This is a genomic window from Kitasatospora sp. NPDC048722, assembly GCF_040650235.1.
Taxonomy (GTDB): Bacteria; Actinomycetota; Actinomycetes; order Streptomycetales; family Streptomycetaceae; genus Kitasatospora.
The window spans coordinates 1-115,343 of record NZ_JBEZGX010000018.1 but is presented as its reverse complement, the minus strand read 5'-3'; the positions used below and the strand labels follow the sequence as shown (position 1 = coordinate 115,343).

Sequence of the window (115,343 nt, the reverse complement as noted above, 5' to 3'; positions counted from 1 at the left end):
GGAGGAGGGCGAGCGCCGTGCCCGGGACATCGTCGCGGGGGCGATCCAGCGGCTGGCGAGCGTGCAGACGGCGGAGAGCGCCGTCTCGGTCTTCCGGCTGCCGAGCGAGGACATGAAGGGCCGGATCATCGGCCGTGAGGGCCGCAACATCCGCGCCTTCGAGGCGGCCACCGGCGTCAACCTGATCATCGACGACACCCCGGCGTCGGTGCAGCTGTCCTGCTTCGACCCGGTCCGCCGGGAGACCGCCCGGCTCACCCTGGAGCAGTTGGTCGAGGACGGGCGGATCCAGCCGACCCGGATCGAGCAGGTCCACGAGCGCAGCCGCGAGGAGATCGAGCAGCGCTGCGTGCGGGCCGGCGAGGACGCGCTGCTGGCCGTCCGGGTCGGCGGGATGCACCCCGAACTCGTGCGCACCCTGGGTGCGTTGCGCTACCGGGTCTCGTACGGGCAGAACGTGCTCGGCCACCTGGTGGAGTCGGCGCACCTGGCCGGGATGATGGCCGCCGAGCTGGGGGTGGATCCGGAGCCGGTGCGGCGCTCGGCGCTGCTGCACGACATCGGCAAGGCGCTCACCCACGAGGTCGAGGGCACCCACGCGGCGGTCGGCGCGGACTTCGCCCGGCGCCACGGGGAGTCCGCGGAGGTGGTGCACGCGATCGCCGCGCACCACGGCGAGGTCGAGCCGCGCACCGTCGAGGCGGTGCTGGTCCAGGCGGCGGACGCCTGTTCGGGCGGGCGGCCGGGGGCGCGCAAGGAGTCGCTGGAGCTGTACGTGCGCAGGCTGGAGCGGCTGGAGGAGATCGCCCGCGCGCACGAGGGCGTGGCCGAGGTGTACGCGATGCAGGCCGGGCGCGAGGTGCGCGTCATGGTGCGGCCGGAGGTGGTGGACGACCTCGGGGCCGGGCTGATCGCCCGGGAGGTCGCCCGGCGGGTGTCCGAGGAGCTGACCTACCCGGGGCAGATCCGGGTGACGGTGGTCCGGGAGAGCCGGGTCACCGAGGTGGCGCGGTAGAGGGGTCGAGCCGCTCGGGGACGGCCTCCGGGGCCGACTCGGGTTCGGGCTCGGGCGTGCCGGTGAGCGGTGCCGGGCCGCCCCGGGCCCGGTCGGCGAGCGCCAGCAGGTCCTCGGCGGCGGCGCCCTGGGTGACGCCGACGAGGTGCCCATCCGGCCGGATCAGCAGCACGGTGTGCGGGCCGGCGTCCGGGTACTCCTCGGCGACGAGCACCTCGGCCGGGACGGGCAGGGCGTTCGCGACCTCGGCGAGCCGGGGCATCAGCCCGGCGCCCAACCAGTGCTCGGCGGACCAGACGGCGGTGCCGGGGGCCACGAGCAGCAGCAGGAAGGTCGAGCCGAGCCGGGCGTGGAGGTGGTCGGGGCTGCCGTCGGCGGAGAGCACCGGCAGGTCCGGCACGAGCACGCCGGGGGCGGTGGCGGGCAGCAGCTCGCTGAGCGAGGTGGTGCTGCGCGCGCCGCGCTGGACCGGCACCCGGCCGGGGACGCCCGAGGGCGCCGCCGGGTAGGCGGGCGCGCCGCCGAAGCGGCCGGAGCCGAGCTGGCCGTCGGCGAGCAGCGGCGCGTGCTTGCGGAAGCCGCCGACGAGCAGCGAGCGGCGGGTCTGCTGCCAGCCGCGCAGCGGGCGCAGCAGCGGCATGGACTGGTCGACGGCGCGCAGCCGGGCGCCGACGGCGCCGCGGCGCTCGGCCTCGTAGCCGTCCAGGAGGGAGCCGCCGGGCTGGGGACCGCCGGCGTGGAGGTGCCAGGCGAGGGCGAGCCGCCAGGCGAGGTTGTCGGCGTCGCGCAGCCCGTCGGCGAGGTTCTGCATGCCGAGGGCGCCGTGCAGGTGGGCGGCGTCGCCGGCGAGGAAGCAGCGGCCGCTGCGGAAGCGGGCGGCCAGGCGCTGCTGGGCGGTGTGGTCGGCGGCGGCGAGCAACTCGAAGCGGGGGAGCTCGCCGCACCAGCCGGTGAGGCTCGCGGTGACGCGGTTGAGCAGGGTGTCGCCCGTGACGACGCCGGGCCAGGTGGCGTGCGGGTCGACCTGCTCGGTGGGGGCGGGGCGGCCGGGCGGCAGGCGCCAGTCGAGCCGCCAGACGCCGTCCGGCAGGGGGCGGGCGGAGGCCTCGCGGTCGCCGCGCCACGGCGGCTCGCGGTGCAGCCGGGCGCCGTCGAAGGGCAGGTCGACCCGGACGGTGGCGATGGCGTTGCGGTCGACGGCGGGGCGGCCGGGGAAGCGGATCTTCAGGAGCTTGCGGATCGTGGAGCGGGCGCCGTCGCAGCCGACCAGGTGGCTGCCGCGCCACCAGGTGCTGGAGCCGTCCTGGGTGCCGTGGGTGCGGACGCTGACGCCGTCGCGGTCCTGGACCAGCTCGGTGACGCGGCTGAGCGGGACGAGTCTGACCAGCGGGGTGCCGGTGAGCGCGTCGCGCAAGCCGCGCTGGAGGCGGTGCTGCGGCAGGTGGAAGGTGGGCGAGTCGGTGAGGTCGATCCGCAGCACCTCCTGGCGGCGCCGCCAGATGGCGAAGGAGTCCCACAGGGCGGAGTCGGAGACGGCCCGGGGGTAGCCGATCCGGGTGAGGAAGGCGGTGGAGTCGGCCCCGAGGACGACGCTGCGCGGGCCCTCGGGGCAGAGCCCGGAGCCCTCGTCCAGGACGACGGTCGGCACCTCGTGCCGGGCGAGCGCGAGGGCCAGGGCCAGACCGACCGGTCCGGCCCCGACCACGATCACCGGGTCCATGCCGGGCCCTCCGGGCGGGGGTGGACCGTTCGGGCCCGGAAGGCCGGGCATGGGCAGGCCGTCAGGCTGGCGTCATATGCCGCGTGGAAGCTCCCGGGAGGTGTCACGAAGAGCAATGCAACAGTTCACCTGCGTGTCCGTCAAGCAGCAGCCGAAGTGCGCCGGTTCGCGCCGCGACGGCCGCGTGCTTCGATCCACCGGGCGAGCGCGGTGAGCAACAGGCACATCGCGACGTAGATCGGACCGATCACCAGGACCACGGGGATGTAGGGGAAGCCGGCGGCGTTCATCGGCTGGCTCGCGATCGCCTTACCGACGAACAGCAGCTCGTGGTACGTGATGATGAAGCCGAGCGAGGTGTCCTTGAGGGTGACGACCAGCTGGCCGATCATCGACGGCAGCATCGAGCGGACCGCCTGCGGCACCAGGATGCCGGCCATCACCTGGGTCTTGCGCATCCCGAGGGCGTACGCCGCCTCGGACTGGCCCCGGGGGACGGCGTTGACGCCGCTTCGGATGATCTCGGCCTGGACCGCGCCGTTGTAGAGGGTGAGGCCGAGCACCAGCGCCCACATCGGGTCCTTGGCGAAGAACGCGTAGTAGAGCGCGACGATGAGGATCAGCAGCGGCATCGCCCGGAAGAACTGGACGATCGCGGTGCACACCCAGCGCACCGGCTTGTGGTCGGAGAGCCGCCCGGCGGCGAGCAGCGAGCCGAGGGTGAGCGAGAACAGCGCCGCCAGGCCGAAGGCCTCCAGGGTGGAGAGCAGGCCGTCCAGGATCCGCTGCTGGATGGTGTTGTACTGGAAGACGTCCCAGAGCCCGGCGTCGAACTGGCCGTTGTCGGACAGCGCCGTGACGGCGTACCAGAGCAGGCCGGCGATCGCGACGAGCGACAGCACGCCGAACAGCCGGTACCGCGCGCGGGCCTTCGGACCGGGAGCGTCGTACAGGACGCTGGCGGTCGAGCCGCGGGTGAAGGGGCTGTTCATCGGGCCACCGCCAGTCGGGACTCCAGGAAGCGGAACAGGGTGGCGACCACGGCGCTGATCACCAGGTAGGCGCAGGCCACCCAGAAGAAGATCGAGAAGATCGAGTAGCCGCGCTCGGAGAAGGTCTGCTGCGAGCTGTACAGCTCGCTGACACTGAACGCGCCGGCGATCGCCGAGTTCCTCGGCAGGGCTATGAACACGCTGCTCATCGGGGCGAGCACGGTCCGGGCGGCCTGCGGCAGGACGACCAGGGTGAGCGTCTGGCCGAAGGTCATGCCGAGGCTGCGGGCGGCCTCGGCCTGGCCGAGCGGCACGGTGTTGATGCCCGAGCGCAGCACCTCGCAGACGAACGAGGCGGTGTACCCGCCGAGCGCCAGCGTCGCGAAGGTGAGGTGCTCGAAGTGCACGTCGAGCGCGGGCAGCCCGAACTCGACGGCGAAGAACAGCAGGGTCAGCGGCGTGTTGCGGAAGATCGTCACCCAGCCGGTGCCGAAGGCGCGCAGCACCGGGACCGGGGAGACCCGGAAGGCCGCCAGCAGGGTGCCCAGCAGCAGGGCGAGCAGCGCGCTGAGGGCGCTCAGCTCGATCGTCTGCAGGAAGCCGTCGCGGAACAGCGCGAAGTTGCCGTCCTCGAACAGGAAACCCATCCGGCGGCCCTCCTCTCAGGAGCGGTAAGGAATCGGGCGGGTGGATCAGTAGCGCTCGAGCGCCGGCGGGGTGGGCGCCGCGGAGCCGGAGAGGCCGAGGGTCGCGTCGTACGCCTTCTTCCAGTCGCCGTTGTCCTGGTGCGCCTTGATCGAGTCGTTGATGGCGTTGCGCAGGGCCGCGTCGTCCTTGTTGAGGCCGACGCCGTACTTCTCCTGGGTGAACGGCTGGCCGACCACCTTGAGCTTGGGGGCGTACTTGGAGGCGTAGCCCTTGAGGATGGCGTCGTCCGTGGTGACGGCGTCGACCTCGCCGGACAGCAGCTTCTCGACGCAGGCCGAGTAGGTGTCGAACTGCGTGATCTTCGGGTTGTACTGCTGGATGTTCTTGATGGACGTCGAGCCGGTGGCGGTGCAGACGTTCTTGCCCGCGACCGAGTCCTTGCCGGTGATGTCCTTGTTGTCGGCCTTCACCAGCAGGTCCTGGCCGGCGATGTAGTACGGGCCGGCGAAGGAGACCGACTTCTTGCGCTCGTCGTTGATGCTGTAGGTGCCGACGTAGAAGTCGATCTGGCCCTTGGCGATGGCGGGCTCGCGCTGCGAGGAGACCAGGGTCTGCCACTTGATCTGCTGCGGGGTGAAGCCGAGGTCGGCGGCGACCATCTTGGCGATCTCGATGTCGAAGCCGCTGCGGTCGCCGCTGGCGACGTCCTCCCAGCCGAGGAACGGCTGGTCGGCCTTGGCACCGATGATCAGCTGGCCGCGCTTGTGGGCCTCGGCGAGCACCGCCGAGTCGATCTTGGCGTCGGTCTTGACCGTGTAGGTCGGCAGCGCGGGGGCGCCGCTGGGGGTGGCGGCGGCGTCGGGCGAGCCGTCCTTGCCGCACGCGGCGGTGGCGGTGAGCGCGACGGCACAGAGCGCGACGGCGAGGGTGCGACGAGTCCTCATGAGGGTTGTTCTCCTGGGGGCTGGGCCACGGGGTCAACCGGGCTCTGGCGTCTGGAAGTTGTGCGCAGGGGCGGGCCGGCCGGCGCCGTTGCCGGGCCGGCCTTCCGGGGGAGGCGGAGCGTCAGTGGTGCAGGATCTTGGAGAGGAAGTCCTTGGCGCGCTCGGAGCGTGGCGCGGTGAAGAAGGCGTCCGGCGTGTTCTGCTCGACGATCTTGCCGTCGGCCATGAACAGCACCCGGTTCGCGGCGGAGCGGGCGAAGCCCATCTCGTGGGTGACCACGACCATCGTCATGCCGTCGGCGGCCAGCTGGCGCATGACCTCCAGCACCTCGTTGACCATCTCCGGGTCGAGGGCCGAGGTGGGCTCGTCGAAGAGCATCACCTTCGGCTTCATGGCCAGCGCGCGGGCGATCGCCACGCGCTGCTGCTGGCCGCCGGACAGCTGGGCCGGGTACTTGTCCGCCTGCGCGCCGACGCCGACGCGCTCCAGCAGCTCCCGGGCCGTCTTCTCGGCCTGCGGGCGCGGCACCTTGCGCACCTTGACCTGGCCCATGACCACGTTCTCCAGCACGGTCTTGTGGGCGAACAGGTTGAAGCTCTGGAACACCATGCCGACCTCGGCGCGCAGCCGGGCCAGCTCCTTGCCCTCGGCGGGCAGCGGGCGGCCGTCGATGGTGATGGTGCCGGAGTCGATGGTCTCCAGCCGGTTGATCGTCCGGCAGAGCGTGGACTTGCCCGAGCCGGAGGGCCCGATCAGCACCACGACCTCGCCCTGGGTGATCCGCAGGTCGATGCCCTGGAGCACGTGGAGGGCGCCGTAGTGCTTGTTCACGCCGTCCAGCACGACCAGCGGAGCGGCTGCGGACTTCGAGTCCATGATCGGATTCCCGGTCATCGCGCCTGCTCTCTCGTTCGGCCCGCGAAGTCTGAACTCCCTTGGGCTGCAATGGTGGTACGAAATCCGGGGGCCGCAGCCGGCGGAGCCGCAGCCCCCGGTGGGCCGACCATAGGAGCCGTGACGATGCCCCGTCAGCCGATCTGAGCGGAACTTGAGCATCACGAAACGGCCACACGGTGCTCGCACGCTGTTCGTCCGGCCGCGATCGGGGCACGGTTGACGTCGGCGGCCGCCGCGCGGTGCGTCCCCGGGGGCCCCGCCGCACGGCCGAACCTGGCGCCCGGCGGCCCGCTGGCCCATACTGCGCAGGACCGGGACCGACCGAGCGGCCCCGGTGATCACCGCCCGGGGGAGCTCCCGGGGCCCCTGGAGACGTCGGGGAACGGGGAAGGAGGAGACGTGCGACTGCTGCTCGTCGAGGACGACGAACGCGTGGCCGCGGCGCTGGTCGCGGTGCTGGGACGGCACGGGTTCCAGGTCCGGCACGCCCGCAGCGGGCACGAGGCCCTGGACGCGCTGGTGCCGGACGGCAACGAGCCGTACCGGGTGGTGCTGCTCGACCTCGGGCTGCCCGACCGCGACGGCTTCGAGGTGTGCAGCCGGATCCGGGCCGGCAGCGGCGTCCCGGTGATCATGGTCACCGCCCGCGCCGACATCCGCTCCCGGATCCACGGCCTCAACCTCGGCGCCGACGACTACGTCACCAAGCCGTACGACATGGGCGAGCTGCTCGCCCGCATCCACGCCGTCGCCCGGCGCGGCGCCGTGCCCTCCGCCGCGTCGCCGGCCGCGCCCGACGCCGTCCCGCAGCAGCGCGGCCCGCTGGAGTCCCGCGGCATCCGGATCGACCGGGAGCGCCGCCGGGTCAGCGTGGACGGCCGCGACGTGCCGCTCACCCGCAAGGAGTTCGACCTGCTCGCGCTGCTCGCCCAGAGCCCCGGCGTGGTCTACCGCCGCGAGCAGATATTCAGCGAGGTGTGGCGCAGCGGCTGGGAGGGCAACGGCCGCACGCTGGAGGTCCACATCGGCTCGCTGCGCAACAAGCTCGCCCTGCCGGGCCTGGTCGAGGCCGTGCGCGGCGTCGGCTACCGGCTGATCCCCGAGTCCCCGGCGGCCGCTCCGGACGCGCCCCCGGCCGCCGCGGAGCACTGACCGTACGTGCGCAATCGCCTGCTCGGCATCCTGCTCGCCCTGATGGTCTGCGTCCTGGCCGCCCTCGGGCTGCCGCTCGCGGCGGCGGTCGCGGCGGCCCAGCAGACCAAGGTGGTCGTCGACCGGCTCGACGACGCCGCCCGCTTCGCCCAGGACCTGCCCACCGCCGGCACCTCGTACGCGGCCCGCAAGGGCGACCCGGGGCCCGCCCCCGGCGACCTCAGCCGGCGCAACGCGATCGACGCCGAGGTCGCCCGCTACTACGACCTGTACGGCGTGCGCCTCGGCATCTTCCAGCGCGACGGCGTCCCGATCGCCGCCGCGCCGAAGAACTGGACGGTGCCCTCCGGCGGCTCCGGCGCGCAGGCCTTCCAGGAGGCGCTGGACGGGCGGCGCAGCCACAACCCGCCCCAGGTCTGGCCGTGGACCGGTGACCGCACGGTCATCGTCGCGGCCCCGGTGGTGCGCGACGGCGACGTCGTCGCCGTGGTGCTCAGCGAGTCGCCGACCGGGGCGCTGCGCACCCGGATCCTGCACAGCTGGCTGGTGATCGGGGCCGGCGAGGCCGCCGCGATGATCGTCGCGGTGCTGCTCGCCGTCCGGCTCACCGAGTGGGTGCTGCGCCCGGTGCGCACCCTGGACCGGGCCACCCACGACATCGCCACCGGCCGGATGAACGCCCGGGTCGCCCCCGGCGGCGGCCCGCCCGAGCTGCAGCGGCTCGCGCGCTCGTTCAACGAGATGGCCGACCACGTCGTGCTCGCCCTGGACCAGCAGAAGGCCTTCGTCGCGGACGCCTCCCACCAGCTGCGCAACCCGCTGGCCGCGCTGCTGCTGCGGGTCGAGGTGCTCGGCCTGGAACTGCCCGAGGGGCACGAGGAGGAGCTGGGCGTGGTCCGCGAGGAGGGCGCCAGGCTGGCCCGGGTGCTGGACGACCTGCTCGGCCTCGCCACCGCCGAGCACGCCCGCCCCGAGCCCGAGCCGACCGACCTCGCCGCGCTCACACTCGCCCGGGTCGACGCGTGGCGGACGGTCGCCGTGCAGCGCGGCATCGAGCTGCGCTGGGACGGCCCGGCGCTCGCGCTCGGCATGGCCGACCCGATCGGCTTCGGCTCGGCGCTGGACGCGGTCCTGGACAACGCGCTCAAGTTCTCCCCGGAGGGCAGCCGGGTGCGGCTGCGGGTCGCGGTGCGGCGTGACGACGTCGCGGTGACGGTCAGCGACGCCGGGCCGGGCCTCACCGAGGAGGAGGTCTCCCGGGCGGGCGACCGGTTCTGGCGCAGCCCGCGGCACCAGAACGTGGACGGTTCCGGGCTCGGCCTGTCGATCGCCCGCACCCTGCTGCTGGCGGGCGGCGGCTCGCTCGGCTTCGCCCCGGTCAAGCCGACCGGGCTCGCGGTGACCCTGGCCGTTCCCCGTCCGGGGAAGCAGTAGGTCAGGGCTTCACCGAGCGGTAGTAGCGCATCGCGCCCTCGTGGAGGGGGAGCGGGTCGGTGTACACGGCGGTGCGCAGGTCGACCAGCTGGGCGGCGTGGACCTGCGCCCCTATCTGGTCGCGGCTGTCGATCACCGCTTCGGTCATGCCCTGGACCAGGCCGGGGTCGACGTCGTCCCGGGTGATCAGCAGGTTGGGCACCGCCACGGTGGCGACGGCGTCCTGGGGCTCGGCGTTCGGGTAGGTGCCCTTGGGCATGGTGGCCGCCCGGTAGGCGTCGGTGCCGCCGCCCTCGGCCTTGTGGAGCTGCTCGGACAGGTCGGCCAGCGGGACGATCCTGATCCGGACGTGGTCGGAGAGGTCGGTCAGGGCGCTGGTGGGCAGGCCGCCGGACCAGAAGAAGGCGTCCACCCTGCCCTCGCGCAGGTCGTCGGCGGCGTCGCCGACCCCGTCCGGCACGCCCTTGATGTCCCGGTCCGGGTCCAGGCCGGCGGCGGTCAGCAGCCGTCTGGTCACCAGGTTCACCCCGGACTGCGGCAGGCCCACGCCCACCCGCAGGCCCTTGAGGTCGGCGGTGCGCTGGACCGGCGAGGAGGCCGGGACGATCAGCTGGAGGTAGTCGTCGTAGAGCCGGGCGATCGCCCGCAGCCGGTCCTTGCCGGGGCCCTGGTAGTCGGCGACGGCGTCGGCCGTCGCTATGGCGAACTGGTCCCGGCCGTCGGCCACCCGCTTCAGGTTCTCGACCGAGCCGTCGGTGTTGTCGAGCGCCAGCCGAACCCCGGGCATCGACCTGGCGACGTGCGCCTGCAGCAGCTGCCCGTACCGGTCGTAGACCCCGCGCTGCACACCCGTCGCGAAGCGCGTCTCCCCGCGCGGGTAGCCGGGCGAGCGGCCCGCCGACAGCCACCACCCGCCGAGTCCCGCCAGCAGCAGGGCCAGCACCAGGACCGTCCGCCACAGCGGGCTTCGGGCGGCCGCGCGGAGCACGGCGCCCGGACGTGAGGGAACGGTGGGGGTCATGCAGGGATACTGCCAGGCGCCCCGGCAGAACGGGAGGGGCCGCCGGGCCGCCGTCCGTGAAAAAGCCCTTCACGCGTGCCCGTACCCTGGTCTGGTGAGCGGTGAGAGCGGATTGAAGAGCTACAAGGTCGTCACGCACGGCTGTCAGATGAACGTCCACGACTCCGAGCGCCTGTCCGGGCTGCTGGAGGAGGCGGGCTACGTCAAGGCCGGGCCCGAGGGCGACCCGGACCTGGTGGTGTTCAACACCTGCGCGGTGCGCGAGAACGCCGACAACAAGCTGTACGGCAACCTCGGGCAGCTCGCGCCGGCCAAGGGCCGCAACCAGGGCATGCAGATCGCCGTCGGCGGCTGCCTGGCGCAGAAGGACCGCGACACCATCGTCCAGCGCGCCCCCTGGGTCGACGTGGTGTTCGGCACCCACAACATCGGCCACCTGCCGGCGCTCCTGGAGCGGGCCGCGGTCGAGAAGAAGGCCCAGGTCGAGATCCTGGAGTCGCTGGAGACCTTCCCCTCCACGCTGCCCACCCGCCGCGAGTCCGCCTACGCCGCCTGGGTCTCGATCTCCGTCGGCTGCAACAACACCTGCACCTTCTGCATCGTGCCCGCGCTGCGCGGCAAGGAGGAGGACCGCCGCCCCGGCGACGTCCTCGCCGAGATCGAGGCGCTGGTGGACGAGGGCGTCATCGAGGTGACCCTGCTCGGCCAGAACGTCAACGCCTACGGTTCCGACCTGGGCGACCGCGAGGCCTTCTCCAAGCTGCTGCGCGCCGCCGGCCAGGTCGAGGGCCTGGAGCGGATCCGCTTCACCTCCCCGCACCCGCGCGACTTCACCGACGACGTCATCGCCGCGATGGCCGAGACGCCGAACGTGATGCACCAGCTGCACATGCCGCTGCAGTCCGGCTCGGACCGCGTCCTCAAGGCGATGCGCCGCTCCTACCGGCAGGAGCGTTTCCTCGGGATCATCCGCAAGGTCCGCGAGGCCATGCCGGACGCGGCCATCTCCACCGACATCATCGTGGGCTTCCCCGGCGAGACCGAGGAGGACTTCGAGGAGACGATGCACGTCGTCCGCGAGGCGCGCTTCACCAACGCCTTCACCTTCCAGTACTCCAAGCGCCCCGGCACCCCGGCCGCGGAGATGGCGGACCAGGTGCCGAAGGCCGTCGTGCAGGCCCGCTACGACCGGCTCATCGCGCTCCAGGAGGAGATCTCCTGGGACGAGAACAAGAAGCAGGTCGGCCGCACGCTGGAGATCCTGGTCGCCGAGGGCGAGGGCAAGAAGGACGGCAAGACCGACCGCCTCTCCGGGCGCGCCCCCGACAACCGCCTCGTGCACTTCACCCGGCCCGCCGAGCCGGTGCGCCCGGGCGACGTGGTGACCGTCGAGATCACCTACGCCGCCCCGCACCACCTGCTGGCCGAGGGCCCGGCCCTCGCGGTGCGCCGCACCCGCGCGGGCGACGCGTGGGAGAAGCGCCAGGCCAAGCCCGCCGCCAAGCCGGCCGGCGTGATGCTCGGCCTGCCGACCGTCGGCGCCCCGGCCGCGCTGCCGCTGGCGGCCCCGGCGGGCGGCTGCTGCGGGGACTGACGCTCGCTCCCGGGCAGGACGTCGCGGCGGCCCGGCAGGACCTTCGGGTCCCGCCGGGCCGCCGTGCTTCTTGGTTAGAGTGATCCACATGCTGGTAGCCGCCGCCGTGTGCCCCTGTCCGCCGCTGCTCGTCCCCGAGGTCGCCGCCGGGGCGGCGAGCGAGCTGGACGCGCTGCGGGCCGCCTGCGACGAGGCGCTGGCGGCGCTGGTCGCGGCCGGGCCGGAGCTCGTCGTGGTGGTCGGCGCCGGGCCCGGGGCCGAGGTGTGGACCGAGGGCGGGGCGGGCTCCTTCCACCGTTACGGGGTCCCCCTGGTGGCCAAACTGCCGGGCGGCCGGGTCGAGGGGCCGCAGCTCGCGCCCTCGCTGACCGTCGGGGCGTGGCTGCTGGAACGTGCCGGGGTGACCCTGCCGACGCACGCCTGCGCCGTGCCCGAGGACGCCCCCGCCGACCGCATGCTCGGGCTGGGCCAGGGCCTGGCCGGGCTGGCCGACCGGGTCGCCCTGCTGGTGCTCGGCGGCGGCAGCGCCTGCCGCACGGTGAAGGCGCCCGGCTACCTGGACGAGCGCGCCGAGGGCTACGACGCGGCGCTGGCCGCCGCCCTGGGCTCGGCCGACCTCCCCGCCCTGGCCGCGCTGGACGCCGCCCTGGCCGCCGAACTGAAGGCCGACGGCCGGGCACCCTGGCAGGTGCTGGCCGGCGCCGCCGAGGGCGCCGGCCTCACCGCGCGGCTCGGCTACCAGGACGCGCCGTACGGCGTCGGGTACTTCGTGGCGTCCTGGAGCTGATCACCGCCGCACCCGCGCTCAGGCGTGCGGCGCCCGGCCGTTGCCGCCGGTGCCCTCCTCACGGGGCCCCGGCTTGTGGGCGAAGTCGTCGACCGCGCCCTTGGCCTTGCTGGCGCCGTGCTCGATCTTGTCGCTGTACTTGCCCTTGGTCGCCTTGTCGATGGCGCCGCCGGCCTTGTCCACCATGCTGTCGATCTGGTCGTGGTGCTTGCCGGCGAGCTCGCTGGCACGCTCCTTGAGCTCCTCGGCCTTGCCCTTGAGGTTGTCCATCAGGCCCATGGCGATCTCCTTCTTTCCCGGTGTCCTGCCCAACGTCCGGGAGGGGTAAAGCGTTCGCAAACCGGACCAGGGCGTGGAAAAGGCCGGAAACAGTCACATCGTCGCGCCGCCGGGGGCGGGAGGCAGCCGGGTGCCCGGCCCCTCGGCGGTTTTGCGAGACTGGAGCGGTGAGCAGCTCCCGCACCGTCCAGCCCCCCGTCGTGTCGATCGTCGGGGCGACCGCCGCCGGCAAGTCCGACCTCGCCGTGGCCGTCGCCCGCAGCCTCGGCGGCGAGATCATCAACACCGACTCGATGCAGCTCTACCGGGGCATGGACATCGGCACCGCCAAGCTCACGACGGACGAGCGGGGCGGGATCCCGCACCACCTGATGGACGTCTGGGACGTCACCGAGGCCGCCAGCGTCGCCGAGTACCAGCGGCTGGCCCGCGCCGAGATCGACCGGCTCCTCGCCGCCGGGCGGGCCGCGGTGCTGGTCGGCGGCTCCGGGCTGTACGTCCGGGCGGCGATCGACGAGATGGAGTTCCCCGGCACCGACCCGGCCGTCCGCGCCCGGCTGGAGGCGGAGCTCGCCGAGGCCGGCCCGTACGCGCTGCACCGGCGGCTGGCCGGGCTCGACCCGGCGGCGGCCGAGGCCATCCTGATCAGCAACGGGCGGCGGATCGTCCGTGCGCTGGAGGTCATCGAGATCACCGGGCAGCCGTTCACCGCCAACCTGCCGAGCAACACCGCCGTCTACGACGCCGTGCAGATCGGCGTCGCGGTGCCGCGCCCCGAACTGGACGAGCGGATCGCCCTGCGCGTCGACCGGATGTGGGAGGCCGGGCTGCTCGACGAGGTGCGCGCGCTCGAACGGGTCGGGCTGCGCGAGGGCAGGACCGCCTCCCGGGCGCTCGGGTACCAGCAGGTCCTCGACCACTTCGCCGGCGAGTGCACGGAGGACGAGGCGAGGGCCGAAACCGTACGGGCCACCAAGCGCTTCGCCCGCCGCCAGGAGTCCTGGTTCCGCCGGGACGGCCGGATCCACTGGCTCTCCCGCCCGGCCGGAACCGACCCGGTCGAGCTGCTGGAACGCTCCCTTGAGCTGATCGGGCGTCAGAACGAGCCGGCCGCGTAGGCGGGATCCGGCCACTTCGGCGGTGCAGCTGCGCGAGCACGTGGCCGTGCAGGACCAACCGGGGGTTACGGCCCGATCACGTGATGGCCACGGATCACCCGCCGACCCCGGAGAGGCCCGGAACGCGCCTCTGGACATGCCATCATCGGTGTCATAAGGGTCGGCCCGGGCGGGCCGGCCGTACCGGCCGCGAGTCCGCTCGTGTCGAACTGTCAGGGGAGGCCGTGTGTCGACGGGTACCGGCCCCGAGTCCGGCCAGAGCGGGAGCGTCACCGCACCGGCCGACGAGTTCGACGAGTCCACGATGGGTGACCTCCCCGTGCTGACCGGCCTGGACGCGCCCACCTCCTACGCCGTCGCGCTGCCCACGCTGGACACCAGCGGGCCGGCCGGCGCGGTGCACGAGCGGGAGATCCGCCCGCGGCGCCGGCTGCGGTGGTGGCAGACACTGCCGATCGCGCTGCTCGGCACCCTCGGCTCGCTGATGTTCAGCTTCCCGCTCGCCTTCGGCTCCGCCGGGGCGCGGGCGACCATGGTCGGCATGCTCGGCCTGCTGCTCACCGCCGCCTCGGTCGGCTGGGGCGCGATGGCCGCCCGGCACGCCGGGTACAAGTGGCCGGGCCTGCCGCGCCGGGGCTCCGGGAAGCGGGCCGGGTGGAAGGCGATCGTCGTCTACACCCTGATCGCGCTCGCCGCCTGCGCCCTCGCCGTCTGGCGGGTCGCCCATCTCCGCTAGTGCCGCGGCCGGGCCCCGGCGGGTCGCCCGCCTTCGGTGGGTTCCCGCCCTCCTCAGTACCATCGGGAGGGTGAGCGCATCCTCTTCGCAGCCGGCCGGCATCCCCTTCCTCAAGGGGCACGGCACCCAGAACGACTTCGTCATCGTCCCCGACCCGGACGGCCGGCTGGCGATCGGCCCGGAGGCCGTCGCGGCGCTGTGCGACCGACGGGCGGGCATCGGCGGCGACGGGCTGCTGCGCGTGGTGCGCTCCGCCGCCGAGCCGGCCGCCGCGGACCTCGCCGACCGGGCCGAGTGGTTCATGGACTACCGCAACTCCGACGGCAGCATCGCCGAGATGTGCGGCAACGGCCTGCGGGTCTTCGCCCGCTACCTGGTCGAGGCCGGCCACGCCAAGCCCGGCGAGATCGCCGTGGCCACCCGGGCCGGGGTGCTGACCGCGCGGGTCGCCGAGGACGCCGAGGACGGCACGGCCGGCGAGATCACCATCGACATGGGCCGCGCGAGGCTGCCCGGGCCGGACGGCATCGAGGTCGCCGTCGGCGAGCGGCGCTGGCCCGCGCTGAACGTCAACATGGGCAACCCGCACGCCGTCGCCTTCGTCGAGAGCCTCGACCACGCGGGCGACCTGCTGCGCCCGCCGCTCACCAGCCCCGAGGGCGCCTACCCCGAGGGCGTCAACGTCGAGTTCGTGGTGGACCGCGGGCCTCGGCACGTCGCCATGCGGGTGCACGAGCGCGGCTCCGGCGAGACGCTGTCCTGCGGCACCGGCGCGTGCGCCGTCGCGGTGGCCTCGATCCGGCGCGACGGCCTCGACCCGGCGGTCACCGGTGAGGCGGCGACCTACGCGGTGGACCTGCCCGGAGGGCGGCTGACGATCACCGAGCACCCCGACGGCCTGGTGCAGATGACCGGCGCCGCGGTGATCGTGGCGGCCGGCGAGATCGACCCCCGGTGGTGGGCGGCACTGACCGGCTGAGGGCCCGGTTTTCCCCATTTCGTACGGTGACGAATCCCCCCGATCGAGTGATACCGGTCGCAGAGGGGAAGCAAGGCATCGCGCAACGTGCTGTGCTCGGTAGCATGGATCACCGGGTCGGCGCCCCTTGCCGGGGCGGCCGCCGGTGACCGTCGCCGGAGGTGCCATGACCATCGAAGCCGGACAGCCCCTCGGGCCGCCGACAAGCGCACGGCAGGCCGGGGTCCTGCGGCCCCTGGGCGGGCTGGGCCGGGCCGCGCTCGGCCGCGCCGGGCGGGCCGCCCTGCTGGCCACCGGTCGCCAGCCGGTCCCGGACGCGCTCGAACCGCTCGTCCGGGCCCACCGCGGGCACCACCCGCAGGCCGACCTCGGGCTGCTCGCGCGGGCCTACCGGCTGGCCGAGGCCAGCCACCGCGGGCAGAAGCGCAAGAGCGGCGAGCCGTACATCACCCACCCGCTCGCCGTCACCATGATCCTGGCCCAACTCGGCGCCGGTACCACGACGTTGGTCGCCTCGCTGCTCCACGACACGGTCGAGGACACCGATCTGACGCTGGACCAGGTGAGTGCCGGGTTCGGGCCCGAAGTCGCCTACCTGGTCGACGGGGTGACGAAACTGGAGAAGGTCGACTTCGGCGCCGCGGCCGAGGCCGAGACCTTCCGCAAGATGCTGGTCGCCACCGGGGACGACGTCCGGGTGATGGTGATCAAGCTCGCCGACCGGCTGCACAACATGCGCACCATCCGGCACATGAAGCCGGCCAGCCAGGTGCGGATCGCCAAGGTCACCCGGGACGTGCTGATCCCGCTGGCCGAGCGGCTCGGCATCCAGGTGCTCAAGGCGGAGCTGGAGGACATCGTCTTCGCCACCCTGCACCCCGAGGAGCACACCCGCACCCGCACCCTGATGGCCGGTCACGAGGGCCGGCCGGACACCCTGCTGGAGCCCTTCGCGCGGCTGCTGGCCCGGCAGCTGGCCGAGACCGGGGTCGCCGCCGAGGTCACCGTCCGGCCGCGGCACTGCGTCTCGCTGCACCGGGTGCTGCTCAAGCGGGCCGCCGCGCCCGGGGCGGACGGGCGGCCGCAGGGGCCGCAGCCGGCCGACTTCGGGCGGCTGCTGGTGGTCGTCGAGGAGAACGCCGACTGCTACGCCGTGCTCGGCGAGCTGCACACCTGCTGGACGCCGCTGCCCGGCGAGTTCAAGGACTTCGTGGCCGCCCCCAAGTTCAACCTGTACCAGTCGCTGCACACCGCGGTCGCGCTGGAGGGCGGCGCGGTGGTCGAGGTGCTGGTGCGCACGCGGCGGATGCACGAGGTGGCCGAGACCGGGGTGGTCGCCCTCGGCGACCCGGAGCCCGCCGCCGCCGTCCAGGACGCCGACGAGCTCGACCGCACCGACCCGGCCAGGCCCGGCTGGCTCAGCCGGCTGCTGGAGTGGCAGCAGGAGACGCCCGATCCGGACGCGTTCTGGTCGGCGCTCACCGCCGACCTGGCCGGCGACCGGGAGATCACGGTCGTGACGGAGTGCGGCGAAACGCTTCAGCTGCGGGCCGGCGCCACCTGCGTGGACGCCGCCTACCTGCTCGGCGAGGACACCGGCCACCGGTGCATCGGCGTCCGGGTCAACGGCCGGCTCACCGCGCTGTCCACCGTCCTCCAGGACGGCGACCTCATCGCCGTGCTCACCGAGACCGTGCCCGCCGGGGCCGGGCCGCGCGCCGCCGAGCCCTCCGGGCCCGCGCCCGAGTGGCTCGCCCACGCACGCACCCCGGCCGCCCGCCTCGCCATCGAGCGCTGGCTGGCCGACCACCCGGCCCGGCTGCCGGCGGTCCGCACCGGCCCCTCCGCCGGGCAGCCCGTCCCGCCCGCGCACCGCACCGCCGAGCGCCGGGCCGCCCCGGTCGCGGTGGCCGGGCGACCGGGGGCGCCGGTGCGGCTGGCCCGCTGCTGCACGCCGGTGCCGCCGGACGAGGTGACCGGCTACCCGATCCGCGGCGGCACCGTCGCCGTGCACCGCACCGGCTGTCCGGCGGGGGAGCGGATGCGGGCCGCCGGACGCGGCACGCTGGAGGTCCGCTGGCGGGCCGACGGCACCCCGGCCGACGGCTACCGGGCCACCCTGCGGGCCGAGGCCCTCAACCGGCCCCGGCTGCTCGCCGACCTGACCGCGGCGATCTCCGCCGAGGGCGTCGGCATCGTCTCGGCCGAGGTCGAGCCGCCCCAGGAGCTGCGGGTACGGCACACCTACACGGTCGAGCTGCCCGCCCCGGCCGCCCTGCCCGGCCTGATGCGGGCCATGCTCCGGGTCTCCGGCGTGTACGACGTGAGCCGCCCGCACGCCCCCGAGGACGGCACGGCCGGAAGAAATGGGGGTGACCGGCCCGCGCCGGGCGTGGGACCATCGAGGGGAATGCGCGGCAGGTCCACGGCGTTCACCGGGCAGAGGAGCTCCGGTGCCGTCCACGGGCCGTCGCCGAAGCCACCCAGCGACCAAAGGACAGAATGACCTCCACGTTCGACACCCGCGACCACGCCGACGCCCCGCGCCGCCTCGACGGTCTGCGGGCGGAAGCCCTCATGGACGAGGACCTCGCGGCCATCGACGAGGACCTCGGCCAGCACTACGACGGAGACCAGTACGACCGCAGCGAGCGCGCCGCGCTGCGCCGCGTCGCCGGCCTCTCCACCGAGCTCCAGGACGTCACCGAGGTCGAGTACCGCCAGCTCCGCCTGGAGCGCGTGGTGCTCGTCGGTGTCTGGACGGACGGGACGCTGGAGGAGGCGGAGAACTCGATGGCCGAGCTCGCCGCCCTCGCCGAGACCGCCGGCTCCGAGGTCCTGGACGGTGTGATCCAGCGCCGTGACAAGCCCGACGCCGCGACCTACATCGGCTCCGGCAAGGCGAAGGAGCTGCGCGACATCGTCGCCTCCACCGGCGCCGACACCGTCGTCTGCGACGGTGAGCTCACGCCCGGCCAGCTGATCCACCTGGAGGACGTGGTCAAGGTCAAGGTCGTCGACCGGACGGCCCTGATCCTCGACATCTTCGCCCAGCACGCCAAGTCCCGCGAGGGCAAGGCGCAGGTCTCGCTCGCGCAGATGCAGTACATGCTGCCGCGCCTGCGCGGCTGGGGCCAGTCGCTCTCCCGGCAGATGGGTGGTGGTGGCTCCGGCTCGTCCGGCGGCGGCATGGCCACCCGTGGTCCCGGTGAGACCAAGATCGAGACCGACCGGCGCCGGATCCGCGAGAAGATGGCGAAGCTCCGCAAGGAGATCGCCGACATGAAGAAGGGCCGCGACACCAAGCGCCAGGAGCGCAGGCGCAACCAGGTGCCGTCCGTGGCCATCGCCGGGTACACCAACGCCGGCAAGTCCTCCCTGCTCAACCGGCTCACCGGGGCGGGCGTCCTGGTGGAGAACGCGCTGTTCGCCACCCTGGACCCGACCGTGCGCCGGGCGCAGACGCCCAGCGGGCGGGTCTACACGCTGGCCGACACCGTCGGCTTCGTCCGGCACCTGCCGCACCACCTGGTCGAGGCGTTCCGCTCCACCATGGAGGAGGTCGCCGACGCGGACCTCATCCTGCACGTGGTGGACGGTTCGCACCCCGAGCCGGAGACGCAGCTGGCCGCCGTGCGCGAGGTCATCGTCTCGGTGGACGCACAGAACGTCCCCGAGATCGTGGTGATCAACAAGGCGGACGCCGCCGACCCGCACGTGCTGCAGCGCCTGCTGCGCCGCGAGCCGCACGCCATCGTGGTGTCGGCCCGCAGCGGCGCGGGCATCGAGGAGCTGCTGAAGCTCATCGACGACGAGCTGCCGCGCCCGGCCGTCGAGGTGCGGGCCCTGGTGCCCTACACCCAGGGCGGGCTGGTCTCCCGGGTGCACGCGGAGGGCGAGCTGCTCTCCACCGAGCACACCGGCGAGGGCACGCTGCTGCACGCCAAGGTGCCGGTCGAGCTGGCCGCGGAGCTGGAGGGCTACGCGGTGGCCCTGCGGGGCTGATCGGCTCGTCGCGACGTCCGCGAGGCCCCCGGACAGGGTTCTGTCCGGGGGCCTTCGCGCGTCATCGGACGTTCTTGGCGAAGTACTCGAAGGCCTGCTTCGCCTGGTCCTGGAGCGAGGGGCCTGCCAGGTACCCGGTCGGGTTGCGGTCGCCGATCGAGGTGACGCTGATCAGGTTGGGCTTGCCGTCCTTGACGATGAACCAGCCGCCGCCGTCGGCGCCGCCGGTCATGGTGCAGCCGATCGCGTACATCGGCGGGCGGGCCCGGTCGAAGGACAGCCGGGCGGGGGCGGCCGGCGAGTCGCAGTGGTCGAGCTCCGTGCCGTCGAACGGCTTCTCGGCGGGGTAGCCGTAGGAGGACGCCGAGGTGATCTGCTCGCGCGGGGCGTTGAACCAGACCGGGACCGAGCCGCCGACCGTCTCCTCCAGCGACCGGTCGGAACCGCTGTCGTCGCGCACCCGGACGATCCCGTAGTCGTACTGGTCGCGGGCGCCGGTGCCGCTCTCGTCGAGCCAGGTCGGCGAGACCAGCGCGCGCACCGCCGTCCAGCGGCCGTACGGGGAGACCTGCTGGTCGGTGGCCGGCTTCCCGCGGCCGGCCTGGCCGTCGCGGTTGAAGCCGGGCACGAAGGTGATGTTCCGCAGCCAGGCGCCGCCCTTGCCGTCGTGCAGGCAGTGGGCGGCGGTGTAGACGAGGTTGCTGCGGCCCGGGGCGGCCGGGTCGGAGACCACCGTGCCGGAGCAGGCGGCGTCGCCCCCGGGGGCGGTCACGAAGAGCCTGCCGACCACGGCGGCGGCCGGGCCGTACGGGTGCGGCTGCGCCTGGGCCGGGACCGGGGCCGGGGGAGCGTCCTGCGGCGCGTCGCCCCGGGCGGTGGTGCGCGGGGCCTCCGGGGTGGGCCGGCCCTTGGCGGCCTCCATCCTGGTGCGGGACCAGAAGCCCGGGGGCACCTTGTTGTCGAAGGCGCTGTCGGCGACGAAGCGGGCCCAGTCGTCGACCTTCCAACCGGCCAGGTCGCCGGGGCTGGTCGGCGGCGCCGGCCTGGCGAGGGCGGCCGGCGCGCTCGCGGCGCTCCCCGCGGGCCGGTCCGGCCCGCAGGCGGTCGCGGTGAGGGCGAGCGCGGCGAGCGCCGCGGCGCCGGCCAGCGCGGCCCGGCGCCGCGGCACGCGTCCGCGGGTGGTGTACGGCACGGTGCATCGTCCCCGGCTGTGGGTGAACGCGGTCACTGCTTCCTGGAGATCCAGTCCAGGGCGTTCTTGGCGACCGTCTCCAGGTACGGGCCGCTCAGCGAGGTGTGCTCCTGGGTGCCGATCGACGTGTTGCTGACCAGCGCCGTCCGCCCGTCCGGCATGGTGGCGAACCAGCCGCCGCCGCTGGCGCCCTGGGTCATGTTGCAGCCGATGGTGAGCATCGACGGCCGCTTCGGGTCGAAGGACAGGCGGGTCGGCTTCCCGCCGTCGCACTTGTACAGCTCCTGCCCGTCGAACGGCTTGTAGAGCGGGTAGCCGACGGCCGAGACGGAGAGCTGGTCGCGCGGGGCGTCGAACCAGACCGGGACGGCCGAACCGACCGTCTCCTCCAGCGACTTGCCGGTGCCGTTCTGGTTGCTCACGTGCATGATCGCGAAGTCGTACTGGCTGGCGGAGTCCCCGGTACCGCCGCCCTCGACCACCCACTGCGGTGAGGTGGTGACCTGGTCGGCCCACCAGGTGCCCAGCGGGGCCAGCTCGGACAGCGGGGCCTTCTTGCCGCCGCTGGAGGCGCCCGAGTTGTTGTAGGCGGGCACGAACACGAGGTCCTTGTAGTAGTTGCCGCCCTTGCCCTCGTGCACGCAGTGGCCGGCCGTCCAGACCAGGTTGCTCCTGCCCGGGTGCTGCGGGTCGGTGATGACCGTCGCCGAGCAGTTGCCCCGGCCGCCCTGGGCGCTGAAGAACACCTTGCCGGAGGGCTGCCTGGTGTACGGGCGCGGCACCGGCACGGCCTTGACCACCGGCGGTTCGGGGTCGGTCACGCCGTTGTCGGAGGCCGGCTTGGCGGTGGGCGGGGCCGGGTCGGCCGGCTTGGAGTCGCCCATCTTGTCCGGGTTCCAGAAGTCCTTCACGACCGGGTTGTTGAAGACGTGCTTGGAGGCCCAGTTGTCCCAGTCCTCGAACTTCCACTTCTTCAGGTCGTCCCAGCTCTTGGGCAGGCCCTCCAGCAGGCTGGTGGGGATGCCCGAGGGCAGCGTGATCCCGCCGATGACGCCGCCGCCCGGGGCGGGGCTGCCGGGGCCGCTCGCCGAGACGGGCGGCGGTGCGGCGGTGCCCGTGCCGGTGGCCGAGGACGGGCCGTCCGGGCCGCATGCGCTCACCGCGAACAGGGTGCCGGCGGCGAGGACGGCCGCGACGGCGGACCGGTGGATCGATGGCATCTGTGCGCTTCCCCCTGTGGGTCGGTGCGTGGACGGGACGGGACGGGACGGGACGGGACGGTCGTGAACGGGACGGGCCGGGGTAGGAGTCTTCCACCGGTCGGGAGGACGACGCCGGGCGCCCCCGGGTTGCGGCTCCCGAGCGGTGGTCACCGATCCGTGACGAAGCCTCCACGGGAGCCGCCGGTACAACCGGGCCTTCCTCCCCGGCGGTGAACAATCACCGATCTTCACCCGGACGAGTGAGCCGTCCTTGTGATCACCCGTCAGGGATAGGTAACCCTTACCTGACGCGACGGTGCGAGCGCCCGCCGAACCCCCCTCCGCCATCCGCGCGCGTCCGCACCCCACGCGTCCCGAGGAGCACCCTTGAGCACCGCCGCCCTGACCGGAGCCCCGCCCGAAACGCCGCCGCCCGCGGACCGGCCGGCCGGGCCCGACCCGCTGCTGCACCCCGACCCCGCCGTCGCCGCCGAACAGGCCGCGCTGGAGGCCCTGTTGCGCTGCTGGACGCGCGAGACCGGCGCCCACCCGGGGCCGGACGGCCGACTGCGGATCGCCGTGCTCGGCGGCGCCGCGCGGCTCTGCGCGCCCGTCCGCCACTGGTCGCCCGGCGGCTGGCACCGCTTCGGCCCGGCCCGCCTCGGCGCGGGCGACGGGGCCCCCGACGCCCCGGTGGACGCCGTCACCGCCGCCGCGCTGCTCGCCGCCGCGGCCGCCGACCGGCCCGACCCCGGGCAGGTCGCCGACCTCGCCGCCCGGGTCGCCGACTCCGTCGTGCGCACCGCCGAGATCCTCGCCCACCGCCGCACGGCCGCCGCGCCCGGCGGACCGGAGGGCTCCCACTTCCTCGCCGCCGAACAGTCCCTGCTGCTCGGCCACCCCCTGCACCCCACCCCCAAGAGCCGCGACGGCCTCGGCCCCGCCCAGAGCGCCGCCTACTCGCCCGAACTCCACGGCTCCTTCCGGCTCCACTGGTACGCCGTCGACCGGGCCCTGCTCGCCGCCGGATCCGCCCTCCCCGAGAGCGCCGAGCGGCTCACCGCCCGCCTGCTCGGCGACCGCGCCCCGCTGCCGCCCGGCACCGCCGCCCTGCCCCTGCACCCCTGGCAGGCCCGCGAGCTGGCGCACCGCCCGGCCGTCGCCGCCCTGCTCGCCGAAGGACTCCTGCACGACCTCGGCCCGGCCGGCGACCCCTGGTACCCCACCTCCTCGGTGCGCACCGTCTACCGGCCCGGCACCCCGTGGATGCTCAAGCTCTCGCTCGGCCTGCGGATCACCAACTCCCGGCGGGAGAACCTGCGCAAGGAGCTCCACCGCGGCCTGGAGGTGCACCGGCTGCTGGAGAGCGGCCTCGCCGCCGAGTGGCGGGCCGCCCACCCGGGCTTCGACGTCGTCCGCGACCCCGCGTGGATCGGCGTCGACCACCCCGCCCTCGGCGACCCCGGCGGCCTGGACACCGTCCTGCGCGCCCAGCCCTTCGCCCCCGCCGACCGCGCGCTGTGCGTCGCCGGGCTCGTCGCCGAACAGCCGCTCGGCACCGGCACCACCGTGCCGTCCCGGCTCGGCGACACCCTCCGTGCGCTCGCCGTGCGCTGCGGCCGCCCGCTGCACACCGTGGCCGCTGAATGGTTCCTGCGCTACCTGCACGCCGTCGCGCTCCCCGTCCTGTGGCTGGACGGCCGCGGCGGCATCGCCCTGGAGGCGCACCAGCAGAACAGCCTCGTCCTGCTCGACGCCGAAGGCTGGCCCCGGGGCGGGCGCTACCGCGACAACCAGGGCTACTACTACCGGGAGAGCGCCCGCGAGCGGCTCACCGCCCGGTTGCCCGGCCTCGGCGAGCACAGCGACACCTTCCTCCCGGACGACGTGATCGACCACCACTTCGCCTACTACCTCGGCATCAACCACGTGCTCGGCCTGGTCGGCGCGCTCGGCTCCCAGGGGCTCGGCGACGAAACGGTGCTGCTCGCCGCGCTGCGCCGCTTCCTCTCCGGACCGGAGGCGACCGCCACCGGCTCGACGCTGCCCGCCCTGCTGCTCGACGCGCCGACGCTGCCCTGCAAGGCCAACCTCCTCACCCGGATCAACGGCCTGGACGAGCTGGTCGGCCCGGTCGCCACACAGTCCGTCTACGTGGACATCCCCAACCCCCTGGCGGACGCGTGACCGTGCTCGACGACGTGCCCGGGTGGGGCGAGACCGAGACCCCCACCCCGGCCGGCCGGTTCCGGCTCCGCCCGGTCCGGCTGCCCGCCGACCTCGGCCTGCTCGCCGACTGGATGAACGACCCCGAGGTCGCCGCCTTCTGGGAGCTCGCCGGGCCGCCCGCCGTCACCGCGGAGCACGTCCGGGCCCAGCTCGACGGCGACGGGCGCAGCGTGCCCTGCCTGGGCCTGCTCGACGGCACCCCGATGAGCTACTGGGAGGTCTACCGCGCCGACCTCGACCCGCTCGCCGCGCACTACCCGGCCCGGCCCCACGACACCGGCGTCCACCTGCTGCTCGGCCCCGCCGCGAGCCGCGGCCGGGGCCTGGGCGCCGTCCTGCTGGCCGCCGTCGCCGACCGGATCCTGCGGCAACGGCCGCGCTGTGAACGGGTGGTGGCCGAACCCGACGTCCGGAACCGGCGTTCGGTCCGGGCCTTCGAACGGGCCGGGTTCCGCCCGGCCGGCGAGCTCGACCTGCCCGCCAAGCGCGCCGCCCTGATGATCCGCGACCGCGCCTCACTCCCCGCCTAGGACACCCCCGTGCACTCCTCGACCCCCCAGCCGCCGTACGACCTGCTCGGCGTGGGCATCGGCCCGTTCAACCTCTCGCTCGCCGCGCTCGCCGAGCCCGTCCCCGGCCTGCGGACGCTCTTCTGCGACCAGCGCCCGGAGTTCCGCTGGCACCCGGGGATGCTGGTGGACGGGGCCCGGATGCAGGTGCCGTTCCTCGCCGACCTGGTCTCCCTGGTCGACCCGACCAACCGGTGGTCCTTCCTCAACTACCTGCGCGACCAGGAACGGCTGTTCCCGTTCTACTTCGCCGAGCGCTTCCAGCTGCCGCGCCGCGAGTACGACCACTACTGCCGCTGGGCGGCCGAACGGCTCGGCACCTGCCGGTTCGGCACCGAGGTCAGCGAACTGCACTGGGAGGACGGCCTGTTCCGGGCCGAGCTGACCGACACCGCGACCGGTCGGCGCAGCCGCGTGCACGCCCGCAACCTCGCGCTCGGGGTCGGCACCCGGCCCGTCCTGCCCGAGGCCTTCGCCGCCCTCGACGGCCACCCCGGGGCGTTCCACTCCGCCGACTACCTCGACCGGCGGGCCGCCCTCGGCGGCGCCCGGGACATCACCGTCGTCGGCAGCGGCCAGTCCGGTGCCGAGGTCTTCCTCGACCTTCTGCGCCGCCACGACGGCGACGGCGTCCGGCTGCGCTGGCTCACCCGCACCCGTGCCCTCGCGCCCATGGAGTACTCCAAGCTCGGGCTGGAGCACTTCACCCCCGACTACACCCGTTACTTCCACGGCCTGCCCGAGCCCGTCCGGGACACCCTGGTCGCCGCCCAGTGGCAGCTCCACAAGGCCGCCAGCGCCGAGACCCTCGCCGAGATCCACGACCACCTCTACGAGCGGACCATCGGCCGCCCGATCGACACCGCCCCCGTCGAGATCACCCCCGGCACCGCCGTCACCGAGGCCCGGTCCGGCCCCTGCGGAGGCCTCGAACTGCGCTGCCGGCACACCGACTCCGGCGCCGAGCACCTCGTGCGCACCGACGCCGTGGTGCTCGCCACCGGCTACCGGGCCGCCCGCCCGGCCGCGCTCGAACCGCTCGCCCACCTGATCGACTGGGACGCGGCCGGGCGCTACCGGGTCGACCTGGACCACCGCGTCGCCACCCGGCCCGAACTCACCGGAGGCCTCTACGTCCAGAACGCCGAACTGCACACCCACGGCGTCGGCACCCCCGACCTCGGACTCGGCGCCCACCGCGCCGCCGTCATCCTCAACGCCGTCACCGGCCGCACCGTCCACCGGCTGCCCACCCGCACCGCGTGGACCGGCTTCGCGCCGCCCGTCCCCGCCTTCCCCCACCCCCAGGAGCTGACCCGTGCCGCAACCGCCGGCCGCTGAACCGCCGCTCTACCTGCCGCCGCAGCTCACCCCCGGGCCCTGGCAGCGGGCCGGGCGCGCGCTGCTGGCCAAGATGCTCGGCGAGTTCGCCTACGAGGAACTGCTCACCCCGGTGCCCGTCCCGGACGCGGACGACGAGTACCTGCTCGGGCTGCCCGAGGCCGAGTACCGCTTCACCGCCCGCCGGGGCGCCTACGGCAGCTGGCGGGTCGACCCGGACTCCGTCCGCTGCGACCGCGAGGACGGCCTCGACCCGCTGCGCTTCCTCCCGTACGCCCGGCACACCCTCGGCCTGCGCGGCGAGACCACCGGCCACCTGATCCGCGAGCTCACGGCCACCCTCACCGCCGACGCGCACCAGCTGGCCACCGCGCTCACCGCCGCCGAACTCGCCGACCTCGACCACGCCGCGCTGGAGGGCCGCCAGGAGGGCCACCCCTGGATCGTCCCCAACAAGGGCCGGATCGGCTTCTCCGCCGCCGACGCCGCCCGCTGGGCCCCCGAGGCGCGCACCCCGCGCCCGCTGCCCTGGATCGCCGTCCACCGCCGGCTCGCCCGCTACCGCGGCGTGCCCGGCCTCGACCGGCCCGAGCAGCTCTACGCCCGCGAGCTCGACGACCCCGGCGCGCTGCGCGCCGCGCTCGGCCCCGACGCCGACGACTACCTGCTGCTGCCCGTCCACCCCTGGCAGTGGGACGAGACGGTCGTCCCGCTGTTCGCGCCCTGGATCGCCTCCGGCGAGATCGTCCCGCTGCCCTCCGACGGCGACCCACGGCTGCCCCAGCAGTCCATCCGCTCCTTCTTCAACACCGCCCACCCCGAACGCTGCACCGTCAAACTGCCGCTCTCCATCCTCAACACCCTGGTCTGGCGCGGGCTGCCGGTGGAGCGCACCCTCGCCGCGCCCGCCGTCACCGCCTGGATCCACGGCCTGCGCGACGCGGACCCGTTCCTGCGCGACGAGTGCCGGGTGATCCTGCTCGGCGAGATCGCCTCCGTCACCGTCGACCACCCGCTCTACCGCGACCTGCCCGAGGCGCCCTACCAGTACAAGGAGCTCCTCGGCGCGATCTGGCGCGAACCGCTCGGCCCCTTCCTGGACGGCGGCGAACGCGCCCGCACCCTCGCGTCCCTCCTGCAGACCGGCTCCGACGGCCGCGCCCTCGCCGCCGAGCTCATCACCCGCTCCGGGCTCGGCCCCGCCGAGTGGACCCGCCGGCTGTTCGCCGCCATGCTGCCGCCGCTGCTGCACTTCCTCTACCGCTACGGCTTGGTCTTCTCCCCGCACGGCGAGAACGCCATCGTCGTCTTCGACGCGCACGACGCCCCGGCCCGGCTCGCGGTCAAGGACTTCGTCGACGACGTCAACCTGAGCGACGAGGACCTGCCCGAACTGCGCGGCCTGCCCGCCGAGGTCGACGACGTCCTGCTCCGCGAGCCCCCGCAGGGCCTCTGCCAGTTCCTCCACTCCGGGCTCTTCATCGGCGTCTACCGCTACCTCGCCCCGCTCCTGGAGGCGCAGACCGGCCTGCCCGAGGCCGACTTCTGGGCCCTCCTGCGCGACGAGATCGGCCGCCACCAGGACCGCTTCCCCGAGCTGCGCGAGCGCTTCGAGCTGTTCGACCTCCTCACCCCGCGGATCGAGCGGCTCTGCCTCAACCGCAACCGGCTCCTCCTGGACGGCTACCAGGACCGCCCGCACCGGCCGCACGCCGCCCGGCACGGTACCGTGCCCAACGCCCTCGTCACCCCCGGCGCGGATCTTCCGGGGCGACGCGACCGGATTGTCACCCCCGCGCCGTAGGGTGGGAGGGTCATGACGAACGACTCCCAAACCCAGCTCCCCGGCGAGGACGCAGCCGCCCCGGCCGAGGCCGGGGAAGCCGTCGCGGTCCCCCGCTCGCGCATCCCCGAGCTGCTCCACGCCGCCGTCGAGTCCGTCGGCGGCGTGGAACGCCCCGGTCAGGTGAAGATGGCCGAGGCCGTCGCCGACGCCGTCGACAACGCCGAGCACCTGCTCGTCCAGGCCGGCACCGGCACCGGAAAGTCCCTCGCGTACCTGGTGCCGGCCCTCGCGCACGGGGACCGCGTCGTGGTCGCCACCGCCACCCTGGCGCTCCAACGCCAGCTGGTCGAACGCGACTTGCCGCGCACGGTCGACGCGCTGCACCCGGTGCTGCGCCGCCGGCCGCTGTTCGCGATGCTCAAGGGCCGCTCCAACTACCTGTGCCTGCACCGGGCCAACGAGGGCACCCCGAGTGACGAGGGCGAGGGCCTGTTCGACGCCGCCGAGGCGCTCGGGGGCCCGGCCAGCAAGCTCGGGCAGGAGGTGCTGCGGCTGCGCGAGTGGGCGGACGAGACCGAGACCGGCGACCGCGACGACATGAGCCCCGGCGTGTCCGACCGGGCCTGGTCCCAGCTGTCGGTCACGTCCAAGGAGTGCCTGGGCGCGACGCGTTGCGCGTACGGGCAGGAGTGCTTCGCGGAGAAGGCCAGGGAGCGGGCCAAGCTCGCGGACGTCGTCGTCACCAACCACGCGATGCTCGCGATCGACGCGATCGAGGGCGCGCCGGTGCTGCCCGAGCACGGGCTGCTGATCGTCGACGAGGCGCACGAGCTGGTCAACCGGGTCACCGGCGCGGCCACCGCCGAGCTGACCGTCGGCGCCGTCAACCGGGCGGTCAAGCGGGCCGCGCGGCTCGCCAACGAGAAGGCCGTCGACGCGCTCCAGGCCGCGGCCGAGAACTACCACGGGCTGATGGAGACCGCCCAGCCCGGCCGGGTCGAGGAACTGCCCGAGTACCTGGCGTACGCCGTCACGGCCATCCGGGACTCCGCCCGGCAGGTGATCACCTCGCTCGGCGAGACCAGGGACAAGGGGCTCACCGACGAGGACGCGGTCCGCAAGCAGGCCATGGCCTCCGTCGAGACGATCCACGAGACCGCCGAGCGGCTGCTGGAGGACTCCGAGTACGACGTGGTCTGGATCGAGCGCAACGACCGCTTCGGGATGGGCACGGCCTCGCTGCGGGTCGCGCCGCTGAGCGTCTCCGGGCTGCTGCGCGAGGGCCTGTACAATGAGCGCTCGGTCGTCCTGACCTCGGCCACGCTCAAGCTCGGCGGGGACTTCAACGGCGTGGCCGGCTCGGTCGGCCTGCCCTCGGAGGCCCGGCTGCCGGACGAGCGCACGCCGGGGGACAACCCGGACGCCGACGCCGGCTTCGGCGAGGACGCGGTGCCGCACTGGCGCGGCATCGACGTCGGCTCGCCGTTCAAGTACCCCAAGCAGGGCATCCTGTACGTCGCCAAACACCTCTCCGAGCCCGGCCGCGACCCCGAACGGCCGGACATGCTCGACGAGTTGGAGGAGCTGATCGGCGCGGCCGGCGGCCGGACGCTGGGCCTCTTCTCCTCGATGCGCGGCGCGCAGGCGGCCGCCGAGGCGATGCGCGAGCGGCTCGACAACCGGATCCTGCTCCAGGGCGAGGACACCCTGGGCGAGTTGATCCGCGAGTTCGCCTCGGACGCGACCACCTGCCTGTTCGGCACGCTCTCGCTCTGGCAGGGCGTCGACGTGCCCGGCTCGGCCTGCCAGCTGGTGGTGATGGACCGCATCCCGTTCCCCCGGCCGGACGACCCGTTGATGAGCGCCCGCCAGAAGGACGTCGAACAGCGCGGCGGGAACGGCTTCATGGCGGTCGCGGCGACGCACGCGGCGCTGCTGATGGCGCAGGGCGCGGGCCGGCTGGTCCGCGCGGCCGACGACCGCGGCATCGTGGCGGTGCTCGACCCGCGGGTGGCGACCAAGCGTTACGGGGGCTTCTTCCGCTCCTCGATGCCGGAGTTCTGGTACACGACGGACCGCAACCAGGTGCGCCGCTCGCTGGCGGCGATCGACGCCTCGGCGGCGCCGGTCAGGCCGGTGGTCAAGCGCGGTTCGTAGACCGCTCCCGCAGGCCTTCGCAGGGCCTTCGCAGGGCCCTGCGAAGGCCTCGGAGAACGCCGGAGGGGCTCCCCGCGCGAACGCGGCGAAGCCCCTTCCCGGTGCGTGCGGGCGGATCCGCTCAGAGGCGGCGCAGGACCGCCACCACCTTGCCCAGGATGGTCGCGTTGTCGCCGTTGATCGGCTCGTAGGCGGGGTTGTGCGGCATCAGCCAGATCCGGCCGTCCTCGCGCTTGAGCCGCTTGACGGTGGCCTCGCCGTCGATCATCGCGGCCACGATGTCGCCGTTCTCGGCGACCGGCTGGCGGCGCACGGTGACCCAGTCCCCGTCGCAGATGGCCGCCTCGATCATCGAGTCGCCGCGCACGGTGAGCGCGAACAGCTCGCCCTCGCCGACCAGTTGGCGCGGCAGCGGGAAGACGTCCTCGACCGTCTGCTCGGCCAGGATCGGACCGCCCGCGGCGATCCGGCCGACCAGCGGGACGTACGAGGTGGACGGCCGGCCGGCCGTCTCGGCGGTGTTCGGGCGGGCCACCTCGACGCCGCGGACCTCGTAGGCGCGCGGGCGGTGCGGGTCCCGGCGCAGGAAGCCCTTGCGCTCCAGGGCCATCAGCTGGTGGGCGACCGAGGAGGTGCTGGACAGGCCGACGGCCTGGCCGATCTCGCGCATGGACGGCGGGTAGCCCCGGCGCTGGACGGAATCCCGGATGACCTCGATGACGCGGCGCTGGCGCTCGGTGAGCCCGGCCTCGTCGGTGCGGATGCCGGGGGGGCGGCCGGGCATCGCCCGCGCGGGCGCGGGGTGGGCGTCGTCCAGGACGGGGGAGTGTTCGATCGGCTGGTCGGGGACGCGGCTCGCGCTGGAAACGGCCGGGCCGGAGAGGCGGTGGTCTTCGCTACGGTCCATGCTGACGTCCACACTCTGCTGATTCGTGGTGCGCTGCCCCACCTTGAACTGGGAGTGTTCCTGCACCGGGATGGTGTTGCTTTCGATGGTGTTCACGGCGGCCCCTCTCGACGGCTGTCCTCTCCCTTTTCCAGCCCAACGCACCCCGTATCGAAAGGTTGCGCCAAACACACGTTCGAGTGAATTATTCGAGAGTTGGCTGACTCGATCAAGGCTTTGTTGTACATCGATCGAATGTTCGACAAGAACTCGACTTCCGCAGTCTAATCGGCGTCGACACGCCAGGGGTGTCGCGTCCCCCTGAGGCCTACATCTAGTGGCTACAGTCCTCTCCGTGCCCAGTGGTAGTGGTCGCGGCTCATGATCAGCTTGCCGAGGCCCCGGGCGCATCGCATAGACTCGACCCAGTCCGCACGTCCTGCCAGGGAGGGATCCTTCAGGTGCACTGCCCCTTCTGCCGGCACTCCGACAGCCGCGTCGTCGACAGCCGGACCACCGAGGACGGCAGCTCGATCCGCCGTCGCCGGCAGTGCCCGGACTGCGGCCGCCGCTTCACCACCGTGGAGACGGCCGCGCTGATGGTCATCAAGCGCAGTGGGGTCACCGAGCCGTTCTCCCGGGAGAAGGTCATCTCCGGCGTCCGCAAGGCCTGCCAGGGCCGCCCGGTCACCGAGGACGCCCTCGCCCTGCTCGGCCAGCGGGTCGAGGAGTGCGTGCGCGCCACCGGCAACGCCGAGCTGACCACCCACGACGTCGGGCTGGCCATACTCGGCCCGCTCAAGGATCTCGACGTGGTCGCCTACCTGCGCTTCGCCAGCGTGTACCAGGCGTACGACGGACTGGAAGACTTCGAGGCCGCCATCGCGGAGATCCGCGCCGGACGGCCCGCCGAGGCGGAGGGCACCTGCGTGCCCGTTGCCGCCGCCGCGCCCTAGGAGGCGCCCCACCCGGCCCCGCGGGGCCGGGCCGTGCCACGACGGCCCCACGGGGCCCACGCGTGCCCGGAATCCGGGCACAGAACATCACGAACCGTGCGCAAGCGGGCGAGGCTCTCGCCTGCCCGCACACCGGAAGAACGAACCAGCGGTGCCCGGACTTTTCGGGGCACCACGGGCGTTTGCCCAGGAGTCGGGCGTTTGCCCAGGAGGAGGAGCGAGAAGTGACAGACACCACGAGCGGTTCCGCACGCGGGTCGAAGTCCGACAAGGCCGCGGCGAAGGGTGCCGGCAAGGCCCCCAAGGGCGGTCTGCGGATGGAGCGCATCTACACCACCCCTGGCGTCCACCCGTACGACGAGGTCCGCTGGGAGCGGCGCGACGTCGTCATGACCAACTGGCGCGACGGGTCGGTCAACTTCGAGCAGCGCGGCGTCGAGTTCCCGGACTTCTGGTCGGTCAACGCGGTCAACATCGTCACGTCCAAGTACTTCCGCGGCGCCGTCGGCACCCCGCAGCGCGAGTGGAGCCTCAAGCAGATCATCGACCGCGTGGTGCTCACCTACCGCGCCGCCGGCGAGAAGCACGGCTACTTCGCCACCAAGGACGACGCCGAGATCTTCGAGCACGAGCTGACCCACGCCCTCCTCCACCAGGTGTTCAGCTTCAACTCGCCGGTCTGGTTCAACGTCGGCACCAAGCAGCCCCAGCAGGTCAGCGCCTGCTTCATCCTGGCCGTCGACGACTCCATGGAGTCGATCCTCGACTGGTACAAGGAAGAGGGCATGATCTTCAAGGGCGGCTCCGGCGCCGGCCTCAACCTCTCCCGCATCCGCTCCTCCAAGGAGCTCCTCACCTCGGGCGGCAACGCCTCCGGCCCGGTCTCCTTCATGCGCGGCGCCGACGCCTCCGCCGGCACCATCAAGTCCGGTGGCGCCACCCGCCGGGCCGCCAAGATGGTCGTTCTCGACGTCGACCACCCGGACGTCGAGGCCTTCATCGAGACCAAGGTGAAGGAGGAGGAGAAGATCCGCGCCCTGCGCGACGCGGGCTTCGACATGGACCTCGGCGGCGACGACATCGCCTCCGTGCAGTACCAGAACGCCAACAACTCGGTCCGCGTCTCCGACGAATTCATGACCGCCGTCGAGAACGGCACCGAATTCGGCCTGCGCGCCCGCCTCACCGGCGAGGTCATCGAGACCGTCGACGCGAAGAAGCTGTTCCGCAAGATGGCCGAGGCCGCCTGGGCCTGCGCCGACCCCGGGATCCAGTACGACTCCGTCATCAACCACTGGCACACCTGCCCGGAGTCCGGCCGCATCAACGCGTCCAACCCCTGCTCCGAGTACATGCACCTGGACAACTCCAGCTGCAACCTCGCCTCGCTCAACCTGATGAAGTTCCTGCGCGACGACGACACGTTCGACGCCGCCACCTTCGCCAAGGTCGTCGAGCTGGTCATCACCGCGATGGACATCTCCATCTGCTTCGCCGACTTCCCGACCGAGAAGATCGGCGAGACCACCCGCGCCTACCGCCAGCTCGGCATCGGCTACGCCAACCTCGGCGCCCTGCTGATGGCCACCGGCCACGCCTACGACAGCGAGGGCGGCCGCGCCCTGGCCGGTGCCATCACCTCGTTGATGACCGGCACCGCCTACCGCCGCGGCGCCGAGCTCGCCGGCGTCGTCGGCCCGTACGACGGCTACGCCCGCAACGCCGCCCCGCACCAGCGGGTCATGAAGCAGCACGCGGACGCCTCGCTGGACGCCGTCTCCCGCGACGACCTGGACGCCCCGGTCTGGCTCGCGGCCAACAAGACCTGGCAGGACGTGCTGCGCCTCGGCGCGCAGAACGGTTTCCGCAACGCCCAGGCCTCGGTCCTCGCCCCGACCGGCACCATCGGCCTGATGATGGACTGCGACACCACCGGCGTCGAGCCCGACCTCGCCCTGGTCAAGTTCAAGAAGCTCGTCGGCGGCGGCTCGATGCAGATCGTCAACGGCACCGTCCCGCGCGCCCTCAAGCGCCTCGGCTACCAGGACGAGCAGATCGAGGCGGTCGTCGCCCACATCGGCGAGCACGGCAACGTCGTCGACGCGCCGGGCCTCAAGGCCGAGCACTACGAGGTGTTCGACTGCGCGATGGGCGAGCGCGTCATCTCGGCCATGGGCCACGTGCGGATGATGGCCGCGATCCAGCCGTGGATCTCCGGTGCCATCTCCAAGACCGTGAACATGCCCGAGAGCGCCACCGTCGAGGAGATCGAGGAGATCTACTTCGAGGCGTGGAAGATGGGCGTCAAGGCGCTCGCCATCTACCGCGACAACTGCAAGGTCGGCCAGCCGCTCTCGGCCAAGAAGAAGGACTCCGAGGCCAAGGCCGAGGAGGCCCAGGCTCCCGCCGCGGTCGAGAAGGTCGTCGAGTACCGCCCGGTCCGCAAGCGCCTGCCCAAGGGCCGCCCGGGCATCACCACCTCCTTCACGGTCGGTGGCGCCGAGGGCTACATGACGGCCAACTCCTACCCGGACGACGGCCTCGGCGAGGTCTTCCTGAAGATGTCCAAGCAGGGCTCGACCCTCGCGGGCATGATGGACGCCTTCTCCATCGCCGTCTCGGTCGGCCTGCAGTACGGCGTGCCGCTGGAGACCTACGTCTCGAAGTTCACCAACATGCGCTTCGAGCCGGCCGGTCTGACCGACGACCCGGACGTGCGGATGGCGCAGTCGATCGTCGACTACATCTTCCGCCGCCTGGCGCTGGACTTCCTGCCCTTTGAGACCCGCTCGGCGCTCGGCATCCACTCCGTCGAGGAGCGCCAGCGTCACCTGGAGACGGGTTCGTACGAGCCGCTGGAGGCCGAGGAGCTCGACACCGAGTCCCTCGCCCAGTCCGCCCCGCCGGCCGCCAAGCCCGCCCCGGCCCCGGCCCCGGCCGCGCCGGCACCCAAGGCCCCGGCGAAGCAGGCCCACAACTCCACGGAGCTGATGGAGATCCAGCTCGGCCTCAACGCCGACGCCCCGCTGTGCTTCTCCTGCGGCACCAAGATGCGCCGCGCCGGCAGCTGCTACCTCTGCGAGGGCTGCGGCTCCACCAGCGGCTGCAGCTGATCACGCCCGACCCCGGTGTCACCTCGCGTGAGGTGAACCGCTGAAGCGGGGCGAGGACTTCACGGTCCTCGCCCCGCTTCTTTCATGTCGATCCTCATGTCGATCCGCGTTCGTGTCCGCCCGTGCCGGCGCGTGTCCGTCCGTGTCGGGACGCCGATGTCACGGATGGGGCCGGTGGACTGTCGGAAGGGGTGAAGGGCCTTCGGAGAGGAGTGGGTGAGTCATGACGGTGCTGGTGACCGGGGCGACGGGGACGTTGGGGCGGGAGGTGGTGCGGCTGCTGGTCGCGCGTGGGGCGGCGGTGCGCGGGTTGAGCCGGCGGGTCCGGGGCGGCGGGGCGGACGGGGTCGAGTGGGTGGTCGGCGACCTGGTGACGGGGGACGGGGTCGCTGCGGCGGTGGCCGGGGTGGAGACGGTGATCGACTGCGCGACCTCGGAGGGCAAGAAGGACCTGGACGGCGTGCGGCACCTGGTCGCGGCGGCCGAACGGGCCGGGGTGCGGCACCTCGTCTACGTGTCGATCGTCGGCGTCGACCGGGTGCCGATCCCGTACTACCGGACGAAGTACGCGTGCGAGCAGGTGGTGCGGGAGTCCCGGCTGGGCTGGACGGTGCTGCGGGCGACGCAGTTCCACGACCTGCTGCTGAGGTTCTTCGGCGCCTCGGCGAAGCTGCCGGTGTTCCCGGTGCTCACCGGGATGCGGTGCCAGCCGGTGGACGTCCGGGAGGCCGCCGGGCACGTGGTGGAGTTGGTGGGGGAGGGGCCGTCCGGCTACACGCCGGAGGTCGGCGGCCCACAGGTGCGGACGTACCGGGACCTGGCCGAGGCCTACCTGCGCGCCACCGGCCGCCGTCGGCTGCTGCTCCCCCTGAGCCTCCCCGGACAGGCCGTCCGTGAGCTGCGGGCGGGCGGCAACCTCACGCCGGAGCGCGCGGTGGGTCGGGGCACCTTCGAGGAAACCCTGGCGGAGCGCTTCGGCCGTCGTTGATGTCAACCTGGGTTGACGCGCGCGCCCGTGTCAACCAGAGTTGACACCATGAGCGAGAGCGGAGAGCTCGCGGCAGCCGCGAGCAGCCGGGACCCCGCCGTGGGGCTCCGGTCGGTCCGGGCCCTGCGCGACCTGGCGGACCGCCTGGAGAAGCTCCAGGTGGGCAACGCCCGTGCGCAGGGCTGGTCCTGGCAGGACATCGCGGTCTGCCTCGGGGTGACCCGGCAGGCCGTGCACAAGAAGTACGCCCGGCGGGGGGCCGGTCCGGAACAGGACGGAGACTGAGCGATGTTCGAGCGATTCACCGACGGGGCGCGGCGCGTGGTGTTCGTGGCCCAGGACGAGTCCCGGCTGCTGCGGCAGGCCGGTGTCGGCACGGAGCACCTGCTGCTGGGGATCCTGGCGCAGGAGGCGGACCCCGGGGCCGCGGTCCTGATCGACGCGGGCTTGGACCGGGAGACGGCGCGGCAGGCGGTGGCCCGGCTGATCGGGCCCCGCGACGACGCCGAGGCGCTGGCCTCGATCGGGGTGGACCTGGACGCCGTCCGGTCGGCCGTGGAGGCGGCCTTCGGCGAGGGGGCGCTGGACGCGCCGGCCGAGGGGGAGCCGAAGCGGCGCGGCTGGTTCAGGCAGGCGGACGCGAAGCCGGCCCGCAGTCGGTTCGGCTCCGGGGCGAAGAAGGCCCTGGAGCTGTCGCTGCGGGAGTCGCTGCGGCTGAAGTCGGGTCAGATCGCGGTGGGGCACCTGCTGCTCGGGGTGATCAGGGAGGGGGACGGGCTCGGGGCGCGGGTGATCGTCGATCACGGGCTGGACCTGGGGGCCGTCCGGCAGGCGGTGGAGGCGAAGCTGGCCTGAGGGCGGGGCGGGTGCGGTTCGCCCGGCGAGCGCCCGCCCGGCGCCTGCCTCCGGGGCCTGCCTCCGGGGCCTGTTTTCGGCGTCGCCGGGCGGGTGGTGGGTGTACGGCGGGCATCCGTTGAACGTCGTGAATCGGTGTGGGCGACGTGAATGAACGAGATTGACCGTCAACTGGCTGCTTGAGGGCAATGTCTGAATCGATATGATCGGCCGAAAGCGTGAATCGATCAGCCGCCCGGAGACGTTTCGCGACGCCGCCGGGCGGCCTCGTATGCGCTCGAACCACCGTCGGTGCCACCAGTGCCACCGACCCGCCGCCCGAGCCGCCGCCGTTGTCGAGGACCGCACTGATGAGAGAAGCCACCAGTTCCGACGGCGGCCCGCGCCGAGCGCCCGCGCCGCGGACCGTCGTGCTGACCGCCGCAGCCGTCCTGCTCGCCGTGGTCGCCGCGCCGGTCGGGATCGGCCGGGCGCTCGGCGCCCACCAGCCGCTGACCGCGCTCGCCGTCGGAGCCGTCAGCGTCCTGTGGCTGATCGCCGTCGGCGTGGCCGCGAGCGGGACCGAGCGCTCCCGGCGGCTGGCCGAGGACCTCGCCGCCCAGCACCAGGAGACCACCGCCGCCCTGGTCCTCGCCGGCTCCGCCCGGCAGGCCGAGACCGCCGCGCACGACGACGCCGTGTCCGCCCGCGCCGAGCGGGACGCCGCCCGGGCCGAGCGGGCCCGGGTCGAGGCGGACGTCGTCGCCGCACACGCCGAGCTGGCCCGGCTGAGTGCCGAGCTCGACGCGGAACGGGCGCGGACCGAGGAGGCCCGGGCGGCGGCCGAGGCCGAGCGCGCGGACCTCGACCGGCTCGCCGACGGCGTCCTGCCCGAGGTCGTGAAGAAGCTCCGGAACGGCGCGTCCGTCGACAGCGCGCTGACCGCCCACCGCGCGCACCCCCAGCACGCGCTGCTGCGCGTCGTCGCGGAGGAAGTCGGCCGGGGTGAACGGCTGCGGGCCGCAGCGCTCGCGGTGTGCGCGACGGCCGCCGGGCGCGTCCAGGCGCTGGCCACGAGCATGCACGCGGAGCTGCGCGAAATGCAGCACCGGCACGACGAGGAGGTCCTCGGCGACCTCCTGCGGCTGGACCACTCGACCGCCCAGGCGGGCCGCATGGCCGACAGCATCGCGGTGCTCACCGGCGCCCGCTCGGGCCGCCGTTGGGCGAAGCCGATCGCGGTGGAGTCGGTGCTGCGCGGCGCGCTCGGCCGGATCGGCGCCTACCAGCGGGTGCGGCTGCACAACGCCAGCACCGCGGCCGTCGCCGGGTACGCGGCCGAGGGCGTGATGCACGCGCTGGCCGAACTCCTCGACAACGCCACCAACTTCTCCGCCCCGCCGGCCGAGGTGCACGTCTACGTCGAGGAGGTGTCCGCCGGGCTGGCGATCACCGTCGAGGACAGCGGTCTCGGTCTGAGCGACAGCTGGCTGCGCCGGGCCGAACGGGCCGTCTCCGCCGAGCCGTTGGACCTCGCCACGCTCTCCGCCGGTACCCGGCTGGGCCTCGCCGTGGTCGGCGTGCTGGCGCGCAAGCACGGTCTGCAGATCTCGTTCCGGCCGTCGGCGCGCGGCGGTACGGGCGTGGTGATGCTGGTCCCGCAGCAGTTGCTCACGCACGGCGCTCCGGCGCCCGCCCCGGTCCAGCCGCCGGTCACGGAGCCGGTGCGCCCCGCGCTCACCCCTGCGCGCCCGGCGCCCGCCCCGCTGCCGCCCGCGCCAACCGCGCCAACCGCCCCGGCCGCACCGGCCCCGCTGCCGCCCGCGCCCACCCCGATCACCGACAGCGGCCTGCCGCAGCGCCGCCGCGGCCAGACCCTCGCCGCCACCGCCCCCGCAGCGGCGGCCCCGTCCGCGAAGCCCGTCCGCGCGGACGCCTCCACGGCCGCCGCCCGGTTCGGCGCCTTCCGCCGGGCCGCCCAGCGCGCCGCGGAGGACACCGCGACCACGGACGCCCCGACCACGGACACCGACACCACGCCCGACGCTTCCCCCGTCACCGAGAAGGACTCCTGATGAGCAGCGCGACCGACCGTGACCTCGACTGGCTGTTGGAAAACCTGCTGAGCGTCACCCCCGGCGCCCGGCACGCCCTGGTGCTCTCCGCCGACGGCCTCAAGCTCTGCCACACCTCCGGCCTCGACGCCGACCGGGCCGACCAGCTGGCCGCGATCGCCTCCGGCCTGCAGAGCCTGGCGCACGGCGCCTCGATCGAGTTCGGCGACGGTACCGGCGGCGTCCGGCAGTCGATGACCGAGTTCCACGGCGGCATCCTGTGCATCGTGGCGGCCGGCGAGGGCGCGCACCTGGCCGTCGTCACGGACGACGAGGCGGACGTGGGCGTGGTCGGCCACAACATGCACGGCCTGATCGAGCAGATCGGCGTCCACCTCAGCGCGCCGGCCAGGTCGGTGGAGGAGACCGGGACGCACGAGAGCGCCCGGGCATGAACGCCGGGCCGGTCCTGCCGGGTCGGGACGACGACCCGGACCGCCTCTACACGATCACCCGGGGCCGCAGCCGCTCCCCGGAGAACGCCTTCGACCTGGTCACGCTGATCGTCGCCGAGCGGGAACCGGCGCCGGGCATGCAGTCGGAGCACGCGCGCATCCTGCGGATGTGCGAGGCCCCGACCGCCGTCGTGGAGGTCGCGGCGGAGCTGGCGCTGCCGGTCTCGGTGGTGAAGATCCTGCTCGGCGACCTGCTGGAGTCCGGGGCCGTCACCGCCCGGCACCCGCGGTTCGCGCCGAACAAGGCCCGGCTGCCCGATCTCGACACGCTGAAGCAGGTGCTGCATGGCCTCCAACGGCTCTGACCCCTCCACGACGGCGGCCCCGGTGACGGCCCCGACCCCGGCCCCGGCGGCGACCCCGGCCCCGGTGACGGCCCCGGCCGCCGGCCGCACCCCGCTGCGCGCGACCGCCGACAACGCGCTGAAGATCGTCGTGGTCGGCGGCTTCGGCGTCGGCAAGACGACGCTGGTCGGCTCGGTCAGCGAGATCCGTCCGCTGAACACCGAGGAGGTCATGACGCGGGCGGGCGAGGGCATCGACCCGGCCGGCGCGTGGGGCAAGCGCTCCACGACGGTCGCCTTCGACTTCGGCCGGATCACGCTCTCCGAGAGCCAGGTGCTCTACCTGTTCGGCGCGCCGGGGCAGGAACGTTTCTGGTTCCTGTGGGACCGCCTGTTCAGCGGTGCGCTCGGCGCGGTCGTCCTGGTGGACACCCGGCGCCTGGAGGAGTCCTGGTACGCCATCGACCGGCTGGAGCACCACGGCACCCCGTTCATCGTGGCCCGCAACAACTTCGGCGAGCCGACCCACACCCTGGAGCAGGTCCGCGAGGCGCTCGACCTGTCCCCGGAAGTGCCGCTGGTGGACTGCGACGCCCGGGACCGGGAGTCCGGCAAGCGGGTGCTGATCGAGCTGGTCGGTCACCTGGCCACGCTCGTGGAGGCCGAGGCCGGACTCCCCGTGCGGCCGGCCGCGTCCCGCCACGCCGAATCCCCCGCGCAGCAGTACTCGGCGCAACAGTACGAGGAGAGCACCCCGTGACCGAGCCCGCCGTCACCCCGCCCCCGGGCTGCCCCGCGCACGCCGGCGCCACGCCGCTGTACGGGCCGCGCTTCCAGACCGACCCGGCCCAGCTCTACCGCGAGCTGCGCGCCCAGCACGGCCCGGTGGCCCCCGTCGAACTGGCCGGCGGCGTCCCCGCCTGGCTGGTCATCGGCTACCGTGAGCTCCAACTGGTGACCGGGCAGCCCCAGTTGTTCGGCCGCGACTCCAGCCGCTGGAACGCCTGGGACACCCTGCCCGCCGACTGGCCGCTGAAGCCGATGATGGCGCCGGTGCCGTCGATCCTCTACGCCGAGGGCGAGGAGCACGTGCGCCGCTCCCGGGCGGTCACCGACGCGCTGGCCGCGGTCGACCCGTACGAGCTGCGCAAGCACGCCGAGGAGATCGCCGACCGGCTGATCGACGACTTCGCCGGGCGAGGCGAGGCGGACCTGGTCGCCGAGTACGCGCACCGGATGCCGCTGCTGGTGCTGTGCCGGGTGCTCGGCCTGGACGAGGAGCAGGGGCCGGAGCTGATCGCGGCGTTGCTGACCATGCTGGACGGCGGCCCGGACGCCCCGGCCGGCGCGCAGCGGCTGCTGGAGCTGATGCTCGCCCTGGTGCGGGAGAAGTCCGAGCACCCGGGCGCCGACGTCGCCTCGCGCATGCTGGAGCACCCGGCCGGGCTGACGGAGGACGAGGTGATGCGCGACCTGCGGGTGCTGCTGATCGCCGGCCACCAGCCGTCCTCGTACTGGATCTCCAACGCGCTGCGCCTGATGCTCACCGACGAGCGGTTCGCGGCCTCGCTCGCGGGCGGCCGGCGCAGCATCAGCCAGGCCCTCAACGAGGCGCTCTGGGAGGACACCCCGACGCAGATCTTCGCCGGCCGCTGGGCCGTGCGGGACACCCACCTCGGCGGCCAGCGGATCGCCGAGGGGGACATGCTCCTGCTGGGCTTCGCCGGGGCGAACTCCGACCCGTCGGTGCGCCGGCCGGACGGCCGGCCCGCCGAGGGCAACCGGGCGCACATGAGCTACTCGTACGGCGAGCACGGCTGCCCGTTCCCCGCACAGGAGGCGGCCGAGGTGATCGCCACGACGGCGATCGAGGTGCTGCTGGACCGGCTGCCGGACCTGCGGCTCGCGGTGGCCGAGCACGCGCTGGTGTGGCGGCCGTCGGCGTGGGTGCGGGGGCTGGTGGCGCTGCCGGTCTCGTTCACCCCGGGGTACGCGGCCTGACCGGCCTGTCCTCGGTTCTCCGACCGCTCGAAGTCCCGTCCTCTCGTTGGTCCCGCAGTCCCGCAGTCCCGCAGTCCCGAAGGAGAGTTGCCGATGTCCGCGGCCCCGGCCCCGTTCGTCCTCGACCCGCTGGCCCGCGACAACGCCGCCGAGGGCGCCCTGCTGCGCGCCGCCGGTCCGGCGGTACCGGTCGTGCTGCCCGGCGGGGTCGCCGCTTGGGCGGTGACCCGGCACGCCGCCGCGCGTGACCTGCTGACCGATTCCCGGCTGGTGAAGGACGCCGCGCACTGGGCGGCCTTCCAGCGCGGGGAGGTCCCGAAGACCTGGCCGCTGATCGGGCTCGCGGTGCCGGGTCCGAGCATGGTCACCACGGACGGCGCCGAGCACCGCCGGCTGCGGGCGCTGGTGGCGCAGGCGTTCACCCCGCGCCGGGTGGAGCTGATGCGCCCGCGCGTCGAGGAGATCACGCACCGGCTGCTGGACGCGCTGGCCGCGGGCGGGCCGGACGTGGACCTGAAGACGGCGTTCGCGTTCCCGCTGCCGATGACGGTGATCTGCTCGCTGCTGGGCGTGCCGGAGTCGGACCACGGCGTGCTGCGCGACCTGTACGAGCGGTTCTTCGGCATCAAGCCGGACCCGGCGGGCATCCAGGCGACCATCGCCGGGCTGAACGCCTTCGTCAACGACCTGGTGGCGCAGCGCCGTTCGGCCCCCGGCGACGACCTGGCGAGCGTGTTGCTGGCGGCGGACACCGAGGGCGGCGCGCTGACCGACGCGGAGGCCGCGGCGACCCTGCGGGTGATCATCGCGGCGGGTCACGAGACCACGGTGAACCTGATCGGCAACGCCGTCCGGGCGCTGCTGGCCCACCCGGACCAGCTGGAGCTGGTGCGGTCGGGGCGGGTGTCGTGGGACGCGGTGGTGGAGGAGTCGCTCCGCTGGACGCCGCCGACCAGCAACTTCCTGTTCCGCTTCGCCGCCGAGGACATTCCGGTCGGCGACGCGGTGATCCCGGCGGGCGAGCCGGTGCTGATCTCGTACAACGCGATCGGCCGGGACCCTGCGCAGCACGGCATCACGGCGGAGGTGTTCGACATCACCCGGGACGCGTCCCGGCACCTGTCCTTCGGCCACGGCCCGCACGTCTGCCCGGGGTCGCCGCTGGCCAGGCTGGAGGCGGGGGTCGCGCTGCCGGCGCTGTTCGAGCGGTTCCCGGGGCTGTCGCTCGCGGTGCCGGACGGGGAGCTGCGGCCGAGCCCGTCGCTGGTGGTCAACAGCCTGCTGGAGCTGCCGGTCCGGCTCTTCTGACGGACGGCCGTCCGGCGGCCCCGGCCCCCGTCGGGGCGGGGCCGCCGGCGTGTCCGGGCGCGGTGAGGGCCCCCGGGGAGGCTGGCGGCCGTTTGTCGGGGCGCGGTCGGGTCACGACCGGGACACCGCGCGATGAAGGTCGATCGCGGACCTTGGCGGCGACCGGCGGCTGGGTTAACGTCGTCGGATCGGCCCGCACGTCCCCATCCGACGATCCGATCAGCCGACCATCTCCGGTACAGCGCAATGTCGTTCGGTCCACAGCCGGCAGCACGCCCTGGCGAGGAGAACCACATTGACCCTCAACCCGACCGCACCGTCCCCGAGTTCCCGCCGCCGTCTGGTCGCCGCGCCCGCGCTGCTCGCGGCGCTGGCGCTGACCGCCGCCTGCTCGAACAGCTCCGGCGGTTCGGGCGACGGCGGGGGAGCGGCCCAGTCGCTGTCCGGCGACTGTGCCAAGTACCAACCGTACGCCGGGCATTCGGGCACCACGGTGACGATGTTCGCCTCGATCCTCAGCCCGGAGTCGGACAACCTGGAGAAGTCCTGGGCGGAGTTCTCCAAGTGCACCGGGATCAGGATCAGTTACGAGGGGTCGAACGACTTCGAGTCCCAGCTTCCGGTCCGCGTGGCCGGCGGGAACGCCCCGGACTTCGCGATCATCCCGCAGCCCGGCCTGCTGGCGCAGATGGTGAAGAGCGGCAAGGTGGTGAAGCCGCCCGCCCAGACGGTCACCAACCAGGACAGGTGGAGCCCGGTCTGGCGGACCTACGGCTCGGTCAACGGCACGTTCTACGCCGCCCCGATGAGTGCCAACATGAAGTCGCTGGTCTGGTACTCGCCGAAGGCCTTCAAGGCGGCCGGCTACGAGGTGCCGAAGACCTGGGCCGACCTGATGGCGCTCAGCGACAGGATCGCCAAGGCGGGCGGCGGCAAGCCGTGGTGCGGCGGCATCGCCTCCGGTACGGCCACCGGCTGGCCGGCCACCGACTGGCTTGAGGAGGTGGTCCTGGGCACGTACGGCGGTGACGTGTACGACCAGTGGGTGGGCCACCAGGTGAAGTTCTCCGACGAGAAGATCACCACCGCCATGAGGACGGTCGCCGGCTGGATGCAGAACCCGGCCTGGGTCAACGGCGGCTTCGGCGACGTGAAGTCGATCGCCACGACGACCTTCCAGGACGCGGGCACGCCGATCCTGAGCGGCAAGTGCTTCATGCTGCAGCAGGCGTCCTTCTACAAGGCGCAGTGGCCCAAGGACACGAAGATCGCTCCGGACGGCGACGTCTTCGCCTTCCACCTGCCCGCGGTGAACCCGGTCGTCCCCAGCCCGGTCGAGGGCGGCGGCGAGTTCCTGACCGCCTTCTCGAACCGGCCCGAGGCGCAGGCGGTGCAGAACTACCTGTCCAGCTCGGACTGGGCGAGCAGCCGGGTGAAGACGGCCACCGGCTGGGTCTCGGCCAACCAGGGCGTCGACAAGAGCCTGTACACCGACCCGGTCGACCGGCTGTCGGCGGACGCGCTGACCGACCCGGGTGCGACCTTCCGCTTCGACGCCTCCGACATGATGCCGGCCGCGATCGGCTCCGGGCAGGAGTGGAAGTCGCTGACCTCCTGGTTCGCCGAGGGCCAGACGATCCAGAAGGTCGCGGGCGACATCGACGCCGCCTGGCCGCAGTAGTCGCGGCCGGGCACGCCTCGCGGCGCCGCGACGGCGGGCGCCGCTCCGGGGCCCCACGCCCGGCGCCGTCACGGGACCGCCTGTCGAGGGCGGTGCGGGGCCACCCACCCGCACCGCCCGCCCCCTTCCCACCGGCACCAGGAGGGACGCACAGTCATGTCCGTACCCGGCACCCCGACCCCGCCCGCCGCGCTCGCCGGCGGCGCGTGGGGCGACGCGGCGATCAAGTTCGCCAACACCTTCGGCGCGGTCGCGGGCTTCCTCGGGATCCTGCTGCTCGTCTTCCTCGCCGCGGGCCGGGCCCGGGGCCGCCTGGGCCGGCCGCTGGCCGTCGCGGTCTTCCTCGGCCCGGCCGCGCTGCTGCTCCTGGTCGGCCTGGTCGCGCCGTTGCTGCGCACGGTCTACCTGAGCTTCTACAACGACGACAGCTCCCGCTTCGTCGGCGGCGAGAACTTCGGCTGGGCGTTCACCACCGACTCCGTGCGGCACGTGCTGGTCAACACCGCGCTGTGGCTGGTGGTCGCGCCGCTGGCGGCGACCGGCCTCGGCCTGGTGCTGGCACTGCTGGTGGACCGGATGCGCGGTCAGGCGGTCTACAAGTCGCTGATCTTCATGCCGATGGCGATCTCGCTGGTCGGCGCGTCGATCATCTTCAAGTTCGTCTACGAGTCGCGCGGCCCCGGCCAGTCGCAGATCGGCCTGCTCAGCCAGCTGGCCGTCGCGCTGGGCTGGCACGACCCGCCGAACTGGATGCTCGACCAGCCGCTGAACACCTTCCTGCTGATGGTGGTCATGGTCTGGGTGCAGACGGGTTTCGCGATGGTGGTGCTGTCGGCGGCGATCAAGGCGATCCCGGACGAGATCACCGAGGCGGCTCGGCTCGACGGCGCCGGCGGGCTGCGGCTGTTCTGGTACGTCACCGTGCCGATGATCCGCACGACGGTGGTGGTCGTGCTGACCACCGTCATGATCACCACGCTGAAGGCCTTCGACATCGTCCGCACCATGACGGGCGGCAACTTCGGCACCCAGGTGCTCGCGAACGAGATGTACTCGCAGTCCTTCGTGCAGTTCGACACCGGCCGGGGCAGCGCGCTCGCGGTGATCCTCTTCCTCGCGGTGCTGCCGCTGGTGGCCTACAACATCGTCCAGCTGCGGAAGGAGCGTGGGGTGCGATGAACAGCGGCTCCCGAGGCCCGGTGCGCAAGGCGTTCAGCAGTCCGCTCGCCTCGGTGTTCGTCATCGCGGTGACGGTGCTGTGGACGATTCCCACGCTGGGCCTGCTGGTGACATCGCTGCGGCCCAAGCAGGACGTCGCGGCGGACGGCTGGTGGAACGCCCTCCTGCACCCGGACCTCGGCGTCGGCAACTACCACACCGTGCTGTTCGAGGGCGGCTCCGGCGTCTCGACCGGCCTGATGCCGTTCCTGGTCAACTCGCTGGCGATCAGCATCCCGGCGACGGTCTTCCCGCTGGTGCTGGCGGCCATGGCGGCGTACGGGCTGGCGTGGGTGCGGTTCCGGGGCAGCGACGTGGTGTTCTTCGTGGTGTTCGCGCTCCAGGTGGTGCCGATCCAGATGGCGCTGATCCCGCTGCTGCGGCTGTTCTCGGGCGGCGCGCACCTGGGCTCGCTGACGCTGGTCCCGGCGGTGGACCTGAAGGGCAGCTACGCGCCGGTCTGGCTGGCGCACACCATGTTCGCGATGCCGCTGGCGGTGTTCCTGCTGCACAACTTCATCGCGCAGCTGCCGCGGGACCTGATGGAGGCGGCGGTGGTGGACGGCGCCTCGCACTTCAAGATCTTCCGGTCGATCGTGCTGCCGCTGTGCACGCCGGCGCTGGCCTCGTTCGCGATCTTCCAGTTCCTGTGGGTCTGGAACGACCTGCTGGTGGCGCTGACGTTCGCGGGCGGCACACCGGAGGTGGCGCCGATGACCGTGCGGCTGGCGCAGTTGTCCGGCTCTTTCGGCGGGCGCTGGGAGCTGCTGACGGCGGGGGCGTTCCTGTCGATCGTCGTTCCGCTGATCGTCTTCTTCAGCCTCCAGCGGTACTTCGTCCGCGGGCTGCTGGCGGGGTCGGTGAAGGGGTAGCCGGGGGCGCCCGGGCGGCCTGGGCGGGTTAGGGGGCCGGGGCGGGTTAGGGGCGCCGGGGCGGGCGGGGAAGACCAGGGTGAACTGAACGCGTTCAGATGCAACTTTTGAACTTGTTCAGAATGCTCTACAGTCGGCTGTAGTCGCAGCGCCGAGCGCGCCTGCCGACGGGCTGCCCCGAGGGCGGTTCCCGCCTGTCCACCGACCACTGAGGGGGACTCATGTCCGCGCTGTCCAGCCCCGCCCCGGCCGATCCGCCGCCCGCCGGGCCCGCCTGGGGGGCGGGCCGGGCCGCCCCGAAGACGTTCTCGTGGCTGCGGCCCAGCGACCCCGACGGCAAGGCCGCCGCCACGCCGCGGGTGCTCGTCGCGGCACTGCTCACCGGCCTCCTGACGGCCTGGCTGCTGGGCGACGGCATCGGCGTCGGGCTGACGGTCTGCGGGGTCGCCGCGGCGGTCGGCGCCGGGCTGGCCGCCCGTGGGGCGGGCCGCCGGGTCCGGCCCTGGACGGTCGCCTGGAGCGCGCTCGCGCTGGCCCTGCTCGCCGTCCCGGCCCTGTGGGAGGCGGGCTGGCCGGTGGTGATCGCCGTGGTCGGCGCGCTGGCGCTGGCCTCGCTCGCGTTGCACGGCGGCCGCCGCTGGCCGGGCGTGCTGCTCGCCCTGCCGGGCATCCTCTGGCAGGCGGGGCCGGGTGTGCTCTGGGTCGCCGACGGCCTGGCCGGGCACCGGCTGCGCGGCCGGGGCCGGATCGTCCCGGTGCTCAAGGCGCTCGCGGTCGCGGCCGCGCTCCTCGTCGTCTTCGGCTGGCTGTTCGCCGGGGCCGACGCCGCCATGGCGGACGTCCTGGACAGCCTCAGCCCCAGCATCGACCTCGACCGGCTCCCGGTGCGCGCCGTGCTGTTCGCGGTCGGACTGCTCACCGCGCTCGGCTTCGCGCACATCGCCGCCGGCCCGCGCCGGTGGGACCGCACGGTGGTCCGGTCCGGCCGGGCCCGCGGGCGGCTGGAGTGGGCGCTGCCGCTCGTCGCGCTCGACCTCCTGTTCGGAGTCTTCGCGGTCATCCAGGCCGTGGTGGTGCTCGGCGGCGGCGACGCCGTTCTGCGCAACACCGGGATGAGCCGCTCCGACTACGCGCGGCAGGGCTTCTGGCAGCTGTCCGTCATCACGGTGCTCACGCTCGTGGTCGTCGCCGTCGCCAAGCGCTGGGCCCCGCGCAGCACCCCCGCAGACCGCCGCCTGGCGCGGATCCTGCTCGGTCTGCTCTGCGTGCTCGCCCTGACCGTCGTCGCGTCGGCGCTCGGGCGGATGTGGTTCTACGTCGACGCTTCGGGCCTCACCCGGCTCCGGCTCTGGGTGCTGGTGGTGGAGATCTGGCTGGGTGGCGTCTTCGCCCTGCTCATCGCCGCCGGCTTCACCCGTTCCGCGGGCTGGCTGCCGCGTGCCGTCGTGCTCAGCGGTGCGCTCGCCGCCGTGGTCTACGGGCTGATGGGGCCGGACGCGATCGTCGCCGAGCAGAACGTCGCCCGCTACGAGCGGACCGGCCGGATCGACCTGCGCAACGTCCGCGACCTCTCGCCGGACGCCGTCCCCGCCCTCGACCGGCTGCCCGGCGCCAAGCGGACGTGCGCACTGCAGCTGATCCGCACCGACCTGGAGAACCGGGCCGAGCCCTGGTACGCCGCCAGCCTCTCCTCCGCCCGGGCCCGGGAGATCCTCGCCGCGCGGCCCCTGGCGGACGACGGCCGCGGCGGGCGGAGTGCGTGCGAGCAGGCGGGGCTGAAGATCGACGCGTACTTCTGACCCGCGGGCCCTTGTGACCCGGGCGTCAGAAGGGCCCGCGGAACGGCGGACGGGCCGGCCGGGAGCGTGGTGCTCCCGGCCGGCCCGTCGGTTTCGGGTCCGGCCCCGGTGGCTCAGTGCATCGCGACGCCGGAGGTCTCCGACGGCAGGTCGCTCGCCTTGGCCTTGATCGCGAAGACCGCGACCAGCAGCGCGACCGCCGCGAGTGCGGCACCCACGATGAAGCCGTGCGAAGTGCCCTGGATCAGGACGGAGTTGGCCGCGTCGGTGCCCGGCGGGAAGTCCTGGTGCTCCTTGAGGTAGCCCAGTTGCTCCGGCGTGGCCGTCTGCATGAACGTCGGCAGTTGCAGCTTGGCCTCGGCCGTGGCGTAGTGGGCGAAGACCGTGGTCAGGATCGACAGGCCGAGCGAACCGCCGATCTGCTGCATCGAGTTGAGCAGGCCGGACGCGGCGCCGCTCTCCTCGCCGGGGACGCCGGCGACGGCGAGCAGCATGACCGGGACGAAGATCAGGCCCATGCCGAAGCCGAATATCACCGTGGGGCCGAGCACCCCGTCGATGTAGCCGCTGTCCTTGTCCATCTGGGTCAGCCAGGTCAGGCCGATGGTGACCAGCAGCGCGCCGCCGGCCATGAACGGCTTCGGGCCGTACTTGGCCTGGAGGGTGGACGCGACCTGCGCGGCGATGATGATCGCCACGCTGATCGGCAGGAACGACACGCCGGCCTTCAGCGGGCTGTAGCCGAGCGGGCCCTGCACGAAGAGCACGACGTAGAAGAAGATGCCGAACATGGCCGCTGCCAGGCAGAGCATCATCACCAGGCCGCCGGTGCGGTTGCGGTTGGCGAACAGGTGCAGCGGGGTGATCGGCTGGGCGGTCCGCCGCTCGATCACGACGAAGGCGGCGAGCAGGATCACGCCGGCCGCGAAGGAGCCGATCGTGAGCCCGTCCGTCCATCCGTAGTCCGGGTTGGCCGCGCGGATGAACCCGTAGACGAGGCCGACCAGGCCCAGCGTCGAGGTGAACGCGCCGGGCAGGTCGAAGCGGCCGTCGGTGCGCTCGGACTCGGCGATGTAGCGCGGCGCGGCGATCGCGATCAGCGCCGCGATCGGCACGTTGACGAAGAAGACCCAGCGCCAGTCCAGGTACTCGGTGAGCAGACCGCCGGCCAGCAGGCCGATCGCGGCGCCCGAACCCGCCACCGCCGAGAACACGCCGAACGCCTTGTTGCGTTCCGGCCCTTCCTCGAAGTTGGTGGCGATCAGCGCGAACGCCGTCGGTGAACAGATCGCGCCGCCGATGCCCTGGAGCGCGCGGGCGGCCAGCAGCAGGGTGCTGTCCTGGGCGAACCCGCCCAGCAGCGAGGCGAGGCCGAACAGCAGGGTGCCGAAGATGAACACCCGGCGGCGGCCGAGGATGTCACCCGCGCGACCGCCGAGCAGGAGCAGCCCGCCGAAGGTCAGCGTGTAGGCGTTGATGACCCACGACAGGTCGGTGGTCGAGAAGTTGAGCGCGTCCTTGATGCCCGGCAGCGCGATGTTCACGATGGTCGCGTCGAGCACCACCATGAGCTGCGTCGCCGCGATGACCGCCAGGGTGATGCCCTTGCCCCGGCTCGGGCCGCCGCGCGGCGGTGAGTTCTTGCTGAGAGTGTCGGAAATAGCCACGAAAGTGCCCCCTGGCTGGCTATGTGCGTGATGTGCTTCGGACCGTGGGTCCGGTGGAGAACCTGCGCTGTGCTGCAGGCTAGGAAGGAACGGGATCGTTCACTAATCTGGACGATATCCTGGGCCGGTTTGTGAACGCAAGCGTTCCTTAAGGGTGGTGGCAATGGATCATTCGGTGCGACGCCAGGTGACGGACCGGTCGGTCGGCCCGGCCCCGGAGGGAGCGGCGGTGCCGCCGGCGCGGTCGGCGTCCGGCCCGCCGGCCCTGTGCCGGGTGCGGGTGGCCACCGAGGTCCTCACCCGGCCGGTGCGCCGCCGCGGGAAGGAACTGGAGAACGCGATCTTCGCGGCCACGCTCGACCAGCTCACCTCCGGCGGGTTCGCGCGGCTGACGATGGAGGGCGTCGCCGCTGCGGCGCGGACCGGCAAGGCCGCGCTCTACCGGCGCTGGGCCTCCAAGGTCGAACTCGTCGTGGACGCCCTGGACTCCACTCTCCCACGGCCGAACGGCGTCCCCGACCTCGGGTCCACCCGCGGCGAACTCCTGCAGCTCATCGAGGTGTTCGCGGGTGCGATGAACTCGCGCGAGGGCAGCGCCCTGCAGGCGCTGATGGGGGAGCTCGACCACGAACAGGCACAGCTGTTCAAGGACTTCATCGTGCAGCGGGTCGTCGCGCCGACCACCGGGACGATCCTCGACATCCTCCGCCGCGGCGCGGAGCGCGGCGAGGTCCGCCCCGGGGCCGTCGCGCCGATGGTCGCGGACGTCGCCCCGGCGATGCTGCTCTACCAGGTCAAGATCTGCGGGCGCGAGCACATCCCGCCCGACTACGCCGTCCGCCTGGTCGACGACGTGCTGATGCCGATGATCAGGGCCTGAGGCGCGGCGGGCCGGTGCCCCGTCGGTGACCGAAGTGGCCTCGCGGTCCCCCCTCCGGCGTGGCGCGGGGCACCTCGGCGACGGGCTTAGGCTGGAACTGCCCCAGCTGAACGGGCCGCCCAGCCGAACGGAGCCTGTGATGCCCATCGTCCCGCCGACGCACTCCGTCGAGCGCTCGCTCCGCCGGGCCGGCGCCAAGGTCGTCGTCGGACTGGACGAGGTCGGGCGCGGCGCCTGGGCCGGACCGGTCACCGTCGGCGCGGCCGTGACCGGACTGCGCCGGCCGCCGGAGGGGCTCACCGACTCCAAGCTGCTCACCGAGCTGCGCCGCCGCGCGCTCGCACCGGTCCTCGCCGACTGGGTCACCGCGTACGCGCTCGGCCACGCCTCGCCGCAGGAGTGCGACGAGCTCGGCATGACCGCCGCCCTGCGCCTGGCCGCCGTCCGCGCCCTGGAGGCACTGCCGGTCGAGCCCGACGCGGTGATCCTCGACGGCAAGCACGACTACCTCGGCGGCCCCTGGCGGGTGCGCACGGTGATCAAGGGTGACCAGTCCTGCATCTGCGTCTCCGCCGCCTCCGTCCTCGCGAAGGTGCACCGGGACGGGATGATGGCCGAACTCGGCGAGCAGCACTCCGCGTACGGCTTCGCCGACAACGCCGGCTACCCGTCCCCGGTGCACCGCGCCGCGCTGGAGGAGCTCGGGCCTACCGAACACCACCGGCTCTCCTGGGCGTACTTGGACGCACTGCCGAAGTGGCGCCACCTGAAGCGGATCCGACCGGGTCTGGAGGCGGCCGAAGGCTCCGCCGACGAACAGTTGACGCTCGGTTTCTGACGTTCCGTCTGGAATTGCCCCGGGTGGGTCCGGCAACGGCTTGGTGCTCAATGGGTGGGGCGCCCGTGCGCGTTCGACCGGCATTTGATAGATATCCGGGTATGCCTGTCTTCCCCGAGGAGCCGGAGATTCACGAGAGCCTCCCGGGCCCCGGCGTTCCCTTCCCCCGAGAGTCGGACGCACAAGCCCTCCGCGCGCCTGCCACCGGCAGCGCGCCCGCCACCGCACCCACCACCGTCGCCGCGCCCGCCCCGGTGCCCGGCCCGCGCCCGGCACCGCCGCGTCCGGCACCGCCGGGCGCCGGCCGGCCCGGTCCGCAGCCCCGCCCGGTGCCCAAGCCCGGTCCGGCACCGCGCCGTCCGGCCCCGACCGCACCGCAGATCGAGGTCCGGCGGGTCGCGGCCACTGCGGCCGAGGCGCTGGAGCGCGCCGACGAGGCGGTCGACCAGCTGCTCGACGCCGGGCGCAGCCCGGGCGAGATCCTGGTGCTGACGGTCGGCGAGGCGCACCCGTGGCAGCAGCACGAACTCTCCTTCGGCAAGGAGCGCTACTGGGCGCAACTCTCCGAGGGCGGGGACGTGTTCTACGCGGACGCCCTGCTCACCCGCCCGGCCCGCCGCGAGGTGGTCGTCCTGGTCGCCAACGGCGGACCGGCCGCCCGGGCCGCGGAGGCGTACGCCGCGGCGCTCGGCCACGCGTCCGTGCTGCTCGTGGTCTGCGGCGACGCGGGCCCGGCCGCCGCGGGTGCCGCCGGAGCGGTGCCCGGTCGTCCGGTCAGCGCCTGAGCCGACGGTCCCTCCCGGGCCCGGTGCCGTACGGTGCCGGGCCCGCGGGCCGTCGTACCCTGCCGCCGTCCGTGGCCGGCCCGGGAGGCCGTGGGGCGGCGGGGCTCTGGAGCCCACGGCGGCTGCTCGGAAGCCCGTGGCGCTCGTGGAGCCCGTGGAGCCCGTAGCCCGTGGAGTTCGTGGAGAACCGGGGGCTCAGCGGGTCCCGGTGCGGCGGGCCGGTTGGACCGCGGAGACCCTGGCGGGCGTCCAGGGCCGCTCGGACGCCTGGCGCAGCGCGCGTCGGGCGCCCGGGGTGTCCAGGGCCGTGCGCGGGGGCAGCTCCGTCACGGTGTGGACCGGTCCGTCCGCCCACGAACCCGCGTGCGGATTGCGGCCCTGTCGCCCGTCCCCGAGGATCTGCCAGCCGGCCGGGGTCAGCCCGATATAGGAGCCGCAGCGCAGTCCGTGCAGGACGGCCGCGTCCCGCAGCGCCCACATCCAGGCCCCGTCCTGCTCGGTCCAGCCCGGGGCGCCCTCGCGGCAGCGCAGAAGCACCGCGGTGCGGGTCGGCACGGGCTGGCGCAGGTCGTGCGGAGTGATCTGGCGCAGGTACGCGAGCAGGGCGTTTCGGTGCTGCCAGCCGTCCGTGTCGTGCGGCCAGGGAGTGAACGAGGCCGAGGCGCTCAGGTGGTGCACCGCGTCGAGGACGGCGACCACGACCGTGCCCGGCTGGGGCAGGTGGCGCTGGTGCAGCTCCAGGACGAAGTCGCGCGGATCGCGCAGCAACGGGATCCCCGAGGCGGTCCAGGTCTCCAGGTCCAGCAGCCGTCTGGGTGCCGAACTCCGGGCGAGGGGAGACTGACCTCGGCCGATACCGTTGATCACGATCCTCCTTCCCGACCCACGGGCACGCGGGTACCTGCGTACGCCGAAGGCAGGGTCCACCGGACCGGGTTTCGGGTACCCGACAATTCTCGTGGCATCGGGGGCGGAGCGGCAACGATGAAATGATGAACGCCGCCCGAAAGTCCACGTTCTGCCGGATATATTCCACCGTGGCGCAAGCGGTACTCAGGCATCTCCGCAGCCCGGCGAGGGCCAGGGTGAACGGCCCGCGAACCGGGTTCCGCAATGTCATCGCCCCTCTCCCGTCATCGGCCCTGCGCGGGAGCCCCGTCGATGTGATCTCTCCCTCCTTTAGGCCATTCGAGTGAGTCGGTCCGAACGGACGGCTCACCTCCGTCCGGGTGTGCGGCCCGGGTGCGCGGCCCGCCGCCCGGGCCGCGCGGATCAGGCCTGCACGGCCAGCACCAGGGGCAGCACCGCGCTCGCCCCGGCGCGGCGCAGCAGGCGCGCGGCGACGGTGACCGTCCAGCCCGAGTCGACGAGGTCGTCCACCAGCAGCACCGGACCGCCCGCGGCGGCCACCGCCTGTGCCAACTCGGGCGGCAGGACCAGCGCTTCGGCCACCGAGCGCAGCCGCTGCGCGCTGTTGCTGCGGGCGCCGTGCGGGGGTCGCCCGTCGGCGTACTCGATCCGCCCGAGCAGCGGCAGCCGCCCGATCTCGGCGATCCGCGCGCCGAGCGTGCCGACCAGCTGGGGGCGGGTCGAGGAGGCCATGGTCACCACCCCGGCCGGCCGCTCCAGCCGGGTGCCGTCCCCCGAGGCGGGCCCGGCCCAGCCGCCCGGCCCGCGCGCCCAGTCGGCGAGCACCGTCACGAGGGCGTCCACCGCCTCACCGGGGACGGGCACGTCCGGCGCCTGCTCGGCGAGCAGGCCGCGCAGCCGGGTGCCCCAGCCGATGTCGGACAGCCGGCCGAGCGCCCGGCCCGGCTCGGCCTGCTCCCCGGCCGGGATGCGCCCCTTGAGCGACACGCCGACGGCTTCCATACCGGTGGGCCACAGCCGGCGCGGCTCGAAGCCGACCCCGGGGCGGCCGAGCGCGGCGCGGGCGGCCTCCAGCGTGGCGTCCGACACCTCCGGGGTGTGCAGCGGCCCGGCGCAGTTGTCGCACCGCCCGCACGGCGCGGCCTTCTCGTCGTCCAGCTGCCGCCGCAGGAACTCCATCCGGCAGCCGGTGGCCGCCGCGTACTCGCGCATCGCGCGCTGCTCGGCCTCGCGGGAGGCCGCGACCTTGGCGTAGCGGGCGGTGTCGTACTCCCAGCTCTGCCCGGTGGCCGTCCAGCCGCCCTTGACCCGGCGGACGGCCCCGTCCACGTCGAGCACCTTGAGCATGGTCTCCAGCCGGGTGCGGCGCAGGTCCACCCGGGGCTCCAGAGCGGCCGTGGACAGCGGGCGGCCGGCCTCGGCGAGGGCGTCGATCGTGCGGCGCACCTGCTCCTCCGGCGGGAAGGCCAGCGAGGCGAAGTAGCGCCAGATCGCCTCGTCCTCGCGACCGGGCAGGAGCAGCACCTCGGCCCGGTCGACGCCGCGCCCGGCCCGGCCGACCTGCTGGTAGTAGGCGATCGGGGAGCTGGGCGAGCCCAGGTGCACCACGAAGCCGAGGTCGGGCTTGTCGAAGCCCATGCCGAGCGCGGAGGTGGCGACCAGCGCCTTGACCCGGTTGGCCAGCAGGTCGGCCTCGGCGGTGCGGCGTTCGGCGTCCTCGGTGCGGCCGGAGTAGGAGGCCACGGCGAAGCCGCGCTCGCGCAGGAAGGCGGTGACCTCCTCGGCGGCGGCCACCGTCAGGGTGTAGACGATGCCCGAGCCCGGCAGGCGGTCGAGGTGGTCGGCCAGCCAGGCGAGCCGGTGCGCAGGGTCGGGCAGGGCCAGCACGCCGAGGGTGAGGCTCTCCCGGTCGAGCGGGCCGCGCAGCACCAGGGCGTGCTCGTCGGCGGTGCCGGTGCCGAGCTGCTCGGCGACGTCGGCGGTGACCCGGGCGTTGGCCGTGGCGGTGGTGGCCAGTACCGGGACCCGGGGCGGGAGGTCGGCGAGCATGGTGCGCAGCCGGCGGTAGTCGGGACGGAAGTCGTGGCCCCAGTCGGAGATGCAGTGCGCCTCGTCGACCACGAGCAGGCCGGTGGAGGCGGCGAGCTTGGGGAGCACCTGGTCGCGGAAGTCGGGGTTGTTCAGCCGCTCCGGGCTGACCAGCAGGACGTCCACCTGCCCGGCCGCGACCTCGGCCTGGATCGCGTCCCACTCCTCGGTGTTGGCCGAGTTGATGGTGCGCGCGTGGATGCCGGCCCGGGCCGCGGAGTCGACCTGGTTGCGCATCAGGGCGAGCAGCGGCGAGACGATCACCGTGGGCCCGGCGCCCCGGGCGCGCAGCAGGGCGGTGGCGATGAAGTAGACGGCGGACTTGCCCCAGCCGGTGCGCTGCACGACCAGGGCCCGGCGGTGGTCGACCACCAGGGCCTCGATGGCCGTCCACTGGTCGTCGCGCAGGGCGGCGCCGGGGCCGGCCAGCTCGCGCAGGACGGCCTCGGCCCGCGCCCTGACCTCGGCGCGGTCGGTGGCGGTGGCGGTGGTGTGGATCTCGTGCGGCTGCATGGCGTCCATGTAACCCCGAGGCGCCGACAACGGGCGAATGCCGGGGCGGGTGAGAAAGGTGGAGCAGGAGTGTATGTCATCCGATCTTCGGCTGAACGGCAGTCAAATATCGCTCGGGAGGGTGACGATGGCGTGCTCCGAACGAGGGAGGCGGAATTTCCGCCCGGAGTTGTCCACAGGAAAAAACAAAAGTCAGCCGGGGATTTCGGGGCGCGGCACTCTTCCCGTCATGAACGCCACGAACAACGACAGCGCCAGGAACGACGGCGACGGGACGAGCGAGGGCCACGCCATGAACAACGACAACGCCATGAACAACGGCAACACCATGAACAGCGACAACGCCGTCAACAACGGCAACACCATGAACAGCGACGCCGCGACGAAGGGCGACGACAGGGTGAACGGGGACAACGTGACGCTCTCCCTGGGCCCCGCTTCGGGCCACCGGCCGGTGACGATGCGCGGCCCGGCCGACATGGCCGAGTTGCTGCCCTACCTCCTGGGCTTCTTCCCCGACGACAGCATCGTCGCCGTCGGCCTGCACGGTCCCGACCTCCACCAGGGCGGGGTGCTCCGGGCGGACGTCCCCGCGTCCCGCGCGCAGTGGCCGGCCGCGGCGGAGGAGACAGCCGCCCTCCTGGTCGACGTCTCGGAACAGCGCGGCAGCCGCCCGGTCCAGGTGCTCCTCTACCTCTGCCAGGATCCCGTCCCTGGGCACGGGCCGTCGGTGGTGGACGGCCTGCGGCCGCTGGCGGACGGCCTCCGGGCCGCGTTCGCCCGCCGGGGCGTGCCGGTCAAGGAGTCGCTGTGCGTCTCGGACGGCCGATGGTGGTCCTTCCTCTGCCGCCGGGAGGGTTGCTGCGACCCGGCGGGGAACCCGATCCGACACGCCCCCGCCCCGGGGCCGGCCGCCGCCGCGGCGACGTTCGCGGGCCTCGCCCCGCGCGGCAGCCGGAAGGCGATCATCGCGGGGCTGGCCCCGATCGGCCCGCCGGGCGCAGACGCCCAGCGGGCGGCCCTCGCACGGGTCGGGACGGCCGATCCGTCGGCGCCGGGGATCGCCCTGCTCGACCAGGCCTTCGCCGAGTTCGCGGCCGGTGCCCGCGAGCTCGACGAGGACCGGACGGCACGGCTGCTGCTCGCCCTGCGGGACCGGCACACCCGGGACCGCGGCGCCGAGTACGTCCGGCCCGCCGAGCTGGCGCCCGCCGAGCGGCTCTGGCGCTTCCTCGCCCGGCGGGCCGTGCCGCCGCACGAGAGCTGCGCGGTCGCCCCGCTGACCCTGTTGGCCTGGGCGTCCTGGGTCGCGGGGGACACCGCGACGGCCCGGGTCGTGCTCGGCCGCGCCCTCGACCTCGACCCGTCCTACCTGCTGGCCGATCTGCTGCACGAGTCGCTCAACGACGGCATGACCCCGGAGGCGCTGCTCGCGGCCGTCGAGGGCCAGCGGCTCCGCCGGGAGGCGAAGCGGGCGAAGGAGGCGAACGACGAGAACGGGGCGAAGGAGGAGAGGAAGGTGCCGGAGCCGGCCGACGAGGAGAGCGACGGCCCGGCCGCCGAGCCGGGTGGGGCGCCGGACGAGACGCCGGGCGAGACGCCGGACGGATCCCGGGATGGGGCACCCGGGCGGGGGAAGGCCAGGCGCAGGCGTCGGGGCGGTCGTCGGTCGGGCGCGGCCGCAGGTCCGGGGACGGCGGGCGGTGTTCCCGGTGGGCCTGCCCAGGCCCTGCCGGAGGCGGACGGCCCCGAGCCGGTCGCCCTGCTCGCGGAGCCGGGCCGCCGCCCGGGGGAGCGCTCCGACGCGAGCTTGCGGCTGGGCCGCGGCCGGGCGTGCGCCGGGACGGCGGTACCGCTCGGGAACGGGGCGCACCGCTGCACCGGGAGGTCGACCAGGGGAGCCCGTCGTGCGCGCTGACGTCCACGTCCGCCCGCTCCGGGCTCCCCGGGCCGGGCCGGGCTACAGCTCGCCGTGCGCCATCTTGATCAGGTGGTCCAGTACCTTGCCGCCGCTCACCCGCAGGCCGTCGTGCTCCCACTCGTTGGTGATCCAGGTCCGCAGGCCGCGCACCGCGCGGGCGGTCTCCAGCGAGTCGGCGGTGTCCACGTACATGTCGTCGTGGTACACGGCCGCCACGACGGGCACCTCGTTGGCGGCGAGCCGCTGCGGGTCGTAGAGGTCGGGCCAGTCGGTCCGGGCGGCCAGCAGCTCCGCGGCCTCCTTCAGCGGCCGCAGCGCCGGGTCGGTGTCGAACATCCAGGGGTAGATCATCTCCCCGGTGAACAGCACGGGGGCCTCCGTGTCCAGCGCGGACCGGGCGTCGAACCCGGGGAACTCCTTGCGGAGCCGCTCGGCCGACCACGCGGTTCCGCCCGGGTCCACCGACCGCTGGCCGTAGATCGACTCGTGCAGCACGGCGTACAGCGGACCCTCGGCGAAGGAGATCCTGGCCTGGACGCCGTACAGGAAGGTGTCGGAGAGCTCGGGCCCGTCCGGGCCCTCCACCCAGGCCTCCTCCAGCAGGTAGTGCAGGGAGCCGGAGCCGCTGCCGCCGCCCAGCATCATCCCGAGGGACTGGAAGGCCTCGACGGTGAGCAGGCCGCCGTCGGGCAGCGCCGCCGGGGCGGCGGCGAGGTGCGCGGCGATCCGCCGCACCGCTTCGACGTCCTGCGGGAACCGCTCGTAGTGCCCTTCGTTCTTGCGGACCACCCGCGGGTAGGCGGCCCGGTAGACGTCGTCCGCCGAGCTCCGCATGCCGGCGAGGCCGCCGGTGATGAAGGCCTCCGTCAGGCCCTCGGGGGCGATCGAGAGGTAGGTGAGGGTGCAGAAGCCGCCGAAGCTCTGGCCGAGCACGCTCCAGCGCCGGTCCGCGCCGAGCAGGTGGCGGCGGATCAGCTCGGCGTCGCGCACGATCGAGTCCGCGCGGAAGTGCGCCAGGTAGTCCGCCTGCTCCCGGGCGCCGCCGCGCCGGGCGAGGGTCCGGCGGGTCGCGGGCGTCGAACGCCCGGTGCCGCGCTGGTCGAGCAGGAGCACCCGGTAGTCGTCCAGGGCCCGCTCCAGCCACGCGTCCCGGCCGAGCGGGCGGGCCGCCTTGCCACCCGGGCCGCCCTGGAGGAAGAGCAGCCACGGCAGGTCGTCCCGCTCGCGGCCGGCGGCCACCACCTCGCGCGCGTACACCGAGATCCGCTCGCCCTCGGGGGCGGCGTGGTCCAGCGGGAGCTGGAAGACGTGATCGGTCGTGACAATCCCGGGCAGCCGGCTGGCGGTGGACATACAACTCCTCGGTCTCTGCAGGTCACAGCGGTCACGTCGCCGTTCACGGTGTCACCGGGTGCGGGCGCCGCGACACCCGCACCGTATCCTGGCCGCCGTCGGGCACCGGTTCGACGGTCGTGCTCCTCCCCCGGGGCGCGCCCGGGACCGGCCGCCGCCGGGGACACGCGGTCCGCTGCTGGGCCCGCGGTGACGGCACCACATGCCGTCCGGGCGTGACCTGGGGCCGGTGTGCGGCGTTGACTCCGGGGGCCCTGTGCCCACACCGCCGCGGGATCCGCGCCGTGCCGGCGCCCCGAGCGCCGGACCGCGAGCGGGCCGCACACGGCACCGCGACCGGCCGCAGTGCGCGAGCGGCCGAACGGGGCGACGGGCCGCGGGGATGTGGCGACACCGGCCCGCCGGTGCGCGAGGCCTGACGGCGGGCCGGGCACACCGACGTGCCCGGCGCGACGACCCGGCGCGCGGGTACCGGCCCGGTACCGCGCACCGCATGGCACGACCCGGCACCGGGTACGGCCAGACACGGCAGAACCGCCGACGGGACACCCCGCCGGCCCGGCACCATCAGCACGCGATCGAGCATGCTCGCGGCCCGCCGGCCTGACCCGGCCACCGGACCGCCGAGGGGAGGAGAGTCCGGTGACCGCCATGAGGCCGCTCCAGGCCGCGCCGGCCGAGAGCGTGGTCGGCGCGCCGCGACCGGTCGGCCGACCCGACCAGGTCCCGGCCGGCCCGCCCCGGCCGCAGCCCGCCGCCGTCCACCACGCGGTGCTCTGCGTCAAGGCCCCCGGGATGGCCGCCTCCGGGCCGGACGGCCAGCTGCGCGGGCACGGGCTGCACGGCCTCTACCGCAACGGCGTCCGGGTCGTCGCGCGGATGGAGCTGCGCCTCGGCGGCATGGAGCCGTTGCCCCTCCAGGGCACCCAGACGAGCGCCGCCGAGGCCCGGTTCCTCGGTGCCGTCCGGCTCCCCGGCGACCTCGATCCGGACCCGGCGCTCACCGTGGAACGGCTGCGCCACGCGGACGGCGTGGAGACGGTGATCGTGCGCAACACGGGAGCCCGGCCCGCCCGGCTCCCGCTGGAGATCGCGCTCGGCACCGACCTCGGCCCGGTCGGCGAGATCGCCGCCGGGCACCGTCCGCCGGACCTGCCGGGCCAGGTGCAGTCCGCAGGCCTGCGCTGGGCCGGCCCCGCGCACAGCGCGGTGGTGTCCGCGAAGCCGTCCCCGCACGCCGTCCTCGCCGGTGCCGGGGTGCTCCGCTGGGACCTGGAGGTGCAGCCGGGCGCCCGCTGGTCGGTCGAGCTCCGTGCCGAGCTGGAGAGCACCGTGCCCGGCGCGCGTCCGCCGGGCGGTCGTGGCACGGGCGTCCCGCTGCCCTGGTCCGAACCGGAGGTCCGCGCCGACGACGGCCGGGCGGCGCCGCTGGTCACCCGCTCCCTCGACGCCCTCGGCGGCCTGCTCTTCGCCGACCCGGACCGACCGACCGACCTCTACCCGGCCTCCGGTGCGCCCTGGCGCTTCGGCCTCGCCCCGGCCGACGCGCTGTGGGCCGCCCGGCTGACCCTCCCGCTCGGCACCCGGCTCGCCGCCGGCACCCTGCGGGCGCTGGCCCGGCGCCAGCAGCTCACCCCGGCGCCCGGCCGCACCGCGGGGCTGCTGCCCGGCGCCCTGCGACACGGCGGCCCCGAGCTCCCGCCCACCTGCACCGCGACCGAGGCCACCCTGTTGTTCGTCACGGTGCTGGCCGAAGCCTGGCGCTGGGGCCTGCCGAGGGCCGAGGTCGCGGACCTGCTCCCGGCCGCCGAACGGGCCCTCGGCGCCCTCCGCGACGGTCTGGTCGACGGCTTCGTCACCGACCTGAGCCGTCCGGCCGAGGACCGCGCCGCCCACCCGGTGGCCGCCCGCGCCGAGGTACAGGCGCAGGCGCACCGCGCCGCCCTGCACGGAGCCGAGCTCCTGGAGGCCTTCGGCCGCCCCGGCGCCGAGGAGTGGCGCGGCTGGGCCGCCGGGCTGCGCGGGCGCTTCCGCGAGCGGTTCTGGATCGACGACCTCTCCGGCGGGCGCCCCGCCGCGGGCCTGGCCCCGGGCGGGCAGCCGCTCCCGGCCGTCGCCTCCTCCCTCGTCCACCTGCTCGACACCGGCCTCGCGGTCGACGGCGGCCGCCACGAGAGCCTGTTGGACCGCGAGCAGACGCGGCTGCTCGCCCAGCGACTCGTTGCGCCGGAGCTGGACAGCGGCTGGGGCCTGCGCACCCTGAGCGCCAAGTCACCGCGCTTCAACCCGCTGGGCCACCGGGGTGGTGCCGTGCGGGTGCACGAGACCGCCCTCGCGATCGCCGGGCTCGCCGAGGCCGGCCACGAGAACGAGGCCGGCACCCTGCTGGAGGGCCTGCTCGCTGCGGCCACCCACTTCGAGGGCCGCGTGCCCGAGATGTACGCCGGCGAGCAGCGGATCCCCGGCTGCCCGCCCGTCCCGCACCCGGCCGCGTGCCGTCCGGCGGCGGTCTCGGCCGCCGGGGCCGCCCACGCGGTCTTCGCCCTCGCCGGGGTCCGCCCGGACGTCCCCGGCGGCCGGGTCAAGGTCCGCCCGGCGAGCACGGCCCCGCTCGGCGAGCTGGAGCTGACCAACCTGCGGGTGTCCGGGGAGCGCTTCTCCGTCCGGGTGAGCCGCATCGGCGTGGCCATGGTCGAGGAGGCGCCCGCTGACCTCCAGCTCGTGGCGCGCTGACCCTGCCCGGGCCCGCCCTTCGGGCCATGGGCACGGGTTGTACACGGGCCTGTGCTTATCGTCAGAGAGACGACTATGATCGTCGCCATGTCGCGCTATGACCCGTCGGCCTTTCCCCCGTTCGCAGTCACCGTCGATCTGGTGGTGCTGACGGTGCGCGACCATGAGCTGTGCGCCCTGCTGGTGAGACGGGGCGAGCCCCCGTTCCAGGGGTACTGGGCGCTGCCCGGCGGGTTCGTGCGGCCGGACGAGGGCCTGGCCGAGGCGGCCTCCCGCGAGCTGGCCGAGGAGACCGGGCTGCGGGCGCACTCCGCCCCCGGCCACGACGCCGTCGGCCCGGGCGCGGCCGGTGCCCACCTGGAACAACTGGCCACCTACGGTCACCCGCAGCGCGACCCCCGCATGCGGGTGGTCAGCGTCGCGTACCTCGTCCTCGCTCCCGACCTGCCGACGCCGCGGGCCGGCGGGGACGCCAGCAGCGCCCGCTGGGCGCCGGTCGCCGAGCTGCTCGGGCAGAGCCCGGCCGACGGGGTGCCGCTCGCCTTCGACCACGGGCTGATCCTGGCCGACGGGGTCGAGCGCGCCCGCTCCAAGATCGAGTACTCCTCGCTCGCCACCGCCTTCTGTCCGGCCGAGTTCACCGTCGGCGAGCTGCGGAGGGTCTACGAGGCCGTCTGGGGGGTGGTCCTGGATCCGCGGAACTTCCATCGCAAGGTCACCGGCACCCCCGGCTTCCTGCTGCCCTCCGGCGGCACGACGACCCGTCAGGGCGGGCGCCCGGCCCAGTTGTTCACCGCGGGCGGTGCGACGGTGCTCAACCCGCCCATGCTCCGCCCGGAGTCCTGAGACCGCGCGGCCCGTCCCCAGCCCGCTCGGCCCGTCCCCAGCCCGCCCAGCCCGCCCGGCCCGCCGGGGAATCGCAGGATCGGATTGTCCCCTGATCGGGTGAGGTGGGCGGCCCGCGGGCCCGCGCCGCTCCCGTAATGCCCGGAATCTCCTCCGCCGACCCCTAATGTGCTGGCGCGGGGCCGGTCGAGGGCATGGGAGCAGGCAGCGATGATCCAGATCACCGGACTGACCAAGGTCCGCGGCAACGGCGCTCCGCCGGACTTGCTGGACCTGACCTTCGACGCCAGACCCGGCCTCGTGACGGCGCTGCTCGGCCCCGAGGGCGCCGGCAAGTCCACCGCGCTGCGGCTGATGGTCGAACTCGACCGCGGCCAGGGCGTCACGCTCTTCCACGGCCGCACCTACCGCCGCCTGCGCCGCCCCGAGCGCGAGGTCGGCGTGCTGCTGCAGGGGCCGGGGGAGGGGAGCGCGGCCGTGGCCGGGCACCCGGGCCGCACGGCGCGCGGTCAGCTGCGGATGCTCGCCGCGGCCGTCGGCGTCCCCGCCCGGCGAGCCGACGACCTGCTGGGGCAGACCCGGCTGGCCACCGTCGCCGGGCAGCGGCTGCGCACCTTCTCGCCCGGCATGCACCGGCGGCTGGCGCTCGCGGCCGCGCTGCTGGGCGACCCCGGCGCGCTGCTCCTGGACGCGCCGACCGAGGGCCTGTCCCCACGCAACGTGGAGTGGTTCCACTCCTTCCTGCGCTCGTTCGCGGTCGCGGGCGGGACTGTCCTGGTGACCACCCGCACCCCGCAGGAGGCGTCCCGGCTGGCCGACCGCGTGATCACGCTGGACCAGGGCCGGCTGGTGGCCGACCAGCCGGTGACCGAGTTCCGCCGCACCCGGCTCAGCCCCGAAGTGGCCGTCCGCGGACCGCAGATGGCGCGTCTGGCCGACCTCCTGGTGAGTCGGGGCGCCCAGGTGCGCCGGGACGGCGGCGCCGGTCTCGCCGTGGCGGGCATCGGGCGCACCGAGATCGGCGAACTCGCCTACCGGCACGGCATCCTCCTGCACGAACTGGCGGACCGCGTGGTCGAGCAGCCCGCCCCGAGGGCAGTCCTGCCGACCGCCTCCGGCCGCTCCGGCCAGATCCACGTCCAGCCGAGGTCCGCCGAGGAGCGCAAGCCCGTCGCACAGCCGCAGTCGTCGGCCGGATCTGCCGGACCTGCAGATCCGGCAGATCCGGCGGAACCGGCCGAGTCGATCAAGCCGATCGCCCCGAGGCCCCAGGGCGACGCCGCCCTGCCCACCCGGGCCCTGCCCGTCACCTCCGTCGCGACCGCCCTCTCCGCCCTCGCCGGGGCCACTCGTGAGCGGTCGGCCGAGCCCCTGCGCGCGCACGACCCCTCGGACGAGTCCGGAGCAGAGTCCGAGCCCGCACCGGAGCCCGTGCCCCGCCCCGCCCTGGTGCCCAAACCCGAGCTCCGTTCCGCCGACAGCACCGCGACGACCGTGGCCGTGGACCGCCTCTTCAGAGCCGCTCCGGCCGCTCCGGCCGCCGGCGTGCTGTCGGACGACACCGTCCGGCTCGGCCGCGTGACGCCCAAGGCACCCCCGGCCGCTCCCGTCACGCCCACCAGCTCCACCACCTCCACGACCACCTCCGCCACCCCCGCCGACCCCCGGAGCGAGTGAACCGTGCGCGTCCTGGCCTACGAGCTGCGCCGGCTGCGCGGCCTCCGTTCCACCTGGCTGCTCCTCGCCGCCGTGCTGCTCTGCGACGCCGTCGTGGCCGCCGTCCTGGCGGGCCAGCGACCGGAGGGCCCGCTGCCCGGCCCGGCCGGGGTGCGGCTGCTGACCGCGGCCTTCCCGCTGCTCCCGCTGCCGTTCGCGGCGCTCGGGGCCGGACTGCTGGGCGCCCTCGCGTACGGGCACGAGGTCCGCTTCCCGGGGCTGCCGGCCTCGTGCGTGTCGTATCCGCGTCGGGTCCGGCTGCTGGTGGCCAAGCTGCTGGTGATCGGCCCGGTGGCGGGGCTGCTGGCGCTGGCCACCCTGCTGGTGGACACGGTCGCCGTGCACTTCGCGCTGCCCACCGGGGTGACGGTGGCGGCCTGGGCGGACCCGTCCGCGCTGTCCGGGCGGGTGTCCGGGGCGCTGGCCTCGGCCGGGCTGTCCGGGCTCGCCGACCTGCCGGGAGCGTTCGGGCCGGTGGCCCTGGTCGCCGGGCACGGCGTTCCGGGCGCCCTGTTGGCCTTCGTCCTGCTGACGGTCGTGGCGGGCTGGACCGGCGTCCTGACGGCCTCGCTCACCCGCAGCGCCGTCGCCGGCGTGCTCGTGCTGTGCGCGCTGCCGCCGCTGCTGGAGTCGGGCGTGGCGCTCCTGCTGCGGCAGACCGGCACGCCGTGGCCGACCCGGGCGGCCGAACTGCTGCCGTTCCAGTCCGGCGTCGAATGGGCGTACGGGTGGGTTTACGGCGGAGACCGGCGGGTGGCGCCCGGGGGCGCCGCGCTGACGGACCCGGCGCTCCTCGCGGCGGTGGCCGCCCCGGCGGCCGTCCTGCTGGTGGCGGCCCTGGTGGTCCAGGCCCGGCGTCGCGCGCTGTGATTCCCGGGCCGCCGCCCCGAAGCACCAAGATCGACCAGCAGTGACCGCAATGCGCGGTTCTTCCTGATAAGAAGTCAATTATCCAGTCACGGCCGATCACCCTTTCGTGTGCTTTTCACGAGAATTCTCAAGCTGCGCCTGCCGATCGCCGACAAAGGACCTGTGAGTACCCTTGCGCACCCCACCATGACCCCCGCCCGTTCCGCCGAAGGGCCCATCCACGGCCCCGGTGATCTGGACCGCTTCTCGTACGCTGACCGGCCGACCCCGCCGGCGCCCCGCTGGGAGGGCGCCGAGTCCGAGCTCGCCCGGGTCGGCCGCAAGACCACCAGCAGCCGCGGCCGCGGTCTGCACGGCCAGCTGGTCCAGCAGCTCGGCCAGATGATCGTCTCCGGCGACCTCGGCGCCGACCGCCCGCTGGTGCCCGAGGAGATCGGCCAGCGCTTCGAGGTCTCCCGCACGGTCGTCCGCGAGTCGCTGCGCGTGCTGGAGGCCAAGGGCCTGGTCAGCGCCCGGCCGAACGTCGGCACCCGGGTCCGTCCGGTCGGCGACTGGAACCTGCTCGACCCGGACATCATCGAGTGGCGCGCCTTCGGCCCCCAGCGGGACGAGCAGCGCCGGGAGCTCTTCGAGCTGCGCTGGGCCATCGAGCCCCTGGCCGCCCGGCTGGCCGCCGGCCACGGCCGCGAGGACGTCCAGCAGCGCCTGGTCGAGCTGGTCGAGATCATGGGTCACGCCGCCTCCCAGGCCGACCTCTCGACCTACACGCGGGCCGACGCCGAACTGCACGGCCTCGTGCTGCAGATGGCCGGGAACCGGATGCTGGAGCACCTCTCGGGGATCGTCTCCTGCGCGCTCCAGGTCTCGGGCGGCCCGGCGACCTCCTGCGAGCGCCCCTCCGAGGCCTCGGTCAACCTGCACTCCCGGCTGGTGGACGCGCTCGGCACCGGCGACGGCACCGCGGGCGAGGCCGCGATGCGGGCGCTGCTCACCGTCCACCCCGAGATCGAGCCGTCCGTCCCGGCCCCCCGGGAGCACTGAACGGTCTGGTTCGGTCCGCCCGCCCACGGCCCTCCGGCCGCACCGCCCGGTGCAGCCGGAGGGCCGTTCTGCCAGGTGCGGGGGGCCTCCCGACGGAGAGGCCGGGGCGGCTCCGGGTCGGTTGGGCATGTGCATGGCGGCGGATTCCGGTGCGAGTGCGCGATGATGGAGTCCGGCCCCGGGCCGCGGGCGCCTGAGCGGTGTGACCCGCGACACGAAGGCCATGCGTAACACTTGACGAGTAGCAGCGATGTGTCCTGAGCGGAAGCAGCTCCGGAATACTCCAGCACGCCACGTGGCTGTGTTGGTCCGCGGCGCTGCTGCCGTCCTGCAAACCCAGTCCTCAAGCCCGAGTCGGTCGGAATCGACACCGCGCGTCCGACGCGCGATCTCCTTCCCCGCCCGCTCGGGCGGCCGGTACGGGTTCGAGTCCACTCATCGTCCGAGAGGTTGTTCGTGTCGGCCAGCACATCCCGTTCGCTTCCCCCCGAGATCGCCGAGTCCGCGGCTCTGCTGGCGCTCATCGAGCGGGGCAAGGCCCAGGGGCAGATCGCCGGTGACGACGTGCGCCAGGCGTTCGAGGCGGACCAGATCCCGGTCACCAAGTGGAAGAACGTCATGCGCAGCCTCAATCAGGTGCTGATTGAGGAGGGGGTGGACCTCATGGTGAGCGCGGCCGAGCCGGCCGGTGCCAAGCGCAAGAGCGTTGCCGCCAAGAGCCCCACGAAGCGCACCGCCACCAAGGCTGTCACCACCCGGACCCCGGCCGCCCCGTCGGCCCCGACCAAGCCGCCCGTGCGCATCGCGCCCGGCGCCCCCGTCGCGGCCCCGGCCGTGGCGGCCGCCGCCGCGCCCGCGCCGACCGTGTCCGCCGAGATCACCGCCGAGCAGTCGACCACGGCCGTGACCGAGGTGAAGGCGGCGCCGGCGAAGAAGGCCGTCGCCAAGAAGGCCGTGGCCAAGAAGGCCGCCGCGCCCGCCAAGAAGACCGCCGCCAAGAAGACCACCGCGGCCAAGGCCGCCAAGGGCGGCGAGGAGGAGCTCCTCGGCGAGGAGGAGCTGCTCGAGGACGTCGCGCTGCCCGGTGACAAGGCCGAGGCCGAGGCCACCGGTCCCGAGGAGGAGTCGGAGGGCTTCGTCCTCTCCGACGACGACGAGGACGACGCGCCGGCCCAGCAGGTCGCCGTCGCCGGTGCCACCGCCGACCCGGTCAAGGACTACCTGAAGCAGATCGGCAAGGTCCCGCTGCTCAACGCCGAGCAGGAGGTCGAGCTCGCCAAGCGCATCGAGGCCGGTCTGTTCGCCGAGGACAAGCTCTCGGCCGCCGACAAGCTCGCCCCCAAGCTCAAGCGCGAGCTGGAGATCATCGCCGAGGACGGCCGCCGTGCCAAGAACCACCTGCTGGAGGCCAACCTCCGCCTCGTGGTCTCGCTGGCCAAGCGCTACACCGGCCGCGGCATGCTGTTCCTGGACCTGATCCAGGAGGGCAACCTCGGTCTGATCCGCGCGGTCGAGAAGTTCGACTACACCAAGGGCTACAAGTTCTCCACCTACGCCACGTGGTGGATCCGCCAGGCGATCACCCGCGCCATGGCCGACCAGGCCCGCACCATCCGCATCCCGGTGCACATGGTCGAGGTCATCAACAAGCTGGCCCGCGTCCAGCGCCAGATGCTCCAGGACCTGGGCCGCGAGCCCACCCCGGAGGAGCTGGCCAAGGAACTCGACATGACCCCCGAGAAGGTCATCGAGGTCCAGAAGTACGGCCGCGAGCCGATCTCGCTGCACACCCCGCTCGGCGAGGACGGCGACAGCGAGTTCGGCGACCTCATCGAGGACTCCGAGGCGGTCGTGCCGGCCGACGCGGTCTCCTTCACCCTGCTCCAGGAGCAGCTGCACTCGGTGCTGGACACCCTGTCCGAGCGCGAGGCCGGCGTCGTGTCGATGCGCTTCGGCCTGACGGACGGTCAGCCGAAGACCCTCGACGAGATCGGCAAGGTGTACGGGGTCACCCGTGAGCGCATCCGCCAGATCGAGTCGAAGACCATGTCGAAGCTGCGCCACCCGTCGCGCTCCCAGGTGCTGCGCGACTACCTGGACTGATCCGGCGCCGCGCGCGGGCACCTGCGCGCGAGCACTCACGAGAAGGCCCGGAGCCCACGGCTCCGGGCCTTCTCGGCCGTCCGGAGGGGGTTCGTCACCGTCCGAGTGGTGCTTGTCGCTCGTCCGGGTGGCCGTCCGGCGGGAAGCGGTCGCACAGTGTAGCCGGTCACCTACGCTGTGCCGGTTGCCTGCTGCCGAGCCACCTGGAGAAACGGTGCTGCCCAACCCGGACCGCGCGGACCTGACGACCGCCGCCCCGCCCCCGGCGTCCCCGGCCGCCGCCCGGCCGGGCCGCCGAAAGCGCGCCGCGGTGCTGGCGCTGCTGGCGGCCGTGCCCGTCCCGCTGGCGGCCCTCGGCACCGCCGCGCCCGCCGAGGCCCAGCGACGGGTGGTCGGCGGCGGGGTGGCGAGCACCGCGGACCACCCGTGGATGGTGGCGCTGGCCAGTCGCCAGCAGTTCGGATCCGGGCGCTCCGGGCAGTTCTGCGGGGGAGCCCTGGTCACCCCGACCAAGGTCGTGACGGCCGCGCACTGCTTCTTCGACGAGCCCAAGGGCGTCCGGGTGGACCGGCCGGGCCTCAAGGTGATCGTCGGCCGGGACGACATGCGTGGCACGGCCGGATACGAGGTGCCGGTCAAGAAGGTCTGGATCCACCCCGACTACAGCTGGTCCGCCAACATGAACGACGTGGCCGTGGTAACGCTCGGTGAGTCGCAGGGCCCGCGGCCGGTGATCGACCTGCTCGGCCAGGGCGAGACCGAGCCGTACGCGGCCGGGACCAGGGCGCAGGTGTACGGCTGGGGCGACACCACCGGGCGCGGCGACTACTCGGCCCCGCTGCGCACGGTGGACGTGCCGGTCGTCGCGGACCAGGTGTGTGCGCGCGACTACCCGGGCGGGCCGGACGGGAAGTTCGACGCCCGGGCGATGGTGTGCGCGGGCGAGGAGGAACAGGGCGGCAAGGACGCCTGTCAGGGCGACAGCGGCGGTCCGCTGGTGATCGGCGGGCGCCTGGCCGGCCTGGTGTCCTGGGGGACGGGCTGCGCGGAGGCGCACCACCCAGGGGTCTACACGAGGATCGCCGCTCTCTCGGACGCGGTGCACTCGGCACTGTGACGGCGGAACGTGACCACTCGGTCACGTTCTGACGCCCCGTCGGAGGGGTGGCGTGCCTCGGGGAACAGCAGAGCCGGGCGATCGGCCCCGGAGGGGTCGATCGCCCGGCCCACCGGTCGCGCGCAGTGCGCGACCGGACACACAGCTCGACGCTGGTTGCTGGGTGGCGCCCGGGATCAGCGCTCGTCGTCGGTGGCCGTCACAGCGGTGGTGCTGCTCAGGCGACCGCTCTCGTCCTGTATCTCAACGGCGATCTTCTTGAGCTCCGGCTCGAACTTCCGGCCGTGGTGGGCGCAGAAGAGCAGCTCTCCGCCGCTGGCGAGTACGACGCGCAGGTAGGCCTGGGCGCCGCAGCGGTCGCAGCGGTCAGCCGCGGTCAGCGGGCTCGCAGGTGTCAGAACAGTAGTCACGTCGCCTCTTCTCTAGCTCGACGAGCTGTCGTACCAGGGTCAACATCCAACCAGGCCGAAAACGTTCCCGCTCGTGGCTTTTCTTCTCTGAGGATTCTGCTGTGTTGATGAGGACGTGCCCCGGGGGCCGGTGGTTCATGCGTACCGGATCCCAGGATCCGCCCGTCGCTCGAACGCCCGATCGGGACCGGGTGCGAGGTCCGCGTAGCATAATCCTCTGCCGGGTTGGAGCATAAGCCCCGTCCCAGGCCCCGGTAGCCTGCATAACGGCAGTTCCGGAGCCTGCGCCGGACCCCACGAACCGCCAGGACCGGTGGTACCGGGAGGAGATGGCGCCCGGGAACCCCGGACTCCGGCCCCGCCCTTGTTCGCGCAGCGCGTACAAGCTGCGCGGGCCCGGCCCGCCGTGCCGGGCACCCAGCGGAGGGGTGCGCACACGCGGGGCGACGGCTGTCGGTGCGGCGTGCTGCACTGGCGGACGGTCCGGACGCGTTCCGGATGTGACCGATGAGACAGAACTTCACCGAGGAGAGTGCCGCGTGAGTGCCGAAACGACCGTGCCGTCCGCACTGCTGGCCGGTGACGACGGCTCCAACTACACCGCTCGGCACCTGCTCGTCCTGGAGGGGCTGGAGGCGGTCCGCAAGCGCCCCGGCATGTACATCGGCTCGACCGACAGCCGCGGCCTGATGCACTGCCTGTGGGAGATCATCGACAACTCGGTCGACGAGGCCCTGGGCGGCCACTGCGACCGCATCGAGGTCCTCCTGCACCCCGACTCCTCGGTCGAGGTCCGCGACAACGGGCGCGGCATCCCGGTCGACGTCGAGCCCAAGACCGGGCTGTCCGGCGTCGAGGTCGTCATGACCAAGCTGCACGCCGGCGGCAAGTTCGGCGGCGGCTCCTACGCGGCCTCCGGCGGTCTGCACGGCGTCGGCGCCTCCGTCGTCAACGCCCTCTCGGCCCGCCTGGACGTCGAGGTCGACCGCAGCGGGCACACCCACGCGATGAGCTTCCGCCGCGGCACCCCCGGCATCTTCACCGAGGCCGGCCCCGACGCGCCCTTCGAGGCCGCCAACGGCATGACCAAGGCCCGCAAGGTGCCCAGGACCCGCACCGGCACCCGGATCCGCTACTGGGCCGACCGGCAGATCTTCCTCAAGGACGCCAGGCTCTCCCTGGAGAACCTGCACAACCGGGCCCGGCAGACCGCCTTCCTGGTCCCGGGTCTGACCATCGTCGTGCGTGACGAGCGGCTCACCGAGAGCGAGAAGGTCGAGGAGACGGTCTTCCGCTACGACGGCGGCATCGCCGAGTTCTGCGAGTTCCTGGCCCCCGACAAGCCGGTCTGCGACGTGCTGCGGCTGCGCGGCGAGGGCACCTTCAAGGAGACCGTGCCCGTCCTGGACGAGCTCGGCCACATGACGCCCACCGAGGTCACCCGCCACCTCGGCGTGGACATCGCGCTGCGCTGGGGCGCCGGCTACGACACCACCCTGCGCTCGTTCGTCAACATCATCGCCACCCCCAAGGGCGGCACCCACGTCACCGGCTTCGAGCGCTCGCTCGCCAAGACCGTCAACGAGGTGCTGCGCACCAGCAAGCTGCTGCGCGTGGCCGAGGACGACATCACCAAGGACGACGCCACCGAGGGCCTGACCGCCGTCGTCACCGTCCGCCTCGCCGAGCCGCAGTTCGAGGGCCAGACCAAGGAGGTCCTCGGCACCTCGGCGGCCAACCGGATCGTCGCCGCCGTCGTCGCCAAGGAACTCAAGGCCTTCCTCACCTCGGCCAGGAAGGACGACAAGCTCCAGGCCAGGGCCGTCCTGGAGAAGGTCGTCGCCGCCGCCCGCACCCGGGTCGCCGCGCGCCAGCACAAGGAGGCCCAGCGCCGCAAGACCGCGCTGGAGACCAGCTCGCTGCCCGCCAAGCTCGCCGACTGCCGCAGCGACGACGTCGAGCGCAGCGAGCTGTTCATCGTCGAGGGCGACTCCGCGCTCGGCACCGCCAAGCTCGCCCGCAACTCCGAGTTCCAGGCGCTGCTGCCGATCCGCGGCAAGATCCTCAACGTCCAGAAGGCCTCGGTGAGCGACATGCTCAAGAACGCCGAGTGCGCCGCGATCATCCAGGTGATAGGGGCCGGCTCCGGCCGCACCTTCGACATCGACCAGGCCCGCTACGGCCGCGTCATCTTCATGGCCGACGCCGACGTCGACGGCTCGCACATCCGCACCCTGCTGCTGACCCTCTTCCACCGCTACATGCGGCCGATGGTCGAGCAGGGCCGGGTGTTCGCCGCGGTGCCGCCGCTGCACCGCATCGAGCTCACCGCTCCCAAGCGCGGCCAGGAGAAGTACCACTACACCTACTCCGACGCCGAACTGCGCTCCACGCTGCTGGAGTTCCAGCGCAAGGGGATGCGCTGGAAGGAGCCGGTGCAGCGGTACAAGGGCCTCGGCGAGATGGACGCCGACCAGCTGGCCGAGACCACCATGGACCCGCGCCACCGCACGCTGCGCCGGATCAACCTGGGCGACCTGGAGCAGGCCGAGAAGATCTTCGACCTGCTGATGGGCAACGACGTCGCCCCGCGCAAGGAGTTCATCGTGGACTCGGCGGCCACCCTGGACCGCTCCCGCATCGACGCCTGACCGGCCCGCCCGCGCGAGGGCCCTCCACCCACGGGTGGAGGGCCCTCGCGTTCTTGCTTCCACCCCCGGTCCACCCGGGCTCCGATCACCGGGCGGCGCCCGATCCGTAGCGTCGGTGAGGTCAGCACACAGCTTCCGTCGGGACGGAGAATCCGATGACCGCCCTCGTCAACATCGTCGTGATCATCGCGGTACTGGTCCTGGTGGTCCAGCGACAGATGCGTGCGCAGCGCCTGGACACCGAGCGCCGCTTCTGGCTGCTGCCGCTGATCCTCGGGGTGCTCGCGCTGCGCGACCCGCAGCTGATCGACCACGACCACGCGGCGGTCTCCGCCGTCCTGCTCGCCGCCTCGCTGGTCGCGGTGCTCGCCATGGGCTCCGTCTGGGGCTGGACCGTCCGGCTCTGGCGGGCCGCGGACGGCTCGGTCTGGGCCAAGGGCACCAAGGCCACGGTCGCCGCGTGGGCGGGCATGATCGCCATCCGGCTCGGCCTGTACGGGATCGGCTCGGCGATGCACGTCCACCAGGCGGGCAGCGCCCTGATGCTCGGCCTCGCGGTCATGCTGCTGGTCCGCTCGCTCGTGGTGAACTGGAGGGCGCGGACCACCGAGCTGCCCCGGCAGGCCGCCGCGATCGGCTGACCGCGCCGCCGCCCCGCCGTGTTCGCGCCGCCGCCGTGTACGACACCCCCGAGGAGGAGCCCGTGACCGGGTACTGGACCCGCTGGCCGTCCCGCGAGGGACTGGAGCGCGAGGCCGAGAGCGGCCCGCGGCGGGTCCTCACCGTGCTCGGCCGGACCGTGCTCCTCGTGAGCGTCACCTGGGGGACCTTCGCCGACGGCCGCTTCACCGGCTGGGCGGCGGCGGCCGCGGCCGGCGGGCTGGTGGCCATGGTCGGGCTGAGCACGGTCTACCTGAACACCAGCCGGGCGCAGCGGCTCGTGCCCTCGCTCGCGGTGGCCGCCGCCCTGGTCGGCCTCGGGTGGCTGGCCAACTGGGGCCACGCCATCGTGCTGGCGGACCTCACCTGGCTCGGGTTGGCGGTGATGGCGCTGGTCCGGCTGCCGCCCGCGCCCGCGGTCCTCGCCGCGGTGGCCTCGCTGGGCTCGTACACCGCGGCCAGCTGGGCGAGTTGGCTCAGCGTCGTGATGTCGGTCGGCGGGCTCGGGCTCCTCGGTTTCCTGCTGCGGCTGGACATCGAGGCGCGCGGCACCGCCCGCCGCCTGCTGGCGCAGGAGCGGGCCGCCCGGGCCGCCGAGGCGGAGAGCGCGGCGCTCGCCGAACGGGCCAGGATCGCCCGGGAGATCCACGACGTGCTCGCCCACAGCCTCTCCGCCCAACTCGTCCACCTGGAGGCGGCCCGGCTGATGCTGGACGCCGGGACCGACCGCGAGCAGGTCCGCGAACGCGTCGTCGCCGCCCGGCGGATGGCGCAGGACGGGCTGGCCGAGACCCGGCAGGCGCTCTCCGCGCTGCGCGGCGAACTCACCCCGGTGGGGGACTTCCTGGTCGAACTGACCGGCCGCGAAAGGGCGCTGTTCGCCGTCGCCGGCACGCCCCGGCCGCTGGCCGCCGAGGCCGCGCTCGCCGTGCGGCGCACCGCGCAGGAGGCGGTGACCAACGTGCGCAAGCACGCGCCCGGGGCCCGGTGCGAGGTCGAACTGCGTTACCTGCCGGACGCGGTGGAGCTGGAGGTGCGCAACTCCGCGTCCTCGCGCGGCGCAGCACCAGGGGAACTGGCCGCCAGCGGTAGCGGGTACGGTCTGCTGGGGATGCGCGAACGCGCGGAACTGCTCGGCGGCACCCTGCTGACGGGCCCGGAGGACGGAGGGTGGCGCGTGCTGCTGCGGGTGCCGGCGTGAGCGCGGGGACGACCAGGGTCCTGGTCGCGGACGACCAGACGGTGGTGCGCGAGGGCATCGTGATGCTGCTCGGCCTCCTGCCCGGGATCGAGGTGGTCGGCGCGGCGGCGGACGGGGAGGAAGCCGTCGCCCTGGTGGAGCGGCATCACCCGGACGTGGTGCTGATGGACCTGCGGATGCCGCGCGTCGACGGCGTCGAGGCGACCCGGCGGATCCGGGCGGCTCACCCGGAGACCGAGGTCGTGGTCCTCACGACCTACGCCGACGACGACTCGCTGTTCCCCGCACTCCAGGCCGGCGCGCGCGGCTACCTCACCAAGGACGCCGGCGGCGAGGAGATCGCCCGGGCCATCGCGGACGTGCGCTCGGGCGCGGCCGGGCTCTCGCCGCAGGTCCAACTCCGGCTGCTGGAAAGGCTTTCGGAGGGCCGGAAGGCCTTCCCGGCGCCCCCCGAACCGGCTCCCGCGCAGCCCGCCGCCCGGGTGGCGGAACTGCCCGACGGGCTGACCGCCCGGGAGGCCGAGGTGCTGGCGCTGATCGCCGAGGGCCTCTCCAACGGCGAGATCGCCCAGCGGCTCTTCGTCAGCCCGGCCACCGTGAAGACGCACATCAACAACCTCTTCGCGAAGACCGCCGTGCGGGACCGGGCGCAGGCCGTCGCGTACGCCTTTCGGCACGGAATCACCGGTACGCATCAGTAGTCGGATGAGTGTCTGTCGGATCATCGATCACCTCATCGAGTGAACGTATCTGCAATGGTCAAATCCGCTGCTCAGAGCCCCTCATGATGGTTCGGGTCAGAGTGCCCGCCGGTTCAGGAGCAGCAGTGCCACAGCAGCAGACGAGCAGTCCCGGGCAGGGGCAGCGATTCGACTGGTGGGCCGCTCCGGCCGCCACGAGCGCGCCCGCCGCCGGTCGGCCCAACCCGGGCACCCGGTCGGCCGCCCCCCGGACGGACCGCACGGTGCCGGCGCAGCCGGTGCCGCCCGTCCCGGCCACCGCACCGACCGTGCCCGCGGCGGTGCCCGTGCCCGCCGCCGCACCGGCCGGCACCGCGGACAGCACCGAGGTGTACCGGACGGTCCAGGCCAGCGAGGCCTTCCAGGACATCCGGCGCAGCCACCGGTCGTTCGTCTTCCCGGTCAGCAGCGCCTTCCTCGCCTGGTACCTGGCCTACGTCGCCGCCCAGGCCGCCGCGCCCGAGCTGATGCGCACCCCGGTGGCCGGGCCGCTCAACGTCGCCTGGCTCCTCGGCCTGCTGCAGTTCGCCAGCACCTTCGTCCTCACCTGGCTCTACGCCCGCAACGCCCGCACCAAGCGCGACCGTGCCGCCCTGGGCCTGCGCTGGGACACCCAGGACCAGCTCCGATGACCACCGCGGCGTCGATCGCCACCCCGCCCCCCGTCGCCCCCACCGGCGACCACCACGACCTCGCGATCGCGCTCTTCGCCGTGATCGTCCTGGTCACCCTCGGCATCACCCTCTGGGTCGGGCGCCGCGGCAGCGCGGCCGAGGACTTCTACGCCGGCGGACGGGACTTCACCCCGCTGCAGAACGGCTTCGCGCTCTCCGGCGACTACCTCTCCGCCGCCTCCTTCCTCGGCGTCGCCGGGCTGATCGCCCTCTACGGCTACGACGGCGTGCTCTACAGCATCGGCTTCCTGGTCGCCTGGCTCGTCGTCCTGATGCTGGTCGCCGAACTCGTGCGCAACGCCGGCCGGTACACCCTCGCCGACGTGCTCGCACTGCGGCTGCGCCGGCGCAAGGTGCGGGCCGCGGCCGGCGGCGCCAGCGTCGTCGTCACCCTGCTGTACCTCGTCGCGCAGATGGTCGGCGCGGGCTCGCTCGTCGCCCTGCTGCTCGGCACGAACAGCGCGTCCGCCCGGACCTGGACCATCGTCGCGGTCGGCGGCCTGATGATCGTCTACGTGACGGTCGGCGGCATGCGGGCCACCACCTGGATCCAGATCGTCAAGGCGTTCCTGCTGATCGCCGGATCGGTGCTGCTCACCGTGCTGCTGATGATCCACTACCACGGCGACCTCTTCGAGCTGATGCGCCAGGCCGCCCGGCACAGCGGCGCCGGCCGGCGCTACCTCGAACCGGGGCTCAAGTACGGCGCGACCTCCACCAGCCGACTCGACTTCTTCAGCCTCGGCCTCGCCCTCGTGCTCGGCACCGCCGGCCTGCCGCACATCCTGTCCCGCTTCTACACCGTGCCCACCGCCCGGGCCGCCCGCCGCTCCACGATGTGGGCGATCGGCCTGGTCGGCGGCTTCTACCTGATGGCCATCGCGCTCGGCCTCGGCGCCACCGCCCTGGTCGGCTCGGCCGAGGTGCGGCACGCCAACTCGGCCGGGAACACGGCCGTTCCGCTGCTCGCCCTGGTGCTCGGCGGCGGCAACGGCAGCACCGGCGGGGTCGTCCTGTTCGCGCTGATCTCCGCGATCGCCTTCGCCACCATCCTCGCCGTCGTCGCCGGACTCACCCTGGCCTCCTCCGCCGCCTTCGCCCACGACATCTGGGCCGGCGCCTTCCGCGGCTGGTCGCTGCGCCGGCGGACGGGCGACGGGGCGCCGCGGGCGGAGGAGCCCGACAGTGACCGCCAGGAGATCGTCGTCGCCCGGATCGCCGCCGTCGGGATCGGCGCGGCGGCCATCGTGATCAGCCTCTTCGCCCAGCAGCTCAACGTCGCCTTCCTGGTCGGCCTGGCCTTCGCCGTCGCCGCCTCCGCCAACCTGCCGGTCCTGCTCTACACGCTGTTCTGGCGGCGCTTCACCGCCCGCGGCGCCGTCTGGTCGGTGTACGGCGGCCTCGTCCCGGCCATCGTCCTCGTCACCTTCTCACCGGTCGTCTCCGGCACCAAGGTCGCGCTCTTCCCCGGCGTCGACTTCCACTGGTTCCCGCTGGAGAACCCCGGCATCGTCTCCATCCCGCTCGGCTTCCTGGCCGGCTGGATCGGGACGCTCACCTCGCCCGAACCGGCCGACTCCGACCGCTTCGCCGAGCTGGAGGTGCGCGCCCTCACCGGTGCGGGCGCGGCCTGAACCGCACCCCGGGGAACCCCGGCGGGCCTGGGGCCGCCGGGGTTCCCCCGTGCTCAGGGGCGGGCCGCCAGCCCGTACCGGTGCTCCGGCCGCCCGGTGTCGCCGTAGCGCAGCGTCAGCCGCAGCCGGCTGTCCCGCTCCAACTGCTTGAGGTAGCGCTGCGCCGTCGACCGGCTCAGCCCCGTCCCGTCGGCGACCTCCTGCGCGGACAGCGGCCGGCCCGCCCGGCGCAGCACCCCGAGCACCAGGTCCGTCGTCGGCGCCGAGTGACCCTTCGGCAGTGCCCCGGCCGGGGCCGTGGCGCTGCGCAGGGTCGCGAACAGCCGGTCCACCTCGTCCTGGCCCGCCTCCCGAGCCGCCGGACCGGCCAGCGCGTGCCGCAGCTGCGCGTACGCCGTGAGCTTCTCGCGCAGCCCGGCGAACGTGAACGGCTTGACCAGGTACTGCAGCGCGCCGTGCTGCATCGCCGCGTGCACCGTCGACACGTCCCGGGCGGCCGTCACCATCATCACGTCGCACGCCACCTGCCGCTCCCGCAGCCGGCGCACCAGGGCCAGGCCCGTCTCGTCCGGCAGGTGGTGGTCGAGCAGCAGCAGGTCCACCGGACGGCGCTCCAGCGCCGCCAGCGCCTCCCCGGCCGAGTGCGCCGTGCCCGTCACCCGGAAGCCCGGCACCTTCGCCACGTAGGCGGCGTGCACGTCCGCCACCCGGAAGTCGTCGTCCACCACGAGTACGTCGATCATCACGCCTCCACGAGCCGAGCGGTGAGCAGGGCCTCCGGCAGCTCGACGGTGAACCGGGCGCCGCCCAGCGGCCCCGCGTCGAGCACGATCCGGCCGCCGGTGCGCTCCACCAGCCGCCGCACCATCGCCAGCCCCAGCCCGCGCGGACGGTGCGCGGGCGCGTCCTTGCTGCTCCACCCCTCCTCGAAGACCTGCTCGCGCAGCTCCTCCGGCACGCCCGGGCCGCTGTCCGCGACCTGGAGCAGCAGCGTGGAGCCCGCCGCGGCCAGGGTCACCTCCACCCGGCCGCCCCCGCCCGGCGCCAGCGCGTCCACCGCGTTGTCGACCAGGTTGCCGAGCACCGTCACCAGCGCCCGCGCGTCCACGACCGCGTCCGGCAGGTGGGCCGCCGGGGCCAGCACCAGCCGCACCCCGCGCTCGCCCGCCACCGCGGACTTGCCCGCCAGCAGCGCCGCCACGTGCGGGTCCTGAACCTGCTCGGCGATCCGCGCCGCGACCGCCGCGTGCGAACCGGACTGCTCCGAGATGAACGCCACCGCCTGCTCGTGCCGGCCCAGCTCCAGCAGACCCAGCAGCGTGTGCATCCGGTTGGCGTGCTCGTGGTCCTGCGCCCGCAGCGCCTCGGTCAGGCTGCGCGTCGTGTCCAGCTCCCGGACCAGCGACTCCAGCTCGGTGCGGTCGCGCAGCGTCACCACCGCTCCCTCGGCGGTCGCCGTCCGGTTCACCACGAGGACCCGCTCGTCCCGGACGGCGGGCAGGTCCGGGCCGGTGATCCGCCCGGCCAGCACGTCCGCCAACCGCCCGGGCGGCAGCACCTCGTCGGTCCGGCGGCCGGTGCAGTCCGGCGGCAGGCCCAGCAGCCGCACCGCCTCGTCGTTCGCCAGCCGGATCCGGCCGCGCTCGTCGAGCGCCACCATGCCCTCGCGGATGCCGTGCAGCATCGCCTCCCGTTCCACCAGCAGCGCCGAGATGTCGGCCAGCGCGATGTTGTGCGTCCGGCGCTTGAGCCGCCGGGCCAGGACCAGCGTCGCGACCGTGCCCGCGGCCAGGCCGGCGCCCGCGCACAGCAGGATCCCGGTCAGCATCTTCAACAGCCGGCGGCGGATCGAGTCGTCGCTGATGCCGACCGACACCTCGCCGACGATCCGCCCGTCCGCGAGCCGCAGCGGCACCTTGCCGCGCGCGGTGCGGCCCAGGGTGCCCTGCTGGATCGCGGTGACGCTGAGCCCGCTGAGCGCGGGCTCCGGGTCGGTGCTGACCCGGTGGCCGATCCGGTCCGGGTCGGTGTGGGAGAGCCGGATCCCGTCCAGGTCGGTGACCACGACGAAGCTCGCGCCGGTGGCCAGGCGGATCTGCTCGGCGTTGCGCTGGGCCGTCGTGGAGTCCCGGGCGGCGGCGGCCCGGGCGATCACCTCGTCGGTGGCGGTGGCCTGGGCGATGGACAGGGCGCGCTGCATCGCGTCGTGGTCGAGCTCGCTGCTGACCGGGGCGAGGAACAGCCCGGCGGTCACGGCGGTGACACCGACGGTGACGACGGTCTGGCTGAGCAGCAGCTGAGCGAAGACCCGGCGGGGCCAGCGGGGGAGCTTCATCCGGGCCTCCTCTCGGCGGCCGTGGGGGCGTGGGGACGGCACGGGGATCCGTACCGGGGGCGGACGGGGGTCGGGACACCCTACGTTTCCGGCGTGTTTCTGTCAGCCGCGTCCCCGCAGTTGTAGCGGAAGCAAAACGAGCAGAACACCCCTCAACGCGGAGAAGCCGCACTACGCGGAGAAGGCTCCCGCCGGGGCCGGGCCCGCTCCTACCTTCTCGGGGCAAGCACTGACCCGGAGGCCATCATGCGTGAGCGAGCGCAGCGAGTGAACAACCAAGAGGCGCGACCGGTGCGAAGCGCCCGCCGAGCGAAGCGAGGTGGGGCATGAGCACCCCGGCGATCGAGCTGACCGGCGCGACCAAACGCTTCCGCACCCCCTCGGGGGCCCTGCACACCGCCGTCCGCGATCTCGATCTGACCGTCGCCCAGGGCGAGTTCGTGGCCGTCGTCGGCCCGACCGGCTGCGGCAAGTCCACCACGCTGACACTGGTCAGCGGCCTGGAGGAGCCCACCGAGGGCGAGGCCCGGGTGTACGGGGAGCCGGTCCGCGGGATCCACCCCCGGGTCGGGTTCGTCTTCCAGCAGGACGCCGTCTTCCCCTGGCGCACCGTCCTGTCGAACGTCATGGCCGGCCCCCGCTTCCGCGGCGCACCCGCCGCCGAGGCCAGGGAACGGGCCCGGGACTGGCTCGGCCGGGTCGGGCTCGGTGCCTTCGAGGACCGCTACCCGCACCAGCTGTCCGGTGGCATGCGCAAGCGCGTCGCGCTCGCCCAGACCTTCGTCAACGATCCGGACATCCTGCTGATGGACGAGCCGTTCTCGGCGCTGGACGTGCAGACCCGCGCGCTCATGTCCGACCAGCTGCTGGACCTGTGGGCCGGTACGGGCTCGTCCGTCGTCTTCGTGACCCACGACCTCGACGAGGCCATCGCGCTCGCCGACCGCGTGGTCGTCATGACCGCCGGCCCGGCGACCGTCAAGGAGATCTTCACCGTCGACCTGCCGCGACCGCGCACCGTGGAAGCCGTCCGCCTGGAACCGAGGTTCGTCGAGCTGTACCGCGAGATCTGGGCCTCGCTCGGCGAAGAGGTGCGCATCACCCGGGAGAGAGGAGCGGGTCGTGCCGCTTGAGACCGCGTCGGCCGTGCCCGGAGCACCGGCCGCCCCCACCACGAGAACCGAGGCCCGCGAACGGGCCGCGCGCAACCGGAAACTGGGCGTGTACGGCGCCCGGTTCGCGGTGCTCGTCGCCTTCCTGGGCCTGTGGGAGGTGTGCGCCCGGACGGAGGTCATCGACCCGTTCAACTTCTCCCAGCCGTCGCGGATCTGGGACCAGATCTGGCAGTGGATCACCCACGGCACCGCCCAGGGCTCGCTCGGCGAGCAGATCGGCTACACCCTCTACGAGGCCCTCTCCGGCTGGGTGATCGGCGTCGTCGCCGGCGTGCTGCTGGGCATCGCGCTCGGCCGCATCCGCTTCCTGGCCGACGTGTTCGGGCCCTACGTCAAGGTGCTCAACGCGATCCCGCGCATCGTCCTCGCGCCGATCTTCCTGATCTGGTTCGGCCTCGGCCCGGCCTCCAAGGTCGCCTCCGCCGTGGTGCTGGTGTTCTTCCCGGTGTTCTTCAACGCCTTCCAGGGTGCCCGCGAGGTGGACCGCAACCTCGTCGACAACGCCCGGATCCTCGGCGCGGACAACCGCAAGGTCACCCTCCAGGTCGTCATCCCGGCCGCCACCACGTGGATCTTCACCAGCCTCCACGTCAGCTTCGGCTTCGCGCTGATCGGCGCCATCGTCGGCGAGTACATCGGCGCCACCAAGGGCCTCGGCCTGCTCGTCGCCGCCGCCCAGGGCACCTTCAACTCGGCCGGCGTGTACGCCGCGATGACGATCCTCGCCGTCGTCGCGCTGCTGACCGAAGGCCTGCTGACCTTCGCCGAGAAGAAGCTCTTCCGCTGGAAGCCCGCCGACGCGGGCGACGGCCGCTGAACCCCCCTCGTCCGCCGTAGAGAGGCACCCCCACCCATGCGCCCGAACCCGACCGGCAGAGCCGCTGCCGCCGCCCTCGCCGCCGCCCTCCTCCTCCCGCTCTCCGCCTGCGCCAACGACGCCGCCACGTCCGCCCACGGCGCCGCCGCACCGGCCGGCCGGCAGGTCGACGGGCCCAAGGTCAAGATCATGGTCGGCGGCCTGGACAAGGTCATCTACCTCCCCGCGATGCTCACCCAGCGGCTCGGCTACTTCGCCGACGCCGGCGTCAACGTCGAACTGCTGACCGAGCCCGCCGGCGTCAACGCCACCACCGCCCTGCTCGCCGGCGACGTCCAGGGCGCCGTCGGCTTCTACGACCACACCATCGACCTCCAGGCCAAGGGCAAGAACGTCGAGTCCGTCGTCCAGTTCGCCCAGGCCCCCGGCGAGGTCGAGCTCGTCTCCGCCAAGCAGACCGACGCCATCAGGTCCGGTGCCGACTTCAAGGGCAAGAAGCTCGGCGTCACCAGCATCGGCTCCTCGACCGACTTCCTCACCAAGTACCTCGCGGTCAAGAACGGCGCCTCCGTCAGCGAGTTCAGCCCGATCGCCGTCGGCGCCGGACAGACCTTCGTCGCCGCCCTCCAACAGGGCAGCATCGACGCCGGGATGACCACCGACCCGACCGTCGCCAACGTCCTCGACAAGGGCCTCGGCAAGATCCTCTACGACATGCGCACCCCCGAGGGCTCGCGCCAGGCGCTCGGCGGCCTCTACCCGTCGTCCTCGCTCTACATGGCCACCGACTGGGTGGAGAAGAACAAGGACACCACCCAGAAGCTCACCAACGCCTTCGTGAAGACCCTCAAGTGGATGTCCACGAACACCCCCGAGGAGATCGCCGCGAAGATGCCCGCCGACTACGCGCAGGGCGGCGCCGAGCAGTACGCGGCCGCGATCAAGTCGACGCTGCCGATGTTCACCACCGACGGGGTGATGCCGGCCGACGGGCCGAAGACCGTCCTCGCCGTGCTCGCCGCGTTCCACCCGGACGTGAAGGGCAAGGAGGGCTCGATCGACCTCTCCCGCACCTACACCACGGAGTTCGTCGGCAAGGCCACCGGCTGACCCCGGGACAGGTCCGGCGGTCCCGCGCTCACCCCCACGGGCGCGGGGCCGCCGCTTCCGGCCGCCCGGGTCGTCGCCTCGGGGCGCCCCGGTCTCAGACTCCCCGGACGCTCAGCACGTCCATCCGCGACGGCGTGCCCTCCGCCTTCCCGCAGCTCTCCGGACGCGGCGGCTCGCTCCGGCCCTCCAGCACGTCCACCTCCCACGCCCGGCCGTCCGCGTGCAGCACCGTGACCAGCCAGCGGCCCTCGCCGTCCGGCCGCTGCACCACGGTCAGCGCGTCCGCCCGGGTCTCGCCGATCGCCAGCCGCACCGCGTGGTCCGCCGCCTGGCCCGGACGGTCCCAGCCCGAGCAGCCCCGCGACCACTCCGGCACCATGTGCCCGGCCGCCGTCGCCGCCAGCACCTCCTTGGCCGTCTCCGCCGTCAGCCGTCCGTACGCGTAACCGGACGGCAGCACCAGCATCGTGGGGGAGAAGCGGTGCCCGCCCAGGTGCGTCACCTCCCACACCTCGCTGTGCCCCGCCGCCGCCAGGTCCGCCGCCAACGGCCGGCCCAGCAGCGCGCAGCAGCGGTCCCGCCGCCCGTTCGTGCACACCAGCGCCACCGGGCCGCCCACGTGCTCCGCGCCGAAACCCGCGTGGTCGCCCACGCCCAGCGCCGCGAAGTCCAGCCCCAGCAGCTCCGCCGGATCGGCCACCGCGGCCCGGCGCACCCAGCCGCGGCCCGGAACCGTGTGCGCCACGATCACCTCGTGCCGCGCCGTCGGCAGGCAGTCCGCGTGCCGGCCGGGCCGGCGGATCAGCGCCACCCGCACGCCCGTCCCAGCCGCGGCGGCCTCCAGCGCGCGCCCGGTCTCCGCGTCCAGGTGGCTCTCGCCCAGCGCCTTCGCGCCCCACGGCCCGTTCTGCTCCACCAGCAGCCAGGTGGTCGCCACCGCCGCCGTGGCGGCCAGGGGCTCCGAAAGTTCACGCGACCGCGTCGCACAGGTGCTCACGCGGGCAAGGCTACCCTCAGCCCTCCGGCCGCCCCCTCACGTCGGGGACGGCCGACCGGCCCCCGAACGGCAGAGGAGGGGCACCCGACGGGCACCCCTCCTCCGCTCACCCGGTCGTACCGGTCACGCTGATCCCCCCGGTCACGCCGGACCCGCGACCACCGCGATCGGCGTCGTCACCGGCGTACCCGAACCGTCCCGGCGCGGATCCCGCTCCGGCAGCTCCACCGGCGCGCCCTTCGCCGTCGCCGCCCGGGCCGGCACCGCACCCGCCCACGCGAACGTCAGCAGGTCCTCACCGCGCAGGAACCGCTGGCAGCGGACACCGCCCGTCGCCCGGCCCTTGCGCGGGTACTGCTCGAACGGCGTCACCTTCCACGTCGACTGCTCCTCGCCCGTCAACGTGCCCGACGCACCCGCCACGGAGACCACCACCGCGTCCGCCGCCGGATCCACCGCCGTGAACGACAGCACCCGCGCCCCGTCCGCCAGCTTGATCCCCGCCATGCCACCCGCCGGACGCCCCTGCGGACGCACCTGACCCGCCGGGTACCGCAGCAACTGCGCGTCCGACGTGATGAAGACCAGGTCCTCCTCGCCGGTGCGCAACTCCACCGCACCCACCAGCTCGTCACCCTCCTTGAGGGCGATCACCTCGAACTCGTCCTTGTTCGCGGGCCACTCCGGCACCACCCGCTTCACCACGCCCTGCACCGTGCCCAGCGCCAGCCCCGGCGACGACTCGTCCAACGTCGTCAGCGCCAGCACCCGCTCACCCGCGTCCAGCCGCAGGAACTCCCCGACCGCCGCCCCGCCCGCCAGCGTCGGCGACGGCGTCGGCGGCAGCGCCGGCAGATCGATCACCGGCAGCCGCAGCACCCGGCCCGTCGACGTCACCACACCCACGTCCGCCCGCGCCGTCGCCGGCACCGCAGACACGATCACGTCGTGCTTCGCCCGCGCCTCCGACAGCTCGAACGGCTCCCCGTCCGCCGTCCGCGCCAGCAGACCCGTCGACGACAGCAACACCCGGCACGGATCGTCCGCCACCTCCAACGGCACCGCCAGCGCCGCCGACGGCACCGCGCCCGCCTCCAGCAGCACCGTGCGCCGCTCCGTCCCGAACTGCTTCCCCACCGCGCCCAGTTCGGACGAAACCACGCTGCGCAGCTTCGCGTCCGACTCCAGGATCTCCCGCAGGTCCGCGATCTCCGACAACAGCTTCGCCTGCTCCTGCTCCAGCTCCACCCGGTCGAAACGGGTCAGCCGGCGCAGCGGCGTGTCCAGGATGTACGCCGTCTGCGTCTCCGACAGCGAGAAGCGCTCCATCAGACGCTCCTTCGCCTGCCCCGCGTTGTCGCTCGACCGGATGATCGCGATCACCTCGTCGATGTCGACCAGCGCCACCAGCAGGCCCTCGACCAGGTGCAGCCGCTCCTCGCGCTTGCGCCGGCGGAAGTCGCTGCGCCGCCGCACCACCGTGAACCGGTGGTCGACGTACACCTCCAACAGCTCCTTCAGCCCCAGCGTCAGCGGCTGGCCGTCCACCAGCGCCACGTTGTTGATGCCGAACGTCTCCTCCATCGGCGTCAGCTTGTACAGCTGCTCCAGGAGCGCCTCCGGCACGAAGCCGTTCTTCACCTCGATCACCAGCCGCAGCCCGTGCTCGCGGTCGGTCAGGTCCTTGACGTCCGCGACACCCTGCAGCTTCTTCGCGTTGACCAGGTCCTTGATCTTCGAGATGACCTTCTCCGGGCCGACGTTGTACGGCAGCTCCGTCACGACGATGCCCTTGCGGCGCGCCGTCACCGCCTCCACCGTCGCCGTCGCCCGGATCTTGAACGTCCCGCGGCCCGACTCGTACGCGTCCCGGATCCCCGCCAGGCCCACGATCCGCCCGCCCGTCGGCAGGTCCGGACCCGGCACGAACCGCATCAGCGTGTCCAGGTCCGCGTTCGGGTGCTTGATCAGGTGCCGGGCCGCCGCCACCACCTCGGACAGGTTGTGCGGCGGCATGTTCGTCGCCATGCCCACCGCGATGCCCGTCGCGCCGTTCACCAGCAGGTTCGGGAACGCCGCCGGCAGCGCCAGCGGCTCCTGCTCACTGCCGTCGTAGTTCGGCCCGAAGTCGACCGTGTCCTCGTGGATCGACTCCACCAGCGCCATCGACGCCGGCGTCAGCCGCGACTCGGTGTACCGCATCGCCGCCGGCGGGTCGTCGTTGCCCAGCGAACCGAAGTTCCCGTGCCCGTCGATCAGCGGCAGCCGCATCGAGAACGGCTGCGCCATGCGGACGACCGCGTCGTAGATCGACTGGTCGCCGTGCGGGTGCAGGCGACCCATCACCTCGCCCACCACACGGGCGCACTTCACGTGCGCGCGCTCCGGACGCAGGCCCATCTCGTTGGCCTGGTACAGGATCCGCCGGTGCACCGGCTTCAGACCGTCCCGCGCGTCGGGCAGCGCGCGCGAGTAGATCACCGAGTAGGCGTACTCCAGGAAGGAACCCTGCATCTCGTCCACGACGTCGACATCGAGGATCCGCTCCTCGAAGTCTCCGGGCGGCGGGGTCTGCGAACTGCGGCGGGCCATCGCGGCGGGGCTCCCTTACGTCTCGCTTGCTCTGTGTCTCGGTCAGTCTCTGTCGCCATGCCGGCTGCCCCCGTCAACAGGGCGCGGCGCCCCCATTGTGGACCCTCACACCGACACTCCCGGTCAGCGCCCCTCTTCCGCCCCTGGCGAACGCCCCCTCCGCGCGGACACATCCGCGCCCCTCGCGCGTTGCACCACAATGGGGGACGCCACACGAACCCCGACATCGACGACGGGAAGGACCCGAGCGCATGGCCAACCCGGCCCCCGCCTCCAGCCGAGGCATCGCCATCACCGAGCACCGCCTGGAGAACGGCCTGCGCGTCGTCCTCTCCGAGGACCACCTCACCCCGGTCGCCGCGGTCTGCCTCTGGTACGACGTCGGCTCGCGCCACGAGGTCAAGGGCCGCACCGGCCTCGCCCACCTCTTCGAACACCTCATGTTCCAGGGCTCGGCCAACGTCTCCAACAACGGCCACTTCGAGCTCGTCCAGGGCGCCGGCGGCTCGCTCAACGGCACCACCAGCTTCGAGCGCACCAACTACTTCGAGACCATGCCGGCCCACCAGCTGGAGCTCGCCCTCTGGCTGGAGGCCGACCGCATGGGCTCCCTCCTCGCCGCACTCGACGAGACCTCCATGGAGAACCAGCGGGACGTCGTCAAGAACGAGCGCCGCCAGCGCTACGACAACGTCCCCTACGGCACCGCCTTCGAGAAGCTCACCGCGCTCTCCTTCCCCGACGGCCACCCGTACCACCACACCCCCATCGGCTCCATGGCCGACCTCGACGCCGCCACGCTGGAGGACGCCCGGGCGTTCTTCCGCACCTACTACGCGCCCAACAACGCCGTCCTCTCCATCGTCGGCGACATCGACCCCGAACAGACCGTCGCCTGGGTCGAGAAGTACTTCGGCAGCATCCCCGCCCACGACGGCAAGCAGCCCCCGCGCTCCGGCGAACTCCCCGACACCATCGGGCGCGAACTGCGCGAGGAGATCCACGAGGACGTCCCCTCCCGCGCCCTCATGGCCGCCTACCGCCTCCCGCACGACGGCACCCGCGAGGCCGACGCCGCCGACCTCGCCCTCACCATCCTCGGCAGCGGCGAATCCAGCCGCCTCTACAACCGCCTCGTGCGCCGCGACCGCACCGCCGTCGCCGCCGGCTTCGGCCTGCTCCGCCTCGCCGGCGCCCCCAGCCTCGGCTGGCTCGACGTCAAGACCTCCGGCGACGCCACCCTCCAGCAGATCGACACCGCCGTCGACGAGGAACTCGCCCGCTTCGCCGCCGAAGGCCCCACCCCCGAGGAACTCGAACGCGCCCAGGCCCAGATCGAGCGCGAATGGCTCGACCGGCTCACCACCGTCGCCGGCCGCGCCGACGAACTCTGCCGCTACGCCGTCCTGTTCGGCGACCCCAAGCTGCTCAACGACGCCCTCCCCAAGGTCCTCGACGTCACCGCCGAAGAGGTCAGGGCCGTCGCGAAGGCCCGACTCCACCCCGACAACCGGGCCGTCCTCGCCTACGAGCCGACCACGGCCGACACCGACGCCGCTTCCGAAGAGGAGGGTGCCGCCGCATGAGCACCGACTACGTCCCCGCCATGACCTTCCACCCCCAGCCCCGTCCCGGCACCCCGAGCCCCTGGGCCTTCCCCGCCCCCGAGCGCACCGCCCTCGCCAACGGCATCACCGTCCTGCACTGCCACCGCCCCGGCCAGCAGCTCGTCGCCGTCGAGGTCCTCGTCGACGCCCCGCTCGCCGCCGAACCGGCCGGCCTCGACGGCGTCGCCGCCATCCTCGCCCGCGCCCTCAGCGAAGGCACCGACACCCTCACCGCCGAGGAGTTCGCCGGCGAGCTCGAACGTGCCGGCGCGACCCTCGACGCCCACGCCGACCACCCCTGCATCCGCGTCTCCCTGGAAGTCCCCGCCTCCCGCCTCCAGCGCGGCCTCGCCCTCCTCGCCGACGCCCTGCGCGCCCCCGCCCTCCCCGAGGACGAGATCGAGCGGCTCGTCGCCAACCGCCTCGACGAGATCGTCCACGAGCAGGCCAACCCCGCCCGGCGCGCGGCCAAGGCCCTCTACGCCGAGCTCTTCGACGCCGCCGACCGCCTCTCCCGCCCCCGCAGCGGCACCGCCGACACGGTCAAGTCCATCGACCGCGCCGCCGTCAAGGCCTTCTACGACGCCCACGTCCGGCCTGCCACCAGCACCGTCGTCGTGGTCGGCGACCTCACCGGCGTCGACCTGCCCGCCCTCCTGGAGAGCACCCTCGGCACCTGGACCGGCACCGCCGCCACGGCCTCCGTCCACGCCCCCGTCACCGCCGACGACCACGGCCGCGTCGTCATCGTCGACCGGCCGGACTCCGTCCAGACCCAGCTCCTCATCGGCCGCATCGGCCCCGACCGCCACCACCCCGACTGGCCCGCCCAGACCCTCGGCACCTACTGCCTCGGCGGCACCCTCACCTCCCGCCTCGACCGCGTCCTGCGCGAGGAGAAGGGCTACACCTACGGCGTCCGCTCCTTCGCCCAGCCGCTGCGCTCGGCCGCCGACGGCAGCGGGCGCGCGCTGCTCGCCATCAGCGGCTCGGTGGACACCGCCTCCACCGCCCCGGCCCTCAAGGACGCCTGGACGATCCTGCGCACCCTCGCCGCCGAGGGCCTCACCGACGCCGAGCGCGACGAGGCCGTGCAGTTCCTGGTCGGCGTCGCCCCGCTCAAGTACGAGACCGCGGGCTCGGTCGCCGGCACCCTCGCCGACCAGGTCGAGCAGCACCTGCCCGACGACTACCAGGCAGACGTCTACCGCCGGCTCGCCGAACTGCCCACCGCCGAGGCCACCGAGGCCGTCGTCGCCGCCTTCCCGCCGGACCGGCTGGTCACCGTGCTGGTCGGCGACGCCGCCGTGATCGCGGACGACGTGCGGAAGCTCGGCATCGGCGAGGTCACGGTCGTCAGCTGACCCCCTCCGGTGCACGGCAGGCCCGTTGGAGCGATCGCGGCTCCGGCGGGCCTGCCGCGTTTTTAAATTCGTTGCGGGCCCCGGCCGTTCCGTGGATAGATGTTCCCCGGCACAGACGTACGAAGTCCGACTGCGACGAACGAAGGGAGGCGGTCACCATGCGGGTCGAGCGAACCATACGACGACGCTCCCCAAGGCCGTTCTCCCGCCGTGCCCTGGGCGCCTGAGCCCCTCTTCTCCTGGTCTTCCCCGAGCCGCGCCGGGATCTGTTCGCGTGCGGCAACTTCCCTTGAACCAAGCGACCTTGGAGGTCGAACAGCCATGTCGTACACCGAAGTGCCCGGAATCCGGGTCCCCATCCGGATGTGGACCGACCCGGCCACCGTCGAGGGCGAGGCCATGCAGCAGCTGCGCAACATCAGCTCCCTGCCCTGGCTCCACGGCCTCGCCGTCATGCCCGACGTCCACCTGGGCAAGGGCGCGACCGTCGGTTCCGTCATCGCCATGAAGGGCGCCGTCTGCCCGGCGGCGGTCGGCGTGGACATCGGCTGCGGAATGAGCGCGGTGAAGACCTCCCTCACCGCCAAGGACCTCCCGGACGACCTGTCCCGCCTCCGCTCCAAGATCGAGCAGGCCATCCCGGTGGGCCGCGGCCTCCACACCGACCCGGTCGACCCGCGCAAGCTCCACGGCTTCGCGACGGCGGGGTGGGACGACTTCTGGCAGCGGTTCGACGGTGTCGCGGATTCGGTCAAATGGCGTCGCGAACGTGCCATGCAACAGATGGGAACGCTCGGCGCCGGCAACCATATGATCGAATTGTGCATCGACACGGTCGGGGTGGTGTGGCTGATGCTGCACTCCGGCTCGCGCAACATCGGCAAGGAACTGGCGGAGCACCACATGACCGTCGCCCGGTCGCTGCCGCACAACCAGGGCCTGGTCGACCGTGACCTCGCGGTGTTCATCTCGGAAACTCCGCAGATGGAGGCCTACCGGGCGGACCTGTACTGGGCGCAGGAGTACGCCAAGCACAACCGTGCCGTCATGATGACGTTGTTCCAGGACGTTGTCCGCCGCGAATTCCCCAAGGCGAAGGTCAGCTTCGGCGAGGTCATCAGCTGCCACCACAACTACGTGGCCGAGGAGACGTACGACGGTGTCGACCTCCTCGTGACGCGAAAGGGCGCGATCCGGGCGGGAACGGGCGAGTTCGGGATCATCCCGGGCTCGATGGGCACCAGTTCGTTCATCGTCCGCGGCCTCGGCAACAAGGCGGCGTTCAACTCGGCCTCGCACGGCGCTGGCCGGAAGATGAGCCGTACGGCGGCCAAGAAGCGCTTCACCGTAAGGGACTTGGAGGAGCAGACGCGGGGCGTGGAGTGCCGCAAGGACAGCGGCGTCGTCGACGAGATCCCGGGCGCCTACAAGTCGATCGAGAAGGTCATGGATCAGCAGCGCGACCTTGTCGAGGTCGTCGCCCAGATCAAGCAGGTCATCTGCATCAAGGGCTGAGCAGCCGAAAAGAGATGGCCCCCGACGATGTCGGGGGCCATCTCTACCGCTTCGGGAACACTCTCGGGCGTCTCGGGCCGACGAGTCGCCATTTGCGAATGGTGCAGCTCTTGACGGTCCGGTCCAGTTGTTCGGCCGCCAGTTCCATGCTGGCCGCGCTCAGGAGCACCACATCCTCCTCGGCGGTCCAGCCGCGCCGAGGGGCGGCTATCCCCATCGTCGGCGGGCGGACCCACGCTTCGACGTGCGTGGCACCCACTTGCTTGCGAGGCAGTGCGAGGCAGCCGGGGTAGTACAGCTCGGCAGTGATGGCCACGGCGGCTTCCCTCGTGAAGAGGATGTTGTAGATGCCGTCGCGCTTGTTGCGGGTGAGCTTGCGCTTCACACCGCAGAGCTGCTCGGCATAGCCAGCGAAGAAGGCGGCCATCGCGTCGCTCTGGGTGGTGAAGCTGAGGAACGGCAATCCCGTGGCGGTGATGCCGAGTGACCCGTCGGCATCGATGAGGCCGCGGACGTAGTCGCGCTCGGAGAATGGCACGCCCGGTGGGGCCACTATTTCGGACTTGCACCCAACCGGCAGGCCCAGCGCCCGCAGTTCCTCCCGGAACTCACGGGCGCAGACGGTCCACACCACCGACGTGTGGTCCGCCTTGAAGTTCGTGGTGCGCGTCCGGTGGCGGATGCTGCTGTTGAACGGGCAGAGGCGCTGGAACTCCTCCAGGATCGGTGCGTCCCGCGCGGAGAGTTCCACCGCGAGCCGGCCCTTGTTGCCGACTTCCTGGGTGAGGTGGCCGTCCGCCTGGAGGAAGGCGTACATGTAGGCGTGATCGGGTCGTTCGAGGTCGAAGAACGTCATGCGCCGAGCATGTGTGCGAGTGGGTGGCCACAAGGGGTGATCGCTCACCAGTTCGCCAAGAGGTGTGAATGCGATCGAATCCGTGAACGCAAAGCGCCCGGCAGTGCTAAATGCACTGCCGGGCGCTGCGGCGACTCAGCCCGCTCAGGCGGCGGCGGGGAGCTCTTCGAGGCCTTCGGCGACGAGCTTGGCGAGGCGGTCGAGGGCCTCGTCGGCGTTCTCGGCGTCGGTGGCGAGGATGACCTCTTCGCCGCCCTGGGCGCCGAGGGCGAGCAGGCCGAGCATGGAGGCGGCGTTGACGGGGTTGCCGCCGGGCTTGGCGATGGTGATCGGCACGCCGGTGGCCGTGACGGCCCGGACGAAGATGGAGGCGGGACGGGCGTGCAGGCCCTCGGCCCAACCGATGGTGACGCGGCGCTCGGCCATGAGACGTGCCTTTCCGGTGAAGCTGGTCACGGCCGTGCTCGGGGAAGCGGCCATGTTGTCTAGACCAGTGTTGCACGCGGTCGACCTCTGCGAGCCGCCGCGTTCGGGAGTTGTGATTGTTTCTTTTCGGGGCATAATGCCCGGCCGGTGGCCGTGCCCACCCTGCCGCGCGTGCACGCCGGGCGCCGTTCGGCCCGCCGCCGGATAACCTGACGATCGTGGACGACTCCGCGGCGGCGCAGCACCCAGGGCATCCGGACTATCCGCAGCACTGGGAGGCCGACATCCTGCTGCGCGACGGTGGCACGGCCCGGATCCGGCCGATCACTCCCGCCGATGCCGGGCGGCTGGTGGAGTTCTACGAGCAGGTCTCGGACCAGTCGAAGTACTTCCGTTTCTTCGCCCCTTATCCGAAGCTCTCGGAGAAGGACGTCCGCCGGTTCACGCACCACGACTTCGTGAACCGGGTGGCGCTGGCCGTGGTCGTCCGGGACCGTTTCATCGCGACCGTCCGGTACGACCGGATCGATGCCGAGGGCCGTCCGTCGGACACCGGGACCGATGCCGAGGTGGCGTTCCTGGTGCAGGACGCGCATCAGGGCCGCGGCGTGGCGTCGGCGCTGCTGGAGCACATCGCGGCGGTGGCGCAGGAGCGGGGGATCCGTCGTTTCCAGGCGGAGGTGCTGCCGGAGAACCGGAAGATGGTGAAGGTCTTCACGGACGCCGGTTACACGCAGCACCGGAGTTTCGCCGACGGTGTGGTGCACCTGGAGTTCGACCTGGAGCAGACGGACCGCTCGCTGGCGGTGATGCGGGCGCGGGAGCACCGTGCGGAGGCGCGTTCGGTGCAGCGGCTGCTCACGCCGCGTTCGGTGGCGGTGATCGGGGTTTCGCGCAATCCGCAGACGGTGGGGCGGGCGCTGCTGCGGGACCTGCTGGGCAGTTTCGACGCCGAGTTCGGGAGCAGGCGCGGAGACGGGGAGGCCCTGCGTCCCGTGTACGCGGTGAACCGCAAGGCTCCGGCCGGGACGGAGCTGGACGGCGTCCCGGTGTACCGCTCGATCCTGGACGTCCCGGGCCCGGTGGACCTGGCCGTGATCGCCGTCCCCGAGAGTGCGGTGCCGGCGGCGGTCGCCGAGTGCGGCGCCCACGGGGTGCAGGGCCTGGTCGTGGTGACGGCCGGGTACGCGGAGACCGGCCCGGAGGGCCGTGACCGCCAGCGGGCGCTGGTGCGGCAGGCCCGTGCGGCGGGGATGCGGGTGGTCGGCCCGAACGCCTTCGGTCTGATCAACACCGATCCCGAGCAGCCGTTGAACGCCTCGTTGGCGCCGCATCTGCCGCGGCGCGGCGGTTTCGGGATCTTCTGCCAGTCCGGTGCGATCGGGGTCGCGCTCCTGGAGGCCGCGCACCGCCGGGGGCTCGGCGTCTCGTCGTTCGCGTCGGTCGGCAACCGGTCCGACGTCTCCGGCAACGACTTCCTGCAGTACTGGGCGGAGGACGACGCGACCGAGGTGGTGCTGCTCTACCTGGAGTCGTTCGGCAACCCGCGCAAGTTCACCCGGATCGCCCGCCGTCTGGCCGCGGCGAAGCCGGTGGTCGTCGTGAAGGGTGCGCGTCACACCGGGAGCCTGCCGCCGGGCCACGCCGTCCCGGCCACGGCGACGGGGCTGCGCGACGCGACGGTGGACGCGCTGTTCGAGCAGGCCGGGGTCACCCGGGTGGAGACGATCACCGAGCTGTACGACACCGGCGAGGTGCTGGTCCAGCAGCCGCTGCCGCCGGGGGACCGGGTCGCCGTGGTCGGCAATTCGGACTCGCTGGGCCTGCTGACGTACGACGCCTGCCTGAGTGCGGGCCTGCGCCCCCGCACGCCCGTCGACCTGACCACCGGCGCGACCGGCGAGAACTTCCGGATCGCGCTGGACGTCGCCCTGTCCGATCCCGCCGTGGACGCCGTGATCGCCGTCGCGATCCCGCCGATCGGCACGTCCGCGCACGCGTTCATGGGGGGTCGCCTGGCCGGCCCGGAGGATCCGGAGATGGGTTCGGACGATCCGGAGATCGCCACTGCTCTGCTCGAAGCCGGTGAGCGGGCAAGGGAGTTGGGCAAGCCGCTGGTGCTGGCGCACTTGGCGCTGACCGATCTGCCGCTGCGGCTGCGTCCGCGCGGCATCCCGGCGTTCGCGGCGCCGGAGCGCGCGGTGCGGGCCCTCGCCCACGCCGTGCACTACGCGCAGTGGCGTCGCCGGACGGCGGAGGCGGAGGAGACGGCCCGGGTGCCGGAGCTGGACCGGATCGACGAGCCGGGGGCCCGCGTGCTGGTGGACGCGGCGCTGAGCACCCGGGCCGCGATCGCGGCCCGCACCCAGCCGGGTGGTGCCCGGATCACGCTGCCCGACGCGGAGGCCCGCGCGCTGCTGGCCCACTACGGCATCGACGTGTCGCCGACCCTGCCCGCCCCGGACGAGGAGACGGCGGTGCGGGCGGCGTCGGCGCTGGGTTACCCGGTGGCGCTCAAGGCGACCGCCCCGCACCTGCGCCACCGCCCCGACCTGGGCAGCGTCCGCCTGGACCTGACCGGCGAGCCGGGCCTGCGCCGGGCCCACCGGGAGCTGGACGCCCTGCTCGGCGGGGCCGCGCAGGCCGAGCTCGTGGTGCAGCGGCTGGCTCCGCGCGGGGTGGACACCGTGATCGGCGCCACGGTCGACCCGGCGGTGGGCGCGATCCTGTCCTTCGGGCTGGCGGGGGCGCCGGCCGAACTCCTGGGCGATGTCGCGCACCGGCTGGTTCCGGCCACCGACCAGGACGTCGCCGGGCTGATCCGCGAGGTCCGGGCGGCTCCGCTGCTGTTCGGCTGGCGGGGCGCGGAGGCGGTGGACACGGGCGCGCTGGAGGAACTGCTGCTGCGGGTGTCGCGGCTGGTGGACGACCTGCCGGAGGTCGCGTCGGTGGACCTCGAACCGGTGGTCGTGGCCCCGCACGGGCTGGCGATCCTGGGGGCGCGGGTGCGCATCGCGCCCCTGCCCGTCCGCAGTGATCTGGGTCCGCGCGCCATGAGCAGCCTGTAACCTTCCTTGGTTGCGCCTGCCCGTGGGCGCTGTTGTCCGAAGCTCGGCGCCGCGCCGCCCGCTTCGTCGGCGGACCATGCCAGGATGGAGTTATGGCGAAGACCGGTACCACCACCACTCAGGACCTGCGCTCGGCGATCGAGCGCAGTGGCTACTACCCGGCCCTGGTGTCCGAGGCGGTGGAGTCCGCGGTTGGCCCGGAGCCGATCAGCTCGTACCTGGTGCACCAGGAGACGACGTTCGACGCCAACGAGGTACGCCGCCACGTCACCGTGCTGGTGCTGACCCCGACCCGGTTCGTGGTGAGCCACACCGACGAGCAGACCGGGGACGCCGCCAGCCCGTCGGTGCCGCTCGCGACGACGTCGACGGAGAGCGTCCGGCTGGACCGGATCGGTTCGGTCGTGGTGAGCCGGATGGTGGCGAACCCGGAGACGTACACGCCGGGCACGCTGCCGCGCGAGGTCGTGCTGACGATCGGCTGGGGTGCGGTGCAGCGGCTGGACCTGGAGCCGGCGGGCTGCTCGGACCCGAACTGCGAGGCGGACCACGGCTACACGGGTTCGGCGACGGCTGACGACCTGTCACTGCGGGTGAGCGAGGCCGGCGACGGCCCGGAGACGGTCGCGCAGGCGCTGGTGTTCGCCCGGGCGCTGTCGGACGCGACGGTCAGCAACGGCCCGCGGGCCTGAGCCCCGCCCCGGCCCGCCCGACCGCTCACAACGCCCGCCCACGCGGAACGACTGCCTGCTCAGAACGACTGCCGCCGACCGCGCCGCCGACCGCCACGAAACCGGATCCATGTCTTACGCACCCTCCGACGGCTACGACGCCTTCGAGATCCTCGATCCCGCCTCCGCCCCCGCTCCCGCCTACGGCAGCGGTTCGCTCTGCGACCTGCTGCCCTCGGTCGCGGCGGGGCTGGGCGTCGAGGGCTTCTCGGCGACGCTGCCGATCGCCCCGGCCGACCGCGTGGTGGTGTTCCTGGTCGACGGCCTCGGCTGGGAGCTGCTGCTGCGCCACCCCGAGTACGCGCCGTTCCTGTCGTCGCTCGCGGGCAGTTCGATGGGCGGCTCGGGCCGTCCGCTGACGGCCGGGTTCCCGTCGACGACGGCGACCTCGCTGGCCTCGGTCGGCACCGGCACCCCGCCGGGGCTGCACGGCCTGGCCGGCTACACGGTGGCGGTCCCCGGTGCCGGGTACCTGATGAACCAGCTGCGCTGGCAGCCGCCGACGGACCCGGCGGCCTGGCAGCCGTACCCGACGGTCTTCGAGCGGACGCACGCGGCCGGGGTGGCGACGGCGCAGGTGTCGTCCCCGCTGTTCGCCCAGACCCCGCTGACCAGGGTGGCGCTGTCCGGCGGAACCTTCATGGGCCGGACCACCGGCGAGGAGCGGATGGACCAGGCCGCGGCCTGGCTGGCCGAGCACGACCGGGCGCTGGTGTACACGTACGTCAGCGAGCTGGACGGCGCGGGCCACCGCTTCGGCGTGGACTCGGACGAGTGGCGGATGACCCTGGACGCGGTGGACCGGCTGGCCCGGCGGCTGGCCGAGCGGCTGCCGCCGCGCTCGGCGATGTACGTGACGGCCGACCACGGCATGATCGACATCGCGCCGGAGGACCGGATCGACTTCGACGAGGACTGGGAGCTCGGCGCGGGCGTGGCCCTGCTGGGAGGCGAGGGCCGGGCCCGGCACGTGTACGCGGTGCCGGGAGCCGCGGCGGACGTGTACGCGGTCTGGAGCGAGGTGCTCGGCGACCGGATGTGGGTGGCGACCAGGGACGAGGCGATCGCGGCGGGCTGGTTCGGCCCGGTCGTGGACGAGCGCGTCTACGCGCGGATCGGCGACGTGGTCGCCGCGGCCCGGGACGACGTCGCGATCACCGCCTCCCGCAACGAGCCCGGCGAGTCGGCGATGATCGGACTGCACGGCTCGATGACCCCGGTCGAGCAGTTCGTGCCGCTGCTCGAAGTGCGCGCCTGAACCGTGCCGCCGATGTCGTCCGCACCACCGCTGCCACCGCTTCCCCGGTGCCCGAACTCCCCTGATGTGAAAGGCCTTTGCTCCACCCATGGCTGAACTGGTGTTCTTCTCGGGCACGATGGACTGCGGCAAGTCGACGCTGGCGCTGCAGATGGACCACAACCACACCGCCCGCGGCCGGCAGGGGATCATCCTGACCCGCCACGACCGGGCCGGCGCGGCGACCATCTCCAGCCGGCTCGGCCTGCGCGCCGAGGCGGTCGAGGTGACCGACGACTTCGACTTCCACGCGCACGTGGTGCAGCGGCTGTCGGCCGGCGGCCGGGTGGACTACCTGATCTGCGACGAGGCCCAGTTCTTCGCGGCCGGGCAGGTCGACCAGCTGGCCCGGGTGGTGGACGAACTCGACATCGACGTCTACACGTTCGGGATCACGACGGACTTCCGCACCCGGCTCTTCCCGGGCTCGCAGCGGCTGATCGAGCTGGCCGACCGGGTCGAGGTGCTGCAGGTGGAGGCGCTGTGCTGGTGCGGCGCGCGGGCCACCCACAACGCGCGGACGGTCGGCGGCGTGATGGTCGTCGAGGGCGCGCAGGTCGTGATCGGCGACATCTCGGTGAAGGAGGACGAGGTCGGCTACGAGGTGCTGTGCCGTCGGCACCACCGCCGCCGCCTGACGGCGGCGACCGCCCGTGCCTCGGTGCTCTCCCCGGACGTGCTCCCCTTCGAGCAGTCCCAGTCGTGAAGCCGGTCCCGGACCGTCGGCCCTGGCGGGGTCGCGGACCGTCGGCCCCTAGCGGGCTTCCAGGACGGAGAAGTGGCCGCCCTGCGGGTCGGCCAGCCGGGCGGCCCGGCCGCGTGCGGTCTCGTGCGGCTCGACCAGGACCCGGCCGCCCAGTTCGGTGGCGCGCCGGGCGGTGAGCGCGGCGTCGCGGACGGCGAAGTGGATCCGCCAGCGGGGTGGGTGGCCGCGCAGTTCGGCGCCGTGCCGGATGCCGGCGACCGGCCGGCCCTGCACGAGCAGCGCGGATTCGTCGGCGCCGGGCCGCAGGGTCCGGCCGAGGACGGTGGCGTAGAACGCGGCGGAGCCCTCGGCGTCGGAGGTGAGCAGTTCGGTCCACGCGGGGCCGCCGGGTTCGGGTCCGGCCTCGCGGCCGACGTGCTCCTCGCCCTGCCACAGGCCGAAGACGGCGCCGGAGACGTCGGCGGCGATGGCCATCCGTCCGGCGCGCTCGGCCTGGAGGGGCCCGACGGCGACGGTGCCGCCGCACTCGCGCACGAGCTGGGCGGCGGAGTCGGCGCTGTCCACGGCGAAGTAGGTGGTCCACTGCACCGGGAAGCCGGTGGCGCTGGAGACACCGAGGCCGGCGACCGGCTCCCCGTCGAGCTCGGCCCGGACGTAGTCGCCGAGTTGGGCCGGTCCCGGCGAGTAGCTCCAGCCGAGCAGGTCGCCGTAGAACGCGCGGGCGCCGGCCAGGTCGTCGGTCAGCAGGCTGACCCAGCAGGGCGTGCCCTGGGCGAGCCGGAGTTTCACCGCGGGCAATGCGGGCCTCCTCACGGGCGGTTGGCGCACGGAATTCGCGCACGCGAGGGTGATGCTTCCACTCCGGCGCGCGACCAACCCTTCGGCCGCGCGGAAATTCCGGCAAAGACCCCACAAAGAGCGGCGGTTCGGCCGCGCTGCGCGACAATGACCGGCATGACCACCTACAACGACGGTTCCCCGCTGATCTCCGCGGCCGGGCTGCGGGAGGCGCTCGCCTCGTCGCGTCCGCCGGTGCTGCTGGACGTGCGCTACCAGCTGGTCGGTGCGGCCGCGGGCGGCCCGACGGCCGCGGAGGAGTACCGGACCGGGCACCTGCCGGGCGCGCACTTCGTCGACCTGGACCGGGACCTCGCGGCCCCGCCCGGTGCTCCCGGCCAGGGGGGCCGCCACCCCCTGCCGGACCTGGAGGAGTTCGGCGCCGCGATGCGCCGCTTCGGTGTCTGCGCCGACCGCCCGGTCGTGGTGTACGACGGCGGGCCCTCGCTGTCGGCGGCCCGCGCCTGGTGGCTGCTGCGCTGGGCAGGGCACCGTGACGTGCGGGTGCTGGACGGCGGTTACGCGGCGTGGTCGGCGTCCGGGCTTCCGGTGACGGCCGAGGTGCCGGCGGAGGAGGAGGGCGACTTCAAGCCCGTCCCGGGCAACTTGCCGACGATCGACGGGGACGGCGCGGCGGAGTGGGCGCGCAGCGGCCTGCTGCTGGACGCCCGGTCGGGAGAGCGCTACCGGGGCGAGACGGAGCCGGTCGACCCGCGAGCGGGGCACGTCCCCGGCGCCGTGTCGGCGCCGACCACCGAGAACGTCGGCGCGGACGGGCGGTTCCGGCCGGCCGCGGAGCTGGCCGAGCGGTTCCGGGCGCTGGGCGCGGGCGAACGGGAGACGGCCGTGTACTGCGGGTCGGGGGTGACGGCGGCGCACCAGATCCTGGCGCTGGAGGTGGCGGGCGTGCCGGCGACGCTGTACCCGGGGTCGTGGAGCGAGTGGTCGAGTGACGCGAGCCGTCCGGTGGCGGTCACGGAGCAGCCGGGCTGAGCACTCCCGCACCCGCGGGGCGCACGGAAGGGGCGGTCGGCCGAAGCCGCCCGCCCCTTCACGCTCGGACGGTTATTCCTGCTTCTTGCGCCGGCTGCCGAAGACGATCTCGTCCCAGCTGGGCACGGTGGCCCGGCGGCCGGGCCGGACGCCGTCCGCCTCGGCCTGCCGGTCGGTGGTGCCGACCAGGCGTTCGCGGTGCGGGGCGACGGCGCGCGGCATCAGGATGTCGGCGTACGCGGATCCGGCGCCGACGGCGGGTGCCGCGGCGGCGGCCGGTTCCTCGGTCTCCTCGGCGACCTCGGCGGGCACCGGTTCGACCGGGGCGGGCCCGACGGCGAGGTCGCCGCGGAAGGCGGGGACGACGTCGAGCAGGCTGGTGAGCGAGTCCCGGCCCTCGGCCGCGGCCTCGCGCGCCTCGCGGGCGGACATGATGCGGTCGGCGGAGGGCCGGTCGATCATCGGGCGGGGCGGCCGGTCCTGGGGGAGCCGGGCGATCCGCGGGATGAACGGGAAGACCGAGTCCTCCTCGCGCTCGACGGTCTCGCCGATCAGCGCGCGGGCCTCGTCGTCGTTGGGCGTGACGAGGCGCCGGGGCGGGTCGTAGGTCCAGGAGGCGCTGCGGCCCTCGCCGTCGGCGCGGTAGGAGAGGATGACCTCCCACGTGCCGTCGTCGCGCCGCCAGGAGTCCCAGCGCTCGGTGTCCTTCTCGGCGCCGCGCAGCGCGAGCCGTTCGGCGACGGCCTCGCCGAGCTGCGGGCCGGGGGACTCGCCGTTGCGGCGGATGGCGGTCTTGCGGGCGCGTTCGGCCATGAAGGCGCGTTCGGCGAGGACGGGGCCCTCGAAGCGGCGGACCCGGTCGACGGAGATGCCGGCGGCCTGGGCGACCTCCTCGGCGGAGGCACCGGCTCGTATCCGCGCCTGGATGTCCCGGGGGCGGAGGTGGCTCTCGACCTCGATCTCGATCTGGCCGAGGCGCGGGCGGTCGCCGCGGATGGCGGCGCGAAGCCGCTCGTCGATGGGGAGGGTGTACTCCGTGCTGTCGGCAGCCTTGAGCACCAGCCGTGTGCCGTCGTTGCTGACGGCCACAACCCGCAGTTCGGGCACGGTTACCTCCCGGGTGGTGCCTGCCGACGTCACCTGCGTCGCTGCTCCCGTACTGAGTGTGGCCTGCCCACTCGCGACTGGCCACAACCTTGCTGAGTTCCCCGGCGTGTCGGGCTCACGCCCGTCCACACCGCTGTGGCACGGTTGCCTTTTTGCCACGTCATCCGTCGACGTCGCGCCTGGGTGTCCCGGCCGTCCTCGCACGCGGAGTGTTCGCGACGATCCGGGACCGGCGTCGCCGTGCGTGCCTGTGTCGTGGCTCTTCGTCAAGTTGCCGTGGTACTGGCAGTCGACAAGTCGACCCAAGGCTCAGGCTTTACGAACAGTACTCCATTCGTGGCATCCGGAGGGGCGGCTCGCCGCTCAAGTCTCCCGCGATTCACGGGAATCTCAAGAGCGCGCGCCCCGGGCGGCGGGCCGCCGCCGGATGAACGGTGATCATCTTCACACAATCACGGAGGAAAGAACCGGATTTTCGTCCCTTGTGTCCTTCTTTGGGCAAGATGGAGTGACTTGTTCGAGGAACAGTCGTACGGACCGAGGGATGTCGATGCCGGAGCGGGAGCCCGTCGAGGAGGGCGGGAAGGACGAGCGCAGGCGGATCGATCTGAGTGTCGCTCAGGTCGTGGCGAGCGCGCTGGCCGCGGTGGTGGGGGCCTTGTTGGCGTCCGAACTCGGGGTCTACGGCACGATCATGGGCGCGGCGGTGGTGAGCGTCGGGGCCACCACGGGCGGTGCGGTGTTCCAGCACCTCTTCAAGCGCACCGGCGAGCAGTTGCGCGAAGCGGTGGACCGCGGGCCGAACCAGACGGTGAACGGGCTGCGCCAGGTGCCGGTGGACGAGCGTGTCCCGGAGGCGTCCCCGGTGATCTCGTCGGAGTGGAACGAGCCGCAGGTGGTCCGGGCGCGCCGGCGGTGGACGTGGCGGACGTACGCGGCGGTTTCCGGGCTGGTGTTCGTGCTGGCGATGACGCCGATCGTGGCGTTCGAGATGGTCACCGGGCAGCCGGTGTCGGCGACGGTGACCGGGCAGACGGGCAACGGCACGTCGTTCGGCGGCAGCGTGGGCACGGATCCGAAGCCGCCGGTCGGCGATCCGACGGGCCGTCCGTTCGGTGGCGGGCACGGGCCGGGCGGGACGCCGTCGGGCGGTGCGTCGGACCCGGCGACGTCGAAGCCGCGGCCGGAGCCGAGCGGCAGTCCGAGCGGGTCGCCGGCCTCGGGCGGGTCGCCCTCCCCGACGCCGACGCCGACGCCGACGACGACCCCGGACCCGAGCCCGAGCGGGACGCCCACCTCCGGCGCGTCCCCGTCGGCGGGTGGTGGCGGGAAGCCGACCGGTGGGTCGACTCCGCAGCCGCCCGCGCCGAGCCGGGCCCCGGCGTCGGTTGCCCCGGCGCCCGCCGCGGAGACCCCGGCGGGTTAGTCGCCGAGGACCCGGCGCAGGTACGGGTTGGCGAACAGGCGCCCGGGGTCCACCTCGTCGCGCAGGGCGGTGAAGTCGCCGAAGTGCGGGTAGACCCCGGCGAGGTACTCGGCGTCGCGGGTGTGCAGCTTGCCCCAGTGGGGGCGGCCCTCGTGGGCGGCCATCAGCTGTTCGACGCCGGTGAAGTAGCCCTGGTCGCGGGTGCCCCGGTAGAGGTGGACGGCGATGTAGGCGCTGTCGCGGCCGGACGCGGTGGAGAGCCAGAGGTCGTCGGCGGGGGCGAAGCGGACCTCCACCGGGAAGCTGATCCGCCAGTCGGACCGTTCGACGAGCGCCTTCAGCTCGCGCAGCACGTCGGCGACGGCGGCGCGCGGCACGGCGTACTCCATCTCGACGAAGCGGACCTTGCGCGGGCTGGTGAAGACCTTGTGCGAGGTGTCGGTGTAGCTGCGGTCGGACCACGCGCGGCTGGCCAGCGAGGCGATGGCGGGGATGCTGCCGGGGAAGCGGCGGCCGACCCGGCAGGCGCCCTCCCACACGGTGTTGGAGAGGAAGTCGTCCTCCAGCCAGCCCTTGAACCGGGGCAGCGGGGCGGCCGGGCCCTGGCTGCGGTTGTTGCGCTTGGTGCTGCAGCGGTCGGTGTGCGGGAACCAGTAGAACTCGAAGTGCTCGTTGACGGCGGTGAGGTCGTCGAGGCGGTCGAGGACCTCGTCGAAGCGCATCGGCTGCTCGTGGGCGGTGAGCAGGAAGGACGGCTCGACGCCGAAGGTGAGTGCGGTGATCACACCGAGCGCGCCGAGGCCGAGCCGGGCGCCCTGGAAGAGCCGCGGGTTCTCGGTGGGGGAGCAGCGGCGGATCGTGCCGTCGGCGAGGACGATCTCCAGGGCGCGGATCTGCGCGGCGAGCGAGCCGGAGTCGCGACCGGTGCCGTGGGTGCCGGTGCTGGTGGCCCCGGCGACGGTCTGGACCTCGATGTCGCCCATGTTGGTGAGCGAGAGGCCCTCGGCGGCGAGGAGCCGGTTGAGCCGGTGCAGCGGGAGGCCGGACTCGACGGTGACGGTGCCGGCCTCGCGGTCGATCCCGCGGACGGCGGTGAGCGCGTGCGGGCGGATCTGGACGCCGTCGCCGGCGGAGGCGATCGCGGTGAAGGAGTGCCCGGAGCCGACGGCCTTGACGGTGCGGCCCTGCTCGGCGGCGCGCCGGATCTCCCTGGCCAGTTCCTCCGCGGTGCCGGGCGCGGCGGCCCGGGAGGGCCGGGCGCTCTGGTTGCCGGCCCAGTTGGTCCAGCGGACGGCGGTCGCGGTACTGGCCTGGGGCATGTGCTGACTCCTGCTCCGTGGCCGACGGGGTCGGCGGGGGTCCGGGCGGTGGGGGCCGCCGGTGGGGCCTGTGCACGGGGCCGCGCGGACCCCTACCCGCGGGTAGGCCCGCGAGTAGGGAGGAGATTAGTCAGTTCACCGTCCGAGGTCTACGGGTTCGACGGCGGGTGCCCCGGGCTCGGCCGCGGGCAGGCCGGCCCGCAGGGTGCGCAGGCCGACGAGGGCGACCAGGACGCCGAACACGCCGGCGACCAGCGGCACCCAGTAGCCGGCGGCGGCGCCGGAGGCGTCCACCACCCAGCCGCCGGCCGAGGAGCCGAGCGCGACGCCGAGCGCGAGCCCGGTGGTGGTCCAGGCCATGCCCTCGGTGAGCTGGGCGGCCGGGACGAGCCGTTCGACCAGGGCCATCGCGGAGATCAGGGTGGGGGAGATGGCGACGCCGGCGAGCAGCAGGACGGCACCGGTGGCGAGCAGCCCACCGAGGCCCTGCACCGCCTCGGCGACGAGCAGCACCGGGATCATGGTGAGCGCCATCATCACGACGCCGACGACGAAACGATTCGCCAGGGGGCTGGTGGGCTTGAGCGCGCCGTAGACCATGCCGGCCAGGCCGGAGCCGAGCGCCCACACGGCGAGGACGGTGCCGGCGAGGCCCTCGTGGTCCTGGGCCCGGGCGAAGGCGACGGTGACGATCTCGACCGAGCCGAAGATCGCCCCGGTGGCGATGAAGGTGAGCACCAGGACGACCAGGCCGGGGTTGAGGATCGCGCTGCGGCCGCTGCGGGCGGCGGCGGGGTGGACCGGCGGCTCGGTGCGGCGCTGGGCGGTGAACAGGACGATCCCGACGGTGAGCGCGAGGGCGGCCGCGAGCACGCCGGACTCGGGGAAGACGTTGGTGGCCAGGCTGACGGCGAGGATCGGACCCACCATGAAGCAGAACTCGTCGACCACCGCCTCGAAGGAGTACGCGGTGTGCAGCCGGGCGGGCTTGTCCCGGTAGAGGTGGGCCCAGCGGGCGCGGACCATGGCGCCGGCGCTGGGCATGACGCCCATGCCGACGGCGAAGACGAAGAGCGTCCAGTCCGGGGCGTCGAAGTGGGCGCAGAGCAGCAGTCCGGTCGCCGCGGCGATGGTGAACGCGGCGGCGGGCAGCGCGACGCGGCGCTGGCCGTGCCGGTCGACGAGCCAGGAGACGGCCGGCCCGAGCACCGCGGCGGCGATCGCCAGGGTCGCCGAGACGAGGCCCGCCACCCCGAAGGAGCCGCGCTGCTGGGACAGCATGGTCACGATGCCGATGCCAGTCATCGAGATCGGCAGGCGGGCGATGAACCCGGCGGAGGAGAAGGCCAGCGTGCCGGGGGCGGCGAATATCTGGCGGTAGCTGGACAGCACGCGGAAGCTCCGGGGAGGTAAGGAACAAGGCGGTTGAACACAGCTTACGTATGTTGGCAAACGGTATTTTCCGGGCTCTCCGCGCCGCCCCGCCGACGGGCCCCGGCCCCTCAATGGCAGGATCGGTGCCATGTCCGACGCGCGCAAACCCTCCCCCTCCGGCGCCGCTCCCTACGACGCCCTCCTGCTGCTCTCCTTCGGCGGCCCCGAGGCCCCCGAGGACGTCGTGCCGTTCCTGGAGAACGTCACCCGCGGCAGGGGAATCCCGAAGGAACGGCTGAAGGAGGTGGGCAAGCACTACTTCATGTTCGGCGGGGTCAGTCCGATCAACGGACAGAACCGCGAGCTGCTGGCCGCGCTGCGCAAGGACTTCGCCGACCACGGCCTGGACCTGCCGGTCTACTGGGGCAACCGGAACTGGGCGCCCTACCTGACCGACACCCTGCGCGAGATGGCCGCCGACGGTCACCGCCGGATCGCCGTCCTCGCCACCAGCGCCTACGCCGGCTACTCCGGCTGCCGCCAGTACCGCGAGAACCTCGCCGACGCGCTCGCCGTCCTCGCCGAGGAGGGCGGCCCCGAGCTGCGCGTCGACAAGCTCCGGCACTTCTACAACCACCCGGGCTTCGTCGGCCCGATGGCCGAGGCCGCCGTCGCCGCCCTGGAGCACCTGCCCGCCGACGTGCGGGACGGCGCCCGGCTGGCGTTCACCACCCACTCCATCCCCGACGCGATGGCCGAGACCTCCGGCGCCCCGGACGACCCGGCCCGCGGCGAGCCGGGCGGCGCGTACGTCGCCCAGCACCTGGACGTCGCGCGGCTGATCGTCGAGGCCGTCGCCGAGCGCACCGGCGTCGCCGGCCGGCCGTGGGAGCTCGTCTACCAGAGCCGCAGCGGCGCTCCGCACGTCCCGTGGCTGGAGCCGGACATCTGCGACCACCTGGAGGCCCAGCACGCCGACGGCGCGCCGGCCGTCGTGATGGTTCCGATCGGCTTCGTCTCCGACCACATGGAGGTCAAGTACGACCTCGACACCGAGGCCGTCGCCAAGGCCGCCGAGCTCGGCCTGCCGGTGGCCCGGGCGGCCACCGTCGGTGCCGACCCCCGGTTCACCGCCGCCGTGCGCGAGCTGGTCCTGGAGCGGGCCGCGACCGAGCGCGGCGAGGACGTCACCCGCTGTGCCCTCGGGGCGCTCGGGCCCAGCCACGACGTGTGCCCGGTGGCCTGCTGCCCCAACCCGCGTGCCCCCCGCCCGGCCGCCGCCGAGCGCTGACCCGTACCGGAGGAGATCCCGTGTCCAGCCCCGCCCTGCCCGACGCCCGGCTGCTCGACGACCTGCTCGACGTGGCCCTGGACGCCGCCCGCCGGGCCGGCGCCCTGCTGCGCGACGGCCGGCCCGCCGACCTGGGCGTGGCCGGCACCAAGAGCAGCCCGGTCGACGTGGTCACCGAGATGGACCTCGCCTCCGAGAAGCTCGTCGTGGAGCTGATCGCCGAGCGCCGCCCGCAGGACGGCTACCTCGGTGAGGAGGGCGCCGACCGGCCCGGCACCAGCGGGGTGCGCTGGGTCGTCGACCCGCTCGACGGCACGGTCAACTACCTGTACGGACTGCCCTCGTGGGCGGTGAGCGTGGCCGCGGAGGTGGACGGCCGGGCGGTCGTCGGCGTCGTCTACGCGCCGGCCCGCGGTGAGCTGTTCCACGCCGTCGTCGGCCGCGGCGCCCGCCTCGACGGTGCGCCGATCTCCGCCCGCCCGGCCCCGCCGTGGGGTCAGGCGCTGATCGGCACCGGCTTCAACTACGTCGGGGCGGTGCGGGTCCGGCAGGCCGAGGTACTGCTGGCCCTGATGCCCGAGGTGCGGGACATCCGCCGGGGCGGCGCCGCCGCGGTGGACCTGTGCGACGTCGCCGCCGGGCGCCTGGACGGCTACTACGAGCGCGGCCTGGCCCCGTGGGACCGCGCGGCGGGCTGCCTGATCGCCACCGAGGCCGGTGCCCTGACCGGCGGTCGGCCCGGGCACGGCCCGGACGGCGACCTCACCGTCGCGGCCGCGCCCGGCGTGTACGAGCCGCTCCAGGAGCGCCTGGCCGCGCTGCGCGCCTGGGCGGACTGAGTACGTCGTCGGGATTTCGCCCCTGGGACACGAGGTGTCCCAGGGGCAAATCTTTGCCCCACAGGGACGCGGGTCCCTCCCGGGCCGGGCAAACGAAGAGCCCTGGCATACGGGGGATGCCAGGGCCTGGAGTTTCGCACGGCCCCCGCAGGGCCGCTGGTGCCGGAGGACCGGCGTCGGGTCAGGTGCTGCGAAGCGTCACGCGGCGGTGCGGTGGCGCTCGAGCACGGTGTCCACGCCGTGCTCGGCGGCGAGTCGGCGGAGGTCGTCCAGCTCGGACTGCTCCACCTCGGCGAGGAACTCGTCCCCGGCCTCGATCGCGCGGTGCAGGTCCTGCTCGGCGTTGGCTATGCGCTGCAGGATTCCGGCCTTGAAGGCGTCCATACGGGCCCCCTTACTGTGTCGGACGTGCACGGTCGTGCGCTCTCCGCCCTGAGGTGGTCCGGTCGACGGAAGCGCCCGGGCCGACGGGTCTGGTGCTCCGGTCGGGCGCGGAGACGGCCCCTCGGCCGCTCCCGGTGACGTCCCATGCCCCAGGGCCGGCGCGGATGAACGCACGGCGGGTGGGTGCGACCGGCCAAGGGCCAGATCGCGGGTGTGCAGCTGTCCTCCCCGCCCCGGCGGCCGGGAAACCTGCCCGGCCGAGAAAGTTGCCCGTGTCACAGTCCAATCGGACTGCTCCGGATACGAACCGTGACCCGCGGGGAACCGGGCGAACCTGCCCGGGAGGCAGCTTATCGCTGCTTTACCGAAGGACCAGGCAGGATGGAGGCACGTTCGGAGCCGCGCGTCCGCTTCCGGGGCCGGCCTGGAGAAGGGACAACGACCGTGCGGGTTCTCGTCGTCGAGGACGAGCAGCTGCTCGCCGAGGCCGTCGCAACCGGCCTGCGCCGCGAGGCGATGGCCGTCGACGTGGTGTACGACGGGGAGGCCGCGCTCCAGCGCATCGCGGTCAACGACTACGACGTCGTGGTGCTCGACCGGGACCTGCCGCTCGTCCACGGCGACGACGTCTGCCGCAAGGTGGTCGAACAGGGCCTGGCCACCAGGGTCATCATGCTCACCGCCTCCGGCGACATCAGCGACCGGGTCGAGGGCCTGGAGATCGGCGCCGACGACTACCTTCCGAAGCCGTTCGCCTTCAGCGAACTCGTGGCCCGGGTGAGGGCGCTGGGCCGCCGCGCGACCGTCCCGCTGCCGCCCGTCCTGGAGCGCGCCGGCATCTCGCTCGACCCCGGGCGCCGCGAGGTCATCCGCGACGGACGCACCGTCCAGCTCGCCCCCAAGGAGTTCGCCGTCCTGGAGGTCCTGATGCGCGCCGGCGGCGCCGTCGTCTCCGCCGAACAGCTCCTGGAGAAGGCCTGGGACGAGCACACCGACCCGTTCACCAACGTCGTGCGCGTCACCGTCATGACGCTGCGCCGCAAGCTCGGCGACCCGCCGGTCATCGTCACCGTGCCCGGCTCCGGCTACCGCATCTGACCGGAGTCCGCCCCGGATCCCCGGCGGATCCCCCCACCGAACAGCGCCCGCCCCGGCGGACGCCCCGAGAGGATCATCATGACCACCCCGCCCCCGGCCGGCGGGCCCTCCGGCGCGCCCGCCGGCGGCCCGCGCGTCGTACCGCCCAAGCCCGCACACCCCCCGCGCGCGCCCCGGCTGCACCAGTCGACGCACGAGAACTACGTCCCCGGCGACGGCATGCTCGCCTGGCTGCCGTTCCGCCCCACCATCCGGATTCGGCTCACCCTGCTCTACGGCGGGATGTTCCTGATGGCGGGCATCGTCCTGTTGCTGGTGATGTACTACTTCGTCCGCCAGGCCCTCCAGGACGCCTCGCTGCCGCACCTCGTGCTCAGCAGCCAGACCGGCAACATCAACGTCACCACGCCGGACGGCATCACCATCACCAACCAGGCGACGCTGGACCGGTGGCTGGCCAACTACCAGACCGTCCAGTCCAACCAGGCGCTCAACACGCTGCTGCGCAAGTCCCTCACCGTCCTCGTCTGCCTCGCCGTGATCGCCTTCGCGGCCGGTTACGCGATGGCCGGCCGGGTGCTGCGCCCGCTCGGCCGGATCACCCGCACCGCCCGTGACGTGGCCTCCTCCGACCTGCACCGGCGGATCGAGCTGGACGGGCCGGACGACGAGCTCAAGGAGCTCGCCGACACCTTCGACGGCATGCTCGACCGGCTGGACCGCTCGTTCGACTCCCAGCGCCGCTTCGTCGCCAACGCCTCGCACGAACTGCGCACGCCGCTGGCGATCAACCGGACCCTGCTGGAGGTCCAGCTCTCCGACCCGGCCGCCTCGCCCGACCTCCAGCAGCTCGGCAAGACCCTGCTGGCCACCAACGAGCGGAGCGAGCAACTCGTCGAGGGCCTGCTGCTGCTCGCCCGCAGCGACAACGAGCTCACCGAGCGCCGCCCGGTCGACCTGTCCGAGGTGGCCACCCGGGCGCTGGAGCAGACCCGCGCGGAGGCCGACAAGCGCGAGGTCGAGCTGCGCTCGACGCTCGCTCCGGCCGTGGCCTCGGGCAACGGCGTCCTGCTGGAGCGGATCGCGCTGAACCTGCTGCAGAACGCGGTGCGCTACAACACCGCCGGCGGCTGGGTCGAGCTGACCACGGCCGAGGTGCCGGGCGGCGGCGAGCTGGTCGTCTCGAACACCGGCCCGGTGGTGCCGCAGTACGAGCTGGAGCACATCTTCGAACCGTTCCGCCGGATCAAGGGCGCCGACCGCACCCGCAGCGACAAGGGGGTCGGGCTCGGCCTGTCCATCGTGCGCTCGGTGGTCCGCGCCCACGGCGGCGCCATCGAGGCCACTCCGCGCCCCGGTGGCGGCCTCACGATGCGGGTGCGCATCCCCGGCCCCTGACCCCGGCCGCGGGCCGCTGCGGGGCCCGTCGCGCCGCCCGCACCCACCCGCCCCTCCGCAAGCGACCGTTCCAGGCCGCCCCCGCCAGGCCCGTCAAGACGACATAAGGCCAGGCGGGGGCGGCTTGTCTTTTCCGGCCCGGGCAACTTACGGTGTCGTAACCTACGGAACCGTAAGTGCGTCCCTCCGCGCGTCCCCCGACGTGCCCGCCCAACGCGCCCGTCCGCGCGTGCCGTCCCCCAGGAGCAAGCCCCGTGACCACCGCCCCTGCGCAGCGCAGCACCTCGCTCGGATCGAGCACCTGGACCGACGCGCGACTGATCCTGGCCCTCGAAGAGGTCGTCGAGAAGGAGCTCAACCGCCACCTCGCGGTGGCCAAGGAGTGGATGCCGCACGAGTTCGTGCCGTGGAGCCAGGGCCGGGACTTCGACGGCGTGCTCGGCGGCGAGGCCTGGTCGCTGGAGCAGTCCCAGGTGACGGCGCTCGGCCGGGTCTCCCTCGTGGTCAACCTGCTCACCGAGGACAACCTCCCGAGCTACCACCACGAGATCGCGACGATGTTCGGCCGCGAGGGCGCCTGGGGCACCTGGGTGCACCGCTGGACCGCGGAGGAGGGCCGGCACGGGATAGCCATCCGCGACTTCCTGCTCGCCACCCGGGCCGTCGACCCGGTGGAGCTGGAGCGGGCCCGGATGTCCCACATGTCCGAGGGCTTCGAGTCCGACAACGCGCACAGCATGCTCCACTCGGTGGCCTACGTGGCCTTCCAGGAGCTCGCGACCCGCATCTCGCACCGCAACACCGGCAAGTACGCCGGCGACCCGCTGTGCGACCAGCTGCTGGCGAAGATCGCCAACGACGAGAACCTGCACATGGTCTTCTACCGGAACCTCCTCAAGGCCGCCCTGGAGATCGCCCCGGACCAGGCCATGCGGGCCATCGCCGACGTCGTGACGGACTTCCGGATGCCCGGCCACGGCATCCCGGGCTTCGAGCGCGCTGCCGCGCAGATCGCCATCGGCGGGGTCTACAACCTGCGCATCCACCACGACGACGTGCTGCAGCCGGTGCTCCGCCACCTGCGGGTGATGGAGATCGACGGCCTCGGCGCGGAAGGCCTGATGGCCCAGGACGAGCTCGGCGTCTTCCTCGACGGGCTGGACGAGCAGGCCCGCAAGTTCGAGGAGCGGCAGGCCGCGCTGCTCGCCCGCCGGGCCGCGCGCCGCGCCTCCTAGCACGCCCTGCGGGGCCGACGTCCGCCGGTGCGCCGCCCTCCGGGGCGGCGCACGCTCGCGCGGGTGCTCCCGGGGGCCGTCAGGGGTTCGGAGTGGGTGGATTTTCCGTGATTTGCCCCGGAAGATTCTGAACGTGACCAAGCTCACACCGTGTCGCTCCGCGACGCCGACCGAACTCGGAGAGTGATCATGACGATTCGGGCCCCGATCGCCGTACGTGACCGGATTTCCGGCCCATGCGCGTGCAGTGGGTTGACGGACGCCCCTGCTGGGCAAGGGATTCTGCGGGTGCCCGGACAGTCCGCGCTCACTCTGAGTCGCCGTCCGGCGGGCTCCGGAGGGGGCCGGAGATGGCCGAGCGTGAGGCCTCCCGCGCCCCGGTGGATCACCCCAACGGACCCCGGGCTGAGTGTCGATTGAGTAACAGGGCTTGAAGTAAGGCAAAATCTCCGCCTCGGGTCGGGCACAAGACCGACCCCCCATGCGTTACGTGCGCTGGAGATACCGCACACACCGCACAACCCGGAGGGGGAGAGCGAAAAAATGGCAACGGACTACGACACCCCACGCAAGACCGACGACGACGTCAACGAGGACAGCATCGAGGAGCTCAAGGCTCGGCGGAACGACAAGGGCGGAAGCTCTGTCGACGTCGACGAGTTCGATGCGGCCGAGGGCATGGAGCTCCCCGGCGCCGACCTCTCCAACGAGGAACTCGCCGTTCGCGTCCTGCCGAAGCAGGCCGACGAGTTCACCTGCATGAGCTGCTTCCTCGTGCACCACCGCAGCCAGCTCTACAGCGAGAAGAACGGCAACCCGATCTGCCGGGACTGCGGCGCCTGAGCACCGCGGCGGACACGGCCCGGCACCCGCGGTCCGCGCGGGGCCGGCACGAAGCCCCTTCCGGCTCCGGGCAGCGGAGCCGGACGGCAGGTCCGGGCAGGACAAAAAAAGTCGTAGGGACGGTCCCGCAGTCGCGGAACCGTCCCTCTTCGTCTTCCGGCGTGCGCCGCCGGCGCGCGCCCTGCGCTATGCCCGTGCGCTCCGGCGGGCCTCCTCCAGCGCCTCCGCCAGCTTCATCGGCGAGCGCGTGGACAGATAGAGGTACGGCGTCGGGTCGGTCGGGTCCGTCACCTCGACCCGCAGCGCCGTCGGGACGTAGCTGCGCAGCAGCATGAAGGCCCGCGGGTCGGCCTTCGGCCCGCGCCAGGCGACCGCCTCGGCCGGGCTCAGCGCGTGCGCGGCTCCCAGGGCGTCCACCGGGATCCGGGCCGGCCCGGCCACCAGGGACCCCTGCACCACGCGGATCCGGGCCGAGCCGTAACTGCTGATCGCGACCGCGCCGACGGCGATCCCTACGACCAGCCCGATCAGTGCGCCCAGCCCGCTGACCCGCAGCAGGATCAACGCGAGCGCGAGCCCGGTCGCGACCGGGAGCAGCCACCAGGAGCGGGGCACGGTGAGGCGTTCGTCGTACATGCCCCCATTGTGGGCGCCCTCACAGCCTGGTTCGGACGGCACCCCCGTCCGTCGTCGCGTCCGTCGCGCCGCCCGGCGGTCGTCCGCCGCCCCCGTTACCGCCCGGTAGGGCGTCGGTAGGGTGGGGCAGCGTGACCGGTACGACTGCCCCCACGCCCCCCGCCGACCGGCCGGCGCCCGCGACGCCGCCGACCCCGACCACCCCGCCGCCGGACGCCGTCCTGCCCCCGCGGGCTCCCGAGGCGCCCGCTCCCGGCACCCGGCTCGGCTCGCACTACGAGCACTGCTTCGGCTGCGGCCCGCAACACCCCGGCGGGCTGCGGATCGACGCCGTCGCAGGCGTCGGGCTCGACGTCACCGCCGAGTTCACCGTCCGGGACGTCCACCAGGGCGGCCCCGGCCTCGCCCACGGCGGCGTGCTCACCACGGCCATGGACGAGACCCTCGGCACGCTCAACTGGCTGCTGCACGTCCCCGCCGTCACGGGCCGGCTGGAGACCGACTTCCTGCGCCCCGTCCCGGTCGACTCGGTGCTGCACCTGCGCGCGTGGGTCACCGGCGTGCACGGCCGCAAGATCTACGGCGCGGCCGAGGCGCGGATCGGCGGCCCGGACGGGCCGGTCGCGGTGCGGGCGCAGGCGCTCTTCATCCAGGTGAAGCTGGAACACTTCACCACGCACGGTCGTCCCGAGGACATCGGGAAGGTCCTCGACGACCCCGACCTGATGAAGCGCGCACGAGCCTTTGAGGTGAACCCTTGAGCACCACCAACCAGCCGCTGGACGTCCTGATCCGGCGCATCGACCCCGAGCTGCCGCTGCCCGCGTACGCGCAGCCCGGCGACGCGGGCGCCGACCTGCGCACCACCGTCGACGCCGAGCTGGCGCCCGGTGAGCGGGCGGTCCTGCCGACCGGTGTCGCCATCGCCCTCCCGGACGGCTACGCGGCCTTCGTCCACCCCCGTTCCGGCCTGGCAGCTCGATGCGGAGTTGCGCTCGTGAACGCCCCGGGGACGGTCGATGCCGGGTACCGTGGAGAGATCAAGGTGATCGTCGTCAATCTGGACCCGCGCGAGGGGGTCAGCTTCCGCCGAGGGGACCGGATCGCCCAGCTGGTCATCCAGCAGGTCGAGAAGGCCCGCTTCCACGAGGTGGCCGAGCTGCCTGGGTCGGCACGCGCCGAGGGCGGGTTCGGGTCGACCGGTGGCCACGCCGCGGTCTAGCATGCCCGCGGCCTCGCAGGAAGCCGAGCAGGTATTCGCATCGGTCTTGGACCGGGAAGGACAGTGACCGTGTTCCGTCGTCGCCAGAAGAGCGAGGACGCTGTCGAGCAGCTCGCCGACGACGCCATCAGCGCCGACGAGACGGCCGATGACGTCGAAGGTTCCGCCGAGAGCGAGAACGTGACCGAGCTGGACCCGGCCGACCGGGTCGGCCTGCCGCCGGCCCCGCGGCCGGACGGTCCGTGGGACCACTCCGAGCTGGAGAACCCGGAGGAGGGCCGCGTCGACCTCGGGGGCCTGTTGGTCCCGGGTGTCGAGGGCATGGAGCTCCGCGTCGAGGTAGCCGGTGACGCGATCGTCGCCGCGACCCTCGTCCTCGGCAACAGCGCCATCCAGCTCCAGGCCTTCGCGGCCCCGAAGTCGGAGGGCATCTGGGGAGAGGTCCGGGAGGAGATCGCCAACGGCATCACCTCGCAGGGCGGCCTCATCGAGGAGGAGGAGGGCCCGCTGGGCTGGCACCTCCGTGCCCAGGTCCCCGTGCAGCTGCCGGACGGCACCCAGGGCGTTCAGCTGGTGCGCTTCGTCGGCTGCGACGGGCCGCGCTGGTTCCTGCGCGGAGTGATCTCCGGCCAGGCGGCGGTGCAGCCGGAGATGGCCGGGATCCTGGAGCAGGTCTTCCGGCAGACGGTCGTCGTGCGCGGCGAGAGCCCGATGGCGCCCCGCGACCCGATCGTCCTGAAGCTCCCCGAGGACGCGCAGATGGTGGCCGACGGCGGCGGGGCAGCCGCTGCCGCCGCCGAGGGCGAGAGCCGCTTCGGCGGCGCCTCCATCGACCCGTTCTCGCGCGGTCCGGAGATCACCGAGGTCCGCTGACCCCGGCTCGACGCCTCGCCGGCCGTTCACCGGCCGTTCGCCGATCGCCCCCTCCCGGACCCCGGGCGGGGGCGATTTGCATGTGGCGCCCCCGGCCCCGTACAGTTCCGGAGTCGCCGCGGGAGACCGGGGCAACGAAAGCGGAAAGCAAATCTGATGAATGAAACTCCGGAAAACGGAGCGGAAAACGTCTGATAAGCTGGAAACACGAAAGAACGAAGCGCCCGGAGGGCCCGCTGGAAGGCGGCTCGAAG

At 73.5% G+C, this 115,343-nt stretch carries 95 protein-coding genes (1 of these 95 running past the window's edge); 67 read left to right on the top strand and 28 right to left on the bottom strand.

The window, feature by feature from the left end; translation table 11 throughout:
* On the top strand, window positions 1–1,015 hold the 3' portion of the coding sequence (gene rny, locus AB0C76_RS16030) for a ribonuclease Y (protein WP_359964906.1). Its footprint begins 458 nt before the window's first position; 1,015 of the gene's 1,473 nt are visible here — the last part of the coding sequence; the start codon falls outside the window, past its left edge; the stop codon is at window positions 1,013–1,015.
* On the opposite strand, the gene AB0C76_RS16025 is transcribed toward rny, so the two are convergent.
* The 5 genes from AB0C76_RS16025 to AB0C76_RS16005 all read right to left on the bottom strand — a co-directional run bounded on the left by AB0C76_RS16025 (window position 996) and on the right by AB0C76_RS16005 (window position 6,196).
* The gene (locus AB0C76_RS16025; RefSeq protein ID WP_359964904.1) at window positions 996–2,735 is read right to left on the bottom strand and encodes an FAD-dependent monooxygenase; all 1,740 of its coding nucleotides are present in this window, start codon (window positions 2,733–2,735) and stop codon (window positions 996–998) included. The genes rny and AB0C76_RS16025 overlap by 20 nt on opposite strands.
* Window positions 2,736–2,875: 140 nt before the next feature.
* Entirely contained in the window at window positions 2,876–3,727 is an 852-nt protein-coding gene (locus AB0C76_RS16020; protein WP_359964902.1) for an amino acid ABC transporter permease, read from the bottom strand.
* The gene (locus tag AB0C76_RS16015; RefSeq protein ID WP_359964900.1) at window positions 3,724–4,374 is read right to left on the bottom strand and encodes an amino acid ABC transporter permease; all 651 of its coding nucleotides are present in this window, start codon (window positions 4,372–4,374) and stop codon (window positions 3,724–3,726) included. The genes AB0C76_RS16020 and AB0C76_RS16015 overlap by 4 nt, the downstream gene beginning before the upstream one ends.
* Before the next feature lie 45 nt (window positions 4,375–4,419).
* Window positions 4,420–5,319, bottom strand: coding sequence for a glutamate ABC transporter substrate-binding protein (locus tag AB0C76_RS16010; RefSeq protein ID WP_359964898.1), 900 nt, complete (start codon window positions 5,317–5,319; stop codon window positions 4,420–4,422).
* Window positions 5,320–5,440: 121 nt separating this feature from the next.
* Window positions 5,441–6,196: an amino acid ABC transporter ATP-binding protein gene (locus tag AB0C76_RS16005; protein WP_359964896.1), complete on the bottom strand. Its 756-nt coding sequence runs from the start codon at window positions 6,194–6,196 to the stop codon at window positions 5,441–5,443.
* Window positions 6,197–6,616: 420 nt separating this feature from the next.
* On the opposite strand from AB0C76_RS16005, the gene AB0C76_RS16000 reads away from it, so the two are divergent.
* Together AB0C76_RS16000 and AB0C76_RS15995 are read left to right on the top strand one after the other, a co-directional pair.
* Window positions 6,617–7,369 (top strand): response regulator transcription factor, encoded by a 753-nt coding sequence (locus AB0C76_RS16000; RefSeq protein ID WP_359964894.1) that lies wholly within the window; start codon window positions 6,617–6,619, stop codon window positions 7,367–7,369.
* A 6-nt stretch (window positions 7,370–7,375) separates the two neighbouring features.
* On the top strand, window positions 7,376–8,803 hold the full coding sequence (locus tag AB0C76_RS15995; protein ID WP_359964892.1) for a HAMP domain-containing sensor histidine kinase: 1,428 nt from the start codon (window positions 7,376–7,378) through the stop codon (window positions 8,801–8,803).
* Between the two features lies 1 nt (window position 8,804).
* Here AB0C76_RS15995 and AB0C76_RS15990 read toward each other — a convergent pair whose 3' ends face one another.
* Entirely contained in the window at window positions 8,805–9,824 is a 1,020-nt protein-coding gene (locus tag AB0C76_RS15990; RefSeq protein WP_359964890.1) for a TAXI family TRAP transporter solute-binding subunit, read from the bottom strand.
* A gap of 94 nt (window positions 9,825–9,918) precedes the next feature.
* Between AB0C76_RS15990 and miaB the strand changes: the two genes are divergently transcribed.
* On the top strand, window positions 9,919–11,418 hold the full coding sequence (miaB, locus tag AB0C76_RS15985) for a tRNA (N6-isopentenyl adenosine(37)-C2)-methylthiotransferase MiaB (RefSeq protein ID WP_359964888.1): 1,500 nt from the start codon (window positions 9,919–9,921) through the stop codon (window positions 11,416–11,418).
* An 88-nt stretch (window positions 11,419–11,506) separates the two neighbouring features.
* Window positions 11,507–12,205, top strand: a complete 699-nt coding sequence (locus tag AB0C76_RS15980; protein WP_359964886.1) for a hypothetical protein — start codon at window positions 11,507–11,509, stop codon at window positions 12,203–12,205.
* An 18-nt stretch (window positions 12,206–12,223) separates the two neighbouring features.
* Here AB0C76_RS15980 and AB0C76_RS15975 read toward each other — a convergent pair whose 3' ends face one another.
* A complete protein-coding gene (locus AB0C76_RS15975) occupies window positions 12,224–12,484 on the bottom strand; it encodes an antitoxin (RefSeq protein ID WP_359964884.1) in 261 nt (86 codons plus the stop codon).
* A gap of 167 nt (window positions 12,485–12,651) precedes the next feature.
* Between AB0C76_RS15975 and miaA the strand changes: the two genes are divergently transcribed.
* The 5 genes from miaA (at window position 12,652) to hflX (ending at window position 19,322) form a co-directional block, all read left to right on the top strand.
* Complete coding sequence (gene miaA, locus AB0C76_RS15970; RefSeq protein ID WP_359964882.1) at window positions 12,652–13,602, top strand: tRNA (adenosine(37)-N6)-dimethylallyltransferase MiaA; 951 nt, start codon at window positions 12,652–12,654, stop codon at window positions 13,600–13,602.
* A gap of 226 nt (window positions 13,603–13,828) precedes the next feature.
* The gene (locus AB0C76_RS15965; RefSeq protein ID WP_359964880.1) at window positions 13,829–14,338 is read left to right on the top strand and encodes a hypothetical protein; all 510 of its coding nucleotides are present in this window, start codon (window positions 13,829–13,831) and stop codon (window positions 14,336–14,338) included.
* A gap of 70 nt (window positions 14,339–14,408) precedes the next feature.
* Entirely contained in the window at window positions 14,409–15,317 is a 909-nt protein-coding gene (gene dapF / locus AB0C76_RS15960; RefSeq protein ID WP_359964878.1) for a diaminopimelate epimerase, read from the top strand.
* 166 nt (window positions 15,318–15,483) lie between these two features.
* On the top strand, window positions 15,484–17,823 hold the full coding sequence (locus AB0C76_RS15955) for an HD domain-containing protein (protein ID WP_359964877.1): 2,340 nt from the start codon (window positions 15,484–15,486) through the stop codon (window positions 17,821–17,823).
* Window positions 17,820–19,322, top strand: coding sequence for a GTPase HflX (hflX, locus tag AB0C76_RS15950; protein WP_359964876.1), 1,503 nt, complete (start codon window positions 17,820–17,822; stop codon window positions 19,320–19,322). Before AB0C76_RS15955 ends, hflX begins: the two co-directional genes overlap by 4 nt.
* A gap of 61 nt (window positions 19,323–19,383) precedes the next feature.
* Here hflX and AB0C76_RS15945 read toward each other — a convergent pair whose 3' ends face one another.
* On the bottom strand, window positions 19,384–20,514 hold the full coding sequence (locus tag AB0C76_RS15945) for a hypothetical protein (protein WP_359964874.1): 1,131 nt from the start codon (window positions 20,512–20,514) through the stop codon (window positions 19,384–19,386).
* 32 nt (window positions 20,515–20,546) lie between these two features.
* Entirely contained in the window at window positions 20,547–21,734 is a 1,188-nt protein-coding gene (locus AB0C76_RS15940; protein WP_359964872.1) for a hypothetical protein, read from the bottom strand.
* Between the two features lie 384 nt (window positions 21,735–22,118).
* Here AB0C76_RS15940 and AB0C76_RS15935 point away from each other — a divergent pair, with 384 nt between their 5' ends.
* From AB0C76_RS15935 to AB0C76_RS15915, 5 genes are read left to right on the top strand one after another with little or no spacing between them, the layout of a single operon-like run.
* Window positions 22,119–23,903, top strand: coding sequence for an IucA/IucC family protein (locus AB0C76_RS15935; RefSeq protein WP_359964949.1), 1,785 nt, complete (start codon window positions 22,119–22,121; stop codon window positions 23,901–23,903).
* Window positions 23,795–24,475: a GNAT family N-acetyltransferase gene (locus AB0C76_RS15930; RefSeq protein WP_359964947.1), complete on the top strand. Its 681-nt coding sequence runs from the start codon at window positions 23,795–23,797 to the stop codon at window positions 24,473–24,475. The genes AB0C76_RS15935 and AB0C76_RS15930 overlap by 109 nt, the downstream gene beginning before the upstream one ends.
* Window positions 24,476–24,484: 9 nt before the next feature.
* The gene (locus tag AB0C76_RS15925) at window positions 24,485–25,855 is read left to right on the top strand and encodes a SidA/IucD/PvdA family monooxygenase (RefSeq protein WP_359964870.1); all 1,371 of its coding nucleotides are present in this window, start codon (window positions 24,485–24,487) and stop codon (window positions 25,853–25,855) included.
* On the top strand, window positions 25,833–27,659 hold the full coding sequence (locus AB0C76_RS15920) for an IucA/IucC family siderophore biosynthesis protein (RefSeq protein WP_359964868.1): 1,827 nt from the start codon (window positions 25,833–25,835) through the stop codon (window positions 27,657–27,659). The genes AB0C76_RS15925 and AB0C76_RS15920 overlap by 23 nt, the downstream gene beginning before the upstream one ends.
* 12 nt (window positions 27,660–27,671) lie before the next feature.
* Complete coding sequence (locus tag AB0C76_RS15915; RefSeq protein WP_359964866.1) at window positions 27,672–29,798, top strand: ATP-dependent DNA helicase; 2,127 nt, start codon at window positions 27,672–27,674, stop codon at window positions 29,796–29,798.
* Window positions 29,799–29,919: 121 nt separating this feature from the next.
* On the opposite strand, the gene lexA is transcribed toward AB0C76_RS15915, so the two are convergent.
* Window positions 29,920–30,582 (bottom strand): transcriptional repressor LexA, encoded by a 663-nt coding sequence (gene lexA / locus AB0C76_RS15910; protein ID WP_224281048.1) that lies wholly within the window; start codon window positions 30,580–30,582, stop codon window positions 29,920–29,922.
* Window positions 30,583–31,145: 563 nt separating this feature from the next.
* Here lexA and nrdR point away from each other — a divergent pair.
* The 15 genes from nrdR (at window position 31,146) to AB0C76_RS15835 (ending at window position 48,307) form a co-directional block, all read left to right on the top strand.
* Window positions 31,146–31,640, top strand: coding sequence for a transcriptional regulator NrdR (gene nrdR / locus AB0C76_RS15905; protein ID WP_359964864.1), 495 nt, complete (start codon window positions 31,146–31,148; stop codon window positions 31,638–31,640).
* Window positions 31,641–31,864: 224 nt separating this feature from the next.
* A complete protein-coding gene (locus AB0C76_RS15900) occupies window positions 31,865–34,753 on the top strand; it encodes a vitamin B12-dependent ribonucleotide reductase (RefSeq protein WP_359964862.1) in 2,889 nt (962 codons plus the stop codon).
* Window positions 34,754–34,976: 223 nt separating this feature from the next.
* Window positions 34,977–35,741, top strand: coding sequence for an NAD(P)H-binding protein (locus tag AB0C76_RS15895; protein WP_359964860.1), 765 nt, complete (start codon window positions 34,977–34,979; stop codon window positions 35,739–35,741).
* A 48-nt stretch (window positions 35,742–35,789) separates the two neighbouring features.
* Entirely contained in the window at window positions 35,790–36,026 is a 237-nt protein-coding gene (locus AB0C76_RS15890) for a helix-turn-helix domain-containing protein (protein ID WP_359964858.1), read from the top strand.
* 3 nt (window positions 36,027–36,029) lie between these two features.
* Complete coding sequence (locus AB0C76_RS15885; protein WP_359964856.1) at window positions 36,030–36,596, top strand: Clp protease N-terminal domain-containing protein; 567 nt, start codon at window positions 36,030–36,032, stop codon at window positions 36,594–36,596.
* A 350-nt stretch (window positions 36,597–36,946) separates the two neighbouring features.
* Window positions 36,947–38,650, top strand: a complete 1,704-nt coding sequence (locus tag AB0C76_RS15880; RefSeq protein WP_359964854.1) for an ATP-binding protein — start codon at window positions 36,947–36,949, stop codon at window positions 38,648–38,650.
* Window positions 38,650–39,084 carry a roadblock/LC7 domain-containing protein gene (locus AB0C76_RS15875; RefSeq protein ID WP_329924667.1) on the top strand — a complete coding sequence of 145 codons (435 nt, stop codon included), beginning with the start codon at window positions 38,650–38,652 and terminating at the stop codon, window positions 39,082–39,084. Before AB0C76_RS15880 ends, AB0C76_RS15875 begins: the two co-directional genes overlap by 1 nt.
* Window positions 39,081–39,449, top strand: coding sequence for a DUF742 domain-containing protein (locus AB0C76_RS15870; RefSeq protein WP_329924666.1), 369 nt, complete (start codon window positions 39,081–39,083; stop codon window positions 39,447–39,449). The genes AB0C76_RS15875 and AB0C76_RS15870 overlap by 4 nt, the downstream gene beginning before the upstream one ends.
* The gene (locus tag AB0C76_RS15865) at window positions 39,430–40,188 is read left to right on the top strand and encodes an ATP/GTP-binding protein (protein WP_359964852.1); all 759 of its coding nucleotides are present in this window, start codon (window positions 39,430–39,432) and stop codon (window positions 40,186–40,188) included. Before AB0C76_RS15870 ends, AB0C76_RS15865 begins: the two co-directional genes overlap by 20 nt.
* On the top strand, window positions 40,185–41,429 hold the full coding sequence (locus AB0C76_RS15860; protein ID WP_359964850.1) for a cytochrome P450: 1,245 nt from the start codon (window positions 40,185–40,187) through the stop codon (window positions 41,427–41,429). The genes AB0C76_RS15865 and AB0C76_RS15860 overlap by 4 nt, the downstream gene beginning before the upstream one ends.
* A gap of 93 nt (window positions 41,430–41,522) precedes the next feature.
* Window positions 41,523–42,737 (top strand): cytochrome P450, encoded by a 1,215-nt coding sequence (locus AB0C76_RS15855; protein ID WP_359964848.1) that lies wholly within the window; start codon window positions 41,523–41,525, stop codon window positions 42,735–42,737.
* 295 nt (window positions 42,738–43,032) lie between these two features.
* A complete protein-coding gene (locus AB0C76_RS15850) occupies window positions 43,033–44,418 on the top strand; it encodes an ABC transporter substrate-binding protein (RefSeq protein ID WP_359964846.1) in 1,386 nt (461 codons plus the stop codon).
* 156 nt (window positions 44,419–44,574) lie between these two features.
* Window positions 44,575–45,597, top strand: coding sequence for a sugar ABC transporter permease (locus AB0C76_RS15845; RefSeq protein WP_359964844.1), 1,023 nt, complete (start codon window positions 44,575–44,577; stop codon window positions 45,595–45,597).
* Window positions 45,594–46,508, top strand: coding sequence for a carbohydrate ABC transporter permease (locus tag AB0C76_RS15840; RefSeq protein ID WP_359964842.1), 915 nt, complete (start codon window positions 45,594–45,596; stop codon window positions 46,506–46,508). Before AB0C76_RS15845 ends, AB0C76_RS15840 begins: the two co-directional genes overlap by 4 nt.
* Before the next feature lie 221 nt (window positions 46,509–46,729).
* The gene (locus AB0C76_RS15835) at window positions 46,730–48,307 is read left to right on the top strand and encodes a DUF4173 domain-containing protein (protein WP_359964840.1); all 1,578 of its coding nucleotides are present in this window, start codon (window positions 46,730–46,732) and stop codon (window positions 48,305–48,307) included.
* Window positions 48,308–48,420: 113 nt separating this feature from the next.
* On the opposite strand, the gene AB0C76_RS15830 is transcribed toward AB0C76_RS15835, so the two are convergent.
* On the bottom strand, window positions 48,421–49,968 hold the full coding sequence (locus AB0C76_RS15830) for an MFS transporter (RefSeq protein ID WP_359964945.1): 1,548 nt from the start codon (window positions 49,966–49,968) through the stop codon (window positions 48,421–48,423).
* 181 nt (window positions 49,969–50,149) lie between these two features.
* Between AB0C76_RS15830 and AB0C76_RS15825 the strand changes: the two genes are divergently transcribed.
* The 3 genes from AB0C76_RS15825 (at window position 50,150) to AB0C76_RS15815 (ending at window position 52,477) form a co-directional block, all read left to right on the top strand.
* Window positions 50,150–50,854 (top strand): TetR-like C-terminal domain-containing protein, encoded by a 705-nt coding sequence (locus tag AB0C76_RS15825; protein WP_359964838.1) that lies wholly within the window; start codon window positions 50,150–50,152, stop codon window positions 50,852–50,854.
* 139 nt (window positions 50,855–50,993) lie between these two features.
* The gene (locus AB0C76_RS15820) at window positions 50,994–51,692 is read left to right on the top strand and encodes a ribonuclease HII (protein WP_359964836.1); all 699 of its coding nucleotides are present in this window, start codon (window positions 50,994–50,996) and stop codon (window positions 51,690–51,692) included.
* 329 nt (window positions 51,693–52,021) lie between these two features.
* Window positions 52,022–52,477, top strand: coding sequence for a hypothetical protein (locus AB0C76_RS15815; protein ID WP_359964834.1), 456 nt, complete (start codon window positions 52,022–52,024; stop codon window positions 52,475–52,477).
* A 195-nt stretch (window positions 52,478–52,672) separates the two neighbouring features.
* Here AB0C76_RS15815 and AB0C76_RS15810 read toward each other — a convergent pair whose 3' ends face one another.
* Entirely contained in the window at window positions 52,673–53,344 is a 672-nt protein-coding gene (locus AB0C76_RS15810) for a hypothetical protein (protein WP_359964832.1), read from the bottom strand.
* Between the two features lie 405 nt (window positions 53,345–53,749).
* The gene (locus AB0C76_RS15805; RefSeq protein WP_359964943.1) at window positions 53,750–55,948 is read right to left on the bottom strand and encodes a RecQ family ATP-dependent DNA helicase; all 2,199 of its coding nucleotides are present in this window, start codon (window positions 55,946–55,948) and stop codon (window positions 53,750–53,752) included.
* Between the two features lie 229 nt (window positions 55,949–56,177).
* On the opposite strand from AB0C76_RS15805, the gene AB0C76_RS15800 reads away from it, so the two are divergent.
* Window positions 56,178–57,866: a DUF4192 domain-containing protein gene (locus AB0C76_RS15800; protein ID WP_359964830.1), complete on the top strand. Its 1,689-nt coding sequence runs from the start codon at window positions 56,178–56,180 to the stop codon at window positions 57,864–57,866.
* Between the two features lie 42 nt (window positions 57,867–57,908).
* On the opposite strand, the gene AB0C76_RS15795 is transcribed toward AB0C76_RS15800, so the two are convergent.
* Window positions 57,909–59,222, bottom strand: coding sequence for an alpha/beta fold hydrolase (locus AB0C76_RS15795; RefSeq protein WP_359964828.1), 1,314 nt, complete (start codon window positions 59,220–59,222; stop codon window positions 57,909–57,911).
* Window positions 59,223–59,873: 651 nt separating this feature from the next.
* Between AB0C76_RS15795 and AB0C76_RS15790 the strand changes: the two genes are divergently transcribed.
* From AB0C76_RS15790 to AB0C76_RS15760, 7 genes are all read left to right on the top strand, one after another.
* Window positions 59,874–61,955, top strand: coding sequence for a glycogen debranching N-terminal domain-containing protein (locus AB0C76_RS15790; RefSeq protein ID WP_359964941.1), 2,082 nt, complete (start codon window positions 59,874–59,876; stop codon window positions 61,953–61,955).
* Between the two features lie 87 nt (window positions 61,956–62,042).
* Window positions 62,043–62,801, top strand: a complete 759-nt coding sequence (locus tag AB0C76_RS15785) for an NUDIX domain-containing protein (RefSeq protein ID WP_359964826.1) — start codon at window positions 62,043–62,045, stop codon at window positions 62,799–62,801.
* Window positions 62,802–63,011: 210 nt separating this feature from the next.
* Entirely contained in the window at window positions 63,012–64,478 is a 1,467-nt protein-coding gene (locus AB0C76_RS15780) for an ATP-binding cassette domain-containing protein (RefSeq protein WP_359964824.1), read from the top strand.
* Window positions 64,479–64,481: 3 nt separating this feature from the next.
* Entirely contained in the window at window positions 64,482–65,387 is a 906-nt protein-coding gene (locus AB0C76_RS15775; RefSeq protein ID WP_359964822.1) for a hypothetical protein, read from the top strand.
* A gap of 162 nt (window positions 65,388–65,549) precedes the next feature.
* Window positions 65,550–66,428 (top strand): FadR/GntR family transcriptional regulator, encoded by an 879-nt coding sequence (locus AB0C76_RS15770; protein WP_359964820.1) that lies wholly within the window; start codon window positions 65,550–65,552, stop codon window positions 66,426–66,428.
* A gap of 450 nt (window positions 66,429–66,878) precedes the next feature.
* Window positions 66,879–68,531, top strand: coding sequence for an RNA polymerase sigma factor (locus tag AB0C76_RS15765; RefSeq protein WP_359964818.1), 1,653 nt, complete (start codon window positions 66,879–66,881; stop codon window positions 68,529–68,531).
* Between the two features lie 214 nt (window positions 68,532–68,745).
* The gene (locus tag AB0C76_RS15760) at window positions 68,746–69,648 is read left to right on the top strand and encodes a serine protease (RefSeq protein ID WP_359964816.1); all 903 of its coding nucleotides are present in this window, start codon (window positions 68,746–68,748) and stop codon (window positions 69,646–69,648) included.
* A 176-nt stretch (window positions 69,649–69,824) separates the two neighbouring features.
* Here AB0C76_RS15760 and AB0C76_RS15755 read toward each other — a convergent pair whose 3' ends face one another.
* On the bottom strand, window positions 69,825–70,058 hold the full coding sequence (locus tag AB0C76_RS15755; protein ID WP_359964814.1) for a hypothetical protein: 234 nt from the start codon (window positions 70,056–70,058) through the stop codon (window positions 69,825–69,827).
* 539 nt (window positions 70,059–70,597) lie between these two features.
* On the opposite strand from AB0C76_RS15755, the gene AB0C76_RS15750 reads away from it, so the two are divergent.
* The 6 genes from AB0C76_RS15750 (at window position 70,598) to AB0C76_RS15725 (ending at window position 77,618) form a co-directional block, all read left to right on the top strand.
* Window positions 70,598–72,709, top strand: coding sequence for a DNA topoisomerase IV subunit B (locus tag AB0C76_RS15750; protein WP_359964812.1), 2,112 nt, complete (start codon window positions 70,598–70,600; stop codon window positions 72,707–72,709).
* 155 nt (window positions 72,710–72,864) lie between these two features.
* A complete protein-coding gene (locus AB0C76_RS15745; protein ID WP_359964810.1) occupies window positions 72,865–73,350 on the top strand; it encodes a DUF1453 domain-containing protein in 486 nt (161 codons plus the stop codon).
* Window positions 73,351–73,412: 62 nt separating this feature from the next.
* Window positions 73,413–74,570, top strand: coding sequence for a histidine kinase (locus AB0C76_RS15740; RefSeq protein WP_359964808.1), 1,158 nt, complete (start codon window positions 73,413–73,415; stop codon window positions 74,568–74,570).
* Window positions 74,567–75,271, top strand: a complete 705-nt coding sequence (locus AB0C76_RS15735; RefSeq protein ID WP_359964806.1) for a response regulator transcription factor — start codon at window positions 74,567–74,569, stop codon at window positions 75,269–75,271. Before AB0C76_RS15740 ends, AB0C76_RS15735 begins: the two co-directional genes overlap by 4 nt.
* A gap of 125 nt (window positions 75,272–75,396) precedes the next feature.
* Entirely contained in the window at window positions 75,397–75,942 is a 546-nt protein-coding gene (locus AB0C76_RS15730; RefSeq protein WP_359964804.1) for a DUF485 domain-containing protein, read from the top strand.
* The gene (locus tag AB0C76_RS15725) at window positions 75,939–77,618 is read left to right on the top strand and encodes a cation acetate symporter (protein ID WP_359964802.1); all 1,680 of its coding nucleotides are present in this window, start codon (window positions 75,939–75,941) and stop codon (window positions 77,616–77,618) included. Before AB0C76_RS15730 ends, AB0C76_RS15725 begins: the two co-directional genes overlap by 4 nt.
* 53 nt (window positions 77,619–77,671) lie before the next feature.
* On the opposite strand, the gene AB0C76_RS15720 is transcribed toward AB0C76_RS15725, so the two are convergent.
* Together AB0C76_RS15720 and AB0C76_RS15715 are read right to left on the bottom strand one after the other, a co-directional pair.
* Complete coding sequence (locus tag AB0C76_RS15720) at window positions 77,672–78,361, bottom strand: response regulator (RefSeq protein WP_359964800.1); 690 nt, start codon at window positions 78,359–78,361, stop codon at window positions 77,672–77,674.
* Entirely contained in the window at window positions 78,361–79,953 is a 1,593-nt protein-coding gene (locus AB0C76_RS15715) for a sensor histidine kinase (RefSeq protein WP_359964798.1), read from the bottom strand. The genes AB0C76_RS15720 and AB0C76_RS15715 overlap by 1 nt, the downstream gene beginning before the upstream one ends.
* Before the next feature lie 326 nt (window positions 79,954–80,279).
* Between AB0C76_RS15715 and AB0C76_RS15710 the strand changes: the two genes are divergently transcribed.
* Genes AB0C76_RS15710 through AB0C76_RS15700 form a run of 3 tightly spaced genes read left to right on the top strand, consistent with a single transcriptional unit; the run spans window position 80,280 to window position 83,055 of the window.
* Window positions 80,280–81,086 carry an ABC transporter ATP-binding protein gene (locus AB0C76_RS15710; RefSeq protein ID WP_359964796.1) on the top strand — a complete coding sequence of 269 codons (807 nt, stop codon included), beginning with the start codon at window positions 80,280–80,282 and terminating at the stop codon, window positions 81,084–81,086.
* Complete coding sequence (locus tag AB0C76_RS15705) at window positions 81,076–81,945, top strand: ABC transporter permease (protein ID WP_359964794.1); 870 nt, start codon at window positions 81,076–81,078, stop codon at window positions 81,943–81,945. The genes AB0C76_RS15710 and AB0C76_RS15705 overlap by 11 nt, the downstream gene beginning before the upstream one ends.
* Before the next feature lie 36 nt (window positions 81,946–81,981).
* Window positions 81,982–83,055 (top strand): ABC transporter substrate-binding protein, encoded by a 1,074-nt coding sequence (locus AB0C76_RS15700; protein ID WP_359964792.1) that lies wholly within the window; start codon window positions 81,982–81,984, stop codon window positions 83,053–83,055.
* 94 nt (window positions 83,056–83,149) lie between these two features.
* On the opposite strand, the gene AB0C76_RS15695 is transcribed toward AB0C76_RS15700, so the two are convergent.
* The gene (locus AB0C76_RS15695; RefSeq protein ID WP_359964790.1) at window positions 83,150–84,052 is read right to left on the bottom strand and encodes a sucrase ferredoxin; all 903 of its coding nucleotides are present in this window, start codon (window positions 84,050–84,052) and stop codon (window positions 83,150–83,152) included.
* A gap of 141 nt (window positions 84,053–84,193) precedes the next feature.
* Window positions 84,194–86,644 carry a DNA topoisomerase IV subunit A gene (locus tag AB0C76_RS15690; protein ID WP_359964788.1) on the bottom strand — a complete coding sequence of 817 codons (2,451 nt, stop codon included), beginning with the start codon at window positions 86,642–86,644 and terminating at the stop codon, window positions 84,194–84,196.
* 251 nt (window positions 86,645–86,895) lie between these two features.
* Between AB0C76_RS15690 and AB0C76_RS15685 the strand changes: the two genes are divergently transcribed.
* From AB0C76_RS15685 to AB0C76_RS15675, 3 genes are all read left to right on the top strand, one after another.
* Window positions 86,896–88,230 (top strand): pitrilysin family protein, encoded by a 1,335-nt coding sequence (locus AB0C76_RS15685; RefSeq protein WP_359964786.1) that lies wholly within the window; start codon window positions 86,896–86,898, stop codon window positions 88,228–88,230.
* A gap of 20 nt (window positions 88,231–88,250) precedes the next feature.
* Window positions 88,251–89,615 (top strand): pitrilysin family protein, encoded by a 1,365-nt coding sequence (locus AB0C76_RS15680; RefSeq protein WP_359964939.1) that lies wholly within the window; start codon window positions 88,251–88,253, stop codon window positions 89,613–89,615.
* 321 nt (window positions 89,616–89,936) lie between these two features.
* Window positions 89,937–91,130: an RtcB family protein gene (locus AB0C76_RS15675; protein ID WP_359964784.1), complete on the top strand. Its 1,194-nt coding sequence runs from the start codon at window positions 89,937–89,939 to the stop codon at window positions 91,128–91,130.
* A 43-nt stretch (window positions 91,131–91,173) separates the two neighbouring features.
* Here the strand turns inward: AB0C76_RS15675 and AB0C76_RS15670 are convergent, their stop codons facing one another.
* The gene (locus AB0C76_RS15670) at window positions 91,174–91,986 is read right to left on the bottom strand and encodes an LAGLIDADG family homing endonuclease (protein WP_359964782.1); all 813 of its coding nucleotides are present in this window, start codon (window positions 91,984–91,986) and stop codon (window positions 91,174–91,176) included.
* 144 nt (window positions 91,987–92,130) lie between these two features.
* Complete coding sequence (locus tag AB0C76_RS15665; protein ID WP_359964780.1) at window positions 92,131–92,412, bottom strand: HPr family phosphocarrier protein; 282 nt, start codon at window positions 92,410–92,412, stop codon at window positions 92,131–92,133.
* Window positions 92,413–92,630: 218 nt separating this feature from the next.
* Here AB0C76_RS15665 and AB0C76_RS15660 point away from each other — a divergent pair, with 218 nt between their 5' ends.
* The 4 genes from AB0C76_RS15660 to AB0C76_RS15645 all read left to right on the top strand — a co-directional run bounded on the left by AB0C76_RS15660 (window position 92,631) and on the right by AB0C76_RS15645 (window position 98,214).
* Window positions 92,631–95,480: a GNAT family N-acetyltransferase gene (locus AB0C76_RS15660; protein WP_359964778.1), complete on the top strand. Its 2,850-nt coding sequence runs from the start codon at window positions 92,631–92,633 to the stop codon at window positions 95,478–95,480.
* 92 nt (window positions 95,481–95,572) lie between these two features.
* Window positions 95,573–96,172, top strand: coding sequence for a DUF5998 family protein (locus AB0C76_RS15655; protein WP_329924627.1), 600 nt, complete (start codon window positions 95,573–95,575; stop codon window positions 96,170–96,172).
* A 109-nt stretch (window positions 96,173–96,281) separates the two neighbouring features.
* A complete protein-coding gene (locus tag AB0C76_RS15650; RefSeq protein WP_359964776.1) occupies window positions 96,282–97,469 on the top strand; it encodes a nucleotide pyrophosphatase/phosphodiesterase family protein in 1,188 nt (395 codons plus the stop codon).
* 88 nt (window positions 97,470–97,557) lie between these two features.
* Window positions 97,558–98,214, top strand: coding sequence for a thymidine kinase (locus tag AB0C76_RS15645; protein ID WP_359964774.1), 657 nt, complete (start codon window positions 97,558–97,560; stop codon window positions 98,212–98,214).
* A gap of 48 nt (window positions 98,215–98,262) precedes the next feature.
* On the opposite strand, the gene AB0C76_RS15640 is transcribed toward AB0C76_RS15645, so the two are convergent.
* Window positions 98,263–99,003: a VOC family protein gene (locus AB0C76_RS15640; RefSeq protein ID WP_359964937.1), complete on the bottom strand. Its 741-nt coding sequence runs from the start codon at window positions 99,001–99,003 to the stop codon at window positions 98,263–98,265.
* 165 nt (window positions 99,004–99,168) lie between these two features.
* On the opposite strand from AB0C76_RS15640, the gene AB0C76_RS15635 reads away from it, so the two are divergent.
* The gene (locus AB0C76_RS15635) at window positions 99,169–100,044 is read left to right on the top strand and encodes a sulfurtransferase (protein WP_359964772.1); all 876 of its coding nucleotides are present in this window, start codon (window positions 99,169–99,171) and stop codon (window positions 100,042–100,044) included.
* A gap of 72 nt (window positions 100,045–100,116) precedes the next feature.
* Here the strand turns inward: AB0C76_RS15635 and sepH are convergent, their stop codons facing one another.
* The 4 genes from sepH to AB0C76_RS15615 form a co-directional block, all read right to left on the bottom strand.
* Window positions 100,117–101,184 carry a septation protein SepH gene (gene sepH, locus AB0C76_RS15630; RefSeq protein WP_359964770.1) on the bottom strand — a complete coding sequence of 356 codons (1,068 nt, stop codon included), beginning with the start codon at window positions 101,182–101,184 and terminating at the stop codon, window positions 100,117–100,119.
* A 648-nt stretch (window positions 101,185–101,832) separates the two neighbouring features.
* Window positions 101,833–102,447 (bottom strand): hypothetical protein, encoded by a 615-nt coding sequence (locus AB0C76_RS15625; RefSeq protein WP_359964768.1) that lies wholly within the window; start codon window positions 102,445–102,447, stop codon window positions 101,833–101,835.
* 126 nt (window positions 102,448–102,573) lie between these two features.
* The gene (locus tag AB0C76_RS15620; protein WP_359964766.1) at window positions 102,574–103,896 is read right to left on the bottom strand and encodes a D-arabinono-1,4-lactone oxidase; all 1,323 of its coding nucleotides are present in this window, start codon (window positions 103,894–103,896) and stop codon (window positions 102,574–102,576) included.
* Window positions 103,897–104,031: 135 nt separating this feature from the next.
* Window positions 104,032–105,288, bottom strand: coding sequence for an MFS transporter (locus tag AB0C76_RS15615; RefSeq protein WP_359964764.1), 1,257 nt, complete (start codon window positions 105,286–105,288; stop codon window positions 104,032–104,034).
* Between the two features lie 130 nt (window positions 105,289–105,418).
* Here AB0C76_RS15615 and AB0C76_RS15610 point away from each other — a divergent pair, with 130 nt between their 5' ends.
* Window positions 105,419–106,561 (top strand): ferrochelatase, encoded by a 1,143-nt coding sequence (locus AB0C76_RS15610; RefSeq protein ID WP_359964763.1) that lies wholly within the window; start codon window positions 105,419–105,421, stop codon window positions 106,559–106,561.
* Between the two features lie 20 nt (window positions 106,562–106,581).
* Window positions 106,582–107,400, top strand: coding sequence for an inositol monophosphatase family protein (locus AB0C76_RS15605; RefSeq protein ID WP_359964761.1), 819 nt, complete (start codon window positions 106,582–106,584; stop codon window positions 107,398–107,400).
* 198 nt (window positions 107,401–107,598) lie between these two features.
* Here the strand turns inward: AB0C76_RS15605 and AB0C76_RS15600 are convergent, their stop codons facing one another.
* Complete coding sequence (locus AB0C76_RS15600) at window positions 107,599–107,784, bottom strand: hypothetical protein (RefSeq protein WP_030057688.1); 186 nt, start codon at window positions 107,782–107,784, stop codon at window positions 107,599–107,601.
* 444 nt (window positions 107,785–108,228) lie between these two features.
* Between AB0C76_RS15600 and AB0C76_RS15595 the strand changes: the two genes are divergently transcribed.
* The 4 genes from AB0C76_RS15595 (at window position 108,229) to AB0C76_RS15580 (ending at window position 112,358) form a co-directional block, all read left to right on the top strand.
* Window positions 108,229–108,882, top strand: coding sequence for a response regulator transcription factor (locus AB0C76_RS15595; protein WP_097235981.1), 654 nt, complete (start codon window positions 108,229–108,231; stop codon window positions 108,880–108,882).
* Window positions 108,883–108,960: 78 nt separating this feature from the next.
* Entirely contained in the window at window positions 108,961–110,280 is a 1,320-nt protein-coding gene (locus tag AB0C76_RS15590; RefSeq protein ID WP_359964759.1) for a HAMP domain-containing sensor histidine kinase, read from the top strand.
* A 254-nt stretch (window positions 110,281–110,534) separates the two neighbouring features.
* Window positions 110,535–111,515 carry an acyl-ACP desaturase gene (locus AB0C76_RS15585; protein ID WP_359964757.1) on the top strand — a complete coding sequence of 327 codons (981 nt, stop codon included), beginning with the start codon at window positions 110,535–110,537 and terminating at the stop codon, window positions 111,513–111,515.
* Between the two features lie 543 nt (window positions 111,516–112,058).
* On the top strand, window positions 112,059–112,358 hold the full coding sequence (locus AB0C76_RS15580) for a DUF4193 domain-containing protein (protein WP_329924615.1): 300 nt from the start codon (window positions 112,059–112,061) through the stop codon (window positions 112,356–112,358).
* 186 nt (window positions 112,359–112,544) lie between these two features.
* Here AB0C76_RS15580 and AB0C76_RS15575 read toward each other — a convergent pair whose 3' ends face one another.
* Window positions 112,545–112,994: a DUF3093 domain-containing protein gene (locus AB0C76_RS15575; RefSeq protein ID WP_359964755.1), complete on the bottom strand. Its 450-nt coding sequence runs from the start codon at window positions 112,992–112,994 to the stop codon at window positions 112,545–112,547.
* A 221-nt stretch (window positions 112,995–113,215) separates the two neighbouring features.
* Here AB0C76_RS15575 and AB0C76_RS15570 point away from each other — a divergent pair, with 221 nt between their 5' ends.
* The 3 genes from AB0C76_RS15570 (at window position 113,216) to AB0C76_RS15560 (ending at window position 115,089) form a co-directional block, all read left to right on the top strand.
* A complete protein-coding gene (locus tag AB0C76_RS15570; RefSeq protein WP_359964935.1) occupies window positions 113,216–113,755 on the top strand; it encodes a PaaI family thioesterase in 540 nt (179 codons plus the stop codon).
* Window positions 113,752–114,216: a dUTP diphosphatase gene (gene dut, locus AB0C76_RS15565; protein ID WP_359964754.1), complete on the top strand. Its 465-nt coding sequence runs from the start codon at window positions 113,752–113,754 to the stop codon at window positions 114,214–114,216. Before AB0C76_RS15570 ends, dut begins: the two co-directional genes overlap by 4 nt.
* Window positions 114,217–114,285: 69 nt before the next feature.
* The gene (locus AB0C76_RS15560) at window positions 114,286–115,089 is read left to right on the top strand and encodes a DUF3710 domain-containing protein (RefSeq protein WP_359964752.1); all 804 of its coding nucleotides are present in this window, start codon (window positions 114,286–114,288) and stop codon (window positions 115,087–115,089) included.
* Window positions 115,090–115,343: the final 254 nt, after the last annotated feature.

What these genes read in the sequence shown, in the direction of transcription:
- AB0C76_RS15580 (WP_329924615.1), top strand. Translation starts at nt 112,059, where the DNA reads ATGGCAACGGACTACGACACCCCACGCAAGACCGACGACGACGTCAAC.
- AB0C76_RS15785 (WP_359964826.1), top strand. Translation starts at nt 62,043, where the DNA reads ATGTCGCGCTATGACCCGTCGGCCTTTCCCCCGTTCGCAGTCACCGTC.
- AB0C76_RS16025 (WP_359964904.1), bottom strand. Translation starts at nt 2,735, where the DNA reads ATGGACCCGGTGATCGTGGTCGGGGCCGGACCGGTCGGTCTGGCCCTG.
- AB0C76_RS15875 (WP_329924667.1), top strand. Translation starts at nt 38,650, where the DNA reads ATGAGCAGCGCGACCGACCGTGACCTCGACTGGCTGTTGGAAAACCTG.
- AB0C76_RS15845 (WP_359964844.1), top strand. Translation starts at nt 44,575, where the DNA reads ATGTCCGTACCCGGCACCCCGACCCCGCCCGCCGCGCTCGCCGGCGGC.
- AB0C76_RS15800 (WP_359964830.1), top strand. Translation starts at nt 56,178, where the DNA reads ATGAACGCCACGAACAACGACAGCGCCAGGAACGACGGCGACGGGACG.
- AB0C76_RS15665 (WP_359964780.1), bottom strand. Translation starts at nt 92,412, where the DNA reads ATGGCCGAGCGCCGCGTCACCATCGGTTGGGCCGAGGGCCTGCACGCC.
- AB0C76_RS15620 (WP_359964766.1), bottom strand. Translation starts at nt 103,896, where the DNA reads ATGCCCCAGGCCAGTACCGCGACCGCCGTCCGCTGGACCAACTGGGCC.
- AB0C76_RS15895 (WP_359964860.1), top strand. Translation starts at nt 34,977, where the DNA reads ATGACGGTGCTGGTGACCGGGGCGACGGGGACGTTGGGGCGGGAGGTG.
- AB0C76_RS15725 (WP_359964802.1), top strand. Translation starts at nt 75,939, where the DNA reads ATGACCACCGCGGCGTCGATCGCCACCCCGCCCCCCGTCGCCCCCACC.
- AB0C76_RS16020 (WP_359964902.1), bottom strand. Translation starts at nt 3,727, where the DNA reads ATGAACAGCCCCTTCACCCGCGGCTCGACCGCCAGCGTCCTGTACGAC.
- AB0C76_RS15600 (WP_030057688.1), bottom strand. Translation starts at nt 107,784, where the DNA reads ATGGACGCCTTCAAGGCCGGAATCCTGCAGCGCATAGCCAACGCCGAG.
- AB0C76_RS15590 (WP_359964759.1), top strand. Translation starts at nt 108,961, where the DNA reads ATGACCACCCCGCCCCCGGCCGGCGGGCCCTCCGGCGCGCCCGCCGGC.
- AB0C76_RS16005 (WP_359964896.1), bottom strand. Translation starts at nt 6,196, where the DNA reads ATGGACTCGAAGTCCGCAGCCGCTCCGCTGGTCGTGCTGGACGGCGTG.
- AB0C76_RS15975 (WP_359964884.1), bottom strand. Translation starts at nt 12,484, where the DNA reads ATGGGCCTGATGGACAACCTCAAGGGCAAGGCCGAGGAGCTCAAGGAG.
- AB0C76_RS15610 (WP_359964763.1), top strand. Translation starts at nt 105,419, where the DNA reads ATGTCCGACGCGCGCAAACCCTCCCCCTCCGGCGCCGCTCCCTACGAC.
- AB0C76_RS15700 (WP_359964792.1), top strand. Translation starts at nt 81,982, where the DNA reads ATGCGCCCGAACCCGACCGGCAGAGCCGCTGCCGCCGCCCTCGCCGCC.
- AB0C76_RS15745 (WP_359964810.1), top strand. Translation starts at nt 72,865, where the DNA reads ATGACCGCCCTCGTCAACATCGTCGTGATCATCGCGGTACTGGTCCTG.
- AB0C76_RS15840 (WP_359964842.1), top strand. Translation starts at nt 45,594, where the DNA reads ATGAACAGCGGCTCCCGAGGCCCGGTGCGCAAGGCGTTCAGCAGTCCG.
- AB0C76_RS15650 (WP_359964776.1), top strand. Translation starts at nt 96,282, where the DNA reads ATGTCTTACGCACCCTCCGACGGCTACGACGCCTTCGAGATCCTCGAT.
- AB0C76_RS15710 (WP_359964796.1), top strand. Translation starts at nt 80,280, where the DNA reads ATGAGCACCCCGGCGATCGAGCTGACCGGCGCGACCAAACGCTTCCGC.
- AB0C76_RS15645 (WP_359964774.1), top strand. Translation starts at nt 97,558, where the DNA reads ATGGCTGAACTGGTGTTCTTCTCGGGCACGATGGACTGCGGCAAGTCG.
- AB0C76_RS15575 (WP_359964755.1), bottom strand. Translation starts at nt 112,994, where the DNA reads ATGTACGACGAACGCCTCACCGTGCCCCGCTCCTGGTGGCTGCTCCCG.
- AB0C76_RS15720 (WP_359964800.1), bottom strand. Translation starts at nt 78,361, where the DNA reads ATGATCGACGTACTCGTGGTGGACGACGACTTCCGGGTGGCGGACGTG.
- AB0C76_RS15635 (WP_359964772.1), top strand. Translation starts at nt 99,169, where the DNA reads ATGACCACCTACAACGACGGTTCCCCGCTGATCTCCGCGGCCGGGCTG.
- AB0C76_RS15670 (WP_359964782.1), bottom strand. Translation starts at nt 91,986, where the DNA reads ATGACGTTCTTCGACCTCGAACGACCCGATCACGCCTACATGTACGCC.
- AB0C76_RS15880 (WP_359964854.1), top strand. Translation starts at nt 36,947, where the DNA reads ATGAGAGAAGCCACCAGTTCCGACGGCGGCCCGCGCCGAGCGCCCGCG.
- AB0C76_RS15795 (WP_359964828.1), bottom strand. Translation starts at nt 59,222, where the DNA reads ATGTCCACCGCCAGCCGGCTGCCCGGGATTGTCACGACCGATCACGTC.
- AB0C76_RS15885 (WP_359964856.1), top strand. Translation starts at nt 36,030, where the DNA reads ATGTTCGAGCGATTCACCGACGGGGCGCGGCGCGTGGTGTTCGTGGCC.
- AB0C76_RS15940 (WP_359964872.1), bottom strand. Translation starts at nt 21,734, where the DNA reads ATGCCATCGATCCACCGGTCCGCCGTCGCGGCCGTCCTCGCCGCCGGC.
- AB0C76_RS16015 (WP_359964900.1), bottom strand. Translation starts at nt 4,374, where the DNA reads ATGGGTTTCCTGTTCGAGGACGGCAACTTCGCGCTGTTCCGCGACGGC.
- AB0C76_RS15790 (WP_359964941.1), top strand. Translation starts at nt 59,874, where the DNA reads ATGAGGCCGCTCCAGGCCGCGCCGGCCGAGAGCGTGGTCGGCGCGCCG.
- AB0C76_RS15865 (WP_359964852.1), top strand. Translation starts at nt 39,430, where the DNA reads ATGGCCTCCAACGGCTCTGACCCCTCCACGACGGCGGCCCCGGTGACG.
- AB0C76_RS15855 (WP_359964848.1), top strand. Translation starts at nt 41,523, where the DNA reads ATGTCCGCGGCCCCGGCCCCGTTCGTCCTCGACCCGCTGGCCCGCGAC.
- AB0C76_RS15835 (WP_359964840.1), top strand. Translation starts at nt 46,730, where the DNA reads ATGTCCGCGCTGTCCAGCCCCGCCCCGGCCGATCCGCCGCCCGCCGGG.
- AB0C76_RS15685 (WP_359964786.1), top strand. Translation starts at nt 86,896, where the DNA reads ATGGCCAACCCGGCCCCCGCCTCCAGCCGAGGCATCGCCATCACCGAG.
- hflX (WP_359964876.1), top strand. Translation starts at nt 17,820, where the DNA reads ATGACCTCCACGTTCGACACCCGCGACCACGCCGACGCCCCGCGCCGC.
- AB0C76_RS15680 (WP_359964939.1), top strand. Translation starts at nt 88,251, where the DNA reads ATGACCTTCCACCCCCAGCCCCGTCCCGGCACCCCGAGCCCCTGGGCC.
- AB0C76_RS15990 (WP_359964890.1), bottom strand. Translation starts at nt 9,824, where the DNA reads ATGACCCCCACCGTTCCCTCACGTCCGGGCGCCGTGCTCCGCGCGGCC.
- AB0C76_RS15690 (WP_359964788.1), bottom strand. Translation starts at nt 86,644, where the DNA reads ATGGCCCGCCGCAGTTCGCAGACCCCGCCGCCCGGAGACTTCGAGGAG.
- AB0C76_RS16010 (WP_359964898.1), bottom strand. Translation starts at nt 5,319, where the DNA reads ATGAGGACTCGTCGCACCCTCGCCGTCGCGCTCTGTGCCGTCGCGCTC.
- AB0C76_RS15820 (WP_359964836.1), top strand. Translation starts at nt 50,994, where the DNA reads ATGCCCATCGTCCCGCCGACGCACTCCGTCGAGCGCTCGCTCCGCCGG.
- AB0C76_RS15675 (WP_359964784.1), top strand. Translation starts at nt 89,937, where the DNA reads ATGTCGTACACCGAAGTGCCCGGAATCCGGGTCCCCATCCGGATGTGG.
- AB0C76_RS15980 (WP_359964886.1), top strand. Translation starts at nt 11,507, where the DNA reads ATGCTGGTAGCCGCCGCCGTGTGCCCCTGTCCGCCGCTGCTCGTCCCC.
- AB0C76_RS15805 (WP_359964943.1), bottom strand. Translation starts at nt 55,948, where the DNA reads ATGCAGCCGCACGAGATCCACACCACCGCCACCGCCACCGACCGCGCC.
- AB0C76_RS15870 (WP_329924666.1), top strand. Translation starts at nt 39,081, where the DNA reads ATGAACGCCGGGCCGGTCCTGCCGGGTCGGGACGACGACCCGGACCGC.
- lexA (WP_224281048.1), bottom strand. Translation starts at nt 30,582, where the DNA reads ATGCCCGGCCGCCCCCCCGGCATCCGCACCGACGAGGCCGGGCTCACC.
- AB0C76_RS15780 (WP_359964824.1), top strand. Translation starts at nt 63,012, where the DNA reads ATGATCCAGATCACCGGACTGACCAAGGTCCGCGGCAACGGCGCTCCG.
- AB0C76_RS15890 (WP_359964858.1), top strand. Translation starts at nt 35,790, where the DNA reads ATGAGCGAGAGCGGAGAGCTCGCGGCAGCCGCGAGCAGCCGGGACCCC.
- AB0C76_RS15655 (WP_329924627.1), top strand. Translation starts at nt 95,573, where the DNA reads ATGGCGAAGACCGGTACCACCACCACTCAGGACCTGCGCTCGGCGATC.
- AB0C76_RS15915 (WP_359964866.1), top strand. Translation starts at nt 27,672, where the DNA reads ATGACGAACGACTCCCAAACCCAGCTCCCCGGCGAGGACGCAGCCGCC.
- AB0C76_RS15955 (WP_359964877.1), top strand. Translation starts at nt 15,484, where the DNA reads ATGACCATCGAAGCCGGACAGCCCCTCGGGCCGCCGACAAGCGCACGG.
- AB0C76_RS15715 (WP_359964798.1), bottom strand. Translation starts at nt 79,953, where the DNA reads ATGAAGCTCCCCCGCTGGCCCCGCCGGGTCTTCGCTCAGCTGCTGCTC.